Annotated in this window: 112 protein-coding genes, 1 pseudogene and 1 riboswitch (2 of these 114 cut by a window edge); of the genes and pseudogenes, 43 read left to right on the top strand and 70 right to left on the bottom strand. The window is 54.2% G+C overall.

Annotation, left to right across the window (positions count from 1 at the left end; all coding sequences use genetic code 11):
- Window positions 1-27 carry the 5' end (the start) of a YcgL domain-containing protein gene (locus tag ACR6JA_RS04800; protein WP_008454073.1) on the bottom strand. It extends 249 nt beyond the left edge of the window, so 27 of the gene's 276 nt are visible here — the first part of the coding sequence; the start codon lies at window positions 25-27; its stop codon lies off the left edge, out of view.
- A 126-nt stretch (window positions 28-153) separates the two neighbouring features.
- On the opposite strand from ACR6JA_RS04800, the gene minC reads away from it, so the two are divergent.
- From minC to minE, 3 genes are read left to right on the top strand one after another with little or no spacing between them, the layout of a single operon-like run.
- Complete coding sequence (gene minC / locus ACR6JA_RS04795) at window positions 154-864, top strand: septum site-determining protein MinC (RefSeq protein WP_008454072.1); 711 nt, start codon at window positions 154-156, stop codon at window positions 862-864.
- A gap of 24 nt (window positions 865-888) precedes the next feature.
- Window positions 889-1701, top strand: a complete 813-nt coding sequence (gene minD, locus ACR6JA_RS04790) for a septum site-determining protein MinD (protein WP_008454070.1) — start codon at window positions 889-891, stop codon at window positions 1699-1701.
- Window positions 1702-1704: 3 nt separating this feature from the next.
- On the top strand, window positions 1705-1980 hold the full coding sequence (gene minE / locus ACR6JA_RS04785; protein WP_008454068.1) for a cell division topological specificity factor MinE: 276 nt from the start codon (window positions 1705-1707) through the stop codon (window positions 1978-1980).
- Between the two features lie 140 nt (window positions 1981-2120).
- On the opposite strand, the gene rnd is transcribed toward minE, so the two are convergent.
- The 5 genes from rnd to yoaA all read right to left on the bottom strand — a co-directional run bounded on the left by rnd (window position 2121) and on the right by yoaA (window position 8506).
- Window positions 2121-3242 carry a ribonuclease D gene (gene rnd / locus ACR6JA_RS04780; protein WP_494492972.1) on the bottom strand — a complete coding sequence of 374 codons (1122 nt, stop codon included), beginning with the start codon at window positions 3240-3242 and terminating at the stop codon, window positions 2121-2123.
- A gap of 69 nt (window positions 3243-3311) precedes the next feature.
- Complete coding sequence (fadD, locus tag ACR6JA_RS04775) at window positions 3312-4997, bottom strand: long-chain-fatty-acid--CoA ligase FadD (RefSeq protein WP_213716085.1); 1686 nt, start codon at window positions 4995-4997, stop codon at window positions 3312-3314.
- A gap of 201 nt (window positions 4998-5198) precedes the next feature.
- Window positions 5199-5789, bottom strand: a complete 591-nt coding sequence (locus ACR6JA_RS04770; RefSeq protein WP_213716086.1) for a Slp family lipoprotein — start codon at window positions 5787-5789, stop codon at window positions 5199-5201.
- Between the two features lie 42 nt (window positions 5790-5831).
- Entirely contained in the window at window positions 5832-6527 is a 696-nt protein-coding gene (gene tsaB / locus ACR6JA_RS04765) for a tRNA (adenosine(37)-N6)-threonylcarbamoyltransferase complex dimerization subunit type 1 TsaB (RefSeq protein ID WP_494492971.1), read from the bottom strand.
- Between the two features lie 68 nt (window positions 6528-6595).
- Complete coding sequence (gene yoaA, locus ACR6JA_RS04760) at window positions 6596-8506, bottom strand: DNA repair helicase YoaA (protein ID WP_494492970.1); 1911 nt, start codon at window positions 8504-8506, stop codon at window positions 6596-6598.
- Between the two features lie 128 nt (window positions 8507-8634).
- Between yoaA and ACR6JA_RS04755 the strand changes: the two genes are divergently transcribed.
- Window positions 8635-8979, top strand: coding sequence for a RidA family protein (locus ACR6JA_RS04755; RefSeq protein WP_039294440.1), 345 nt, complete (start codon window positions 8635-8637; stop codon window positions 8977-8979).
- 21 nt (window positions 8980-9000) lie between these two features.
- On the opposite strand, the gene ACR6JA_RS04750 is transcribed toward ACR6JA_RS04755, so the two are convergent.
- The gene (locus tag ACR6JA_RS04750; RefSeq protein WP_008454053.1) at window positions 9001-9201 is read right to left on the bottom strand and encodes a YoaH family protein; all 201 of its coding nucleotides are present in this window, start codon (window positions 9199-9201) and stop codon (window positions 9001-9003) included.
- Window positions 9202-9263: 62 nt separating this feature from the next.
- On the opposite strand from ACR6JA_RS04750, the gene pabB reads away from it, so the two are divergent.
- The 3 genes from pabB (at window position 9264) to sdaA (ending at window position 12779) form a co-directional block, all read left to right on the top strand.
- Window positions 9264-10631, top strand: coding sequence for an aminodeoxychorismate synthase component 1 (gene pabB, locus ACR6JA_RS04745; RefSeq protein ID WP_213716089.1), 1368 nt, complete (start codon window positions 9264-9266; stop codon window positions 10629-10631).
- 3 nt (window positions 10632-10634) lie between these two features.
- Complete coding sequence (locus ACR6JA_RS04740; RefSeq protein ID WP_008454050.1) at window positions 10635-11231, top strand: CoA pyrophosphatase; 597 nt, start codon at window positions 10635-10637, stop codon at window positions 11229-11231.
- Window positions 11232-11414: 183 nt separating this feature from the next.
- Entirely contained in the window at window positions 11415-12779 is a 1365-nt protein-coding gene (sdaA, locus tag ACR6JA_RS04735; RefSeq protein ID WP_166991884.1) for an L-serine ammonia-lyase, read from the top strand.
- 141 nt (window positions 12780-12920) lie between these two features.
- On the opposite strand, the gene ACR6JA_RS04730 is transcribed toward sdaA, so the two are convergent.
- On the bottom strand, window positions 12921-13781 hold the full coding sequence (locus tag ACR6JA_RS04730; protein ID WP_494492969.1) for a LysR family transcriptional regulator: 861 nt from the start codon (window positions 13779-13781) through the stop codon (window positions 12921-12923).
- Window positions 13782-13876: 95 nt separating this feature from the next.
- On the opposite strand from ACR6JA_RS04730, the gene ACR6JA_RS04725 reads away from it, so the two are divergent.
- Window positions 13877-14890 carry a nitrilase family protein gene (locus tag ACR6JA_RS04725; protein WP_494492968.1) on the top strand — a complete coding sequence of 338 codons (1014 nt, stop codon included), beginning with the start codon at window positions 13877-13879 and terminating at the stop codon, window positions 14888-14890.
- 321 nt (window positions 14891-15211) lie between these two features.
- On the top strand, window positions 15212-16810 hold the full coding sequence (locus ACR6JA_RS04720) for an EAL domain-containing protein (protein WP_494492967.1): 1599 nt from the start codon (window positions 15212-15214) through the stop codon (window positions 16808-16810).
- Between the two features lies 1 nt (window position 16811).
- Here the strand turns inward: ACR6JA_RS04720 and yoaE are convergent, their stop codons facing one another.
- Window positions 16812-18374: a CNNM family cation transport protein YoaE gene (gene yoaE, locus ACR6JA_RS04715; RefSeq protein ID WP_008454039.1), complete on the bottom strand. Its 1563-nt coding sequence runs from the start codon at window positions 18372-18374 to the stop codon at window positions 16812-16814.
- A gap of 474 nt (window positions 18375-18848) precedes the next feature.
- Here yoaE and manX point away from each other — a divergent pair, with 474 nt between their 5' ends.
- From manX to mntP, 5 genes are all read left to right on the top strand, one after another.
- The gene (gene manX, locus ACR6JA_RS04710) at window positions 18849-19814 is read left to right on the top strand and encodes a PTS mannose transporter subunit IIAB (protein WP_213716094.1); all 966 of its coding nucleotides are present in this window, start codon (window positions 18849-18851) and stop codon (window positions 19812-19814) included.
- A 63-nt stretch (window positions 19815-19877) separates the two neighbouring features.
- Complete coding sequence (gene manY, locus ACR6JA_RS04705) at window positions 19878-20678, top strand: PTS mannose transporter subunit IIC (RefSeq protein ID WP_494492966.1); 801 nt, start codon at window positions 19878-19880, stop codon at window positions 20676-20678.
- Between the two features lie 12 nt (window positions 20679-20690).
- Window positions 20691-21542 carry a PTS mannose transporter subunit IID gene (locus tag ACR6JA_RS04700; protein WP_008454033.1) on the top strand — a complete coding sequence of 284 codons (852 nt, stop codon included), beginning with the start codon at window positions 20691-20693 and terminating at the stop codon, window positions 21540-21542.
- Between the two features lie 59 nt (window positions 21543-21601).
- A complete protein-coding gene (locus ACR6JA_RS04695) occupies window positions 21602-22060 on the top strand; it encodes a DUF986 family protein (RefSeq protein ID WP_166873103.1) in 459 nt (152 codons plus the stop codon).
- A 198-nt stretch (window positions 22061-22258) separates the two neighbouring features.
- A riboswitch (yybP-ykoY riboswitch) is annotated at window positions 22259-22447 on the top strand.
- A 6-nt stretch (window positions 22448-22453) separates the two neighbouring features.
- A complete protein-coding gene (mntP, locus tag ACR6JA_RS04690; protein WP_085540100.1) occupies window positions 22454-23026 on the top strand; it encodes a manganese efflux pump MntP in 573 nt (190 codons plus the stop codon).
- Here the strand turns inward: mntP and rlmA are convergent, their stop codons facing one another.
- From rlmA to mgrB, 7 genes are all read right to left on the bottom strand, one after another.
- On the bottom strand, window positions 23027-23830 hold the full coding sequence (gene rlmA, locus ACR6JA_RS04685) for a 23S rRNA (guanine(745)-N(1))-methyltransferase (protein ID WP_213716096.1): 804 nt from the start codon (window positions 23828-23830) through the stop codon (window positions 23027-23029).
- A gap of 55 nt (window positions 23831-23885) precedes the next feature.
- Window positions 23886-25631 carry a peptidoglycan glycosyltransferase FtsI gene (ftsI, locus tag ACR6JA_RS04680; RefSeq protein ID WP_008454025.1) on the bottom strand — a complete coding sequence of 582 codons (1746 nt, stop codon included), beginning with the start codon at window positions 25629-25631 and terminating at the stop codon, window positions 23886-23888.
- Window positions 25632-25862: 231 nt separating this feature from the next.
- Complete coding sequence (gene cspE, locus ACR6JA_RS04675) at window positions 25863-26072, bottom strand: transcription antiterminator/RNA stability regulator CspE (protein WP_001062678.1); 210 nt, start codon at window positions 26070-26072, stop codon at window positions 25863-25865.
- Window positions 26073-26084: 12 nt separating this feature from the next.
- Window positions 26085-26228 (bottom strand): DUF2627 domain-containing protein, encoded by a 144-nt coding sequence (locus ACR6JA_RS04670; protein WP_008454022.1) that lies wholly within the window; start codon window positions 26226-26228, stop codon window positions 26085-26087.
- Between the two features lie 541 nt (window positions 26229-26769).
- On the bottom strand, window positions 26770-27771 hold the full coding sequence (locus ACR6JA_RS04665) for an MBL fold metallo-hydrolase (protein WP_494492965.1): 1002 nt from the start codon (window positions 27769-27771) through the stop codon (window positions 26770-26772).
- A 16-nt stretch (window positions 27772-27787) separates the two neighbouring features.
- The gene (locus tag ACR6JA_RS04660) at window positions 27788-28069 is read right to left on the bottom strand and encodes a YebO family protein (RefSeq protein WP_213716098.1); all 282 of its coding nucleotides are present in this window, start codon (window positions 28067-28069) and stop codon (window positions 27788-27790) included.
- 54 nt (window positions 28070-28123) lie between these two features.
- Complete coding sequence (mgrB, locus tag ACR6JA_RS04655) at window positions 28124-28267, bottom strand: PhoP/PhoQ regulatory lipoprotein MgrB (protein ID WP_008454016.1); 144 nt, start codon at window positions 28265-28267, stop codon at window positions 28124-28126.
- A 159-nt stretch (window positions 28268-28426) separates the two neighbouring features.
- Here mgrB and ACR6JA_RS04650 point away from each other — a divergent pair, with 159 nt between their 5' ends.
- Window positions 28427-28666, top strand: coding sequence for a YobH family protein (locus tag ACR6JA_RS04650; RefSeq protein WP_494493256.1), 240 nt, complete (start codon window positions 28427-28429; stop codon window positions 28664-28666).
- Window positions 28667-28708: 42 nt separating this feature from the next.
- Here ACR6JA_RS04650 and kdgR read toward each other — a convergent pair whose 3' ends face one another.
- The gene (gene kdgR, locus ACR6JA_RS04645; RefSeq protein ID WP_494492964.1) at window positions 28709-29500 is read right to left on the bottom strand and encodes a DNA-binding transcriptional regulator KdgR; all 792 of its coding nucleotides are present in this window, start codon (window positions 29498-29500) and stop codon (window positions 28709-28711) included.
- Window positions 29501-29675: 175 nt separating this feature from the next.
- On the opposite strand from kdgR, the gene ACR6JA_RS04640 reads away from it, so the two are divergent.
- Window positions 29676-31049 carry an MFS transporter gene (locus ACR6JA_RS04640; protein ID WP_494492963.1) on the top strand — a complete coding sequence of 458 codons (1374 nt, stop codon included), beginning with the start codon at window positions 29676-29678 and terminating at the stop codon, window positions 31047-31049.
- A gap of 45 nt (window positions 31050-31094) precedes the next feature.
- Here the strand turns inward: ACR6JA_RS04640 and htpX are convergent, their stop codons facing one another.
- The 4 genes from htpX to ACR6JA_RS04620 form a co-directional block, all read right to left on the bottom strand.
- Complete coding sequence (gene htpX, locus ACR6JA_RS04635) at window positions 31095-31976, bottom strand: protease HtpX (protein WP_008454007.1); 882 nt, start codon at window positions 31974-31976, stop codon at window positions 31095-31097.
- A gap of 191 nt (window positions 31977-32167) precedes the next feature.
- Window positions 32168-34213 carry a carboxy terminal-processing peptidase gene (prc, locus tag ACR6JA_RS04630; RefSeq protein ID WP_008454005.1) on the bottom strand — a complete coding sequence of 682 codons (2046 nt, stop codon included), beginning with the start codon at window positions 34211-34213 and terminating at the stop codon, window positions 32168-32170.
- A gap of 20 nt (window positions 34214-34233) precedes the next feature.
- On the bottom strand, window positions 34234-34917 hold the full coding sequence (gene proQ / locus ACR6JA_RS04625) for an RNA chaperone ProQ (RefSeq protein WP_273969093.1): 684 nt from the start codon (window positions 34915-34917) through the stop codon (window positions 34234-34236).
- A gap of 104 nt (window positions 34918-35021) precedes the next feature.
- A complete protein-coding gene (locus ACR6JA_RS04620; RefSeq protein ID WP_273969094.1) occupies window positions 35022-35510 on the bottom strand; it encodes a GAF domain-containing protein in 489 nt (162 codons plus the stop codon).
- Between the two features lie 146 nt (window positions 35511-35656).
- On the opposite strand from ACR6JA_RS04620, the gene yebS reads away from it, so the two are divergent.
- From yebS to ACR6JA_RS04595, 5 genes are all read left to right on the top strand, one after another.
- Entirely contained in the window at window positions 35657-36901 is a 1245-nt protein-coding gene (gene yebS / locus ACR6JA_RS04615; protein WP_434082333.1) for a membrane integrity lipid transport subunit YebS, read from the top strand.
- Window positions 36870-39503 carry a PqiB family protein gene (locus tag ACR6JA_RS04610; RefSeq protein WP_494492962.1) on the top strand — a complete coding sequence of 878 codons (2634 nt, stop codon included), beginning with the start codon at window positions 36870-36872 and terminating at the stop codon, window positions 39501-39503. Before yebS ends, ACR6JA_RS04610 begins: the two co-directional genes overlap by 32 nt.
- A 78-nt stretch (window positions 39504-39581) precedes the next feature.
- Window positions 39582-41030, top strand: a complete 1449-nt coding sequence (gene rsmF / locus ACR6JA_RS04605; protein ID WP_494492961.1) for a 16S rRNA (cytosine(1407)-C(5))-methyltransferase RsmF — start codon at window positions 39582-39584, stop codon at window positions 41028-41030.
- Between the two features lie 105 nt (window positions 41031-41135).
- A complete protein-coding gene (locus tag ACR6JA_RS04600; protein WP_008453991.1) occupies window positions 41136-41375 on the top strand; it encodes a YebV family protein in 240 nt (79 codons plus the stop codon).
- 239 nt (window positions 41376-41614) lie between these two features.
- Window positions 41615-41806 carry a YdfD/YebW family protein gene (locus tag ACR6JA_RS04595; RefSeq protein ID WP_061272228.1) on the top strand — a complete coding sequence of 64 codons (192 nt, stop codon included), beginning with the start codon at window positions 41615-41617 and terminating at the stop codon, window positions 41804-41806.
- 16 nt (window positions 41807-41822) lie between these two features.
- Here ACR6JA_RS04595 and ACR6JA_RS04590 read toward each other — a convergent pair whose 3' ends face one another.
- The 4 genes from ACR6JA_RS04590 to ACR6JA_RS04575 form a co-directional block, all read right to left on the bottom strand.
- Window positions 41823-42356 (bottom strand): GNAT family N-acetyltransferase, encoded by a 534-nt coding sequence (locus ACR6JA_RS04590; protein ID WP_213716106.1) that lies wholly within the window; start codon window positions 42354-42356, stop codon window positions 41823-41825.
- A gap of 14 nt (window positions 42357-42370) precedes the next feature.
- Complete coding sequence (locus ACR6JA_RS04585; protein WP_494492960.1) at window positions 42371-43618, bottom strand: MFS transporter; 1248 nt, start codon at window positions 43616-43618, stop codon at window positions 42371-42373.
- Window positions 43619-43873: 255 nt separating this feature from the next.
- The gene (locus tag ACR6JA_RS04580; RefSeq protein ID WP_213716108.1) at window positions 43874-45370 is read right to left on the bottom strand and encodes a SulP family inorganic anion transporter; all 1497 of its coding nucleotides are present in this window, start codon (window positions 45368-45370) and stop codon (window positions 43874-43876) included.
- Window positions 45371-45640: 270 nt separating this feature from the next.
- Window positions 45641-47557: an acyltransferase family protein gene (locus ACR6JA_RS04575; protein WP_494492959.1), complete on the bottom strand. Its 1917-nt coding sequence runs from the start codon at window positions 47555-47557 to the stop codon at window positions 45641-45643.
- 435 nt (window positions 47558-47992) lie between these two features.
- Here ACR6JA_RS04575 and ACR6JA_RS04570 point away from each other — a divergent pair, with 435 nt between their 5' ends.
- Window positions 47993-49084, top strand: a complete 1092-nt coding sequence (locus tag ACR6JA_RS04570; RefSeq protein ID WP_494492958.1) for an acyltransferase family protein — start codon at window positions 47993-47995, stop codon at window positions 49082-49084.
- Between the two features lie 435 nt (window positions 49085-49519).
- On the opposite strand, the gene ACR6JA_RS04565 is transcribed toward ACR6JA_RS04570, so the two are convergent.
- From ACR6JA_RS04565 to yobA, 3 genes are read right to left on the bottom strand one after another with little or no spacing between them, the layout of a single operon-like run.
- Window positions 49520-49864, bottom strand: coding sequence for a YebY family protein (locus ACR6JA_RS04565; protein WP_213716646.1), 345 nt, complete (start codon window positions 49862-49864; stop codon window positions 49520-49522).
- Between the two features lie 29 nt (window positions 49865-49893).
- Window positions 49894-50769, bottom strand: coding sequence for a copper homeostasis membrane protein CopD (gene copD / locus ACR6JA_RS04560; RefSeq protein ID WP_213716644.1), 876 nt, complete (start codon window positions 50767-50769; stop codon window positions 49894-49896).
- 5 nt (window positions 50770-50774) lie between these two features.
- Window positions 50775-51149, bottom strand: coding sequence for a CopC domain-containing protein YobA (yobA, locus tag ACR6JA_RS04555; protein ID WP_008453980.1), 375 nt, complete (start codon window positions 51147-51149; stop codon window positions 50775-50777).
- A 141-nt stretch (window positions 51150-51290) separates the two neighbouring features.
- Here yobA and ACR6JA_RS04550 point away from each other — a divergent pair, with 141 nt between their 5' ends.
- The 3 genes from ACR6JA_RS04550 (at window position 51291) to exoX (ending at window position 53080) form a co-directional block, all read left to right on the top strand.
- Window positions 51291-51521 carry a DNA polymerase III subunit theta gene (locus ACR6JA_RS04550; protein ID WP_008453979.1) on the top strand — a complete coding sequence of 77 codons (231 nt, stop codon included), beginning with the start codon at window positions 51291-51293 and terminating at the stop codon, window positions 51519-51521.
- A 129-nt stretch (window positions 51522-51650) separates the two neighbouring features.
- Complete coding sequence (locus ACR6JA_RS04545; RefSeq protein WP_213716642.1) at window positions 51651-52379, top strand: carbon-nitrogen hydrolase family protein; 729 nt, start codon at window positions 51651-51653, stop codon at window positions 52377-52379.
- Between the two features lie 29 nt (window positions 52380-52408).
- The gene (gene exoX / locus ACR6JA_RS04540) at window positions 52409-53080 is read left to right on the top strand and encodes an exodeoxyribonuclease X (RefSeq protein ID WP_008453977.1); all 672 of its coding nucleotides are present in this window, start codon (window positions 52409-52411) and stop codon (window positions 53078-53080) included.
- Here the strand turns inward: exoX and ptrB are convergent.
- From ptrB to ACR6JA_RS04525, 3 genes are all read right to left on the bottom strand, one after another.
- Window positions 53077-55134: an oligopeptidase B gene (gene ptrB, locus ACR6JA_RS04535; protein WP_494493255.1), complete on the bottom strand. Its 2058-nt coding sequence runs from the start codon at window positions 55132-55134 to the stop codon at window positions 53077-53079. The genes exoX and ptrB overlap by 4 nt on opposite strands.
- A gap of 124 nt (window positions 55135-55258) precedes the next feature.
- On the bottom strand, window positions 55259-55933 hold the full coding sequence (locus ACR6JA_RS04530; protein ID WP_494492957.1) for a tellurite resistance TerB family protein: 675 nt from the start codon (window positions 55931-55933) through the stop codon (window positions 55259-55261).
- A gap of 123 nt (window positions 55934-56056) precedes the next feature.
- Window positions 56057-56407: a YebG family protein gene (locus ACR6JA_RS04525; RefSeq protein ID WP_494492956.1), complete on the bottom strand. Its 351-nt coding sequence runs from the start codon at window positions 56405-56407 to the stop codon at window positions 56057-56059.
- A gap of 135 nt (window positions 56408-56542) precedes the next feature.
- On the opposite strand from ACR6JA_RS04525, the gene purT reads away from it, so the two are divergent.
- Window positions 56543-57721 carry a formate-dependent phosphoribosylglycinamide formyltransferase gene (gene purT / locus ACR6JA_RS04520; protein WP_494492955.1) on the top strand — a complete coding sequence of 393 codons (1179 nt, stop codon included), beginning with the start codon at window positions 56543-56545 and terminating at the stop codon, window positions 57719-57721.
- Between the two features lie 65 nt (window positions 57722-57786).
- Here purT and kdgA read toward each other — a convergent pair whose 3' ends face one another.
- The 3 genes from kdgA to zwf all read right to left on the bottom strand — a co-directional run bounded on the left by kdgA (window position 57787) and on the right by zwf (window position 62034).
- The gene (gene kdgA, locus ACR6JA_RS04515; protein ID WP_039304103.1) at window positions 57787-58428 is read right to left on the bottom strand and encodes a bifunctional 4-hydroxy-2-oxoglutarate aldolase/2-dehydro-3-deoxy-phosphogluconate aldolase; all 642 of its coding nucleotides are present in this window, start codon (window positions 58426-58428) and stop codon (window positions 57787-57789) included.
- A 52-nt stretch (window positions 58429-58480) separates the two neighbouring features.
- Window positions 58481-60292: a phosphogluconate dehydratase gene (edd, locus tag ACR6JA_RS04510; protein WP_494492954.1), complete on the bottom strand. Its 1812-nt coding sequence runs from the start codon at window positions 60290-60292 to the stop codon at window positions 58481-58483.
- A gap of 266 nt (window positions 60293-60558) precedes the next feature.
- Window positions 60559-62034 carry a glucose-6-phosphate dehydrogenase gene (gene zwf, locus ACR6JA_RS04505; protein ID WP_008453964.1) on the bottom strand — a complete coding sequence of 492 codons (1476 nt, stop codon included), beginning with the start codon at window positions 62032-62034 and terminating at the stop codon, window positions 60559-60561.
- A gap of 376 nt (window positions 62035-62410) precedes the next feature.
- Here zwf and ACR6JA_RS04500 point away from each other — a divergent pair, with 376 nt between their 5' ends.
- From ACR6JA_RS04500 to msrA, 4 genes are all read left to right on the top strand, one after another.
- Window positions 62411-63280, top strand: a complete 870-nt coding sequence (locus tag ACR6JA_RS04500; RefSeq protein ID WP_008453963.1) for a MurR/RpiR family transcriptional regulator — start codon at window positions 62411-62413, stop codon at window positions 63278-63280.
- A gap of 127 nt (window positions 63281-63407) precedes the next feature.
- On the top strand, window positions 63408-64850 hold the full coding sequence (gene pyk / locus ACR6JA_RS04495) for a pyruvate kinase (RefSeq protein WP_213716633.1): 1443 nt from the start codon (window positions 63408-63410) through the stop codon (window positions 64848-64850).
- 244 nt (window positions 64851-65094) lie between these two features.
- Window positions 65095-66855: a cytochrome c biogenesis protein DipZ gene (locus ACR6JA_RS04490; RefSeq protein ID WP_494492953.1), complete on the top strand. Its 1761-nt coding sequence runs from the start codon at window positions 65095-65097 to the stop codon at window positions 66853-66855.
- 15 nt (window positions 66856-66870) lie between these two features.
- The gene (msrA, locus tag ACR6JA_RS04485) at window positions 66871-67590 is read left to right on the top strand and encodes a peptide-methionine (S)-S-oxide reductase MsrA (protein ID WP_213716631.1); all 720 of its coding nucleotides are present in this window, start codon (window positions 66871-66873) and stop codon (window positions 67588-67590) included.
- 56 nt (window positions 67591-67646) lie between these two features.
- Here the strand turns inward: msrA and lpxM are convergent, their stop codons facing one another.
- From lpxM to znuA, 3 genes are all read right to left on the bottom strand, one after another.
- Window positions 67647-68627, bottom strand: a complete 981-nt coding sequence (lpxM, locus tag ACR6JA_RS04480) for a lauroyl-Kdo(2)-lipid IV(A) myristoyltransferase (RefSeq protein ID WP_166873025.1) — start codon at window positions 68625-68627, stop codon at window positions 67647-67649.
- 123 nt (window positions 68628-68750) lie between these two features.
- Window positions 68751-70073: a murein DD-endopeptidase MepM gene (gene mepM, locus ACR6JA_RS04475; protein WP_008453947.1), complete on the bottom strand. Its 1323-nt coding sequence runs from the start codon at window positions 70071-70073 to the stop codon at window positions 68751-68753.
- Between the two features lie 15 nt (window positions 70074-70088).
- Window positions 70089-71033 carry a zinc ABC transporter substrate-binding protein ZnuA gene (gene znuA, locus ACR6JA_RS04470; protein ID WP_213716629.1) on the bottom strand — a complete coding sequence of 315 codons (945 nt, stop codon included), beginning with the start codon at window positions 71031-71033 and terminating at the stop codon, window positions 70089-70091.
- A 79-nt stretch (window positions 71034-71112) separates the two neighbouring features.
- On the opposite strand from znuA, the gene znuC reads away from it, so the two are divergent.
- Window positions 71113-71865 (top strand): zinc ABC transporter ATP-binding protein ZnuC, encoded by a 753-nt coding sequence (gene znuC, locus ACR6JA_RS04465; protein ID WP_039294562.1) that lies wholly within the window; start codon window positions 71113-71115, stop codon window positions 71863-71865.
- Window positions 71865-72650 (top strand): zinc ABC transporter permease subunit ZnuB, encoded by a 786-nt coding sequence (gene znuB, locus ACR6JA_RS04460; RefSeq protein ID WP_008453940.1) that lies wholly within the window; start codon window positions 71865-71867, stop codon window positions 72648-72650. Before znuC ends, znuB begins: the two co-directional genes overlap by 1 nt.
- Before the next feature lie 55 nt (window positions 72651-72705).
- Here znuB and ruvB read toward each other — a convergent pair whose 3' ends face one another.
- The 6 genes from ruvB to aspS all read right to left on the bottom strand — a co-directional run bounded on the left by ruvB (window position 72706) and on the right by aspS (window position 77960).
- Window positions 72706-73716: a Holliday junction branch migration DNA helicase RuvB gene (gene ruvB / locus ACR6JA_RS04455; RefSeq protein ID WP_213716627.1), complete on the bottom strand. Its 1011-nt coding sequence runs from the start codon at window positions 73714-73716 to the stop codon at window positions 72706-72708.
- Window positions 73717-73724: 8 nt separating this feature from the next.
- Window positions 73725-74336, bottom strand: a complete 612-nt coding sequence (gene ruvA / locus ACR6JA_RS04450; protein WP_008453936.1) for a Holliday junction branch migration protein RuvA — start codon at window positions 74334-74336, stop codon at window positions 73725-73727.
- 82 nt (window positions 74337-74418) lie between these two features.
- On the bottom strand, window positions 74419-74940 hold the full coding sequence (ruvC, locus tag ACR6JA_RS04445; RefSeq protein ID WP_008453933.1) for a crossover junction endodeoxyribonuclease RuvC: 522 nt from the start codon (window positions 74938-74940) through the stop codon (window positions 74419-74421).
- Between the two features lie 40 nt (window positions 74941-74980).
- Entirely contained in the window at window positions 74981-75721 is a 741-nt protein-coding gene (locus tag ACR6JA_RS04440) for a YebC/PmpR family DNA-binding transcriptional regulator (protein ID WP_166863260.1), read from the bottom strand.
- Window positions 75722-75744: 23 nt separating this feature from the next.
- A complete protein-coding gene (gene nudB, locus ACR6JA_RS04435; protein WP_008453929.1) occupies window positions 75745-76188 on the bottom strand; it encodes a dihydroneopterin triphosphate diphosphatase in 444 nt (147 codons plus the stop codon).
- A complete protein-coding gene (gene aspS, locus ACR6JA_RS04430) occupies window positions 76188-77960 on the bottom strand; it encodes an aspartate--tRNA ligase (protein ID WP_213716625.1) in 1773 nt (590 codons plus the stop codon). Before aspS ends, nudB begins: the two co-directional genes overlap by 1 nt.
- Window positions 77961-78228: 268 nt before the next feature.
- Between aspS and ACR6JA_RS04425 the strand changes: the two genes are divergently transcribed.
- From ACR6JA_RS04425 to cmoB, 5 genes are all read left to right on the top strand, one after another.
- Window positions 78229-78795 carry a hydrolase gene (locus ACR6JA_RS04425; RefSeq protein ID WP_213716623.1) on the top strand — a complete coding sequence of 189 codons (567 nt, stop codon included), beginning with the start codon at window positions 78229-78231 and terminating at the stop codon, window positions 78793-78795.
- A complete protein-coding gene (locus ACR6JA_RS04420; RefSeq protein ID WP_213716622.1) occupies window positions 78792-79610 on the top strand; it encodes a DUF72 domain-containing protein in 819 nt (272 codons plus the stop codon). Before ACR6JA_RS04425 ends, ACR6JA_RS04420 begins: the two co-directional genes overlap by 4 nt.
- Window positions 79611-79680: 70 nt before the next feature.
- Window positions 79681-80076, top strand: a complete 396-nt coding sequence (locus ACR6JA_RS04415) for an MAPEG family protein (RefSeq protein WP_008453920.1) — start codon at window positions 79681-79683, stop codon at window positions 80074-80076.
- A gap of 39 nt (window positions 80077-80115) precedes the next feature.
- Entirely contained in the window at window positions 80116-80859 is a 744-nt protein-coding gene (gene cmoA, locus ACR6JA_RS04410; protein WP_494492952.1) for a carboxy-S-adenosyl-L-methionine synthase CmoA, read from the top strand.
- The gene (cmoB, locus tag ACR6JA_RS04405; protein WP_213716620.1) at window positions 80856-81827 is read left to right on the top strand and encodes a tRNA 5-methoxyuridine(34)/uridine 5-oxyacetic acid(34) synthase CmoB; all 972 of its coding nucleotides are present in this window, start codon (window positions 80856-80858) and stop codon (window positions 81825-81827) included. Before cmoA ends, cmoB begins: the two co-directional genes overlap by 4 nt.
- A 54-nt stretch (window positions 81828-81881) precedes the next feature.
- On the opposite strand, the gene ACR6JA_RS04400 is transcribed toward cmoB, so the two are convergent.
- Window positions 81882-82160, bottom strand: coding sequence for a YdgH/BhsA/McbA family protein (locus ACR6JA_RS04400; RefSeq protein WP_008453915.1), 279 nt, complete (start codon window positions 82158-82160; stop codon window positions 81882-81884).
- Between the two features lie 224 nt (window positions 82161-82384).
- A complete protein-coding gene (cutC, locus tag ACR6JA_RS04395) occupies window positions 82385-83134 on the bottom strand; it encodes a copper homeostasis protein CutC (RefSeq protein ID WP_213716618.1) in 750 nt (249 codons plus the stop codon).
- A 91-nt stretch (window positions 83135-83225) separates the two neighbouring features.
- On the opposite strand from cutC, the gene ACR6JA_RS04390 reads away from it, so the two are divergent.
- Window positions 83226-84365, top strand: coding sequence for a MalY/PatB family protein (locus ACR6JA_RS04390; RefSeq protein WP_494492951.1), 1140 nt, complete (start codon window positions 83226-83228; stop codon window positions 84363-84365).
- On the opposite strand, the gene ACR6JA_RS04385 is transcribed toward ACR6JA_RS04390, so the two are convergent.
- On the bottom strand, window positions 84366-84932 hold the full coding sequence (locus ACR6JA_RS04385) for a VOC family protein (RefSeq protein ID WP_213716614.1): 567 nt from the start codon (window positions 84930-84932) through the stop codon (window positions 84366-84368). It abuts the gene before it with no gap.
- Window positions 84933-85176: 244 nt separating this feature from the next.
- On the opposite strand from ACR6JA_RS04385, the gene argS reads away from it, so the two are divergent.
- A complete protein-coding gene (gene argS, locus ACR6JA_RS04380; RefSeq protein WP_494492950.1) occupies window positions 85177-86910 on the top strand; it encodes an arginine--tRNA ligase in 1734 nt (577 codons plus the stop codon).
- Between the two features lie 8 nt (window positions 86911-86918).
- On the opposite strand, the pseudogene ACR6JA_RS04375 reads toward argS, so the two are convergent.
- From ACR6JA_RS04375 to ACR6JA_RS04310, 14 genes and pseudogenes are all read right to left on the bottom strand, one after another.
- A pseudogene (locus ACR6JA_RS04375) lies at window positions 86919-87664 on the bottom strand (glycoside hydrolase family 88/105 protein); the annotation flags it as partial.
- A 128-nt stretch (window positions 87665-87792) separates the two neighbouring features.
- On the bottom strand, window positions 87793-88188 hold the full coding sequence (gene flhE, locus ACR6JA_RS04370) for a flagellar protein FlhE (protein ID WP_213716610.1): 396 nt from the start codon (window positions 88186-88188) through the stop codon (window positions 87793-87795).
- A gap of 3 nt (window positions 88189-88191) precedes the next feature.
- Entirely contained in the window at window positions 88192-90270 is a 2079-nt protein-coding gene (flhA, locus tag ACR6JA_RS04365; protein ID WP_039304164.1) for a flagellar biosynthesis protein FlhA, read from the bottom strand.
- The gene (gene flhB, locus ACR6JA_RS04360; RefSeq protein ID WP_213716608.1) at window positions 90263-91414 is read right to left on the bottom strand and encodes a flagellar biosynthesis protein FlhB; all 1152 of its coding nucleotides are present in this window, start codon (window positions 91412-91414) and stop codon (window positions 90263-90265) included. Before flhB ends, flhA begins: the two co-directional genes overlap by 8 nt.
- Window positions 91415-91557: 143 nt before the next feature.
- Window positions 91558-92208 (bottom strand): protein phosphatase CheZ, encoded by a 651-nt coding sequence (cheZ, locus tag ACR6JA_RS04355; protein WP_008453901.1) that lies wholly within the window; start codon window positions 92206-92208, stop codon window positions 91558-91560.
- Between the two features lie 10 nt (window positions 92209-92218).
- Entirely contained in the window at window positions 92219-92608 is a 390-nt protein-coding gene (gene cheY, locus ACR6JA_RS04350) for a chemotaxis response regulator CheY (RefSeq protein WP_008453900.1), read from the bottom strand.
- A 19-nt stretch (window positions 92609-92627) separates the two neighbouring features.
- Window positions 92628-93677 (bottom strand): protein-glutamate methylesterase/protein-glutamine glutaminase, encoded by a 1050-nt coding sequence (locus ACR6JA_RS04345; RefSeq protein WP_039294605.1) that lies wholly within the window; start codon window positions 93675-93677, stop codon window positions 92628-92630.
- A complete protein-coding gene (gene cheR, locus ACR6JA_RS04340; RefSeq protein WP_008453898.1) occupies window positions 93674-94540 on the bottom strand; it encodes a protein-glutamate O-methyltransferase CheR in 867 nt (288 codons plus the stop codon). The genes ACR6JA_RS04345 and cheR overlap by 4 nt, the downstream gene beginning before the upstream one ends.
- A gap of 19 nt (window positions 94541-94559) precedes the next feature.
- Window positions 94560-96164, bottom strand: coding sequence for a methyl-accepting chemotaxis protein (locus tag ACR6JA_RS04335; protein WP_494492949.1), 1605 nt, complete (start codon window positions 96162-96164; stop codon window positions 94560-94562).
- Window positions 96165-96206: 42 nt separating this feature from the next.
- A complete protein-coding gene (gene tar / locus ACR6JA_RS04330) occupies window positions 96207-97874 on the bottom strand; it encodes a methyl-accepting chemotaxis protein II (RefSeq protein WP_213716604.1) in 1668 nt (555 codons plus the stop codon).
- A 125-nt stretch (window positions 97875-97999) separates the two neighbouring features.
- On the bottom strand, window positions 98000-98956 hold the full coding sequence (locus tag ACR6JA_RS04325) for a Csu type fimbrial protein (protein WP_494492948.1): 957 nt from the start codon (window positions 98954-98956) through the stop codon (window positions 98000-98002).
- Window positions 98957-98991: 35 nt separating this feature from the next.
- A complete protein-coding gene (locus tag ACR6JA_RS04320) occupies window positions 98992-101271 on the bottom strand; it encodes a fimbria/pilus outer membrane usher protein (RefSeq protein ID WP_494492947.1) in 2280 nt (759 codons plus the stop codon).
- A 55-nt stretch (window positions 101272-101326) separates the two neighbouring features.
- Window positions 101327-102046, bottom strand: a complete 720-nt coding sequence (locus ACR6JA_RS04315) for a fimbrial biogenesis chaperone (protein ID WP_494492946.1) — start codon at window positions 102044-102046, stop codon at window positions 101327-101329.
- A gap of 14 nt (window positions 102047-102060) precedes the next feature.
- Window positions 102061-102591 (bottom strand): Csu type fimbrial protein, encoded by a 531-nt coding sequence (locus ACR6JA_RS04310; protein ID WP_213716597.1) that lies wholly within the window; start codon window positions 102589-102591, stop codon window positions 102061-102063.
- 657 nt (window positions 102592-103248) lie between these two features.
- Here ACR6JA_RS04310 and ACR6JA_RS04305 point away from each other — a divergent pair.
- Window positions 103249-104514, top strand: coding sequence for a dicarboxylate/amino acid:cation symporter (locus ACR6JA_RS04305; RefSeq protein WP_213716595.1), 1266 nt, complete (start codon window positions 103249-103251; stop codon window positions 104512-104514).
- Between the two features lie 210 nt (window positions 104515-104724).
- Here ACR6JA_RS04305 and cheW read toward each other — a convergent pair whose 3' ends face one another.
- The 6 genes from cheW to flhD all read right to left on the bottom strand — a co-directional run bounded on the left by cheW (window position 104725) and on the right by flhD (window position 110151).
- A complete protein-coding gene (cheW, locus tag ACR6JA_RS04300; protein ID WP_008453882.1) occupies window positions 104725-105219 on the bottom strand; it encodes a chemotaxis protein CheW in 495 nt (164 codons plus the stop codon).
- A gap of 28 nt (window positions 105220-105247) precedes the next feature.
- On the bottom strand, window positions 105248-107266 hold the full coding sequence (cheA, locus tag ACR6JA_RS04295; protein ID WP_494493254.1) for a chemotaxis protein CheA: 2019 nt from the start codon (window positions 107264-107266) through the stop codon (window positions 105248-105250).
- A gap of 10 nt (window positions 107267-107276) precedes the next feature.
- Window positions 107277-108206, bottom strand: a complete 930-nt coding sequence (gene motB / locus ACR6JA_RS04290; protein WP_008453876.1) for a flagellar motor protein MotB — start codon at window positions 108204-108206, stop codon at window positions 107277-107279.
- Complete coding sequence (motA, locus tag ACR6JA_RS04285) at window positions 108203-109093, bottom strand: flagellar motor stator protein MotA (protein WP_008453872.1); 891 nt, start codon at window positions 109091-109093, stop codon at window positions 108203-108205. The genes motB and motA overlap by 4 nt, the downstream gene beginning before the upstream one ends.
- A gap of 125 nt (window positions 109094-109218) precedes the next feature.
- Complete coding sequence (gene flhC, locus ACR6JA_RS04280; RefSeq protein WP_039294634.1) at window positions 109219-109797, bottom strand: flagellar transcriptional regulator FlhC; 579 nt, start codon at window positions 109795-109797, stop codon at window positions 109219-109221.
- Window positions 109798-109800: 3 nt separating this feature from the next.
- Window positions 109801-110151 carry a flagellar transcriptional regulator FlhD gene (flhD, locus tag ACR6JA_RS04275; RefSeq protein WP_008453867.1) on the bottom strand — a complete coding sequence of 117 codons (351 nt, stop codon included), beginning with the start codon at window positions 110149-110151 and terminating at the stop codon, window positions 109801-109803.
- Between the two features lie 937 nt (window positions 110152-111088).
- Between flhD and uspC the strand changes: the two genes are divergently transcribed.
- From uspC to ACR6JA_RS04260, 3 genes are all read left to right on the top strand, one after another.
- A complete protein-coding gene (gene uspC / locus ACR6JA_RS04270; RefSeq protein ID WP_008453866.1) occupies window positions 111089-111508 on the top strand; it encodes a universal stress protein UspC in 420 nt (139 codons plus the stop codon).
- A 235-nt stretch (window positions 111509-111743) separates the two neighbouring features.
- Window positions 111744-112106 (top strand): hypothetical protein, encoded by a 363-nt coding sequence (locus ACR6JA_RS04265; protein WP_213716593.1) that lies wholly within the window; start codon window positions 111744-111746, stop codon window positions 112104-112106.
- A gap of 218 nt (window positions 112107-112324) precedes the next feature.
- Window positions 112325-112828 (top strand): non-heme ferritin-like protein, encoded by a 504-nt coding sequence (locus ACR6JA_RS04260; RefSeq protein ID WP_494492945.1) that lies wholly within the window; start codon window positions 112325-112327, stop codon window positions 112826-112828.
- A gap of 70 nt (window positions 112829-112898) precedes the next feature.
- On the opposite strand, the gene ACR6JA_RS04255 is transcribed toward ACR6JA_RS04260, so the two are convergent.
- The 4 genes from ACR6JA_RS04255 to ACR6JA_RS04240 form a co-directional block, all read right to left on the bottom strand.
- Window positions 112899-113150, bottom strand: coding sequence for a DUF2766 family protein (locus ACR6JA_RS04255; RefSeq protein WP_008453864.1), 252 nt, complete (start codon window positions 113148-113150; stop codon window positions 112899-112901).
- 109 nt (window positions 113151-113259) lie between these two features.
- Window positions 113260-114234, bottom strand: a complete 975-nt coding sequence (locus ACR6JA_RS04250) for an ABC transporter ATP-binding protein (protein ID WP_494492944.1) — start codon at window positions 114232-114234, stop codon at window positions 113260-113262.
- Complete coding sequence (locus ACR6JA_RS04245) at window positions 114227-115204, bottom strand: ABC transporter ATP-binding protein (protein ID WP_494492943.1); 978 nt, start codon at window positions 115202-115204, stop codon at window positions 114227-114229. The genes ACR6JA_RS04250 and ACR6JA_RS04245 overlap by 8 nt, the downstream gene beginning before the upstream one ends.
- Window positions 115197-115343, bottom strand: the end of a protein-coding gene (locus ACR6JA_RS04240; protein ID WP_213717050.1) for an ABC transporter permease. It continues 699 nt past the right edge of the window; 147 of the gene's 846 nt are visible here — the last part of the coding sequence; the start codon falls outside the window, past its right edge; it ends in the stop codon at window positions 115197-115199. Before ACR6JA_RS04240 ends, ACR6JA_RS04245 begins: the two co-directional genes overlap by 8 nt.

Here is a 115343-nt window from a genome sequence, read left to right as displayed (position 1 = left end):
AGTACTTCGGTAGATCACACAAAACATTTTTTTTACTCTATTTTCGCCAGCGAGTGGCTTGCCTGAATATAAGCTGGACTATAACATGCCTGGTGTACTTCGGAATATCGTCCCACAATAGTGGGGATTGAAACTGAATTGAGTAAGGCCAGGATGTCAAACACGCCAATCGAGTTAAAGGGCAGCAGTTTTACCTTATCTGTGGTTCATTTGCATGATGCACAACCTGAGGTTATTCGCCAGGCTCTGGAAGATAAAATCGCCCAGGCTCCCGCATTCTTAAAGAATGCCCCGGTGGTCGTTAACGTCGCCAGTCTCGATGGTTCCGTCAACTGGAAGAAAGTACAACAGGCCGTTACCGCAACCGGCCTGCGCGTGGTGGGTATCAGCGGCTGTAAAGATGAAGCTTTAAAGGCTGAAATTGAGCGCGCTGGCCTGCCCTTGCTGACCGAAGGGAAAGAAAAGGCCGCAAGAACGCCAAAAGCCGCACCTGCTGAGCCCGTGGTGGTCACCGCGCCGGATGTTACACCGATCACAAAAACGCGTTTAATTGATACTCCGGTCCGTTCCGGGCAGCGCATTTATGCGCCAAACTGTGACTTGATTGTGACCAATCACGTCAGCGCCGGTGCAGAACTGATAGCAGATGGTAATATTCATATTTACGGCATGATGCGTGGCCGTGCGCTGGCTGGTGCAAGCGGCGATCGTGATGCACAAATATTTTGTACTAACCTGGTAGCAGAGCTTGTCTCTATTGCGGGCGAGTACTGGCTGAGCGAGCAGATCCCAGCCGATTATTATGGAAAAGCGGCTCGCCTGAATCTGGCGAGTGGTGCGCTCTCCGTTCAATCTTTGAATTAAGCCCTTTTAACAAGGAAATCCTTTATGGCACGCATTATTGTTGTTACATCGGGTAAAGGGGGCGTCGGTAAGACCACGTCCAGCGCGGCCATCGCTACGGGGCTGGCCCAAAAGGGAAGAAAAACCGTCGTTATTGATTTCGACATTGGCCTGCGTAACCTTGATCTGATCATGGGCTGCGAACGCCGCGTTGTGTACGATTTCGTTAACGTGATTCAGGGCGATGCCACGCTGAATCAGGCGCTTATCCGCGATAAACGTACTGAACAGCTCTATATCCTGCCTGCTTCACAAACCCGCGATAAAGACGCTCTGACCCGCGAAGGCGTGGCCAAGGTGCTGGAAGACCTGAAAAACATGGACTTCGAGTTTATCGTTTGTGACTCCCCGGCAGGTATCGAAACCGGCGCGCTGATGGCGCTGTACTTCGCGGATGAAGCGGTCATTACCACCAACCCGGAAGTCTCCTCGGTGCGTGACTCAGACCGAATCCTCGGCATTCTGTCGTCCAAATCCCGCCGCGCTGAAAACGGTGAAGAGCCGATTAAAGAGCATTTATTGCTGACCCGCTACAACCCAGGTCGCGTCAATAAAGGCGATATGCTGAGCATGGAAGATGTGCTCGAAATTCTGCGCATTCCGCTGGTTGGCGTTATTCCTGAAGACCAGTCAGTGCTGCGTGCGTCCAACCAGGGCGAGCCGGTGATTCTTGACGGTGAATCGGATGCAGGCAAAGCCTACGCCGATACCGTAGAACGCCTGCTCGGCGAAGAACGCCCTTTCCGCTTCATTGAAGAAGAGAAGAAGGGTTTCCTGAAACGCCTGTTCGGAGGATAAGTTATGGCATTACTCGACTTTTTTCTGTCACGAAAAAAGAACACCGCCAACATCGCGAAAGAGCGTTTACAGATCATCGTAGCTGAGCGTCGCCGTAGCGATGCGGAACCGCATTACCTGCCGCAGCTGCGCAAGGACATTCTCGACGTGATTTGCAAATACGTGCAAATTGACCCGGAAATGGTCAGCGTCCAGCTCGAGCAGCGGGATGGAGATATTTCGATTCTGGAGCTGAACGTGACGCTCCCGGAAGCGGAAGAAGCCAGTAAGTCGGCATGAATAAAAAACCCCCTGCATTTGTCAGGGGGTTTTATTTTTACGCAGTCACTTAACGTTTATTAATCTCATTCTTGTTGCAGCTTGCCAATATATTCAAACCCGAGAACAATACTGTAATTATTCCCAGGCCATATAAATAATCAGTATTCCGCCAGCAATTTCGTTAACGCTTCTGCCATTAATTCTGCCCGCCAGCCGCTAATTAATTCCGGAGCCACGCTTTGCGGTTTCAATTTCCAGTGCCAGTTTAACAGCTGATTGATTTGGCGGCGGGAGGCCAGTAATTCGGCGCTCAGCCCTTTAGCCTCGCTCACTTCCTGCACCAGGGCTTTAATGGCCTTAAACACTTTGCGGTAGCCCGGCATATCCACCAGGTTTTGCAGCGGCTGCGGCAGCTCGCTCTCCGGCAGCGCCTGCGCCTCGGCCACCAGGGCGATAAGCGTTTTGCCGTGGAAGCGAATTTCGCTGCCGCTCAGGCCAAGCGAGTCCAGTTCGCCCAACGAGCCAGGCATGTATCTCGCCACCTGCCACAGATTTTCTTCGCGGACGACAAAGTTCACCGCCATGTCGCGCTCGCGGGCTTTACGCAAGCGCCAGGCCGCCAGCTTCTTGAGGCAGGCCAGCTGTCGGGTGCGCAGCTGCCAGGCATTGCCTATTTCGCGCCAGGCTTCTTCAGGATCGAGCTGATCGCGACGGCGGGAGCACATCAGATGGCACTCATCGAGAGCCGCGCCTATCCAGCCCGCCGCTTCCGTTTCGGCCATCAGTTTCTCAGCGATAGGCAGCAAATAAAGCACATCTGCCGCGGCGTATTCACACTGCCTCTCCGTGAGCGGACGCGCCAGCCAGTCGGTACGGGATTCACTTTTATCCAGCGCAATGCCGGTGTATGACTCAACGATAGTGGCAAAGCCGCAGGACAGCGGGCGGCCAGTAAAGGACGCCAGAATTTGCGTATCAATAAACGGTTCAGGCAGCATGCCAAATGCATTCAGGAAGACTTCGAGATCTTCGCTGCCCGCATGCAGATACTTGATGGTGTCAGGATCCTGCAGCAACGCCTTGAACGGCGACCAGTCGCTGATAGCTAAAGGATCGATCAGCGAAACCTGCTGGCCGTCATAAAGCTGGATCAGCCCCAGCTGCGGGTAATAGGTTCTGGTGCGAACAAATTCGGTGTCCAGCGCCAGTGCGGGGAACTGACGAGCGGCCTGGCATACGGCGACCAGCCCTTCATCGGTAGTAATCATCTGGTAAGTCAAATTCAGTTCTCTTAGGTTGCGCCCATAAAAAATGCCGGCGAACCGGCATCAGGACGAGTGACTTGGAGCTCAGGCGTTATTGTTGCCTGTCTTGCCCGCTTCGTCACGCAGTTCTCGTCGTAAAATTTTCCCGACGTTCGATTTTGGCAGTTCCGTGCGGAATTCAATCAGTTTAGGCACTTTATAGCCGGTTAACTGGCGACGACAGAAGGCGATCAGCGCCTCTTCCGTCAGGGCAGGATCTTTTTTCACCACAAAGATTTTCACCAGCTCACCGCTCACCCCGGCAGGAACACCCACCGCAGCGACTTCAAGCACGCCTTCGTTCTGCATGACCACATCTTCAATTTCGTTCGGATAAACGTTGAAGCCAGAAACGAGAATCATGTCTTTTTTGCGGTCAACGATGTTCATGAAGCCTTCTTCGTTCATTACCGCAATATCCCCGGTGCGCAGCCAGCCATCTTTAAGGATTTCATCCGTTTCTTTCGGTCGCTGCCAGTAGCCCAGCATGACCTGCGGGCCTTTAACGCACAGTTCGCCAGGCTCACCGGGCGGCACTTCATTGCCCTGATCGTCTATCAGCTTCACATCGGTGGACGGCACCGGCAGGCCAATAGATCCGCTGTGATAATCCATATCATGCGGGTTCGCGCTGACCAGCGGTGCGCATTCCGTCAGGCCATAGCCTTCAAGCAGGAAGCGACCCGTGAGTTTTTCCCAACGTTCGGCAACAGCGTGCTGGACGGGCATACCGCCGCCCGCAGAGAGGTGAAGGCTTGAAAAATCAAGCTGCTGGAACTCTTTGTTATTCAGTAACGCATTAAACAACGTATTCACGGCGGTCATGGCAGTGAAAGGATATTTTGCCAGCTCTTTTACCAGCCCCGGAATGTCGCGTGGGTTGGTAATCAATAGGTTCTGCCCCCCCATGTCGATAAACAGCAGGCAGTTAATGGTCAGAGCAAAAATGTGGTACAGCGGCAGCGGAGTGACCACCAGCTCTTTACCTTCGTGCAGCAGCGGGCTGTATGCCGCCCTGACCTGTTCGAGGTTGGCCAGCATATTACGGTGCGTCAGCATGGCGCCTTTAGCTACGCCGGTTGTGCCGCCGGTGTACTGCAGGAAGGCTAAATCGCCATTGATAATTTCAGGTTTGATGTACTGCATGCGGTAACCGCTTTGCAGCGCCCGACGGAAAGAGATGGCGTGCGGCAGATGGTATTTCGGCACCAGGCGCTTGATGTACTTCACCACGAAGTTAACCAGCGTCCCCTTCGGCCCGGAGATCTGGTCCCCCAGGCGAGTAAGGATGACGTGTTTCACCTGGGTTTTTTCAACCACTTTTTCCAGCGTGTGGGCAAAGTTTGACACAATCACAATCGCGCTGGCCCCGCTGTCGTTCAGCTGGTGCTCCAGTTCTCGCGGGGTATAGAGCGGGTTAACGTTAACCACCACCATACCGGCGCGCAAAATGCCGAACAGTGCGACAGGATACTGCAGCAGGTTTGGCATCATCAGCGCCACGCGGTCGCCTTTTTTCAGGCCCAGCCCCTGCTGAAGGTACGCGGCAAATGCCCGGCTGCGCTCTTCCAGTTTGCGGAAGGTCATCACCTCCCCCATGTTGATAAAAGCAGGTTTGTCAGCGTAGCGAGTGACAGCCTGCTCAAACATATCAACCAGGGATTGATAGCGGTCGGGATTTATTTCAGCCGCAACGTCGGCCGGGTAGCGGTTAAGCCAAACCTTATTCAAGGATCCACCTCTGAAATTATTATTTGTCGTCATCACAACCCCAGGGAATACATTTCGTTAACATAATATTAACTCAGCGTACCAGTTTATTAATTAGCCTGATTAAAGGTTGCGAAGCACATCACTAAATTTTTTCATCCGTCCTGGATAAAAACAAACAGCGGCCAGGCCGCTGTTTGAAAATATTTTAAAAACAACAGATTATTCGGTTACAACGGTTTGCACCTGTGCAGGCCCCGGATTGTACCATCCGCCCCACATGTCGTAATGGTGGCGATACGGGTAAGGCCCGCCCCAGAACCACGGGTCGATTGGCTGCGGCGGCATGACGACCTGCTGAACTACGTTCCAGCGTTTGTATCCCGTCGCCTGCATGGTCATGAATTTATAGGGGGTCTGGCCAATCTTACCTTCTGCCGTGCCGGTAATTGGCCCGACGACGGTCACCAACTGATTGCGGAAATCTACCGGATCAAGGAAGCCATTTACGTCGGCATAAATGCGCCCTTGCGAAGGCTCATTCAATGCCGGACGGGCGCCTTCATCGAGGCTGACGGTGGCAATCTCCAGGCGAGTTTTGCCCTTCAGGTTGTCCACGTTCACCACTCGCCCGCCAAAGCGCGCTTCCTGCCCGACATAAAGCTGGGGCGCACTCATCACCGCCGTCAGATCCTGCTGCGGGGTCGCGGAAGTCCCTTTAATCGCATCCGGCACGCTCACGCAGCCGCTCAGGACCAGCGCCGCAGCGGCGGCCAGCAGCCAACTGCATTTTTTGACATTACAAACAGCCATACCTCATCTCCTTAACCTGCCCGCCGTTTAGCGGAGTCGGTCTTACTCTCTGCCAGGTAGCTTTTTCCAGGTGACTTCGTTACGCAGGTAGACAGGCTCCGCATGCTCGACGGCGACGGTTTTGCCGGCGCTAAACGCCAGCTGCGCCAGAGGAAGCATATCTTCAGCTTCAGGCAGCGTAGTTTCACCGTCCTGCAACAAAAGTCCGCTATCCTTCGCCATATCAGGCCAGGCCTGCCAGCCTGTTCCGACTGTAGCCCAGGTGCCGCTCAGATGTTTCAACCGCCCGGCAACGTCTTCAGGCTTAAGGACGGCTTCGCTTGCTTCACCGTGCCACACGCCCTGCTCGTCACGCTCATATTCAGCCCAATAAACCTCGCCCATGCGGGCATCTATTGCGGCGAGTACGCGGGTGGCGCCCGTTCTGCGCCATGCGCCCTGAGCCATTGTCGCCAACGTTGAAATGCCAATCATCGGCAGCTCAGCACCCAGCGCCAGCCCCTGCGCAATCCCAATCCCAATGCGCACACCGGTGAAACTGCCCGGCCCACGCCCGTAGGCAAGTGCGTTCACCTCAGACAAAGTAATCCCGCCCTGGTTCAGGATCTCTTTGACCAGCGGTAAAATTCTTTGCGTGTGCTCACGCGGGCAGAGTTCGAAATGGGCGTAGGACGCCGCGTCGTTTTGCAGGGCAACAGAACAGGCTTCTGTTGCGGTATCGATGGCTAAAATTCGCATGGGCTTGCCAACCTCTGGCGGAGATAAGGTCAAAAAACGGCGCGCATCATACCATAGCCTGGCACAAATTACTGCGCACCAGAGGCATTGAGGAACTCAACTGCCCGATTTATATCCCGGGTACGCGGCGTGGGCGGCAGGCTGTTAAGGAAAACAGCGCCATACGGACGCATGACCAGGCGGTTATCGCAGATAACCAGGACCCCACGGTCTTCCACATCGCGGATGAGGCGACCGACGCCCTGCTTAAGGGTGATCACCGCGTCAGGCAGTTGGACATCGTCAAACGGATCGCCCCCGCGAATGCGGCAATCTTCCATGCGAGCCTTGAGCAGCGGATCGTCCGGCGAAGTAAAGGGAAGTTTGTCGATGATAACCAGGGAGAGCGTGTCGCCGCGCACGTCTACGCCTTCCCAGAAGCTGCTGGTCGCCACCAGCAGGGCGTTACCGGCCTCAACAAACTGCTGCAGCAGCTGGCCTTTGCTGGTTTCCCCCTGCAGCAGCACGGGCAACGTCATGGTGGCCCGGAACTGTTCCGCCAGGTCGCGCATCATGGCGTGGGAGGTACAGAGCATAAAGCAGCGCCCGTTGTTCGCCTCAATGAGCGGGCGTAACAGGTTGGCCAGGTGACGGCCAGCGTGGGGCTGATTGGGCGTCGGCAACCCTCTCGGCACGCACAGCAGCGCCTGTTTAGCGTAATCAAACGGGCTGGCAAGCAGCAGTGTTTCTGCTTCGTCGATACCCAGCCGCTCGGTGAAATGGCTCATATTGTCATTCACCGCAAGCGTGGCCGAGGTAAAGACCCAGCAGCCCGCTTTTTCACGAATGACTTCCTTAAACTTGTCGGCCACGGACAGCGGCGTCAGAGCCAGCGTGAAGTGGCGGGCATTGCATTCATACCAGTAGCTGTAGCCCGGCTGATTAATCTCTTTAAGCCGTTTGATTCGCCCACGGTAAATTACCGCGCGTTCAAATGCGGCATCCAGCAGCGCCGAGCGGCCAAGAGAAAGCTTTGCCACGTCATAACACAGCTCCAGGGCATCATCGAGCAGCAGCAGCGAACGCTGGATATTCGCGTCCGCAAGCAGCTCCCGCAGGTTCCCCCGGTAGCCCGGGTCGCCTATTTGCAGGCGGAAGTCCTGCGTGCGCTGGGCAAGGCTGTCGGCGCTTTTTTGTAGCTGCTGCGTATCGCGGACCTCGGTGCGATAGGCAATGGAAATGTCTTTGGCGAGGTCGAGCAACTGCCGGCTGGAAATAGACTGGCCAAAATACTGGCTGGCGATATCCGGGATCTGGTGGGCTTCATCGAAAATCGTCACCTGAGCCTCGGGAATAAGCTCCGCGAAGCCGCTCTCTTTCACTACCATGTCGGCCAGATACAAGTGGTGGTTCACCACCACCACATCGGCATCCATCGCCTTTTTACGCGCCTTGACCACAAAGCAGTCCTGATATTGCGGGCAGTCCTGCCCCAGACAGTTATCGTTGGTGCTGGTGACCATCGGCCAGACGGTGGAGTCTTCGGCAACGGAGCCACAGGTGCTGATATCGCCATCCACGGTTTCACTTGCCCAGCCGCGCAAATGCATCACGTCACTTAACGCCTGCACGGGCAAATCACCGCCCGCCAGCGACTGCTGCTCCAGCCTTTCCAGGCAAAGGTAGTTAGAGCGCCCTTTCAGCAACGCCACGCGGCCGGTAAATTTCAGCGCACGGGATATCGTCGGCAGATCGCGAGAAAACAGCTGATCCTGCAGCGCTTTCGAGCCGGTAGAAATAATGACTTTTTTGCCAGAACGCAGCGCGGGGGCAAGATAAGCATATGTTTTCCCTGTACCGGTACCGGCCTCTACCACCAGCTCGCCGCCGGCTTGAATCGCCCGGGTTACGGCCTCGGCCATTTCACGCTGAGCTTCACGCGGCTTGAAACCGGGAATGACCTTAGCCAGCTGGCCGTCTGCTGCAAAATCGTCCGTCACGTTACCCCCTGGTTAAATTGCCAGTGATTATGTCAGCCCCGGCGAGGTTTATCCAGCCAGGCGGTGGCACCGGGCAGCGGATTGTGGCAGTCTGTGCCGCACATATCGTTTGTTGTTAAGGAGTTGCCATGAGTATTGCGCGTATTAAACCTGAAGCCCGCTGGTCTGATGCGGTTATCCATAACCAGACCGTGTACTACACCGGCGTCCCGGAAAACCTGGATGCTGACGCCTACCAGCAGACGGCAAATACCCTGCAGCAAATCGACACCCTGCTGGCCGAACTCGGCAGCGACAAGACCCGCATTCTGGATGCAACGATTTTCCTGCCGGATGGCGAAGATTTTGCGGCGATGAATAAAGCGTGGGATGAGTGGGTCGTGGCGGGTAAAGCGCCGGTACGCTGCACCGTACAGGCTAAGTTGATGAACCCGCGCTACAAAGTGGAAATCAAAATCATCGCGGCGGTGTAACGCTAAGTCGCTAAGGCCCGGCTAGTCCTGCGGGTCTTCTTCTTCGCCGTCTTCATCTTCAAAGCGTACGGCGACGTTACCCCCGGTATGCGAGGCACGAATCTCACTGGCTACCAGGGCGATGGCTTCGCCGCTGCTCATGCCGTCGGCCATCAGTTCGTGAATACGCTCGACGGCCTGCTGCTGCTGCTCGTGGCTAAGCGCCGGTAATCCTGAAATCATGTTTAACTCCTGATACAGTGCTGAAGTCGCTATTTTACTCTGCTCCTGACGATGCTACCAAGATGAATGTTACAACCTCCCCCACTTTTCGCGAACTCAGCTGGCAGGCCGATGCCGTTCAGCACTATTTCCGCTCGGTTTCCGCTCAGCCCTGGGCCATGCTGCTTCACTCTGGCTTTGCCGACCATCCGCATAACCGTTTTGATATTATGGTTGCCAGCCCGCTTGCAACACTGGTCACACGCGGCCAGGAAACCGTGATTGAACGCCACGGGCTTTCATCGCAACACAACGAATGCCCGCTTGAACTGTTACAGCAAACGCTGGACAGCTGTGGCCTTGCCACCACGTCCACTAGCGATATTCCGTTCTGCGGCGGCGCGCTGGGGCTATTCAGCTACGATCTAGGCCGCCGCTTTGAGAGAATCCCCGCGACGGCAGAACAGGATTTAACCACGCCGGACATGGCCATCGGCATTTATGACTGGGCGCTGATTGCAGACCATCATCTGCAGCGTCTGACGCTGGTTTGCTGGGGGGACATTGAAGCTCGTCTGGCCTGGCTGAATGCACTCTCGCCCCGGCAAAATGTTCAGCCTTTCCGGCTGACCAGCCAATGGCAGTCTAATATGTCCCGAGAAACGTACGGCGAGAAGTTCCGCCAGATCCAGGCTTATCTCAGCAGCGGAGACTGCTACCAGGTTAACCTGGCTCAGCGGTTCCACGCCCGCTATGAAGGGGATGAATGGCAGGCTTTCGAAACGCTAAATCAGGCGAACCGCGCGCCGTTCAGCGCTTTTCTGCGGCTGCCGGACAGCTGTATTCTTAGCCTTTCCCCGGAGCGGTTTGTTCTGCTCGAAGACAAGCAGATTCAAACCCGCCCGATTAAAGGCACGCTGCCTCGTCTTGCCGACCCACAGGCCGACGCAGCGCAAGCTGAACGCCTGGCGAACTCGCCAAAAGATCGCGCTGAAAATCTGATGATTGTTGATTTGCTGCGCAATGACATTGGCCGCGTTGCGGTGCCGGGCAGCGTCAAAGTGCCAGAGTTGTTCGTGGTGGAGCCTTTCCCTGCGGTGCATCACCTGGTGAGCACGATTACCGCCAGGCTGCCTGAGACGCTTAGCGCCTGCGATCTCCTGCGCGCCACCTTCCCCGGAGGTTCAATCACCGGTGCTCCCAAAGTGCGGGCAATGGAAATTATTGAAGAGCTTGAGCCTCAGCGGCGTAACGCATGGTGCGGCAGTATCGGCTACATTAGCTTCTGCGGAAAAATGGATACCAGCATCACCATCCGTACGCTCACTGCCGAAGGCGGGAAATTATATTGCTCTGCCGGCGGCGGGATTGTTGCCGACAGTCACGAGGCGGCGGAATATCAGGAAACTTTTGATAAAGTTAACCGTATCCTGCCCTTACTGGAGAATTAATGCATGCCTGGTTCGTCCCTGACGCTGAATGATTTCCTTACCCGGTTTCAACTGTTACGTCCGGCGGACAGCGGACCGGTCAGCAACAAACGTCAGGCGGCGGTGCTGGTACCCATTGTACGGCGCCCTCAGCCGGGGCTTTTACTCACCCAGCGCTCGCTGATGCTGCGCAAACATGCAGGCCAGGTGGCCTTCCCCGGTGGAGCGGTAGACGACACCGACAGTTCGCTGATAGCCGCCGCGCTGCGGGAGGCTCAGGAAGAGGTCGCCATTCCACCAGAATCCGTCGAGGTTATCGGCACGCTCCCGCCGGTGGACAGCGTGACGGGTTTCCAGGTAACGCCGATTGTCGGCATCATTCCCCCTGATTTGCCTTGGCGCGCCAGTGAAGATGAAGTTTCTGCGGTATTTGAAATGCCGCTCGCCGAGGCGCTGAGTCTTGGACGCTACCATCCGCTAGATATCCATCGCCGCGGAAACGCCCATCGCGTCTGGCTTTCCTGGTATCAACGCTATTTTGTCTGGGGTATGACAGCGGGGATTATTCGCGAACTCTCTTTACAGGTAGATAGCGATCCAGGCGACACTTTAAAACGCTGAAAATGGCTATATTTAAGCAACAGAAAGACCATAAATCATCTGCTATTAGGTGGTTTATGGTTAAGCATTAGTTTAATTCATGTGAATAGTTTCCTGGTGGAACCAATAAATTTTTAAACTAGCGCTTAGCCATTTCAAAGCATCATGTTCCATGAAACAGGGTGCTATCAGAGGAGTTTTAGAGTGATTAGCATATTCGACATGTTCAAAGTCGGCATCGGGCCTTCCAGCTCCCATACCGTCGGGCCAATGAAGGCCGGGAAACAGTTTGTCGACGCACTGATCGAACAGGGACTGCTGGACAGTACCACCCGCATCGCGGTGGACGTTTACGGTTCTCTTTCCCTGACGGGGAAAGGCCACCACACCGATATCGCGATTATTATGGGTCTGGCCGGCAACCAGCCTGATAACGTCGATATCGACGCTATTCCGGCTTTTATTCGCGACGTGGAAACCCGCGGTCGTCTGCTAATTGCTCAGGGTCGTCATGAAGTCGATTTCCCGCAGGATAACGGCATGCGTTTTCGCAGTGACAACCTGCCGCTGCATGAAAACGGCATGCAGATCCACGCCTATAACGGCGACAAAGAGATCTACAGCAAAACCTATTATTCCATCGGCGGCGGCTTCATCGTCGACGAAGAACACTTTGGTAAAGATGCGGCCAGCGAAGTCACCGTGCCTTATCCATTCCATTCCGCACAGGAAATGCTGCAGCACTGCAAGGACACCGGGCTTTCCGTGTCCGGCATGGTAATGCAGAACGAACTGGCGCTGCATAGCCGCGAGGAAATCGAAGAGTACTTCGCCAATATCTGGCAAACCATGCGCGCCTGTATCGATCGCGGTATGAATACCGAAGGCGTGCTGCCTGGCCCGCTGCGCGTGCCGCGCCGCGCCTCTGCCCTGCGCCGGATGCTGGTGTCCAGTGACAAGCTGTCCAACGATCCAATGAACGTGGTTGACTGGGTGAACATGTTTGCCCTGGCGGTGAACGAAGAGAACGCCGCGGGTGGCCGCGTTGTGACCGCGCCAACCAACGGTGCCTGCGGGATCGTGCCTGCGGTGTTGGCCTACTACGACCACTTTATCGAGCCGGTCACGCCGGACACCTGGATTCGCTATTTCCTGGCCTCCGGGGCTATTGGCGTGCTGTACAAAATGAACGCCTCTATTTCTGGCGCTGAAGTAGGCTGCCAGGGTGAAGTCGGCGTTGCCTGTTCGATGGCGGCGGCGGGCCTGGCTGAAATTATGGGCGCAAGCCCGGAACAGGTCTGCGTTGCGGCAGAAATCGGTATGGAACATAACCTCGGCCTGACCTGTGACCCGGTCGCCGGCCAGGTACAGGTGCCATGTATCGAGCGGAATGCGATTGCCTCGGTGAAGGCTATCAACGCCACCCGTATGGCGATGCGTCGTACCAGCGCCCCGCGCGTTTCGCTCGATAAGGTCATTGAAACCATGTACGAAACCGGTAAAGACATGAACGCCAAATACCGCGAAACATCGCGAGGCGGGCTGGCTATTAAGGTTCAGTGCGATTAAGCCGTAACCACGAAACGCTGCTTAAACGCTAAGCCGCGTTCGTTATAAAATGAGCGGGAAGTACCGTAAGGTATTTCCCGCTCACATCGTTTTACTCAGCATCCGCTTGTTCTTTCCCGACATTCAATATCTAAAATTCAATTAGCCGGTGACCAGCTGCAGGAAGCGATCACGCACAGGATCGTTTAACTGAGCATTCCAGGCAATGCCCGTTTGCCAGGTGGTATGTTCACCTTCAAGTGCCACAAGCCTGACTCCGGCTGGCAGAATATGGCTTACCCCCGCCGGCAGTAATGCCACGCCCTCTCCGGCGGCAACCAGCGCCAGCAAGGTCTGAATATCATCTGCCGCTGAAACGGTACGGGGAGCGAGATGATTGCCTGAGAGAAAACGCGCTGCCTGTGCCGACAGCCCCTCTCCCCGATTGCGGGATAGCTGCAGCAGCTGGCTCATTTGCAGCAACTCTGTTACCGCAGCGGTTTCCGTATTAGCCGCCTGAGCCACGGCAAGAACCAGTTGCTCTTCCGCCAGGATTCGACTTTCCAGCTGTGCAGGCGCAGGCAATCGCACAAACCCAACCTGAAGACTGCCCACCATTAGCTGCTGAAACTGTTCTGCAGAGGACATATCATTCAGGGATACCTGCACATCTGGAAACTGGCTGCGAAAAACAGCCACCTGCCGAGGGGCCAACTGGAAGGAGGAGATCCCAAAGCCCATGGTCAGTTTCCCCGCCCGCCCTTTCTGAATATCGGCCACTTCGGAACAGAAAAGATCGTGGCGTTCGAGTACCGCAGTGGCTCCTGGGAGCAGCAGCTCTCCTGCCACGGTCAGCCTTGCCCCGTGGCGACCTCGCTGAAACAGCGTGATGCCGGAAAGAGACTCCAGCGTCTGGATCTGTTTGGTCAGTGCAGGTTGCGTGACGCACAGTTTTTCAGCGGCTGAATGATACGACCCTGACTGTGAGAGGGTAACGAAAGCGCGCAGCAGTTTTATATCCATTCCGTCTGGTTATCGTATGGGGCGAAATCGTGATTATACACGCGAACGTGCTCTCTGATGGAATAGCCTCCGATTCGTTAAATAAGGAGTGAAAAATGGATACCCATATTCGTACTGCCACAGTTCAGTTCTGCCACCGGGCGGGAGATAAACAGTACAATTTATCGGTGATGGAGAAATTTATTATTCAGGCCGCCCAGGAGGAGGTGAAGATTCTGGCCTTCCCTGAAATGTGCATTACCGGATACTGGCATGTGCCGGACCTCAGCCGTCAGGCGCTGAATGCTTTGTCTGAGCAAGCTGACGAGAGTGCATCATTAGCCCGGATCGCCGCGCTTGCAGAAAAATACCAGATGGCTATTGGCGTAGGGTTCATTGAAAAGAGCAGTGACGAGCGCTTGTATAATGCCTACGCCATCTGCATGCCGGACGGAACGCGGCATGTACACAGGAAGCTCCACGCGTTTGAACACTCTGATATTGCCTCCGGCAACAGTTTTACTGTTTTTGACACGCCGTGGGGAGTGCGTGTCGGGGTGCTTATCTGCTGGGACAATAATCTCGTGGAAAATGCGCGCATTACGGCCTTGTTGGGTGCCGACGTACTTATCGCTCCGCACCAAACCGGGGGAACCCATTCGAGAAGTCCCTTCGGCATGAAACCTATTCCACCCAGCCTTTGGGAAAACAGACATAACGACCCGCAAACGCTGGAGGCAGCCTTGCGCGGGGACAGCGGCCGGGGCTGGCTGATGCGCTGGCTACCTTCTCGCGCGCATGATAATGGCTTTTTCATTCTGTTCAGTAATGGCGTCGGCCTGGATAACGGAGAGGTTAGGACAGGAAATGCCATGATTATTGATCCCTACGGTAGGATCGTGAGCGAAACAGGTTCCTTTGAGGATACGATAGTGTACGCCAATCTCGATCTGCAATTGCTGCCGATGTCTACCGGCCGCAGGTGGATTCATGGCCGTCGGCCTGAGCTGTATGGTGTCTTGGGCGAATCACAGGGCTACGAGCGAGATGCGAGGACTGCGCGATTTTCTGAAGATGTACCCGGTTTTGGCGGTGACCATCGAAGCACGGCCGGGAATAAGGCTGAATAGATTGCCATCAGGAGAGCAATATTTCGCCTCATAAAGGCTTAAACCAGAGATATAGCACCGCTTATGCGGCGTTTGATTGATGACAAACAGCCGAAAAACGTGGTTTTCGACTGTTTGGGGTAAACCAGACAACAGTATCCATTGTTTTATCAAACTGGTGGCAGGGCTTTTAAATCAGTGAACTTTGTCTTTCTTCTCGCGCCGCTTATGCGGCGTTTTTTTATCTTATCTTTTTTTATTTTTTTCGCGCTCTGATATCCCGCTACACTTTGATGATAACGTTACGCCTCATTTCTTGCGGCGAGAAACAGGGAAACAGGGATGCAAACGGCACAGCGGATTATTTCTGACTATCGCCGCAGGCGAGTTATTGTCTGCGCTGTACTCGCCATTTTAGTTTTAATCGTCACGCTTAGCGTTAGATATGCGACAGAGCGTAATCTTAACGAGCAGCGCGTCGTCCAGTTTAATCAGCGAATCATTACCACACTCGATACGCTTCTCACTCCGCTGAATATCGTTAGCGACGATATTATGCAGCTTGTCGGTACATCCTGCGACGACGTCCAATTAAAAATTCGCGAACACGCCGCCAAAATGCAAACGGTACGTGCGATTGGTTTAATCAAAGATGGCGTGCTGTACTGCTCCAGTATTTACGGCAGCCGCAACGTGGGTATTCATCAGCTCCATACTCGCCTGCCTTCAGGCGAGCCGCTGCTGTTTTTATCCCGCGACAGCTCATTGTTAAAAGGCACACCGGTGCTGATTTTCTGGCGGCCGCTGCAGGGGCAGCATCACGACGGCGTCATGCAGATCGTTAATATTCAGATGTTAACCAGCCTGCTGCTTAAGCCGGAACATCCCTGGGTGACGCGAGCGGTACTGAACGTCGGCGACGATCATCTTGAATACGGTGCCGGTCTGCTAGGGAAGATAGAAACAAACGAAGATGATGTATCTAAACAGACAGTATCTAAGCTTTACCCTTATTCTATTACTGCCATTGGCCCTTCTGCCGACCGGTTAACGCTGCAAAATTTACCGGCCCAGCTTCCACTGGCTTTATTACTCAGCCTGCTGGTGGGCTATATTGCCTGGCTTGCGACCGCCAACCGAATGAGCTTCTCCTGGGAGATCAACCTCGGCCTTGCCGCCCGGGAATTTGAAGTCTTCTGCCAGCCGCTGGTCAGCGCCCGAAACTTAGAGTGCGTTGGCGTAGAGCTGCTGCTGCGCTGGAATAATCCAAGACAGGGCTGGATTTCACCTGAAGTGTTTATTCCCCTGGCGGAACAGCAGCAGCAAATCGCCCCGCTCACCCGTTTTGTGCTGGATGAAACGGTGCGTCACCTGGAAATATTCCCCAAAACGCCCGGGTTCCATATCGGCCTTAACGTTGCCGCCAGCCACTTCCACGATGGCGCAATTATTCGTGACCTGAAACGTTACTGGTTCCCGGCCACGCCCAAGCAAAAGTTGACGCTGGAACTTACCGAACGTAACGCCCTGCCCGCGATGGATCATAGCGTCGTTCAGGAGCTGCACAGGCTCGGTATCGACCTGGCTATTGATGATTTCGGCACCGGCCACAGCTCGCTGGCTTATCTTGAAACGCTGAATCCCAATGTGCTGAAAATCGATAAATCCTTTACCGCCGCCATCGGGACTGATGCGGTGAACTCGACGGTGACAGACATTATTATCGCGCTCGGGCAAAGGCTGGATATCGATTTGGTGGCGGAAGGGGTGGAAACGCAAGAGCAGGCAGAATATTTACGGCGTAACGGTGTTGATGTGCTGCAGGGTTTTTTGTACGCCAAACCCATGCCGCTGAGAGATTTCTCTCACTGGCTCGAGGGCAACACGCCGCCGCCCCCTCGCCATGAAGACCGGGCTATCCCGGCCTTCCCTATGCGCTGAATTACTCTTCTTCGTCCTCGTGTGGAGAGCGTTCTTTTTCCACACGAACTAAATCGACGCGATAATCGTTGGCTTCGACTATCTGAATACGCAGCGGCGCGACTTCGATCACGTCCCCGACTTTAGGAATATGACCATTCACCGCAATCACCAGTCCGGCGATAGAAGCAATGTCTTCTTCGCTGTGCACCAGGCGATGGATGTCCAGGCGCTGCTGCAGCGCATGCAGGTCCGTTGAGCCTTTCACCAGCCAGCCGTCACCGTCACGAACGATTTCAGGCGTTTCATCCGCATCCGGGAATTCACCGGCAATCGCTTCCAGCACGTCCAGCGGCGTGACCAGCCCCTGCACCACGCCAAATTCGTTGTTAACGATAACGAAGCTGCCGCGAGCACGGCGCAGCACGCCAAGCAGGTTGATTGGGTCCAGCGTTTCCGGCACAACAATCGCCGGTGACTGCGCGGCAATCGCCGCCACGTCAACGCCTTCGTCCAGGGCAACCAGCAGCTCTTTCGCTCGCACTACGCCAATAATTTCATCCAGTTCGCCCCGGCACACCGGGAACAAGCTGTGGGGAGAGGCAAGCAGCTGTTCGCGGATCTCCGGCACGCTCTTCATCGCATCAACCCACGAAATCTCACCACGCGGTGTCATAATGCTGCGCAATGAGCGCGAAGCCAGCGTCAGCACGCCGTTAATCATATAGCGCTCTTCTTCCGCAAAGGATTCCGCCTCAATTGGCGTCATGGCTTTGCTGTCTTCGCTGCTTTGTACACGTTCCTGACGCTTACCACTCATCATGCGCAGAATCGCATCGGCAGTACGCGCTCGCAGAGGCTGGCGCGACTGATGACGAATAAAGTTACGACGCGCAATCTGGTTAAACAGCTCGATGATGATCGAGAAACCAATGGCCGCGTACAGGTAGCCTTTTGGAATGTGGAAACCAAAGCCTTCTGCCACCAGACTCAAACCAATCATCAACAGGAAGCTCAGGCAGAGCACCACCACCGTGGGATGTTGGTTAACAAAGTTGGTTAGCGGTTTGGAGGCAAGCAGCATGACGCCCATTGCAATGATGACCGCAGCCATCATCACCGGCAGATGGTTGACCATCCCCACGGCGGTAATCACCGCATCCAGCGAGAAGACGGCATCAAGCACCACAATCTGCAGCACCACCACCCAGAAGCTGGCATAGCCCTTACCGTGGCCGTCATCATGCTGACGGTTTTCAAGGCGTTCGTGCAGTTCCGTGGTCGCTTTAAACAGCAGGAAGATACCGCCCACCAGCATAATCAGGTCACGGCCTGAGAAGGTGAAATCCGCGATGCTGAACAGCGGCGCAGTTAGCGTGACCAGCCACGAAATCAGCGACAGCAGCGCCAGGCGCATAATCAGCGCCAACGACAGGCCAATCAATCGAGCCTTATCCCGCTGCTTAGGCGGAAGTTTATCCGCAAGAATGGCGATAAACACCAGGTTATCAATACCCAGTACGATTTCCAGCACAACAAGCGTGAGTAAACCGGCCCAGATTTGCGGGTCCATTAACAGTTCCATGTCAGACTCCCGTTAAGGGCACAGCAAGTCGGCATTCCGTAGGTTACGGACGCAATGCGGCTGGTTAATCGTATTTGCGGGCATAAAACGCCGCTGAGAGGGTGGGATTTAGGCATCCCGGCAGTGAAAAGACGTCGGTGACGGTCCATAGGGTGGGCTACTGCCCGCTACTCCTGAAAGTGAATCGGACGCTAACATTATCAAAGTAAACCAGGGCTTGGCAAAGATTTACCTGACTTTGCAATTTTTTTGCAACTTACGCTGACCATATTTTACAGCGTAATGCCATGAAATCACGGCAACGTTAAATTACGGATCTTCATCACATAAATTATTTTTTCACTGTCTAAAATAATTCCGGCAAATGGTTTGTTCTTTCTTGAACGTGTTATCTGAATCGATTCGCTGAAACGATCTCGATACACCACCGCACCCTTCGAGGGGTGTTGTAATGACAAAAACAGGAGGTAGCAAGTGACTATTGCTATTGTCATAGGCACACATGGCTGGGCAGCGGAACAATTGCTGAAAACCGCCGAAATGCTATTAGGCGAACAAGAGAACGTTGGCTGGATAGATTTCGTCCCGGGTGAAAATGCTGAAACCCTGATCGAGAAATATAACGCTCAGCTGGAGAAACTGGACACCAGCAAAGGCGTGCTATTCCTCGTGGATACCTGGGGTGGCAGTCCATTCAATGCGGCAAGCCGTATCGTTGTGGATAAGGAACATTACGAAGTGGTCGCCGGGGTGAATATCCCGATGCTGGTCGAAACCCTGATGTCGCGGGACGACAATCCCACCTTCGACGATCTGGTCGCCCACGCCGTTGAAACGGGCCGCGAAGGCGTGAAAGCGCTGAAAGCTAAGCCGATTGAAAAAGCCGTACCGGCTCCCGTTGCCGCCGCGCCGAAAGCCGCTGCGCCAGCCAAACCGATGGGTCCAAACGATTACATGAACATCGGTCTCGCGCGTATTGATGACCGTTTAATTCATGGCCAGGTCGCCACCCGCTGGACGAAAGAAACCAACGTTACCCGCATTATCGTCGTCAGTGATGAAGTCGCGGCAGACACCGTTCGCAAAACGCTGCTGACCCAGGTCGCACCGCCGGGCGTCACCGCCCATGTGGTGGATGTCGCAAAAATGATCCGCGTTTACAACAACCCCAAATACGCGGGTGAACGCGTCATGCTCCTGTTCACCAACCCAACCGACGTTGAGCGCATTGTTGAGGGTGGCGTAAAAATCACCTCCGTCAACATCGGCGGCATGGCTTTCCGCCAGGGCAAAACCCAGGTTAACAACGCCATTTCCGTGGATGAGAAAGATATTGAGGCCTTCAAAAAACTGAATGACCGCGGTATTGAGCTTGAAGCGCGGAAAGTGTCTACCGATCAAAAACTGAAAATGATGGATCTGATCGCGAAAGTTAAATGATTGTCATCACTAATAATATTGCTCAGATTTCACACATAAGTCATCGTCAATAGGAGAAGTACAATGGAGATTACCACTCTTCAGATTGTGCTGGTGTTTGTCGTAGCCTGTATCGCCGGTATGGAGTCGGTGCTCGATGAATTTCAGTTCCACCGTCCGCTTATCGCCTGTACGTTAATCGGCGCCGTCCTCGGCGACATGAAAACCGGCATCATCATCGGCGGTACGCTGGAAATGATCGCCCTGGGCTGGATGAATATCGGTGCCGCTGTGGCCCCGGATGCCGCCCTCGCCTCAATTATCTCGACCATTCTGGTCATTGCCGGGCACCAAAGCATCGGGGCCGGTATCGCGCTGGCTATTCCACTGGCTGCTGCGGGCCAGGTGCTGACCATTATCGTTCGTACCATTACCGTGGGCTTCCAGCACGCGGCGGATAAGGCGGCCAATAACGGCAACCTGACGGCGCTTTCCTGGATCCACGTCTCTTCCCTGTTCCTGCAGGCAATGCGTATCGCTATTCCAGCGGTTATCGTCGCCATCTCCGTAGGCACCAGTGAAGTTCAGAACATGCTGAACGCCATTCCTGAAGTGGTGACCAGCGGCCTGAACATCGCCGGCGGCATGATTGTGGTGGTCGGTTACGCGATGGTCATCAACATGATGCGCGCGGGCTACCTGATGCCGTTCTTCTACCTCGGTTTCGTTACCGCAGCGTTCACCAACTTCAACCTGGTGGCACTGGGCGTGATTGGCACAGTGATGGCCATTCTCTACATTCAGCTCAGCCCGAAATATAACCGTAGCGCTGGTGCTCCGGCTCAGGCTGCTGCCGCGAACGATCTTGATAACGAACTGGACTAACAGGTGAGCGAAATGGTTGATTCCACTAAATTAACGACTGAGAAGAAAATCACCCAGAGTGATATCCGTGGCGTATTCCTGCGTTCTAACCTGTTCCAGGGCTCATGGAACTTCGAACGTATGCAGGCGTTAGGCTTCTGCTTCTGTATGGTGCCGGTTATCAAACGCCTGTACCCGGAAAACAACGACGCCCGTCGCCAGGCTATCAAGCGCCATCTGGAATTCTTTAACACCCACCCTTACGTTGCCGCCCCGGTACTTGGCGTAACGCTGGCAATGGAAGAGCAGCGTGCTAACGGCGCTGAAATTGATGACGGTGCGATTAACGGCATCAAAGTTGGCCTGATGGGGCCGCTGGCCGGCGTAGGCGACCCTATCTTCTGGGGTACCGTCCGCCCGGTCTTTGCTGCCCTGGGCGCCGGTATCGCCATGAGCGGTAGCCTGCTTGGCCCGCTGCTGTTCTTTATTCTGTTCAACGCGGTGCGCCTGCTGACCCGCTACTATGGCGTGGCCTATGGCTACCGTAAAGGCGTCGATATCGTTAAGGATATGGGCGGCGGCTTCCTGCAAAAACTGACGGAAGGGGCGTCTATTCTCGGCCTCTTTGTCATGGGGGCGTTAGTTAACAAATGGACGCACGTTAACATCCCGCTGGTGGTGTCAAAAATTACCGACCAAACCGGGGCCGTTAAAGTGACCACCGTGCAAACGATCCTCGACCAGCTGATGCCGGGCCTGGTACCGCTGCTGCTGACCTTTGCCTGTATGTGGCTGCTACGCAAAAAAGTCAACGCGCTGTGGATCATTATGGGCTTCTTCGTGATCGGGATTGTGGGTTACGCTATTGGCCTGCTGGGTCTGTAATTTGTTCTGACAAACGGGGGCATTAAGCCCCCGTTTTTTTATCTCTAAGGGGAGGTTTCATGACGTTAACGGATGTCGTGCTGGTTGTGTTTATCGCGTTGCTGCTGGCTTTTGCCGTTTACGATGAGTTTGTGATGGACAAACTAAAGGGCAAAACCCTGCTCAAAATCCCCCTGCTTCGCCGCAATCGCGTGGACAGCGCCATCTTTGTCTTTCTTGTCGGCATTCTTATCTATAACAACGTGACCTCGCACGGTACCCCGCTAACCACATGGTTATTATCTGCTCTGGCGCTAATGGCCATTTATCTTTCCTGGTTCAGGCAACCGAAGATCGTCTTCAAAAGTCATGGTTTTTTCTTCGCCAATGTTTGGGTGGAATATAACCGCATTAAAGAAATGAATTTATCGGAAGATGGCGTGCTGGTGATGCAATTAGAACAGCGGCGCTTATTGATTCGCGTAAAGAATATTGATGACCTCGAAAAAATTTACAAACTAATGGTTTCAACTCAGTAAGTTACAATTATAGCAATGTCTATATTGGCGGGCTATTTTTCATCAATTGAAACATAGCCTTTGCTATTTCATAAGATTTATATGGCTTTATTTTAACCTTTTCATTGCATGTCTCATTAAAATGAAAATCGTTATCAATAAATGATCAGAAAAATAGAATTCAAAGATTGTTTTAATTTAAAAAAATATGTTAAGGTTGCGCCCGTCGTTGGGGAGTAGCCGATTTCTGCCACAGGCAGAAATGTACATGTCAACATACTCGTTATATCCGCTCCTGAGATTAACGTGGCATGTACGCCTCAGAGTTCTGAGTAGGCGAGACCATAGGCACGCGCCATCGTAAAGTTGGGGATGGTTTGCGTGTATATGGATATTCCCAACTGAGGCGTAACGATGAATCTCTCCGCAACAATCCTGCTTGCTTTCGGCATGTCCATGGACGCTTTCGCCGCTTCCATCGGCAAAGGTGCCACTCTGCACAAACCTAAATTCTCAGAAGCCCTCCGTACCGGTTTGATCTTTGGCGTCATTGAAGCCATTACCCCGCTTATCGGCTGGGGCCTTGGCCTACTGGCAAGCAAAGTTGTGCTGGAATGGAACCATTGGGTGGCCTTTATTCTGCTGGTGTTCCTCGGCGGGCGTATGGTGCTGGAAGGCTTCCGCGGGGCGACTCAGGAAGATGCGCCTAAAATTCATCGCCACGGTTTTTGGCTGCTGGTGACCACCGCGATTGCCACCAGTCTTGATGCAATGGCCGTAGGTGTTGGGCTTGCCTTCCTGCAGGTCAATATTATTCAGACTGCGCTAGCCATCGGCTGCGCTACCGCGATCATGTCCACGCTGGGGATGATGGTCGGCCGCTTTATCGGGCCTATGTTAGGCAAACGCGCCGAGATCCTCGGCGGTATAGTGCTGATAGGTATCGGCTGCCAGATCATGTACAGCCACTTCGCCCCTTTTAACTGATCAATCGCGCTGCCAGACCCGCACCACAAAGTCAGTTTCACAGCTAAATGCCGTTTCTGTTTTCAGCCCGTCCCAGACTTCCGGGCGGGCGCGCCAGGCGAACGGCGTCATTTGCAGCAGAGCGGCAGCCTCATCCCCACGCAGGTTCATCATCCAGCCAGGCTGAAGCGTCTGTTGCAGCGTAAAACCCGGCATAGATTCAACCTCTTCACTGTGCAAGACAATATCCTGGTAAATCAGCCCTTTTAGCTGCATCAAATGGCGTGGGCCAGGCGTGGCTGTCACCACTACGCCGCCACGCTTCACGACCCGGGCAAGCTCTTCGCCCTTGCAGGGTGCAAAAATGCGCACAATCGAGTCCATACTCTCGTCGGCAAACGGCAGGCGGTGGCTGGATGCTACGCAAAATTTAACTTCACGGTAGCGTTTGGCGGCGTAGCGAATCGCAACTTTTGAAACGTCCAGCCCCCAGGTTTCACCCCCGTTATCTGCCACAGCCGACGCAAATCCCGCCGTGTAATACCCTTCTCCACAGCCAATATCCAATAGCGCCGAGGGCGCTCTCTCTTTTAACAGCTGGCAAACGGTATCGCGTAGAGGCTGATAATGTCCGGCGTCTAGGAATGCCCGGCGAGCCTGCATCATTTCCGCGCTGTCACCCGGGTCTTTCGAACGTTTATGCTGAACGGGCAGCAAATTAACGTAGCCTTCTTTGGCAATATCAAATTGATGGCCCTGAGGGCAACGATAGCTGTTCGCGCTGGCGCTAAGCATGGAATGGCAGAGTGGGCAAAGCCAGGACATAAAAAACTCCGGAAACAACAAAGGGCGCAATTTTAGCGCCCCTTTTGCCAAACCGCTACATGGCGGCGCGGTCATTCTCCATTTTGTTCAGCACCATAATGCTGTTGTCTCCGGCGGGCAGCCCGTCCGGCTCAATATTTTCCAGACGTAAAACATCACCCATGATTTGGCTGAAAACAGGGGCAGAAACCGCACCACCGTAGTACTTCCCGTTGGAAGGATCGTTAATCACCACCACCAGGGCATAGCGAGGATTACTGGCCGGCGCCACGCCAGCCGTGTACGCAATATACTGATCTATATATTTGCCATCAGGACCGATCTTTTTGGCTGTGCCCGTTTTCACCGCCACACGGTAACCATGAACTGCTGCCTTAACGCCCCCGCCGCCGGGCAGCGCCACGCTCTCCATCATATGTTCCACTTCATGCACGATTTCTTCAGGCATAACCCTTTTCCCTTCCACAGGCGGGTCTACGCGGGTGATGGACAGCGGACGGGAAATACCAAAGCTACCGATCGTGGCGTAAACATGAGCCAGCTGCAGCGGGGTCACCATCAGGCCATAGCCAAATGCGAACGTGGCGCGATCCAGTTCTCCCCAGCGCTGGCGCACCGGCAACAGGCCGCGGCTTTCCCCCGTCAGGCCGATTGCAGTGGGGACACCAAAGCCAAATTTATGATAAGTGTCCCAAATATTCTGAATCGGCATCGCCAGTGAAAGACGGGACACGCCGGTATCGCTCGATTTTTGTAGCACGCCTGTCAGGGTGAGCTGCGGGTAATACCCCACGTCACGAATGTGGTGCCCGTCCAGTGTAAATGGGTGAGTATCAATAACGCTGTCAGGCCGGACAATTCCCTGCTGCAGCGCAGTCATGACCACCATCGGTTTTACGGTCGAACCGGGTTCGAAGGTGTCACTTATCGCACGGTTACGGAAATCATCGAGCTTTGCGTCATCGCGGTTGTTCGGATTAAAAGTCGGGTAGTTAGCCATCGCCAGAACTTCACCGGTCTGCACATCAATGACCACCGCGGCGCCTGACTCGGCTTTGTTCCAGGATACGGCGTTGCTGAGCGCATCTTCAGTCACGGTTTGCAGCCTTTCGTCGATGCTGAGCTGGATATTATGCGCGGGGCTGGCAGGGTTCTCAGTAATATTCTCTACAACATGGCCGTAACGGTCTTTACGTACCAGACGCTCACCTTCTTTACCGGTCAACTGCTGGTTAAAGCTTTTCTCGATCCCTTCAATGCCCTGATCGTCAATATTGGTGAATCCGATCAGGTTTGCCCCAACCCGGCCAGCGGGATAAAAACGGCGAGATTCATCGCGCAACGCAATACCAGGGATATTTAGTTTGTCGATATATTGTGCCTGCTGGGGATCCAGCTGGCGCGCAAGGTAGATAAAACGGCCGCGCTCGTTGCTGTGAATACGCGCGGCAATCTCGCTCAAAGGGACGTGCAGCGCCGAGGCCAGCGCCTGCCAGCGGCTGTTAACCAGTACGCCGCCCTTTTCCATAACCGTTTTCGGATCGGCCCACACAGCCTCGACCGGCACACTGACCGCCAGCGGTTTTCCGTTGCGATCTTCGATCATTCCACGGGGCACCTCAATCGGCTCCTCGCGCAGGGAACGCATATCCTCCTGTTTAACCAGGTTATCCGGGGAGATAATTTGCAGCCAGGCAATACGTCCCAGCAGGAACACCAAACTCCCGGTGATGGCCACACACAGAAGCCCAAAACGCCACTGGATAAAATTACCGGTTAATACGGGGACACCCTTCTTCACAACTGTTCCTTGAGGAGCCTAAGCGATTGAAAGATTTAACCAGATCCCAGACATTTTGCTGGGAGAACAGTGCTAAAACCTTCGCAGCTTTGCAACAAGAGGCAACAAATGATTCAATTTGTTAATAGCTTGAAAAACAGTAGATTAGCGACAGAAATGAAAAAGCCCCGTCGAAACGGGGCTTTTATCTCAATTCGGCGTTATTCGCGCCTGAGCTCTAATCCAGAAGAATTAGATGGCAGTCACGTTAACTGCAGCAGGGCCTTTCTGGCCGTCCTGGATTTCGAATTCAACGTTCTGGCCTTCAGCCAGAGTTTTGAAGCCGTTACCCTGGATTGCAGAGAAGTGTACGAATACATCTTTGCTGCCGTCTGCTGGAGTAATGAAACCAAAACCTTTAGACTCGTTGAACCACTTAACTTGACCTTTAATCTTTGCCATTTTGCAAATTCCTTAGATTGTATTCTTCGCCCGCAGGCATAACTTAGATAAAACAGAGACATTACTGCATGAGGCACTAATATAAGGCTCGGCAGAGAAGCGGTATTCAACGACAACGTGTTTACTCAGGTCTTCTTTACTGAAAATGCCACACATAAACAGAACTGTACCTCGTTTAACCCAACGTGTTATCACACACAACGTAAACAATGGCAAGCCATTTTTAAGCATGTGTCGATCTGCCGCACAGATTCAGAAAATTACACGATTACTTTGAGAAAGTAATCTGCGCTTTTTGATATATATTTTCACTACACAAGATTGTCGCAACAGATTGTGTTTTAACAACATTCCGACAACTTCTGAACCTTAGCGTAAAGTGCACTTTTCGTCCAGACACACGAACAATAAAATCCTTTTTTAAGGATATATCTTTATGATTTTTTATGCATACCTATGCACAAATCAACCTAAAGCCAATCATCGCGTTCGATACCCGGATTTCATCCCTGTATTTTTTATGTCCACCGAATAAAGCCTGTACAACAGACCACGTATTTTGCACCAAAATAATGAAAGTTTAATGACACCTTGCCCCAGGATAAGGCAATAAAAACGTTTCGATGGAATTTAAGGCGTGATTATCAGGCGTTAATTTAACCAAATAGAAATAAAGCTCTCTGCACGGCAATAATAATTAATTCTTATTTTTTGTTAGGGGCAAACTTTGACCAATACGCAGCGGTGAAAACAGATCATCGCTTTCCCCTTTCTCACGCAGAGCAGCCAGCAATTCCTGCGGCGGTTTATCGAGAGACTCATCGGCCAGCTCAAATACGCCCCAGTGGATAGGAATTGTCTCAGGCTTGCCGATTGCTTGCCATAAAGTCACCGCCTGTTGCGGATCCATATGATGATCGCCCATAAACCAGCGAGGCTCATAGGCCCCGATCGGCAATGCAGCCATGTCAAATGGGCCCAGCCGTTTCGCGATCTCCGCCAGCGACGGGGTATAACCCGAATCACCGCTGAACCAGAAACGCAAATTCCCCTGCTCCACAACCCAGCCGCACCAGAGCGAACGGTTACGATCCCAAAACGTTCGCATACTCCAGTGCCGGGCAGGCACGGCGGTGAAAACCATGCCGCACCAGTTAAAGTTTTGCCACCAGTCCAGCTCTGTTACCTGCTCAATGCCGCGCTGGCTGAACCATGCTTTCAAGCCCAGGGGCACAAAAAAATGCACGTCGGGAAAACGCTTGATCAAGCGACGGACAGTTTTTTTGTCCAGATGGTCGTAGTGGTTATGGGAGATGAGTACCGCATCAAGTCGACGCAACTGGTTAAGGTCGAGCGGGACTTCGGTTCGCCGGGCAGGACCGGCAAAAGAAACCGGGGAAGCTCGACGAGAAAATACAGGATCGGTCAGCAAAATGTGACCGTTAAGCCGCAATAACAGGCTGGCATGGCCCAGCCACCATATGCGGTCATCGCTGCCGTTTAGATCGGCCTGTTGCCACCAGCGTTCAATAAACGCGGAATAACCTTCACCGGGAGGATGCGGCAGCTTCTGCGCTTTGCGCTCCCGCCGCCACCTTTGGACGTCGCCAGGTTGACGGACTGCAGGCTCAGCGTTACAAAACCCATCAGGTAGATGGTGGGATAACTGCGGATTGTACCAGGGGTTTTTCCAGCTCATCCCACCTCCAGCCTGATTAGCGTTCCGCTACCAGACGAACAAAGTCGTCGTCATTTTCTTCTTCAGTCTTCGCAGTCGGTTTGTGTTCCGGCTCGGGTTCGTTGGCTTCGCACAGGCGCCGCAGCAGGGCATTTTGACGTTTCTGTAAATCAACCAGCTCTTCAAGCAGCGCAATCTGCTCGTTTGCACGGCTGCTGGAACGATTGACAAAAAACCACAGGACAAGACCGACAATCAACGTCACCAACGAGATTGCCAGCGGCATGATACTTAAAGCACTAAAACCCAGTTCGTTCATCTTACCACCTCAAAAAAAACGCATTCTACACCTGAGGCAGAGAGAGACAAATCACTACCAGGGGATAAATTTATTAATGGTACAAATGCCGCTGAAAAATTGCACATCCTGGTCGCACATCACATTTATCATTTGAGTCCATAGCAGCAGGCAGGTAACAACAATCACCAGAACGATCACCCATCTGTACTTTCTCACTACATCGCCACCTCTTGACCATAGAATTTCGCTAATTTAACACTAACCAACTAAACCATAAGTAACGTTTCCTGCTTTTTCATTTCAGAATCATCAGATTGTGACGTCAATTATTCAGAGTAGGGTTGATGCAGGATTGGATTGATGTTTGAGGTCAGTATGCGAGCGATTATTCGTACCATCATTGTTATTGCCATCATCTGGATTGGCCTGTTGCTTTCCGGCTATGGCGTTTTGATTGGCAGCAAAGAAAATGCGGTCGGACTGGGATTGCAATGCAAATATCTGACGGCACGTAATACCGTGACAGCTCAGTTTATTCATACCGACAGTGGAATTATTGGCCTGACCAACTGCCCACTGCTGCGTAAGGTCGACACGCCGATTGATAATGGTTAGATCTAAAGAGCCGCGTGTTCTGCGCGGCCCACTTTAACAAAATCAGAAAGGATAGTGGTGATAGCCCATTTGCTCTGACAGCGCACGCGCAGCCTGATGAAGAAGACTAACGTATTCAGACAGTCCCTCATCCGAATAGCGAAGCGTTGGAAATGAAATACTCATTCCCGCAATGACAATACCAAAACGATCAAACACCGGTACCGCCACGCAGCGAATACCTTCTTCCTGTTCTTCGTTATCTTCGCCGTACCCCTGCTCACGCACCAGATCAAGCACAGGGAGAAGCGCTTCAGTACTGACAATAGTGCGTTCCGTGCTGCGGACATATTCCACGTCAGAGAGAATATCCAGAATCTCCTCGCGCGGTCGCCAGGCCAGCAAAACCTTCCCTATTGCAGTGCTGTACAAAGGATTCCGACGCCCTACGCGGGAATACATGCGTAAATTATAGAGCGAGTCAATTTTATGGATATAGACAATACTGCTGTCGTCCAGCGCACCGAGGTGAATCGCCTCTTTGGTTCGCCGGGAAAGCTCTCGCATCTGTATGTCTGCACTGCGGATAAGATCAACGTTTTGCAGGGCGCTGCTGCCAAGCTCAAAAAGCTTCAGCGTCAGCGCATATTTCTCTAACTCACCTTCCTGAGAGACATAGCCCAGGGACTTCATGGTCTGCAAAAAGCGATACACGGTACTCTTGGACATCATCACACGCTGAGAAAGTTCGGTTATCCCAATCTCTTTTTCTTCCCCAAGCGCCTGCAGGATGCCGAAAACTTTCAGCACGGAAGAGACTGCATCGGGCTGTTTGTCGGAGTCTGAGAGTGCCATGCATCACCTCGGGTGTTATTGTTTTATAAAAATCAGAACTGCTTTTTAGTATATTGATGCCCCGTGAGTGTCGCAATCAAAGCCTGCTGATTCGTTACAAATCTGCGGCATCAGCGAGATTAATTAATGGTAAAATCATTACCCTCCTAACGACTTCAGACAGCCTTTTCAAAGTATGGATAAATCAGTGTCCGACGGCTTGCCTACGCCCCAGCGTTATGGCGCCATTTTCACCATCGCGCTCGGCATTATGATGGCCGTGCTGGACGGCGCTATTGCTAACGTTGCCCTGCCTACCATTGCGCACGATTTGAATGCCAGCCCGGCGGAATCTATTTGGGTGGTTAACGCTTATCAAATAGCGATTATTGTCTCGCTGCTGTCGCTTTCGTTTCTCGGCGATATTTTTGGCTACCGCCGTATCTATCAATGCGGTTTGGTCCTGTTCTGCCTGACCTCACTGTTTTGTGCCGTCTCAACTTCATTGCCGATGCTCACCTTTGCCCGCGTACTGCAAGGTTTTGGCGGTGCGGCGCTGATGAGCGTAAATACCGCCTTGATACGCCTCATTTATCCTCAACGTTTTCTTGGTCGTGGAATGGGAGTCAATTCATTTATCGTTGCCGTCTCCTCCGCTGCAGGCCCCACCGTTGCCGCCGCGATTCTTTCGGTCGCCTCCTGGCAGTGGCTGTTTTTAATCAATGTGCCGATTGGCATCGTTTCGCTGATTCTGGCGCTGCGCTATTTACCTCCAAATCAGCAAAAATCCCAGGGGCAGCGTTTTGATATCCCGAGTGCGGTGATGAATGCCCTCACCTTCGGTCTGCTGATTTCAGCGATCGGTGGTTTTTCACAGGGCCAGCCGGGGGGAGTCATTATCGGTGAGCTGGTTGCGCTTGTCGTGATTGGCTATTTCTTCATCCGTCGCCAGCTTCGCTTGCCGTTCCCTCTGCTGCCGGTAGACCTGTTGCGAATCCCGATTTTTTCGCTGTCTATCGGCACATCAATATGTTCGTTCGGCGCTCAAATGCTGGCGCTGGTTTCACTGCCCTTTTTCTTGCAAACCGTCCTGGGCCGCAGTGAGGTTGAAACCGGTCTGCTGTTAACGCCGTGGCCGCTGGCAACGATGGTGATGGCCCCGCTAGCCGGTTATCTTATCGAACGTGTTCATGCAGGCCTGATGGGCGCCGTAGGGCTTTTAGTGATGGCCTGCGGCCTGTTTGCTTTGGCGATGCTCCCGCACGATCCGTCCGACCTGAATATTATCTGGCGTATGGTGCTGTGTGGGGCAGGATTCGGCCTCTTCCAGTCCCCGAATAACCATACCATCATCTCCTCGGCACCCCGCCATCGCAGCGGAGGGGCAAGCGGAATGCTGGGGACAGCTCGCCTGCTCGGTCAAAGCTGTGGGGCTGCACTGGTCGCACTAATGTTTAACTTGTTTGGTAACTGTGGGACGCATGCCTCGCTGATTCTTGCAGGCACATTTGCCACCGTTGCCGCCGTCGTTAGCGGGTTGCGAATGTCCCAGCCTCAGGCTCAGGCATAAAAAAAGCGTGCCACCTGGGCACGCTTTTTCACTTCAACCTTCCGGTTACTTCAGATATTCACCGCTGCGCAGCGCTTCGATACGTTTGTCCAGCGGTGGGTGCGTCATGAACAGTTCGCTCATTGACTTAGCCTTACCGTTGATGCAAAACGCCATCATGCTGCTGGCTTCCTGCGGCTCGTAGCTGGTTTTAAGGCGCTGCAGCGCAGCAATCATTTTCTCGCGGCCCACAAGCTTCGCGGAACCCGCGTCGGCATGGAATTCACGATGGCGTGAGAACCACATGGTGATGATGCTTGCCAGAATGCCAAACACCAGTTCAAGCACCGTCGCCACCGCAAAGTAAATCAGCGGGTTGCCGTTGCTGCTTTCGTTGTCATCACGGTTCCCGGACAGGAAGCCGGAAGCGACCTGAGCGATGATACGGGAGATAAAGATAACGAAGGTGTTCACCACACCCTGAATTAGCGTCATGGTGACCATATCGCCATTGGCGATGTGGCTGATTTCATGCGCGATAACCGCTTCCGCTTCGTCACGACTCATGTTTTGCAGCAGACCTGTGCTGACCGCAACCAGAGAGGCGTCACGGCGCGCTCCGGTGGCGAAAGCATTGATGTCTGGCGCATGGTAAATCGCAACCTGCGGCATGGCGATACCCGCCTGCTGTGACTGCCGACGCACGGTTTCCATCAACCAGTGCTCAGTTTCATTACGAGGTTGCTCAATCACCTCACCGCCTACTGAACGCAATGCCATCCATTTTGACATCAGCAGGGAAATAAAAGAGCCGCCAAAGCCAAACAGCACCGCCATGATCATCAGACCCTGAACGCTGCTCGACTGGATCCCCGTCAGGCTTAGCACCAGCCCGAAAACGACCATTACCGCAAGGTTGGTCAACAGGAAAAGCCCGATACGCATCATAATTTTCTTTTTACCTCGGTTAAAAACACGCTCTTTGCGCTCCCACACATCGTAGGGGCGCGCCGCCTATTTTCAAGCATCCGCCCCGCCCAAGTGGTTAATAATACATAACTTTACATTTTGTATGCATTTATCTTACATCATGAAGACAGGCAAAAAAATGGGCACCGCTTGGGTGCCCATCAGGGAGGTTATTTCGCCGCCGGTTGTTCAGCCGGCCTGTCTTGCTCCATACCGGCAAGATCGATGGCAATATGTACCGTCTCGTCGAGATACGGATCGGGCTCCTGGTAGTCCTTCGGCAAATCGTCGAGTTTCTTAAGCGGCGCTTTACCTTCCCGCTTGAAGCGATCGTTGATTCTGGCCAGGCGCGTCGCGTCGTCTTCCTGATTCTCTTTTTCACGTACCGCATAATTCAGAGAAACAGCGTTACGTTTTTCCTTCAGGGCATTGAAGCGAGCAATGTCCTTCATGATGTACTGGAATTCAGGGTCTTTGGCGATGCGATCCTGATGCAGCTTCAGCAACTCAGGTTCGAACGGCGTAAGGTCACCGGTTTTCACATAGGTCGCTGCGTTGATGCTGTCCCACGGCAACGCGTTGTCTTCGAACTTCTCGCCGGTCTCAGTTTGCTCAGTCCCGGTTGGCATCATGATGTCCGGCGTCACGCCTTTCCGCTGAGTACTGCCGCCGTTGATGCGGTAGAACTTCTGAATGGTGTACTGAACCGAGCCAAGCGCAGGCCATTCCGGACGCAGCATCTGATCGTAAATGCGATTCAGCGAACGGTACTGCTGCACGGTGCCTTTCCCGAAGGTCGGCTCGCCGACAATCAGCGCGCGGCCATAATCCTGCATCGCCGCCGCAAAGATTTCAGATGCCGAGGCGCTAAAGCGATCAACCAGCACCACCAGCGGCCCTTTGTAGTAGACCACGCCGTCGGTATCGCTATCTTCACGGACTTTACCGTTGTTGTCGCGGACCTGAACGACCGGGCCACTTGGGATAAACAGACCGGACAGGGACACCGCTTCAGTCAGCGCACCGCCGCCGTTAGAACGCAGATCGATAATTACGCTCTTCACGTTCTGTTTTTCCAGTTTCTGCAGTTGAACCTTCACATCATCAGTGAGGCCAACGTAGAAGCCAGGAATATCCAGCACGCCGACTTTGTCTTTGCCGACTGTCTTCACAGACATCTTAACCGCGCGGTCTTCGAGGCGAATACGTTCGCGGGTCAGCGTCACGGTACGCGTCTTAGTGCCTTTGCCCGCTGGCAGGATTTCAAGGCGAACTTTACTGCCTTTTGGCCCTTTAATCAGTGCCACAACGTCGTCCAGCCGCCAGCCAATAACGTCAACCATCGGTTTACCCGTTTGGCCTACACCAACAATACGATCGCCGACGGTAATGGCCTTGCTCTTCGCCGCCGGACCACCGGCAACCATGGAGTTGATCAGCGTATAATCATCGTCCATTTGCAGCACCGCCCCGATGCCTTCTAAAGACAGGCTCATTTCGGTGTTGAACTGTTCGGTGCTGCGCGGAGAGAGATAGTTCGTATGCGGGTCAATCTCATGAGCAAACGCGGTCATCGCCAGCGAGAACACATCTTCACTGTTGCTTTGCGCCAGGCGGCGGATCGCAAACTGATAGCGCTTGGTCAGAGTTTCACGAATTTCCTGCTCGGTTTTACCGGTCAGCTTCAGGCTCAGCTCGTCGTATTTAACTTTGGCATCCCAGAGCTTATCCAGCTCATCGACGCTCGTTGGCCACGGCGCCTTGCTGCGATCCAGATTGATGGTGTCGTTACCGGTGAAATCCATCGGCTTCGCCAGCACCTTCAGGGCGTACTGGTAGCGTTCAAAACGGCGCTTCTGACCCAGATTGTAGAGGTCGTAAAAAACATCGAGCTTACCGCTACGCAGCTCGTCACCGATCTGCCCTTTTTTCGCGGCGAACTGGGCGACGTCGCTGGCCAACAGCACGTTATGGCTGTAATCCAGCAAGTTCAGGTAGCGGTCAAAGATTTTTGCCGAGAAATTGGCATCCAGATCGAACTGGCGGTAATGCGAGCGCGTAAAACGCGAGGTCACACGCTCACTCACCGTAGCGTGCTGAGCTTCTTCCTTTAACTGAGGAATTTGGTCAGCACGGGTAATGTTGTCCAGGGCCAGGGCACTGCCTGCCACGAACAGCAGGCTGGCGATAGCCGTAAGCTTAAAGAGTTTGTTCATGCCTGAGTCAGGCCTCCGTTTCAGAACTGCAAGTGTTCTGCGCGTACGATCATTGCCATACCAGAAGTCAGCTGTACACGGACGCCATCTTTGGTAATTTCCAGTACGGTAGCATCCATTGCGTTGTTACCGGCTTTGACTTTAATGGCCTGTCCAACCTGCAGAGCAGAAATATCGGTCACTGGCGTACGACGCTCTTCACGAGGTGCCTTAGGTGCCGGTTTTTCTGCGCGAGGTTTACGCTCTGCCCCTTCTTTACGACGCGGTGCTGCCGCCGGACGAGGTTTGCGTTCGCGACGTGGAGCTTCTTCCGTTACGCCTGCGGCTGCCGCGGCTTCACGTTTCTTCGCCTGTTGCTCAGCGCGCTGGGCCTGAACGCGGGCTTTCGCTTCATCCAGCTGCTGACGTGCATGTTCAACATGCTGTTCGTCCAGCTCACCGCAAGGGTTCCCATCAAGATCGACGCGAGTCGCGCCAGCTTTGATGCCGTACAGGTAGCGCCAGCTTGACGTATAAAGACGTAACGCTGAACGAAGCTGTGTTTTGCTGAGGCTCATTTCGCCTTCAACACGAGAGACTAAATCCTGGAAGATACCAATCTTCAACGGACGAGCTTCACCTTCAGCGCTAAAACATTGAGGGAAACGCTCGGCCAAAAATGCGATAACTTCTTTACTGCTATTCAACTTAGGTTGATTTTCCATGAAATTTCCTGATTACAACGGAATTGCCAATAAGTCGCAGGCATGAACAGGCGACATTATAATGACGCCATCGCTAAATGCCACGTTATCCGTTGCTTATCATGCTATCGAGGGAAGAATTTTTTAAAATCAGTGCCGCTCAGCACGTCTGAAAGCCGCGAAATCAAGGTTTTTAAACCCATTTCGTCTTCTTCCGAAAAACGGCCATACTCGGTGCTGTCGATATCCAGGACGCCAATCGTCTGGCCGTCAACCGTCAGGGGCAGCACAATTTCCGAATTGCTGGCCGCATCGCAGGCAATGTGCCCGTCGAAAGCATGCACATCCTCCACACGCTGAATCGTGCCTGTTGCGACAGCTGTACCGCATACACCCTTGCCGACAGGGATTCTTACGCAGGCAATTTTGCCCTGGAAGGGCCCCAAAACTAGCGTTTGGGCTTCGAGAAGGTAGAATCCTGCCCAGTTGACGCCATCAAGGCGCTCAAAGAGCAACGCACTGGTATTCGCCAGTGTTGCAAGAAAGCTGGTTTCACCTGCCATTAACGCACTAAAATCGCGATTCAGATCCGCGTAAAATTGTTCTTTGTTCATTAAATAACCGTTATGTTGTCTTGCTTTACTTTGTAGCATATTAAAATAAGCATTAAATGCACGGTGCCACAAGGTGTATCATTTTATGAATTACGATAGGCTAAATGTATCATTCAGATAACAACGCTCCCGGCTTACGACGCACAATGAAAATACACGCCATCAGTCAGGCATTGCCTCAGGCACGTTATCAGCGTTGTCCTCAATGCGATACCCTTTTCTCTCTGCCCCAGGTTAAATCCACACAAAGTGCCTACTGCCCCTGTTGTGATGCAAGAGTGCATCATGGTCGTGACTGGTCATTGACGCGACTGGGGGCGATGGCCGTGGCGATGCTGGTGCTCATGCCCGTCGCCTTTTCCGATCCGCTACTGCGTATCTATCTCCTGGGTTCGAGTATTGATGCCAACGTTATGCAGGGCATTTGGCAGATGGCAAGCCAGGGAGACGTGCTTACCGCCGCCGTCGTGCTCTTTTGCGTGGTCGGTGCACCGGCCACGCTGGTTGCGGCTATTGCCTATCTCTGCTTTGGCAACATTCTCGGTATGAACCTTCGCCCGGTACTACTGATGCTGGATAAGCTTAAAGAGTGGGTGATGCTGGATATTTATCTGGTGGGCATTGGCGTAGCCTGCATTAAGGTTCGCGAGTATGCGTTTATCCAACCAGGCCCAGGGCTGATCGCTTTTATTGCGCTGGTGGTCTTGAGTCTGTTGACCATGATCCACCTGAACATTGAGCAGCTATGGGAGCGTTTTTACCCTCAGCGCCCGGCTCGTGCCTTTAATGCGCAACTGCGGGTTTGCCTCGGCTGCCATTTTACCGGCGTTCCTGACGAACGAGGCCGCTGCCCTCGCTGCCACATCCCGCTGTACCATCGCCGTAAGCAAAGCTTACAAAAATCCTGGGCAGCACTGGTTGCCTCCCTGGTCTTCCTGCTTCCAGCTAACCTGCTGCCGATTTCTATTATTTACGTGAACGGGGCACGCCAGGAAGACACCATTCTTTCGGGCATCATTTCCCTGGCGCACAGCAATATCGCCGTCGCTGCCGTGGTGTTTATTGCCAGCATCCTGGTGCCATTTACTAAAGTTATTGTATTAATTACGCTACTTATCAGTATTCATTTCAAATGCCAGCAGGGATTACGAACCCGCATTTTATTGCTGCGCTTTGTCACCTGGATTGGTCGCTGGTCTATGCTCGATCTGTTTGTCATCGCGTTGATGATGTCACTGGTTAACCGTGACCAGCTGTTAGCCTTTACGATGGGTCCCGCCGCAGTCTTCTTTGGCGCGGCGGTTATATTAACTATTCTTGCCGTCGAATGGCTGGATAGCCGACTACTTTGGGACGCACATGAGTCAGGAAACGCCCGCTTCACCGACTGAAGCGAGAATTAAAACGAAACGCCGGATTTCCCCTTTCTGGTTATTACCTGTTATTGCGTTACTGATTGCCGGCTGGCTGATCTGGACGACTTACCAGGAACGCGGTAATACCGTAACCATCGACTTCATCTCCGCCGACGGGATAGTCGCTGGCCGCACGCCCGTGCGCTACCAGGGCGTTGAAGTGGGTACCGTGCAAAACATCAGCCTGAGCGATGACCTGCGTAAAATAGAAGTCAAAGTCAGCATCAAAAGCGATATGAAGGATGCGCTGCGGGAAGACACACAATTCTGGCTGGTAACGCCGAAGGCTTCCCTCGCTGGGGTATCCGGGCTTGATGCCCTGGTAGGCGGGAACTACATCGGCATGATGCCGGGTAAAGGCGAGCCGCGTGACCATTTTACCGCCCTCGATACCCAACCCAAATATCGACTGGATAACGGCGAGCTGATGATTCACCTCCACGCCCCAGATTTAGGCTCCCTTAACAGCGGGTCGCTGGTCTATTTCCGCAAAATTCCGGTTGGCCGCGTGTATGACTATGCCATCAATAAGAACAAGCAGGGCGTCACCGTCGACGTGCTTATCGATCGCCGCTTTACCAGCTTGGTGAAAAAAGGCAGCCGTTTCTGGAATGTGTCCGGCGTAAAAGCCGATGTTGGCCTGAGCGGGGCCAAAGTTCAGCTAGAAAGCCTGGCGGCCCTGGTCAATGGGGCCATTGCTTTTGATTCACCTGACGATTCAGAACCGGCCAAAGCGGATGATGAATTCGGCCTTTACGAAGACCTGGCGCACAGCCAGCGCGGCGTCATCATTAACCTCGATCTCCCGAGCGGGGATGGCCTTAAAGCAGGCTCGACTAAGTTAATGTATCAGGGGCTGGAGGTGGGTTCGCTGACTAAGTTAAACCTCAATCCAGGCGGCGCCGTCACAGGGGAAATGACCGTTGACCCCGGCGTGGTTAGCCTGATGCGTAGCGGCACGCGCATCGAACTCCGTAGCCCAAAAATCTCGCTGGATAATCCAAGCATCAGCACGTTGCTCACGGGCAGCACCTTTGAACTTGTGCCGGGAGACGGCGAGCCGCAGGATCGCTTCACCGTGGTCTCCAGCGATCAAACGCCGCTCCAGCAGCCGAATGTGTTAACGCTTTCGCTGACGGCCCCTGAAAGCTACGGCATTGATGCCGGACAACCGATTATCCTGCACGGGATACAAATAGGCCAGGTGGTGGCGCGGGCACTGTCAGCGAAAGGCGTCACGTTCTCCGTCGCCATTGAACCGCAATACCGCCATCTGCTGCAGGGCGACAGCAAATTCGTGGTCAACAGCCGCATTGATGTGAAGCTCGGCATGGACGGAGTGGAATTCCTGGGCGCCAGTGCCAACGAATGGGTCAACGGCGGTATACGCGTGCTGCCGGGCAGCAAAGGCGAGATGAAAAGCAGTTATCCGCTTTATGCCAACCTGGAAAAAGCGATTGAAAACAGCCTGAGCGACATCCCGACCACCACGCTGACGCTGACGGCCTCCAGCCTGCCTGATATCCAGACCGGCTCCGTGGTGCTGTACCGCAAATTCCAGGTGGGCGAAATCATCACCATCCGCCCTCGCGCCGAGAACTTTGATATTGATGTTCACATCAAGCCGGAATACCGCAAGCTGCTGACGCCAAACACCGTGTTTTGGGCTGAAGGTGGCGCAAAAGTTCAGCTCAACGGCAGCGGACTAACCGTGCAGGCCTCCCCGCTTTCTCGTGCACTCAAAGGGGCCATCAGCTTTGACAACATGAGCGGCGCCAGCGTCGGGCAGGTGAAAGGTGAGAAACGCGTGCTGTACGCCTCTGAAACCGTGGCAAGAGCGGTGGGGAGCCAGATAACGCTGCACACTTTCGATGCCGGTAAACTTTCCGCCGGGATGCCAATTCGCTATCTGGGCATTGATATCGGCCAGCTTGAGTCGCTGAACCTGACGCAATCCCGCAACGAAGTGGAAGCGAAAGCGGTACTTTATCCTGAGTATGTGTCTACCTTCGCACGCGCCGGCACCCGCTTCTCCGTTGTCACACCGCAGATCTCTGCGGCAGGGGTCGATCATCTTGATACCCTCCTCCAGCCTTACATCAACGTTGAACCCGGTAAAGGTGACCCCCGCCGCGACTTCGAGCTGCAGGAAGCGTCTATCACCGACTCTCGTTACTCAGACGGGCTGAACATCGTGCTGGAGGTGCCTGAAGCCGGCTCGCTGAGCATAGGCACGCCGGTTCTCTTCCGCGGGATTGAAGTCGGTACGGTAACTGGCATGACGCTCGGCAATCTCTCTGACCGCGTGATGGTGGGCCTGCGTATAAGCAAGCGTTACCAGCATTTGGTGCGGGACAACTCCGTCTTCTGGCTGGCTTCCGGCTACAGCCTGGACTTTGGCTTAACTGGCGGCGTGGTGAAAACAGGAACCTTTAATCAGTTTATTCGCGGTGGCATTGCGTTTGCGACGCCGCCGGGGATCCCGCTCTCCCCTAAAGCAGAGGCCGGGAAACACTTCCTGCTGCTGGAAAGCGAGCCGAAAGAGTGGCGTCAGTGGGGCACCGCCCTTCCGCGCTGAACCGCAAGCCCGGGCGGTACGTCGCCCGGGTAATTCCGTGTTAAACTGCGCCCCTTAATTTTTTCAGGGGCGTTTTTCATGGCTCAATCTACTGCCGTTTATCTTCCTCAACCTTTTCTCGACGCGATTCGTGACGCACTTCCCGCCGGCCAGACGCTGGAAAGTTTTATCGAATACTGTCAGCAGCCGCTGCGCCGCAGCCTGCGCGTCAATACGCTGAAGATATCCGTGGCTGACTTTCTGACGCTAGTCGCGCCCTATAACTGGCGTTTAACGCCGGTGCCGTGGTGCGAAGAAGGTTTCTGGATTGAACGAGAAGATGAACAAACCCTGCCGCTGGGCAGCACCGCAGAGCATTTAAGCGGCCTGTTCTATATTCAGGAAGCCAGTTCAATGCTGCCCGTTGCCGCGTTGTTTGCCGACGGTAACCAGCCGCAGCGAGTGATGGACGTCGCCGCAGCGCCAGGATCAAAAACAACCCAGATTGCCGCCCGCATGAATAATACCGGCGCAATTCTTGCCAATGAATATTCCGCCAGCCGGGTAAAAGTCCTGCATGCCAACATCAGCCGCTGTGGTATCAGCAACGTAGCGCTGACGCATTTTGATGGCCGAGTATTCGGTGCCGCTCTGCCGGAATCCTTCGACGCCATTCTGCTGGACGCCCCCTGCTCCGGTGAAGGCGTGGTGCGAAAAGATCCCGATGCACTGCGCAACTGGTCGCCTGAAAGCACGGCTGAAATTGCCGGCACACAGCGCGAATTGATTGAGAGTGCTTTTCATGCGCTCCGCCCCGGCGGGACTCTGGTCTACTCGACCTGTACGCTGAATCGCCAGGAAAACCAGGATGTCTGCCAGTGGCTGCTGGATACCTGGCCGGACGCGGTAGAAATTACCCCCCTTGACGAGCTTTTCCCGGAAGCAGCACGCGCGCTGACGCCGGAAGGTTTCCTGCACATTTTCCCACAGATTTACGACTGCGAAGGCTTTTTCGTTGCCCGTTTGCGCAAAACGGCCTCTATCGAACCGCTGCCGGCCCCGGGCTATAAAGTAGGTAAATTCCCCTTCGCACCGATGAAAGGCAAAGCCGCAGCCGAACTAACCGCCGAGGCGGCAAAATCGGGCCTTATCTGGGGCGATGAGCTGAGTTTATGGCAGCGCGACAAAGAGATCTGGCTGTTTCCGAGTGAGATTGAGTCGCTTATCGGGAAAGTGCGTTTCTCTCGCATTGGCCTTAAGCTCGCCGAACAGCACAACAAAGGCTTCCGCTGGCAGCATGAAGCCGTGGTTTCTCTGGTCAAAAGTGACAATCCGCTTTGCTTCCCGCTGAGCGAGACCGAAGCCGAGGAGTGGTACCGTGGGCGGGATATCTATCCAGAAGTGACACCGTCACGAGATGAAGTGATTGTCACTTTTCAAGGGCAGCCGCTCGGCCTGGCGCGTAAAGTTGGCTCACGCCTGAAGAACAGCTATCCAAGGGAATTAGTGCGCGACGGCAAGCTTTTCGCCGCCCCGCAGGCTGGCTAAAAAAATAAGCACTTTTTAAGTTGGCAATTTGTGCTGCCTTGACTACGCTGAAATTGGAGTGACCCACTGGTCATACCACCTGCTGCAGATAACAAGGAGCCAAAGATGACAAAGACCAACGTTCGGATCGGCATCTTCGAGATCGATGATGCCGAATTACACGGTGAACAACAGGGGGATCGAACGTTAAGTATTCCCTGCAAGTCCGATCCTGACCTGTGCATGCAGCTGGATGCATGGGATGGGGCAACCTCTATTCCCGCCGTGCTGGACGGCGAACATTCCGTACTTTACCTGCAACATTACGATCGCCAGCGCGATGCCTGGGTTATGCGCCTTGCATAATTCAAGATGAACCCGTCCCTGAGACGGGTTATATAGGTGACAAACAGTCGAAAAACGTGGTTTTCAGCTGTTTGGAGTAGACCAGAGAATATCATTCATTGCTTTTTTAGTCCCAGGTGCAGTTTTTGAATCAATAATTTTTGCCAGCACTTTCTCCGTCCACGGGACGGATTAATTATTTCCCCCACTCCCTTTGGCTCCCCTACACTTAAACCAAACGAAGCGGTTCTGAGGCGCTAATGTTTGCTTTGGTTTTATTTGTTTGTTACCTGGACGGCGGCTGTGACGATCTGGTGCTGGAAGTCTTCACCAGCGAACGGCAATGTCTGAGTGCGATGAGCGAACAGCGTATGCGCCACGGCGGCTGTTACCCGGTGGAAGAATTTATCGATGGATTCTGGCGGCCTGCCCAGGAATACAGCGACTTCTGAGCAGGGCCAGGCGAGATTAGCGCTTGTTCGGGCGAAGGAACATTCGTATTTGCTTCCCGTGGTATTCAACGTAGTGCTGGAACGTAAAGCCGAAGCGCTCTGCCAGACCAATAGAACGCTGATTATCGTCATCAATAATGCAGCATACCGGCTCACTGAAATTGTCATCCGCCCAGCTTAACACCGCACTGAGTGCCTCCGCCGCATAGCCTTTACCGTGTACCGCAGGAATAAGCGACCAGCCCGCCTCCGGGTGTGCCAAAGCCGGGCTGAGATTTCGTTTAGCGTCCTGGAAACCAAACGACCCTACGAATCGCCCGCTCTGTTTTTCAAACAACGCCCAGTAACCGTAGCCCAGCGCCTGCCAGTGACCGATATAGCGCATCAATCGCGCCCAGCTCATTTCACCATCCTGCGGTTTTCCGCCGCCGATAAACTTTACCATCTCCGGGTCAGACCAACAGGCAACCAGCGCCTCATAGTCGTCCAGCGTAAAGTGGCGCAGGATAAGGCGTTCCGTTTCAAGACGTGGGGCTTCAGTAATCATCATGACTCCGCTCAGTATTACTCTTGTAGTCGTTGTTTAAGGCCTGATTTGCAGGCGTAAATGATAGCGCACAGCAGCAGGCTAAAAAGCATGGTACCCAAAAACACACCCGCACCGGTCAGGGTTAGCATAACGCCGCCAATCAACGGCCCAAGCGCTATACCTAACGTCGTCAGGGTCGATGCTCCCAGGTACGCCCCGCGGTGCTCATCCGGTGCCAGCTGATCCAGCAGAATATTCAGGTTTGGCATCAGAATGGCCTCGCCGATACTGAAAATAACCGTCACGCTCACCCACACCAGCGCATCCGGCGTACGGACGGACCAGAACAAAAGCTGTGAAAGCGCGAAGATAGCGCCTCCCAGCAAAATGCGGTTAGACAGGCTCACATGAGCCAAAAAGCGGACCAGGAAAAGCTGGGCAATAAGTACCGTACAGGCATTGGACACCAGAATCAGCGTAATTAACTTTACGGCAGCCTCGGCGTCCAGCGTCAGCAAATAAAGCGGCACCACGGATTCATAGTGTACGAAAACCACGGCGCATAACGTGCTACACAGCAGCGCCGCAACGAACAGTTTGTCCCGGGCGATGATTAGCATAACGTCACGTAATCTGACCCCGGGTTTATGTTCGCTTTCTTTGGCAACCAGCTTGCCTGCCGGAATAAACAATAAGGTGTAAATAAGCAGCGGCAAATAGCTCACAGCAGTGATTACGAATGTACCTTTCTGCGAAGTCAGCCCGAAAGCAATGCCGACCAGTGGCCCGGTGACCGCAGCCACATTCACCAAATAATAGCGAATCTGCAGGGCCAGAGCACGACGGCGGCGGTCGCCCAATAAGTCACTCATCAGCGCTCGCGTCGGCGGCTCTACCCACGCGAAACAGACGCCAACAATCATTAGCCCAATGATAAATAACGCCATTCCCGTGGCCAGCCCAAGCAGAGCATAGCCAACAAACGACAGCGCACAGCCGAGTGAAAGTACGCCACGGCGGCCTAGCTTATCCGACAGCTGCCCGCCATACATTCCCAGCACCACCGCCAACAGCGCGCTGCTGGTCATCGCCACGCCTACAGAGATGGGAGAAAGATGATAATTACGGGTCATGATCACCGTCATAAACGGCCAGGCCATAAAATAGCTAAAGCGAATCACCAGGGTAAAAAGCAGCAGCGCAATCACCGTCGACGGGAAGGTTTTGACCGTCGGCCAAAAACCGCGCGCAGCGTCCTCACGGACGGCATCGTTTGTCGTCATAAAGTATCCTGTTAATTATCGTTATAGTGGAGGCGGGGCCGCTTACGCTGAGTAAGCGGTTAAATAGTAATAAGTTATTCCTTATTGGCTGGCAACGTAAATGTTACTGAAATGTTTATTTCCCCAGCTTGTCGTTTAAACCATCAGCCGGGCAGCGGAAAGTAGTGAAAAATTGTGACCTGCCGCTCAAAAAATGGCATTTCGTGCTGGGAATGTTTGGGGAGAGCCGGCAGCTGAACGCCGCCGGTAGAACCGCTAAAGTTTTCCGCTCAGACGCTGATGGAAATCGGCGCTGTGGGTATCCAGGCCAACAATTTCGACCTGCGCCTGATAACGCTGATAGCGCGTTTCAATGGCATCTAATACGGCAACGGTGGAGGCATCCCAAATTTGTGCCTGGGTCAGATCGATCACCACTCGTGCCGGGTCGTCAGCATAGTGAAAATGCTCGACCAGGTCGTTGCTGCTGGCAAAGAACAGCGGCCCACGAACCCGGTAAGTCACTTCGCTCCCGTCCGCTGCCAGCTGCCGCTCAGCACGCACCACATGTGCAATACGGCGAGCAAACAACATCATAGCGAAGATAACGCCTCCCAAAACGCCAAGCGCGAGGTTATCGGTATAAACCGTTATAGCGACGGTCGTGAACATCACCAGCGTTTCCGGCACCGGCATTCGGCGAAGCGTAACTGGAGAGATGCTATGCCAGTTCAGCGTTTTCACCGCCACAATCATCATGATCCCAGCCAGCACCACCATCGGAATTTTTGCCATCACTTCACTCAGCACGGTGACCAGCATCAATAGCACCAGCGCAGCCGCCACGGTAGACAGCCGCGTACGCCCTCTTCCCAGCTCAACGTTGACGATGGTTTGCCCAATCATGGCGCAGCCCGCGATGCCGCCATAAAAACCGGCGAAGATATTCGACACGCCCAGTCCCCAGCATTCACGCCGCTTGCTGGAAGGTGTATCGGTGAGATCGTCCACTAGCTTGGCCGTTAGCAAGGACTCCATCAAGCCAACAAAAGCGATGCTCAGCGCGCAGGGCCAGATAATGCGGAGCGTCTCAACATTAAGCGGCACTATCAGTTCCGTTAACCCGGGCAAACCGGCTTTCATCGGCCCGCTGTCGCCTACCGTGGGCAATACCCATCCCATGGCAATACTCAAGCCGGTCACCAGAACAATCGCCACCAGCGGCGAAGGCACAGATTTAAGCAGTCTCGGCAACATTAAAACGACGGCAAGCGTCACGACGAACAGGCCCCAAACCAGCGGCGATTGCCCCCAGACATGAGGCACCTGAGCAAAGAAAATAAGAATACCCAGCGCATTCACAAACCCGGTCATTACCGAAAGCGGGATATAGCGCATCATTCGCGCCAGCCCGCTTACGCCGAACAGGATCTGGATCCCACCCGCCAACACCACCGCAGGCAGGATATAACCTACCCCATATTGATGAACCATCGGGGCAATCACCAGCGCTACCGAGCCGGCCGCGGCAGTAACCATTGCCGGGCGGCCCCCCAGAATCGACATAGCAAAACAAAGCACGATCGAGGCAATCAGACTGACCTTCGGATCCACGCCCGCGATCAGGGAAAAGGAGATCACTTCGGGGATCAAGGCCAGCGCGGTGACGACCCCGGCAAGAACTTCGCGCTGGATGAGCCGAGGGGAGCGAAGCACGGCGCGCAGGCTATTCTCACGCATATGTTGAGCGGCAAGCTCGGTTTGATTTGTCATAGTGGGATGCAGGCTTATTATCAGGAACGCCACATTTCTCATGGAATGCGGTCAACGAGGCCGAAAGTGTAGCGTTGTCGCGGCAGTGATGCGAGTTTTTGTGACCGCGATCATTATTTTTTGAATATTATAACGCGTGATCTATCTTAATCCTCCCGGAAACACATGAATCAATAACACCACCCAGTATTACAACCTTGTGTTTATTGACATGCCCCCTACTCAACTCATAAATACTTAAGGTTTCTCAATATCGAGAAACCTTAAAATCTAGTTAAGTAGATAAGGTGCGATTTTACTCACAAAGTATACCGACCCTGCGGGTGACAAATGTCCCCAATCTGCCGTAACCAGGCCTTTCGGATCATCATTGACTCTAGTAAGGCATTCACCAGAGCGGCAGAGTATATCCATCGCAGATATATAGGTAACTCCCTCGTTAGACAATGATGATTTGAATAATGTATCCCACTCAAACATTGTTTTATTTAATCCATAACTCATATACAAGGGGGGATATGTTTTGAACTCAGACCAATATGCCAGCATTACTGCAACTAATGTATTGTTCCACTGCGGAACAGGCCCAATAATGATGACTCTGGTATCAGGTGATGCATTTTTAATTCGTGCAATAGTATCCTTGATTCCCGCAACTGCTTCTGCATGTGTTTGTATGGAATTAGAACCATTGACCATCCACGTAATGACAACTTTTTCCGGCTTCATTTCAGCCAATATATCCAACTTTTCCTGGTTGACCAATTCGATATTTTTTTTATTATCTGCCAGCCCCGTATTTTTAAAGAAAGGCGCGCCATTCCCATCGGTGAACTGCTCAATAGAAAACGCATTGTTGCTTTTTTTCTGTAGTGCCAGCAATCCTGGGTACAGGGCCGCCGTATAAGAGTCTCCCCACATAAATAACTTATGAGGCCCTGATTCGGCACACTTCTCAATCCGTGCTGCTTTACTCATTCCCATTGGCGAAGAATGACATACTCCATTGCGCCATACCCCAGGAATATCAAAAAACGAATAAACATCTTTAATTTTAGCAAGTTCACTTATTTCACCTTCATATCGGCCAGGTAATCCTTGCTTAAAATAGACGATCCCACCCATGACTGATGCAACAATAAACAAAATCGATAAGCGAAACCTTCCCAATACGCTGGAACTTGTTTTGATTAGATTCTTTTTACGGAATTTATTTTCCACTAAATGATACGATGCAGCACCAAGAATCAATGAGGCAAAAATCCCGAGAATGATGATGTACGTGCCTGAGAGATTATGTTGCCGTATAAACACAACCACTGGCCAATGCCAAAGATACACTGAGTAAGAACTAACCCCTATATATTGAAGGACTGGATTATTGGTGAATATAGAGTTCTGCCGATTTGCTATAAGGATAAAGCAAGCACCTAAAACAGGAATCATCGCGAGATAACCTGGCCATGGAAAAGTGCCCCGCATCATGATGCATGTGGCGACGACCAATGCTAATCCTGAAAACTCAAATAGCTTAGACTTCTTTTCCGTGAGGTGTAGTTGACACAGATAAACCAACCCACCACAAAGCATTTCCCAAGCCCGAGCATAAAGCAGATAGAAGGATGAATTTTGATATATTTGCGGTGTGAAAGATGAAATAAAATAAGAAAAAACACAAACGCTTGCTAACGCATAAGTGATATTTTTGCGACCAAAGAGCCTGATGAAAATAATAACGAAGAACGGGTAGAGTAAATAAAACTGCCACTCTACTGAAAGTGACCAGGTATGTAATAGCCATTTGGTTTCTGATGCCGAATCAAAATATCCGGCCTCCGACCAATATGTGACGTTCGATACGAATAAAAGGCTGGCCAGCACATGCTTTCCGAGCTGCATTAACTCTGCGGGGGCGAGACTGTAAATGCCGTAGCAGCAGAGCGCCGTACAGAGTACCGTTAAAGCAGGCAGAATCCTGCGCCCTCGGTCGAGATAGAAACCCCAGATATTCAATTGGTTAGCATCATATCTCTGCAATATGATACTGGTCATTAAAAAACCAGATATGACGAAAAAAATGTCTACACCGGAAAAACCGCCTGACAACCAAGAATGATTAAAGTGGAAGATGACAACCGCCAGCACCGCAATACCACGTAATCCATTGATATCGTTACGAAAAGTCATTTGTTTTATTAACTTGTTTTTAAGACTTCAGGAAAGAAGTCAAACATACCGTTAGAACGTGGGAATAGCAAACATCTTATCTCTATCTTGCCATACAGAAGACTTGATACTAGGCGGTACCACCGCCCCCCCGCTCCCGGCCCCCGGCCCCCGGCCCCCAACGGTTAGATAGCAATCGGCATTTGCTTTGACATTGGACTTTATAATAATGGGGGAATATTTAACACCATTAAGGTGTGCCCACTAAGAGCGACAAAATGTATTTTTAATTTTCACATTGTATTATCACTTCAATACCCTTTCAAAAAAGTGACAATGAGAAATCACTGTTCACCTCGCACAGCAACTTGATATTGATAAGTAATAGTGGCAACCTTTAATGTATAAGTGCCCCAGGAACAGTTGATAAACAGCACAATGGCTTATGGATAATAAATGAACTCTATATACATCGCGAATTTTATAAAAAAAGACAACAACAACCTTGACTTTATCAGGCTACTTTGCGCTTATTTTGTCATTTACTCACACGCCTATGTCCTGGCGCCATCGTTTGGAAGCGATGATATTTTATATAAAACATTCCATTTAGGTGATATTGGTTTTGGGAGTATAGCTGTTAAAACATTTTTTTTGATAAGCGGCATACTCATCACAAATAGCCTAATGTCTAGTGGAAATCTCTTTTCTTTTGTTATTTCACGTTTCGCAAGGATTTATCCTGCATTTTTCGTTGTCGTTGTGATCTCTGCTACCGTCATCGGCCCGCTGATTAGCACCTTGAGCCTCTCTGATTATTTTTCTTCGAATGAGATATGGTCGTACATTTCAAAAACACTCAGACTTAATATTCAATATTTACTTCCAGGCGTATTTAACAATAATGCATTACCGGCCATCAACGGTTCCATTTGGACGATACCAATGGAGGTTAAAGCTTATTTTTATTTAATGTTAACATATCTGTTAAGTATGTTTTTTGGTCACTACAAAAAATATTTCATTGCCTTTATATCAATAGTCATTATTGCTGAACCCTTTACTCCATTTAAAGGTGTTTTCTTGGCCAAAACTGATGTCATTGGTATTTATTTGTTATATCCATTCTTTTCAATTGGTTGCCTTCTGGCACTATTCAAAGAGAATATTAAAACACATCATTTAATATTAATTTCAGTTTCATCACTTATCGCATTCATCATTTTTTCAAAGTCAGAGTTGAACCAAACATTTTCATTTCATTTATTTTCATCTCTATTTTTAATTTACATAGCTTCAACGCCACTTATCAAAAAAATAAAAATCAATAATGACATATCTTACGGTGTTTATCTTTGGGCATTTCCCGTTCAACAATTAATAGCCTCTGCTTACCCTCACTCCCCATACATTAATATGATTATCACCTTCATACTCTCAAGCATATTGGGCTTATTAAGCTTTCATTTAATAGAAAACCCATCAATGGTGGCTGGGAGAAAGATAAAAAAATCACGATTGTTTCTACGTCAGGGACATACGTCGTAACAGCAGCGACATGTAGCTGGATCCGAGAGGAAAGGCAGCATACTGCCCTACATTTACCTGGTTAAAAAAATGTTAAATCGAAAAATAGTGTGGTATAAGGGAAAAGGCCTGAATGTAGGAATTCGAGTAAACGTCGAATGATTTCGAAATGGCTTCTGTAAGTGATTGTAATAGCTTACAAATAAAAAAAAGACCGAACACGATTCCTGTATTCGGTCCAGGGAAATGGCTCTTGGGAGAGAGCCGTGCGCTAAAAGTTGGCATTAATGCAGGCTAAATCGCCTTGCCTCTTAAGAATAGATTACCGGCGCAGGTTTTCCAGTCCGCAACAAAAGTGGTCAGAAAAAAGGCGCAATAAAGGTGACTATTTATGCAAAAACAGCAATATCCCCTTGAGGTTATTGCTGTTTTTTTATGCCAAGAAAAGCGTGTTTTTTATTCACCGCAAAGCTTTTGCGCACGCTCAATGAAGGGTTCGAGACTCATCTTCTGACCAGGATGCTGCGGGTCGTCCACCTGAATAACGCTGATTGGCTGCCCGCTCGTTTTACCGCTCTTGATCTGCTGCTCGGCAATAACGTTCAGCGGGTACTGCATCAACGTACTTGGGTTGATGGCAAACAACGCATTCCCCGCTCTGCAGCTCAACATCACCTCTTCACGGTTGAACGCCCATTTGTCTTTACCCACCTCAAACCGACTCACGGTGATAATTTGCGGGGCAGCCAGCGCAGAACTCGCGCAGGCCAGCAGTAGTAAAGTCAAAATGCTCTTTTTCATGAATCTCTCATATAAACCAGTTTGCGCCGTCAGAACGGCTCCCAGGTAGCATAGATGCTGACAAGCAGCAGTACTCCTACCGATAAAATCACTTCCAGCCACGTAAGCTGAATAAATCTTCGCTGAGCATCGGCCTGAACAACGTCAAAACGCGGCACCAGTATATAGCGGTTGATCAGCGCCAGCATAACCATCACTAGCACCAGCACAACCTTCAGCGCCAGCAATCGAACATAACCACTTTCCAGCGGCAGCGCCCAGCCGAGGATAAGCAAGCTATTCACCACGCCGGTCACCAGGACCGCAGCCACTGCAAGATGCCCATAGCGTGAAAAACGCATCATTGCCGTAATCGCCGGAGTACGCCAGCGCGGCTTATGCGCCATATACATGCAAACCAGCAAAGGCAGCAGGCCCCCCACCCACCAGGCCGCGCTCAGAAGATGAATCGCATGGTTCATCCGCTGAAAGACACCGAGCGCGCCGTCGTGCATTGCGGCATGCCCGACGCCACCCAGCATAATTAGCTGCGCCGCGGCTAACAGCAGTAATAACCCCGGCATTGCCCGAGGAGCGATCAGCACAGCGGCTAGCGTGGCCAGTCCCAGCAATAGCTGCCATATCCAGACTGAACCAAAGCGAGTCGTCAGCACCGCCTGCCAGACATCCGGCGAGAGAGTATCGCGCCAGCCGTCACCCATTTGCCCGGCCTGAGCCATAAATAGCAGGCAGGCGCTAATGAGCGACAGCCAGACGGCAGGCCGCCACTGCGCCCTGAGGCGACGCACAAGCACGGGTTTAAACTGCTGCGGGGCAAGGAGCGAACAGCAGATGGCGCTGCCAAGCAGCACCATCAAGGCAGTGAAATGGATAAAACGCAGCGCGATGTAAAACGCCGACAGCATGGCGATTACTTCACGGAGAAGTGATAATTACCTTTAGTTTTGTGCCCGTCGACCGACACAACATGCCAGTCCACGGAGTAATCACCCGGTTTCAGGGCTTCTTCAACCGGCACAATCAGCTGTTTGTTGTCGGTCTCAGCAACCTTCACTTTCCCGGTCTTCACGGCAGATTTCTGCGGGCCGGTCACGGTCACGCCACTGAAGCCAGGCTCCACACCTTCAGAGAAGCTCAAGGTTAGCGACTGCGGCGATGCAGTCACGGCGGAATCTGCCGCCGGCGACTGCTGCTTAAGGTGCGCGTGTGCAAACACGGCTGGAGAAACGGCCATAGCAGTGACAAATGCCGCCACGGTTGCGATGCGGGAGGAGATGAACGCCATATTAACTATTCCTTTTTGTTATGTGTTGAGGCGGCAAGGATACCCCCGCGTTCATACCAAGTCGAGACGGGAAAAGCTATTGTTGCTTGTCATCCGGGGCGCAAAACAGTAACTTCTGCGCTGACATTGCAGGAGGATATGATGAGCTACAATCTCGCCGATTTACCCCAGGAAGAAATGGATAAAGTTAACGTCGACCTTGCCGCTGCCGGCGTGGCGTTTAAAGAGCGCTATAACATGCCCGTAGTGGCTGAAATGGTGGAGCGTGAGCAACCTGAACACCTGCGGACCTGGTTCCGTGAAAAGTTGATTGCCTATCGTCTGGCCTCGGTTAATCTTTCCCGTTTGCCGTATGAACCGAAGCAAAAATAAAAAATTAAGAATTTTCTCTTTGATTCAAAACTAGTGCTACTCTCTTCCTTGTTCAGTTGACCACAAGCTTTGGCTCATCCCTCACGATTGCAGGACGCAATCGTTGGATGAAAGATTAAGGAAGAACCTATGCCACGCTGGAATGTTGCCGCTGCGCAATACGGTGCCGTTGCCGGAAGTTATCAGGCCAACATCGACCACCATCTCGATTTCATTCGCTGTGCCGCCGAAGAAGGCATCGACCTTCTGGTTTTCCCTCATCTCTCTTTATCCGGATTACGCCCCGACAACCATCCTCCGGCGTTTACCGATCCGCTGTTCGACCCGCTCAGCGAGGCTGCTCGCAGCTACCATATGACCGTTATCGTCGGCATGTCACTCCGTGACGAGGCGCATAGCGCCGCCGGTATGGTAGGTTTTCTGCCGGACGGGTCGCGTATCGCCTGCTGCAAACGTCCCGCAGAGGCTATCAATGTAAACGCGCAAACACCCGTCGCACCACTTTTCGGGCAACGTTCCCGCAATATTGCCCTGGCCGTTTGCGCCCAAAGCGATGATGAAGCCTGGCCCCGAAGCGCAGCTGATATCGGTGCCGATCTTTACGCCACCGGCGCCGCAATGACAGAACTAAGCTACCAGCAAGATGAGATGTATATGCAACGCTGGGCGCACAAATATGGACTCACCATTTTGCAGGCCAATTACGCCTGGTCCGGGGCAGAACTTCGCTCTGCAGGCCGCAGCGCATGTTGGGATAATTTAGGCCAGCTAGTCGTCAGGGCCGACCAGGGTGAATTGCTGGCGATTGGCCGCCGGGATGAGAGAGGTTGGCACGGCGAGGTCATTCCTTTACGCTAGTCGCCTGAGGCCTGTTAACGGAGACTGCGATGCTGCGCATTATTGATACGGAAACCTGCGGATTACAGGGAGGCGTAGTGGAAGTTGCGTCGGTCGATATCATCGACGGCAAAATTGTAAACCCGATGAGCGATCTTGTCCGTCCTGACCGACCAATAAGCCACCAGGCGATGGCCATCCATAAAATTACCGAAGAGATGGTGGCCGATAAACCCTGGATTGAAGACGTCATCCCCCGCTATATCGGAAGCCCCTATTACGTGGCGCACAACGCCAGTTTCGACAGCCGCATGCTGCCGGAAATGCAGGGCGACTGGATTTGCACGGTGAAACTGGCGCGTCGCCTGTGGCCGGGCATCAAATACAGCAACATGGGCTTGTATAAATCGCTAAAGCTGCATGTGGATACACCTGCCGGGCTGCATCATCACCGCGCCTTGTTTGACTGTTATATCACCGCCGCCCTGCTGCTGAGAATTATGGATGTGTCCGGCTGGACCGCAGAAGATATGGTCACGATTACCGGGCGCCCGGCGCTGGTAACCACCATGATGTTTGGCAAATACCGGGGCAAACGCATTGCCGAAATAGCCGAAGACGATCCGGGTTATCTTCGCTGGATGCTTAACAACATCAAGGAGCTAACGCCGGATCTCCGCATGACGCTAAAACATTACCTGGCCGCCAGCGCGGCCGATTAATGCACGCGCCCTGGCAGCGTCCCCTGCGCCAGGGCAATCAGGAAAGCAAACTCCAGTGCCACGCCTTCGTAAGATTTGAATCGCCCCGACTTACCGCCGTGCCCGGAATCCATGTCGGTACAAAGCAGCAGCAAGGTCTCATCCCGCTTATAGTCACGTAGTTTGGCAACCCACTTAGCCGGCTCCCAATACTGCACCTGCGAATCATGCAACCCGGTGGTCACTAACAGATGGGGATAAGCCTGCTCATGAACCTGGTCGTAAGGGCTGTATTGCTTCATATAGCGGTAATATTCTTCATCCTGGGGGTTACCCCACTCTTCAAATTCCCCGGTGGTAAGCGGAATCGACTCGTCCAGCATCGTCGTCACAACGTCGACAAACGGCACCTGAGCCACCACGCCATGGAATAATTCAGGGCGCAGATTGATAGCTGCACCCATCAGCATTCCGCCCGCGCTGCCGCCCATCCCATAAAGCAGTTTAGGATCGCCATATCCTTGCCTGAGCAGATCATCGCACACGTCCAGATAATCGTTAAAGGTATTCATCTTTTTCAGGTATTTACCGTCTTCATACCATTGCTGGCCCAGTTCACCGCCGCCGCGCACATGGGCAATGGCGAAGACAAACCCTCTGTCCAGCAGACTCAAACGGCTGCTGCTAAAGTCAGCATCCATACTGCTGCCGTAAGATCCATAGCCATAGACCAGCAGCGGGCTTTTACCCTGGCGAAAGTGTTTCCGGTGATAAACCAGTGAGACCGGCACCTGAACGCCATCCCGCGCCGTCACCCACAGATGCTCGCTGCGGTAATTGCTAGCGTCAAAACCGGCAACCTGGGTTTGCTTGATAACCCGCCGCTCACCGCTGTCCATATCCAGCTCGAATAGGGTGTCCGGCGTCGTCATTGAAGAGTAACCGTAGCGCAGGTGCGAGGTTTCCGGCTCAGGGTTGTAGCCAAGCCAGGTGACATAGGCCGGATCGTCAAAAGCGATGCCCGTGGACTCACGCGTATGGCGATTAATCTGGCGCAGGCTGGTCAATCCCTGCTGGCGCTCGGCAACCACCAGCCAGTCGCGGAACAGCGTAAAGTCTTCAAGCATGACCTGTTCCCGCGCGGCAATCAGCGTTTCCCACTGTTTTTCGTCCCTCACGGCACTGCGGTAGAGTCCGAAATTTTTACCGTCTTTGTTGGAACGAATGTAGAACCCATGCTGGTAGTGATCGACCGTGTATTCATGATCTTTCCGGCGCGGGGCAAAAACTTGCGGTTCGGCGTCTGCCAGTTCGGCATCCAGTAACAAAGCCTCACTCGTCGTAGCGCTGGCAAGATGGATGACAACAAAATGCTGGGAGGTTGTTTTATGCACGCTGACGTAAAAAGCGTCATCTTTTTCTTCATACACCAGTTGGTCATCGGCCACCGGGTGGCCCAGCGTGTGCCGCCAGACCTGATAAGGCAGTAAGGTTTTGGGATGCTTGCGCACGTAGTAAAGCGTGACGGAGTCATTTGCCCAAACAAAACCGGTCGAGACATTATCCAGCAACTCCGGGTACCAGTTCCCGGTTTTCAAATTGCGCAGACGGATGCCGAACTGACGGCGGGAGAGATAGTCCTCTGCCAGGGCCATCACGGCATTGTCCGGCGTAATGGCAAATCCCCCCATGGTGTAGAACTCGCTATAGGCGGCACGCTGGTTGGCATCCAGCAAAACGTCCCACTCGCCCCACTCTTCTCTGACCGCAGATTGCCGCTGATAAATCGCGTACTCATTCCCTTTGTCATACACCTGGCGGTAGCGATAGCCGTTCTTCACATACGGGGCGGAAACATCGCGAGGAGGAACGCGAGCGATCATCTCTTTGAGCAGTTGATCCTGCAGCGCGCGCTGGCTCTCCATGATCCTTTTCCCGTAATCATTTTCCTGCTCAAGGTATTTCAGCACATCGGGATCGGCGCGGTCATCATCCCGCAGCCAGTAATAGTTATCCGTGCGGGTATCGCCATGCAGCGTCATAGCGTGAGGTATTTTTTTGGCTTTTGGCGGCATCACTTTCATCATTTTCCGTTTAACACCCCGTAAGGGTGGCAAATTCAGCCGGGCTTGCAAGCGGAACATGAAGGATTAAAAGAAAATGCCGGGAGAAACCCGGCACAGGCTGGTTGCAGGAGGATTACACCGCGAGCGGTTGTTTTTGCTGTTGAATATCTTGCTCAATACCGGAGCGGACATCCGGCGGTATGTTTAGCGCATCGCCCAGAGCGCTCAGGTAGCTACGTTCCATAAAGTGATCGATATCGATAGCCGTGCAGCTAAGGTAATAAAGCTCCAGCGCTTCCTCCTCATTTCTCACACCTTGTGCAAGCCCGTGAGGATCTAACGGCCTGTCGATCGCCCGTTCGACGAGCGCTTTACCTTCCCCGTCGATACCGACTTCACGCAGCTGTTGCTCAATAAACTGACGCTCTTTTGCATCGATATGGCCGTCGCTTTTCGCCGCAAAAACCAGCGCGGTAATTAATCTTTCGGTACGAACATCAACCGACGAGTGCGGCTCACTCCAGCCTGTGGAAACGGGCTGGCTCTGGCGAACCCGCTCCTTGTATTTGTTCCATAGCACGCTTCCGGCCACGGCGCCGCCGCCGACCAGAAGCGCACTGGTGCCGTATTTTGTTAACAACTTGCGGGACGATTTACTCGCCAGCAGTAACCCGGCTAATCCGCCCAGCGCCCCCGGCACCAGAAGTTTACCGATCCCTTCAGAGCTATTACCGGCTGCAGGCTGTGAAGATTGAGGAGAAGTAGATTGCCCCAGGAGCGACTGAAGCTGCTGTAACCAGTTATTCATGACGGAGATCCTCTGTTGACTTAACTCGTCGAGAGTAGGTCACAGGACGTCAAGAAACGTCGGACAGCGCTAAAGATGGGAAAAGAATCGCGCCGGCTGCCCGGCGCTTGCACCCAAGCCGAATTAGGCGGCTTTAGTGCGTTTACGTCCAGGGTGCTCGCTGACGTTGTCTTCCGCAGTTGGCGATTGTTCAAGCGCTGAGGACTCTGCGTCTGGCTCAAACTGACTTAATTCAGGCTCTGGCAGCTTGCCGTTTTTCAATACGCCCGCCAGCAGATCCTTGTTTTCCGCCATCCACATCGCCAGGGTGTCGCTCTGCCCTTCATCCAGCGCAATCGGGCTTTGCTGCAGCCAGTCGCCGAGGACTTCAGCCAGATCCAGCATTTTGTCGTAAGCGTCAGCATCCTTTTTACTGGCAAAGGCCATTTTTTCTTGTCCCTCTCTCACTACAACATATTTAATCTCGACCGCCATTTTGCAGCTCCGTTTACCTGTTTATTTATCCAGTATATCGCCATTCATTTTATCACACAAGCCGGAAAGCCGCTGCCAACGCAAACGTTTTCGTTTATACTACTGCGGTCTTTTTCTTTGTTAAGGCTAAATCACATGTCAACGTTGGGAACCGCTCTGCGCCCGGCAGCTACGCGAGTTATGCTGCTGGGTTCCGGTGAATTGGGTAAAGAAGTGGCCATTGAATGTCAGCGCCTCGGGGTAGAAGTTATCGCCGTCGATCGCTACGCAAATGCGCCGGCAATGCACGTCGCACACCGCAGCCACGTCATTAACATGCTGGATGCCGCGGCGCTAAAAGCGCTTGTCGCCGCCGAAATGCCCGATTTTATCGTTCCTGAAATTGAAGCCATTGCCACCGATGCCCTGCTGGAGCTTGAAGCCCAGGGTCAGCGAGTGGTGCCGTGCGCCCGCGCCACCAAACTCACTATGAACCGCGAAGGGATCCGCCGCCTGGCCGCAGAAGAACTCCAGTTGCCCACGTCGAGTTACCGCTTCGCCGACAGTGAGGACGCTTTCCGCCAGGCCGTGCAGGAGATTGGTTTGCCGTGCATTGTTAAACCGGTGATGAGTTCCTCCGGCAAAGGCCAGAGCTTCATCCGCACAGCCGACCAACTGGCAAAAGCCTGGGAATACGCCCAGCTAGGTGGGCGGGCCGGTAAAGGCCGCGTTATCGTTGAGGGCGTGGTCAATTTTGATTTTGAAATCACCCTGCTGACCATCAGCGCCGTTGACGGCGTGCATTTCTGCGCGCCTATCGGGCACCGTCAGGAAGAGGGCGACTACCGTGAATCCTGGCAGCCACAGCAGATGAGCGACATCGCGCTGGCAAAATCGAAAGAGATTGCTGAAAAAGTGGTTACCGCTCTGGGCGGCCACGGCCTGTTCGGCGTTGAGCTGTTTGTCTGCGGCGATGAGGTGATTTTCAGTGAAGTCTCCCCTCGCCCGCACGACACCGGCATGGTGACGTTGATTTCACAGGATCTGTCTGAGTTTGCGCTGCACGTTCGCGCCTTCCTCGGCCTGCCTGTCGGCGAAATTCGTCAGTATGGCCCTGCCGCATCGGCGGTGATCCTGCCTGAGTTGCAAAGCGATAACGTTAAATTTAGTAACGTGGGAGCTGCGCTGGGCGGCGGTTTACAGGTTCGCCTGTTCGGTAAGCCGGAGATCGCAGGTAAACGCCGCATGGGCGTGGCGCTGGCAACCGGTAACAGTGTCGATGAGGCAGTGACAAGGGCCGTGACGTCAGCCGCTCAGGTAAAAGTTGAAGGATAAAAAAATCGCCCTCAAATGAGGGCGATTGAGTCATTGGGCCCGCGTACTGCGGGCTTTTTTATGGCTTACTGCTTAGCGCCCTCTACCGCTTCACGGGCAAGCTTAGTGATCCGGTCGTAGTCGCCCGCCTCCAGCGCATCGGCCGGAACCAGCCAGGAACCACCGATGCACAGCACGCTTTTAAGCGCCAGGTAATCGCGGTAGTTAGCCGGAGAGATCCCCCCGGTTGGACAGAAACGCACCTGAGAGAACGGTCCTGCGATGGCCTGCAGCGCTTTAGTGCCACCGTTGGCTTCAGCCGGGAAGAATTTGAACTCTTTCAGGCCGTAGTCCATCCCCAGCATCAGTTCTGACACGGTGCTGATGCCTGGGATCAACGGAATGGTGCCTTCGGTCGCGGCTTTCAGCAGCGGCTCGGTCAGACCCGGGCTGATGGCAAACTGCGCGCCAGCTTCGGTCACTTCCGCAAGCTGCTGCGGGTTCAGCACAGTGCCCGCGCCGATAATGGCTTCAGGCACTTCTTTCGCAATCGCACGAATGGCATCGATAGCACAAGCTGTACGCAGCGTGACTTCCAGCACGCGGACGCCACCGGCCACCAGCGCTTTCGCCATTGGCACCGCATGCTCCAGCTTGTTAACAACAATAACCGGCACAACCGGACCGGTTTTCAGGATCTGTTCTGCTGTAGTTTTCCAATTTTTCATCTGAGCGCCTCTTAGCCACTTTTAATCTGTTCCGGGCATTACTGCCGCGGGCTTAAAATTTAATGCAGGTTGCGCCTTGTTCAGCGCCCGAAAGCTGTTCGCGCAATGCGCCGAATAACTCCCGACCGGTCCCTACGCGCTCGGCGCTGAGATCCGGGTGATAAGCAGTGCGCGCCGCAAGTACGGCTTCATCGACCAGCAACGTTAGCTCGCCCGTTTGGCCATTGACGCGAATAATGTCGCCATCCTGCACCTTCGCCAGCAGCCCGCCGTCGTATGCTTCCGGGGTAACATGGATTGCGGAAGGCACCTTCCCTGAGGCACCGGACAGTCTTCCATCTGTCACCAGAGCAATTTTGAAACAGCGGTCCAATAATACTCCAAGCGGCGGCATAAGTTTATGCAATTCTGGCATGCCGTTCGCTTTTGGCCCCTGATGGCGGACGACAACAACACAATCGCGGTCCAGTTTGCCGGCTTCAAAGGCAGGTAATACGTCATGCTGACTTTCAAAAATAACCGCCGGCGCTTCAATCACCTGATTTTCTACCGGTACCGCTGACGTTTTCATCACCGCCCGGCCCAGATTCCCGCTCAGCACTTTGGTTCCGCCGTGACGGGAGAACGGTTTTTCCATAGTGGCAATAACGTCGCTATCCAACGGCTGGCTCGCGCCTTCACGCCAGGCAAGCTGACCGTTGTCGAGCCACGGCTCCATGGTGTAGTGATGCAGGCCAAAACCGGCCACGGTGTTAACGTCTTCGTGCAGCAGGCCACCTTTCAGCAGCTCACGCAGCAGCACCGGCACACCGCCAGCCGCCTGGAAGTGGTTAATGTCGGCAGGACCGTTAGGATATAAACGAGCCAGCAGCGGCACAATTTCGGAGATCTCGGAGAAGTCGTCCCAGTTAATAATGATCCCGGCAGCGCGAGCCATCGCAACAAGATGCATGGTGTGGTTCGTCGAGCCGCCGGTAGCCAGCAGTGCAACAATGCCGTTCACCACCACTTTCTCATCAATCATTTTCCCGAGAGGCATCCATTCGTTGCCGTTGCCGGTCAGGCGAGTGACCTGGCGCGCCGCTGCGTCCGTCAGCGCGTGACGCAACTCTGCATCAGGCTGAACAAACGACGACCCCGGCAACTGCATGCCCATAAACTCAACCACCATCTGGTTGGTATTCGCCGTGCCGTAGAAAGTACAGGTCCCCGGCGCGTGATAAGAGGCAGCTTCCGCTTCCAGCAGCGCGAGGCGGTCAACTTTACCTTCCGCATAAAGCTGGCGAATGCGGACTTTTTCTTTGTTCGGCAAGCCGCTGGCCATCGGGCCTGATGGCACAAAGACGGCAGGGAGATGCCCAAAGGACAGCGCGGCCATCGTCAATCCCGGCACGATTTTGTCGCACACGCCAAGATAGAGCGCCCCGTCGAACATGTTATGGGAAAGACCAACGGCGGTAGACATGGCAATCACTTCCCGGCTCAGCAGCGAAAGCTCCATACCATCCTGACCCTGAGTCACCCCGTCACACATCGCCGGGACACCGCCTGCAACCTGCCCCACCGCGCCCACGGAATGCAGCGCCTTACGGATTTGCTCAGGGTAATGTTCATACGGCTGATGGGCGGAGAGCATGTCGTTGTAGGACGTGATGATCGCAATATTGTTACGCAACATGCTTTTCAGCGCCGCCTTATCGTCCGGCTGGCAGGCAGCGAAACCATGCGCGAGGTTACCGCAGGCAAGTTCCGAGCGGTGAACCGTGTTGCTCCGGGCTTTCTCAACGCGTGCCAGGTAGGCTTCGCGCGTTGGGCGGGAGCGTTCGATAATACGCGATGTTACCCGTAACAAATTTGAATGCATAGAAGTTCCTCAGAAAGTGGCTGTTCTCCCGCATTGATACCGTCATGTTTAGAGCTGATGAAAGCAGCTTTGTTGCCCATCGTAGCCCATTAGACTTGATGCCGGGAGCAAAAACGCTTCAGCTAGTGTAAATAAAAAAGCCCCGCGGGTGAATCCACGCGGGGCTATTATTCATAAAAAACTATGCCACTTCTGTGTTAGATCATGTTACCGGTAAAATAAGATCCATTTGTTAGCGACTTTTGACCGGCCATGTTCACAGCCTGTTACTCAAATTCGTTCCAGGAGTGGCCGTCGCGGGTAATCATCGCCACGGAAGCCACCGGCCCCCAAGTACCGGCCTGGTAAGGTTTCGGCGCATCGTTATCCGCAGCCCAGGCTTCGGTAATGGAGTCGACCCATTTCCACGCCTCTTCCACTTCATCACGACGAACAAACAGCGCCTGAATGCCCCGCATGGTTTCCAGCAGCAGACGTTCATAGGCATCTGCCAGGTGAGATTCATTGAAGGTCTCGGAGTAGCTCAGATCCAGCTTGGTGGTTTGCAGGTTATGCTTGTGCTCAAGGCCCGGGACTTTGTTCAGAATCTGAATATCCACACCTTCATCCGGCTGCAGACGGATAGTCAGCTTGTTCTGCGGCAATTCCTGCCAGGAATCTTTAAACAGATTCAGAGCCGGGTTTTTGAAGTAAACCACGACTTCAGAACATTTGGTTGGCAAACGTTTACCGGTACGCAGGTAGAACGGCACGCCGGCCCAACGCCAGTTATCGATATCTACGCGAATAGCCACGAAGGTTTCGGTGGCGCTGGATTTGTTCGCGCCCTCTTCTTCCAGGTAACCAGGCACTTTCTTGCCCTGCGCAAAGCCTGCGGTGTACTGACCGCGCACGGTTTTATCACGCACGTTGGTGCGGTCAATGCGGCGCAGCGACTGCAGAACCTTCACTTTCTCATCGCGAATATGGTCCGCAGTCAAATCAGACGGTGGAGACATGGCAATCATGCACAGGATCTGCAGCAGGTGGTTTTGGATCATGTCACGCATCTGCCCGGCCTGATCGAAGTAACCCCAGCGGCCTTCAATACCCACTTCTTCGGCCACGGTGATTTCTACGTGATCGATAGTGCGGTTGTCCCAGTTGTTAGCGAACAGGGAGTTAGCAAAACGCAGTGCCAGCAGGTTAAGAACGGTTTCTTTACCCAGATAGTGGTCGATACGGTAAACCTGGCACTCTTCAAAGAACTCGCCCACCTGATCGTTGATCTGCTGGGAAGTTTCGAGGGAAGTCCCCAGCGGTTTTTCCATGACGACGCGAGCAGGCTTGGCGTTAAGCTTCGCTTTACCTAACCCTTTGCAGATAGCGCCAAAGGTGCTGGGCGGCATAGCGAAATAGTTGATGGTGACGCGATTCTGCTGGTCGAGCATTTTCCCCAGCTTGGTAAAAGCAGAGGTGTCGTTGACATCCAGGTTACAGAAATCCAGACGACCGCTCAGTTTGTCCCACAGGCTCTCGTCAATCTTCTCTTTCATGAAGGTTTCGAGGGCTTCGCGGACAACTTTGGTGTATGCCTCTTTATCCCACTCTGCGCGGCCAACACCCAGAATACGGGTCTCCGGATGGATTTGACCTGCTTTTTCCAGCTGATACAGGGATGGCAACAGTTTCCGGCGCGCCAGGTCGCCTTTTGCACCGAAAATGACCAGGTCGCACGCCTGGGCTGTTTGCGTTACCGCCATGTTTGTCTCCTCGTTTCGGATATCCCGGCTTTTACCGGCCCTTTGGGGCCCGGATAGCATTAAGCCAGGCACGTCTTGTAATTTTATTACGCTGCAATGTACTGCTTTTGCTGAATCGAGGACAACCGTTAACCCCGGTTTGACCGCCTCAATTGCTAACTTTTCCCACAATGCCGCACTAAAGCGTCATTTACTGGCGTTTTATTGTGCGATGTAACCGTTGCCAAAGTTAGACACCGATCATGTAATGAAAAAAAACAACAACATTACCTGGGCAACTCGCCCTATCACATTTTAGCAAGAGTATATTCTTGCTAAATCGGCCCACGATTTCTTCTGTTGCTGAAATCGCTAAAACCCATGAGTGCCCGCCTTTATGAATATGCTGGAAAAAATCCAGTCACAGCTGGAACACCTTAGCAAATCGGAACGCAAAGTCGCAGAAGTGATTCTTGCTGCGCCTCAGGACGCCATTCACTCCAGCATCGCGACGCTTGCCCGCAGCGCGGACGTCAGCGAGCCCACCGTGAACCGCTTTTGCCGTCGTCTTGAAACCAAGGGCTTCCCGGATTTTAAACTGCATTTAGCTCAGAGTCTGGCGAATGGCACGCCGTATGTAAACCGGAATGTTGATGAAGATGATAGCGTCGAGTCCTATACCGGCAAGATCTTTGAATCCGCTATGGCGAGCCTTGACCGGGTTCGTCAGTCGCTGGATATGTCTGCGGTGAACCGGGCCGTGGATTTGCTTACCCAGGCAAAGAAAATTGCCTTTTTTGGACTCGGTTCATCCGCCGCCGTCGCTCACGATGCTACCAACAAGTTTTTCCGCTTTAATGTCCCGGTGATTTACTCCGATGACGTTGTTATGCAACGTATGAGCTGTATGAATTGTACCGAGCAGGACGTGGTGGTGCTTATCTCTCACACCGGCCGGACTAAAAATCTGGTTGAGCTGGCGCAGTTAGCCCGTGAAAACGATGCCATTGTGCTCGCCATCACATCAGAAGGCAGCCCGCTTGCCCGTGAGGCGACGCTTTCTCTGCTGCTGGATGTACCAGAAGATACGGACATTTATATGCCGATGGTGTCTCGCCTGGCGCAGCTGACCGTCATTGATGTCCTGGCGACGGGCTTTACATTGCGTCGAGGGGCAAAATTCAGGGATAACTTGAAGCGAGTCAAGGAAGCGCTCAAAGAATCGCGGTTTGATAAAGAACGTCTTCTCTCAGGCGATGAACGTTAATTTTTGATAACAAAGTTGTAACTTATTAGGCTGTTCGGTTACGTTGTCATGGGTGTTCACAGCACACCCTGACCTACCGAGTTTTTGTTCACGCAACACCAAGTTGTTTCAGTCAACGGAGTAATACATGTCCAGACGGCTACGTAGAACCAAAATCGTTACCACCTTAGGCCCGGCAACCGACCGCGATAATAATTTAGAAAAAATTATTGCCGCCGGCGCTAACGTGGTGCGAATGAACTTCTCCCACGGCTCAGCTGAAGACCATCAGCTGCGTGCAGATAAAGTGCGTGAAATTGCCGCAAAACTGGGGCGCCATGTGGCGATCCTCGGCGATTTGCAAGGCCCTAAAATTCGCGTATCTACCTTCAAAGAAGGCAAAGTATTCCTTAACCTGGGCGACAAATTCCTGCTGGATGCCAACCTCGGCAAAGGCGAAGGCGACAAAGAGAAAGTGGGCATCGACTATAAAGGCCTGCCGGCCGACGTTGTCCCAGGCGACATCCTGCTGCTCGACGATGGCCGCGTGCAGCTCAAAGTGCTGGAAGTCCAGGGCCTGAAAGTGTTTACCGAAGTGACCGTAGGCGGCCCGCTGTCTAACAACAAAGGGATCAACAAGCTGGGCGGGGGTCTGTCTGCAGAAGCGCTGACCGACAAAGACAAAGCCGACATTGTTACCGCTGCAAAAATTGGCGTTGATTACCTGGCCGTCTCCTTCCCACGCTGCGGCGAAGATTTGAACTACGCACGCCGCCTGGCGCGTGATGCGGGCTGCGATGCGAAAATTGTGGCGAAAGTAGAACGCGCGGAAGCCGTTTGCGACGAAGCCGCAATGGACGACATTATTCTCGCCTCTGACGTGGTGATGGTAGCCCGCGGTGACCTGGGCGTAGAAATCGGCGACCCGGAGCTGGTTGGCATCCAGAAAACCCTGATTCGTCGTGCACGTAAGCTGAATCGTGCCGTGATCACCGCCACCCAGATGATGGAGTCGATGATCACCAACCCAATGCCAACCCGTGCGGAAGTCATGGACGTGGCAAACGCCGTACTCGATGGCACCGATGCGGTGATGCTGTCGGCAGAAACGGCGGCAGGCCAGTATCCTGCTGAAACCGTAACGGCAATGGCGCGCGTTTGCCTGGGCGCAGAGAAAATCCCAAGCATTAACGTCTCCAAGCACCGTCTCGACGTGCAGTTCGATAACGTTGAAGAAGCCATTGCGATGTCCGCGATGTATGCCGCTAACCACCTCAAAGGGGTTACCGCCATCATTTCGATGACCGAGTCCGGGCGTACCGCGCTGATGACGTCCCGTATCAGCTCCGGCTTACCTATTTTTGCGCTCTCTCGCCATGAGCGTACGCTGAACCTCACGTCACTCTATCGCGGCGTGACCCCGGTTTACTTTGACAGCGCAAGCGAAGGCGTCGCCGCCGCTAACGATGCGGTAAACCTCCTGCGTGATAAAGGCTACCTGATTTCTGGCGACCTGGTCATCGTGACCCAGGGCGACGTGATGAGCACCATTGGCACCACCAACACCACGCGTATCTTGTGCGTTGAGTAAGTGTTAGCAGGCATCCCCCGCCTGCTTTCCCCCAGAAACATCCTCATTAAATCAGCGGCGAGTGCCTGACGGTACTCGCCGCTGCGTTTGCACGCCCTGTTTATCCCCCCTGGAGTTATCACGAAATTGTTAACTCTTGAGGAGGATTTAGTAAGTATTCTTTTTATAAAGTGCAGGCATAAATACATGAGGAGCCCCGTTCTTTCCGCCCGGCTCTCCGTTCTCACTCTGACACAGGAACATCATGATGCTGGTCATAATTCTTGCTTATCTGGGCGGCCTGTTAACCATCGCCAGCCCTTGTATCCTGCCGGTACTGCCGTTTGTTTTTGCACGATCCGACCAGCCGTTTGTCCGCACAGGGCTGCCGCTTCTGGCGGGCATGGCGTTAACGTTCACGTTATTCGCAACGCTGGCAGCCGTCGGCGGTGGCTGGGTCGTCGCGGCCAACCAATATGGCCGCGGCGTGGCATTAGTGTTGATGGCGGTGTTTGGTATCACGCTGCTATTCCCTCGCCTGGCTGAGCGCGTCATGCACCCTCTGGTTAACGCGGGTAACTCGCTGTCTAACCGCGTGGCTCCGGGCCAGCCAGCAGGTCCAGGCGCCTCGTTTTTACTAGGTGTTGCAACCGGGCTGCTTTGGGCACCCTGCGCTGGCCCCATTCTGGGACTGGTGCTGACCGGTGCGGCCCTGCAGGGGGCAAATGTAGGATCTACGCTGTTGCTGTTGTCTTATGCCGCAGGTGCGGCCACCTCACTGGCGCTGGCGCTTTTGATCGGTGGCAAAGTATTCAGCGCCATGAAACGCTCTCTGGGCGTAGGGGAATGGATCCGTCGAATTCTGGGCGCTGGGATGTTACTGGGCGTCGTCGCTATTTCTTTTGGCTTAGATACTGGCGTACTGGCCCGACTTTCTACAGCGTCAACCGGCGGCATCGAACAAGCGCTGGTGAAACGCTTCTCCCCTGACAGCACCACGGCCAATGCCCCCACGCCCGCCTCCGTGGTGAAAACGTCAGATGACGACGCCATTCCAACGTTGACCGATGCTGGCGTGATGCCTTCGTTGAGCGGTGCGACACAGTGGCTAAACTCGCCACCACTGACCGCTGAATCGCTGAAAGGCAAAGTCGTCCTCGTCGATTTCTGGACCTACTCCTGCATTAACTGCCTGCGTTCTTTACCGTATGTGAAAGCCTGGGCCGAAAAATACCGCGATCAGGGCCTGGTGGTGATTGGCGTCCACGCGCCGGAGTTCGCCTTTGAGCGTGACGTCAATAACGTGACCAAAGAAGCTAAGAAACTGGGCGTAACTTATCCTGTCGCCATTGATAATGATTACAGCATCTGGCGGGCGTTCAATAACCAGTACTGGCCAGCGCACTACTTTATTGATGCCAGCGGCCATATTCGCTACGAGCACTTTGGCGAAGGCGACTATGCGCAATCCGAACGCGTTATTCAGGCGCTGCTGCGCCAGGCAGGCGCTAAAAATGTTAACAGCGGCATCAGCTCCGTTTCTGCCAGCGGCGTAGAGCAGGCGGCCAGCGGCCAGAATGACATCTCTCCAGAAACCTACCTCGGCTATATGCGGGCGCAGAACTTTGCCTCTGGCGAAGTCACCGGAGATAAACCGGCAGACTACAAAAAGCCTTCCGCACTGCCGCTGGACAGCTGGGGACTCGAAGGTAACTGGACCATCGGCGGGGAGAACATCACGCTTAATCGCCCGAATGGTCGCATTGTTTACCAGTTTCATGCTCGCGATCTGCACCTCGTTCTCGGCCCTGGCACAGCAGGCAAGCCGGTGCGTTTTAAAGTCACAATCGACGACCAGGCGCCCGGCAGCGTTCACGGTTCAGATGTTGCCCCGGACGGCAGCGGCACGGTGACGGAACAGCGCCTTTACCAGCTGATTCGCCAGTCGAGCGGCAGCGGCGAACACACGTTCAGTATTGAATTTGAAGATCCGGGCGTGAACGCCTATGCCTTCACGTTCGGTTAACCGGGGAGCATTACGATGAAACCGACACTCTTTTCGTCCACCAAACGCCGGGTAGCGTTGTTCAGCGCGCCTGCGCTTATCGTTGCTGCACTTGTCTTTCAGAATACGGCCTGGTCCGAACCCGAACGTGCGGTGGCGATTCCTGCACCACTGCAGGATGAGTCGCCCACGGGCACACATCTTGAAACCGCCGTCTTTGCCGGAGGTTGTTTCTGGGGCGTTCAGGGCGTCTTTCAGCATGTAAAAGGCGTAACCAGCGCAATATCTGGTTATACGGGCGGTAAAGCACGGACGGCGAATTATGAGACGGTCAGCATGGGGATGACCGGGCACGCCGAATCCGTGCAGGTTATATTTGATCCGGCCAAAGTGACTTATGGTCAGCTATTACAGGTCTTCTTTTCCGTCGCGCACAACCCCACGGAGCTAAACCGCCAGGGGCCGGATTACGGAACGCAATACCGTTCTACCGTTTTTCCGCTCAGCGAATCACAGGCGAAGGTGGCCAAAGCGTATATCACGCAACTCAACGCCAGCCATAGTTTTAGTGCGCCGCTAGTCACCACGATTGAAGAACATGCGCAGTTCTACCCGGCGGAGAAATACCACCAGAATTTCCTGAACGACAACCCAAATTACCCTTACATCGCGATCAACGACATCCCCAAAGTCGAGCAGCTTAAACAACTCTTCCCGGCGTTGTGGAACAAAGATCCGGTGCTGGTGAAAGGGTGAAAAAAAAACCGCGCCAGTGAAAGACAGTGGCGCGGTTTTCCATTACGCAATATGCGCTATTTTTTCTTTTTCGGGTACAGCTCATCCCGGCAGTAAGGCTCTATCTCGCCCTCTTTACGGGTCTTCAGGAGCTTGAGGATCCAGGTATATTGCTCCGGATGCGGGCCCACCAGCAATTCAACCTCTTCGTTCATCCGGCGGGCGATGGTATGGTCATCGGCCTCGAGCAGATCATCCATCGGCGGACGAATAAAAATATCCAGCCGGTGAGTGTCGCTGTTATAAACCGGGAACAGCGGGATCACGCGGGCACGACACACTTTCATCAGTCGCCCAATGGCCGGGAGAGTTGCTTTGTAGGTCGCAAAGAAATCGACAAATTCGCTGTGTTCTGGCCCGTGATCCTGATCGGGAAGATAGTAACCCCAATAGCCCTGGCGAACGGAACTGATAAACGGTTTGATCCCGTCGTTGCGGGCATGCATCCGGCCGCCAAAGCGACGGCGCACCGTATTCCAGACATAGTCAAACAGCTGGTTGCCCTGGTTGTGGAACATCGCCGCCATTTTCTGGCCTTCAGAGGCCATCAGCATAGCCGGAATATCGACGGCCCAGCCGTGCGGCACGAGGAAAATCACGTTTTCCTCTTTAGCACGGATTTCATCCACAATCTCTTTGCCGTGCCAGTCCACGCGAGCCATGACCTTTTTCGGGTCACGCAGCCCCAATTCCGCCATTAGCACCATCGCCTGCGGCGCCGTGGCAAACATGCGATCGATGATTGATTCACGCTCGGCTTCCGGTAAATCAGGAAAGCAGTAAAGCAGGTTAATTTGTGCCCGGCGTCTGGCGCTTTTGCCCAGGCGCCCCGCTAAGCGCCCAATCTTCCCCAGCAAAGGATCCCGGAGCCCCGGAGGAAGAAGCGCCAGCCCGACAAAAGCGCCAACGCCAAGCCATGCGCCCCAGTAACGCGGGTGCAAAAAGGCTTTTTGAAATTCAGGGATAAACTCACTGTGGTTTTTTTTTGCTTTTTCCATGCGGCTCTCAGTAGTTCGCCAGCAGTCTGGCGAGACAAATTTATCGTTATTTTAGCGGGGCAGCGGCCAGCAGACAAAAGAAAAAGCCGGTTACAAGAACCGGCTTTTCGTCAAAGGTAAAAATCAGTCGATGCGCAGCTGCGGCAGTACGTCTTTAACCTGCGCCAGGTAATCACTGCGATCGGAGCCAGTCAGGCCCTCAGAACGCGGCAGCTTGGCCGTCAGCGGGTTAACCGCCTGCTGGTTGATCCACACTTCGTAATGCAGATGCGGGCCGGTAGAACGCCCGGTATTGCCAGAGAGTGCAATACGGTCACCGCGCTTCACTTTCTGGCCAGGTTTCACCAGCAGCTTCTTAAGGTGCATGTAACGGGTGGTATAAGTCCGGCCATGGCGGATAGCCACAAAGTAACCTGCAGCCCCGCTGCGCTTCGCCATTACCACTTCACCATCCCCGACAGCCAGCACTGGCGTTCCCTGCGGCATCGCAAAATCAACGCCTTTGTGCGGCGCGACGCGGCCGGTCACCGGGTTAAGACGACGAGGGTTGAAGTTAGAGGAAACGCGGAACTGCTTCACGGTAGGGAAACGCATGAAACCTTTAGCCAGGCCAGAGCCGTTGCGATCGTAGAATTTGCCGTCTTCAGCGCGAATGGCGTAGTAATCTTTGCCGTCGCTGCGCAGGCGCACGCCGACCAGTTGGCTCTGCTCACGCTTGCCGTCCAGCATTTCGCGGGACATCAACACGGAGAATTCATCGCCCTTCTTCAGCTTGCGGAAGTCCATCTGCCACTGCATTGCTTTGATAACAGAACTGATTTCTGCGCTAGTCAAACCGGCATCACGTGCGCTGGAAACAAAACTTGCCCCCACCGTGCCCTTCAGCACGCTGTTAACCCAATCGCCCTGCTGGGTTTCGCTGCTCATTTTGAAACCGTTATCAGTGCGATCGTAAGTGCGCGTTTCACGGCGCGACATTTCCCAGGTCAGACGCTGCAAATCGCCGTCTGCGTTAAGCGTCCAGGAAAGCTGCTGACCAATTTTCATGTTTCGCAGGTCTTTATCAGCGGAAGCGAGCTGGCTGATGTCACCCATATCGATGCCGTACTGATTCAGAATGCTGCTTAGCGTATCGCCTGTGGAAACGACATATTCATGAACGCCCGCTTCGCCGGAGGTTTTATCATCCAGCTCATCCTGAGGCAGGGTGTCATCTTCGGCGTCCGGGGACTGGTCGAGGGGTTCGCTGGCTTCCGGCAGTAGCGAATGTATTTCGCTTTTTTGAAGTTCGATGGTCTTGATTATCGGACTGGACTGCGGATGGTAAATTGACGGTCGCCATACCGCGACCGCCAGAGTGAGAACCGTAAGCGACCCCAGCATAACGCGATGGGGCCGTGATAAATTGTCAAATGCCATGGCGACAGAGCGGGCTATCTGTTGCACGTATTCACTTCCTCGTTAATCTCCTTTCAGGCAGCTCGCATACTGGTTCGCAAGTCCGGTCATAAACTGCATATAGCTGTTTTTACCCAATGCGACTTCAATTCCCAGAGGATCTAAGGTGCCGGAGCGAACGTTAGTGCCTCTGGCAACGGCGTTAATTACCGCTGGCCTGAATTGTGGCTCAGCAAAAACGCAAACCGCTTTATGCTCAACCAACTGTGTTCTGATTTCATGTAAACGCTGCGCACCAGGCTGTATTTCAGGGTTAACGGTAAAGTGGCCAAGCGGCGTTAAACCGTACTGTTTTTCAAAGTAGCCATAGGCGTCATGAAAAACGAAATACCCTTTTCCTTTCAGCGGTGCCAGCACGGAACCCACCTGTTTATCGGCGTCGGCTAAGCCTGACTCGAAATCTTTCAGGTTGGCGTCAAGTTTGGCTCGATTTTCGGGCATAAGTTCCACTAATTTATCGTGGATTGCAACCGCCGACAGCCGCGCCACTTCTGGGGAGAGCCAAATGTGCAAGTTGTATTCACCGTGATGGTGATCTGCGTCACTCTTTGCGCCATGGCCATGTTCATCGCCGTGCTCATGGTCGTCGTCGTCACCGCCTTTCATGAGCAGCGGTTTCACGCCGGCAAGCGCCGCCAGCTCAAGCTGTTTTTGCTCGGGGATCTGGCGCACGGACTTCTGCATAAAGGCTTCCATTTCTGGCCCAACCCATACAACTAAGTCCGCGCCCTGTAAGCGTTTTACATCAGACGGACGAAGTGCATAGTCGTGCTCAGAGGCGCCATCAGGCAGTAATACTTCTGTGCTAGTCACCCCATCGGCAATGGCTGAAGCGATAAAGCCCAGAGGCTTGATGGACGCCACAACGGCGGCGTTAGTGTCGGTGACGGCAGAGCCCCAGAGGACGGCGGAAAATGCAGCGAAAAGAAGTGTCTTTTTATGTAACATAATGCAACTTATCATCGTGATAATCAGAATAATTGTGATATTATAACATCCGCTAACTTATGCAACCCCTGAAATTGTCATGACAAATTTGGTTGAACTGGAAAATATCTCGGTCTCTTTCGGCCAGCGACGCGTGCTGGCCGATATCTCACTTGCGCTAAAACCTGGCCGTATTCTTACGCTGTTGGGGCCAAACGGTGCAGGTAAATCCACCTTAGTGCGCGTCGTGCTCGGGTTGGTCACACCCGACCAGGGCGTCATTAAGCGCGACAGGCATCTGCGCATTGGCTACGTGCCGCAAAAACTTCATTTGGACGCCACGCTGCCGCTCACGGTTAGTCGTTTCCTGCGCCTACGCCCGGGAGTAAAAAAGGCCGACATTCTCCCGGCACTTAAACGCGTGCAGGCTGCTCATTTGATAGATGCGCCAATGCAGAAGCTCTCTGGCGGTGAAAACCAGCGCGTTCTGCTGGCGAGAGCGTTGTTGAATGAGCCTCATCTGCTGGTACTGGATGAACCCACCCAGGGCGTGGACGTCAACGGCCAGCTCGCACTTTATAATCTGATTGACCAGCTTCGCCATGAGCTGAACTGCGCGGTGCTGATGGTTTCTCATGACCTGCACCTCGTCATGGCCAAAACCGATGAAGTGCTGTGCCTGAACCACCATATTTGCTGCTCCGGTACGCCAGAAGTCGTCTCCACCCATCCTGAGTTTATCTCGATGTTTGGGCCCATCGGTGCCGAACAACTGGGCATTTATCGCCACCATCATAACCACCGTCACGATCTGCAGGGTCGCATCGTTCTGCGCAGAGGGAATGGACAGTAATGCTTGAATTGTTGTTGCCCGGCTGGCTGGCCGGGATTTTGCTCGCCTGTGCGGCAGGGCCGCTGGGCTCTTTTGTGGTCTGGCGTCGGATGTCCTATTTTGGCGATACGCTGGCTCACGCCTCATTGCTGGGCGTCGCGTTTGGTCTGCTGCTCAATGTGAACCCTTTTTATGCCGTTATCGCAGTGACGTTGTTACTTGCTATTGGCCTGGTCTGGCTGGAGAAACGCCCTCACCTCGCCATTGATACTCTGCTGGGTATTATGGCGCACAGCGCCCTGTCGCTCGGTCTGGTGGTGGTCAGCCTGATGTCTAACGTCCGCGTCGATCTCATGGCTTACCTTTTCGGCGATTTACTGTCAGTCACGCCGTCGGACATTATCTCCATTGCCGCTGGAGTGGCCGTCGTGCTTGGCGTACTGGCCTGGCAGTGGCGTAGCCTGCTGGCGATGACCATCAGCCCGGACCTTGCCCACGTGGACGGCGTCAATCTTCAGCGAGTGAAAATGCTGTTGATGCTGGTGACCGCCCTCACCATCGGTGTTGCAATGAAATTCGTCGGGGCGCTCATCATTACCTCGCTGCTGATTATACCGGCCGCAACCGCAAGGCGCTTTGCCCGAACGCCTGAACAAATGGCGGGCTTTGCGGTTCTCATTGGTATGATTGCCGTCACCGGCGGGCTGGCTTTCTCGGCACTTTACGATACTCCAGCAGGCCCATCCGTTGTGCTGGCCGCCGCCGCGCTGTTTATCCTTAGCATGGCTAAAAAGCAGCCGGCTTAGACCTCACGTAGACACGACAAAGGCGCCCTGAGGCGCCTTTTTTATTGCGGAATATTCACGGCTGAGCCGGAGGGACAATCCCAAAGTGCGTCCAGGCCCGCGGCGTGGCAATACGCCCGCGCGGCGTTCGCTGCAGAAAGCCCTGCTGAATCAGGAACGGCTCCAGCACGTCCTCAATGGTTTCTCGCTCTTCGCCGATAGCAGCGGCAAGGTTATCCAGCCCAACCGGGCCACCGAGGAACTTGTCGATCACCGCCAGCAACAGCTTGCGGTCCATGTAATCAAACCCTTCGCTATCCACATTCAGCATGTCCAGCGCCTGCGCTGCTACGTCGGCAGTAATCGCCCCGTCATGCTTTACTTCGGCAAAGTCGCGAACGCGGCGAAGTAAGCGGTTGGCAATACGCGGCGTACCGCGAGCGCGGCGGGCAACTTCCAGAGCACCATCATCGCTCATCTCCAGCCCAAGCACGCTGGCGCTGCGCCCGACAATATGCTGCAGGTCGGCCACCTGATAAAACTCCAGGCGCTGCACAATGCCGAAACGGTCGCGCAGTGGCGAAGTCAGGGAGCCCGCGCGGGTGGTCGCGCCAATCAGGGTGAACGGTGGCAGATCGATTTTAATCGAACGTGCAGCCGGGCCTTCGCCAATCATGATATCCAGCTGATAGTCTTCCATCGCCGGATACAGCACCTCTTCCACCACCGGGGAAAGGCGGTGGATCTCATCGATAAACAGTACGTCGTGAGGCTCAAGATTGGTTAGCATTGCCGCCAGATCGCCAGCTTTCTCGAGCACCGGGCCGGAGGTGGTTCGCAAATTCACGCCCATCTCGTTGGCCACGATGTTAGCCAGGGTGGTTTTCCCCAGCCCAGGCGGGCCAAAAATCAGCAGATGATCGAGCGCATCGCCGCGCAGCTTGGCCGCCTGAATGAAGATTTCCATCTGCGAGCGCACGTGCGGCTGCCCGACGTACTCTTCGAGCAGCTTCGGGCGAATGGCACGATCGATTAACTCGTCCTGGGTGATATTTCCTGGGGATACCAGGCGGTCTGCTTCAATCATCCTCTACCTCATAGCGCCGCGCGGAGCGCTTCGCGGATCAGGGTTTCGCTGTCGGCACCGGCACGGCCCACTTTACTGACCATGCGGCTGGCTTCCTGTGGTTTATAGCCCAGAGAAACGAGGGCAGCAACGGCTTCCTGCTCGGCATCGTCTGCCTGGCCGTTATCCGGCGAGGTTAGCACCAGATCGGCTGCCGGGGTAAACAGGTCGCCATGCATGCCTTTGAAGCGGTCTTTCATCTCCACAATCAGGCGCTCGGCGGTTTTCTTACCCACGCCCGGCAGCTTGATCAGGGAGCCAATTTCTTCGCGCTCGACGGCATTCACGAACTGCTGAGCCGACATCCCGGAGAGAATAGCCAGCGCCAGTTTTGGCCCTACGCCGTTTACTTTAATCAGCTCGCGAAACAGCGTCCGCTCCTGCTTATTGTTAAACCCGTAAAGCAGCTGAGCGTCTTCACGCACCACGAACTGAGTGAACACCACCGCCTCTTTGCCAATGTCCGGCAGCTCATAGAAGCAGGTCATAGGCATATACACTTCGTAACCCACGCCGTTGGTTTCCAGCAATACCAATGGGGGCTGCTTTTCCAGAACGATGCCTCTGAGTCGACCTATCACAATGTGCTCCTGCGTATTTACGTTGATGCGCGAAAAAGTAACGCTATGATATAAAAAAGGCTGGATAGATATCCAGCCTTAATTATTTTAATCGCCCTCGCGCCAAATTAAGCCGCGATTCGCTCATCTGGACCGAGTTTTGCGTCACATGGCAATGCGTAATGGCGATAGCCAACGCATCCGCCGCATCCGCCTGCGGGTTGGCCGGGAGCTTAAGCAGCGTGCGCACCATGTGTTGAACCTGGCTTTTCTCCGCGCTGCCTATGCCCACCACGGTTTGCTTTACCTGACGTGCCGCGTACTCAAACACCGGCAGGTCAGCATTCACCGCAGCGACAATGGCCGCGCCGCGCGCCTGCCCCAGCTTAAGCGCGGAATCCGCATTTTTCGCCATAAACACCTGCTCGATGGCAAAATACTCGGGCTGGAACTGGGTAATGATTTCGCTCACCCCCGCGTAGATAAGCTTCAGACGCGAGGGTAAGTCGGCAACCTGCGTTCGGATACAGCCGCTGCCCAGATAGGTCAACTGCCGCCCAGTCTGGCGAATAACGCCGTAACCGGTGACGCGCGATCCCGGGTCGATGCCGAGAATAATCGCCATCACGCGTCTCCTGAGTACAGGTCAGATGTTGGCTGCGCCATTAAAGGGTAGCCGCCACCTCGTCGGAGATCTCACCGTTGTGGTAAACCTCCTGCACGTCATCGCAGTCTTCCAGCATGTCGATCAGACGCATCAGCTTAGGCGCGGTGTCCGCATCCATGTCTGCTTTGGTGGAAGGGATCATTGAAACTTCTGCATTGTCCGCCTTCAGGCCCGCTGCTTCCAGCGCATCTTTCACCACGCCCATCTCTTCCCACGCGGTGTAAACGTCGATAGCGCCGTCGTCGAAGGTCACAACGTCTTCAGCACCGGCTTCTAGCGCAGCTTCCATGATCTGATCTTCGTCACCTGCTTCGAAGGAGATAACCCCTTTCTTGCTGAACAGATAGGCTACGGAGCCGTCGGTGCCCAGGTTCCCGCCGCATTTGTTGAACGCGTGGCGCACTTCGGCAACGGTACGGTTACGGTTGTCGCTCAGGCATTCCACCATCACGGCTGAGCCGCCAGGGCCGTAACCTTCATAAATGATGGTTTCCATGTTCGCATCATCATCGCCGCCCACGCCGCGTGCAATCGCACGGTTCAGGGTGTCGCGCGTCATGTTGTTCGACAGCGCTTTATCGATAGCTGCGCGCAGACGCGGGTTAGACCCTGCATCACCGCCGCCCAGACGGGCAGCCGTTACCAGCTCGCGAATAATTTTGGTGAAAATCTTACCGCGCTTGGCATCCTGTGCCGCTTTGCGGTGTTTCGTGTTGGCCCACTTACTATGACCTGCCATAACAATCTCCAAAAGCGCCTGTATCAGGCGGCATCAATTACAAACTCTTCAATCGCCTGCCGGTTGCTCCATGACTTGGTCATCAGGGCCGCCTCTTCAGCGGGCACCCATTTCCAGGCCAGATGTTCGGTAATCGTAATCTGGCGTTCATGAGGCAGCGCAAGACAGAACCACGATTCCGTATTGCGCGTGATCCCCGGCGCATAGCGATGACGCAAATGAGTAAATATCTCAAACTCCACCCGGCGCTGGCAGTCAACTAACGGCAGCGGCTCATTGAGCACGTCGATAGCGACCTCTTCCTTTACTTCACGCCGGGCGGCATGCAGCGCGCTTTCCCCTTCTTCAAGGCTGCCGGTGACCGACTGCCAAAAATCAGGATCGTCGCGCCGCTGTAACATCAGCACCCGCTTCGTATCTTCTGCGTAAATGACCACCAGAACCGAAACGGGACGCTTATAAGGCATCAGTTTTTCTCTGCCTTTTTGATGACTTCAATCCCCAGCTCGGCAAGCGAAGCCGGGTTAGCGAAGCTTGGCGCTTCGGTCATCAGACAGGCGGCAGCCGTGGTTTTCGGGAAGGCGATAACGTCACGGATGTTGTCGGTGCCGGTCAGCAGCATGGTCAGGCGATCCAGACCAAACGCCAGGCCCGCATGAGGCGGCGTACCGTACTTCAGCGCGTCCAGCAGGAAGCCGAATTTCTCGCGCTGTTCCTGCTCGTTAATGCCCAGAATGCCGAACACGGTCTGCTGCATCTGGCCGTTGTGAATACGCACGGAGCCACCGCCCACTTCGTAGCCGTTGATAACCATATCGTAGGCGTTGGCAATCGCGGTTTCCGGCTGAGCCGCCAGTTCTTCCGGCGTCATGTCTTTTGGCGCGGTGAACGGGTGGTGCATCGCGGTCAGGCCGCCTTCGCCGTTGTCTTCAAACATTGGGAAGTCAACCACCCACAGCGGCGCCCATTTTTTCTCATCGGTTAACTGCAAATCTTTACCGATTTTCAGACGCAGTGCGCCCAGCGCGTCGGCAACCACTTTCTTGCTGTCCGCGCCGAAGAAGATCATGTCGCCATCGGCTGCGCCAGTACGAGCCAGGATAGCTTCCACGATGTCCGCATTCAGGAACTTGGCGACCGGGCTGGTGATACCTTCGATGCCTTTCGCACGTTCGTTAACCTTGATGTACGCCAGGCCGCGAGCGCCGTAAATTTCGATGAACTTGCCGTAGTCGTCAATCTGTTTACGGCTGATCTGTGCGCCACCCGGCACACGCAGTGCGGCAACGCGGCCTTTGGCGTCGTTTGCCGGGCCGGAGAAGACCTTAAACTCTACGTCTTTGACCAGATCAGCCACATCCACCAGCTCCAGCGGATTACGCAGGTCCGGCTTGTCGGAACCGTAGCGGCGCTCAGCTTCGGCGAAAGTCATCACCGGGAAGTCGCCCAGGTCAACGTTAATGGTGTTGATCCACAGTTTGCGCACCAGGTCTTCCATCACTTCACGCACCTGTGGCGCGGTCATGAAGGACGTTTCAACGTCGATCTGGGTAAATTCTGGCTGGCGGTCGGCGCGCAGGTCTTCGTCGCGGAAACATTTCACTATCTGATAGTAGCGGTCAAAGCCGGACATCATCAGCAGCTGTTTGAACAGCTGAGGAGACTGCGGCAGCGCGTAGAATTTACCTTTATGGACGCGGGAAGGCACCAGATAGTCACGTGCACCTTCTGGCGTGGCTTTGGTCAGCATTGGGGTTTCAATATCGAGGAAACCGTGGTCGTCCATAAAGCGGCGCACGAAGCTGGTAATTTTTGCGCGAGTTTTCAGGCGCTGAGCCATTTCTGGACGACGGAGATCCAGGTAACGGTACTTCAGGCGCGCTTCTTCGGTATTAACGTGGTTGGAGTCCAGCGGCAGCACGTCAGAGCGGTTGATGATGGTCAGTTCGGTGGCAAACACTTCCACTTCGCCGGTCGCCATATCTTTATTAACGTTGCGCTCGTCGCGAGCACGCACGGTGCCAACAACCTGAATACAGAACTCATTACGCAGTTCAGAGGCGAGCTGGAACGCTTCCTGACGGTCCGGGTCGAAAAACACCTGCACGATGCCTTCACGATCGCGCATATCAATAAAGATAAGGCTACCGAGGTCACGGCGACGATTGACCCACCCACTAAGCGTTACTTGCTGTCCCACATGGGATTGATTGAGCTGCCCGCAATATACTGTACGCATGAGATATCCCTTAATCAGCTGCACGCGACCCGCCACCTGCGACGGCAGGCGCTTTGGTGGCAGCTATTTCGACTGTCACAACTGGATGAAAAAAGGGGGCTATTATACTGGAAATAATGGCTGGCGATAACCCCGAAACCGCCGACTGGCGCGAATCGCAGCGCCGGTATTGCAGATTCTCACAAAAATTAACAAAATTTGTAAACTCAGCAACCTGGCTTCCAGCGTAAGGTATTGACCCTTAACCCCAATGTTAACCGGAGTCACAATGACACAACTCAACGCATCTCGTACTGCCCTGGTGGTGATTGACCTGCAGGACGGCATTTTACCGTTTGCCGGTGGCCCCCACAGCGCCAGCGACGTCGTGGCTCGTGCAGCGCGCCTGGGTGAAAAATTCCGCGCCAACGGTTCGCCGGTGGTGATGGTGCGCGTGGGCTGGTCAGCCGATTACGCAGAAGCCCTGAAACAACCTGTTGATGCCGCACCTCCGGGCCATGCCCTGCCTGAAAACTGGTGGAGCTACCCGGCCGCGCTCGGTAAAAAAGACAGTGACATTGAAGTCACCAAACGCCAGTGGGGAGCGTTTTACGGCACAGACCTCGAGCTACAGCTGCGCCGCCGCGGCATCGACACCATCGTCCTTTGCGGTATTTCGACCAATATTGGCGTCGAGTCCACCGCACGTAACGCCTGGGAGATGGGGTTCTCGTTGGTTCTGGCTGAGGATGCCTGCAGCGCCGCCAGCGCCGAACAACATAATCAAAGCCTGAAGTTCATCTTCCCGCGTATCTCCCGCATTCGCAGCACCGACGAGATAATTGCTTCGCTATGATTTATATCGGCCTTCCCCAGTGGCAGCACCCGAAATGGAACCGGCTGGGCATCACTTCGCTGGAAGATTATGCCCGCCACTTCAACTGTGTGGAAGGCAACACCACGCTGTACGCTCTGCCAAAAGCGGAAATCGTACAGCGCTGGCGGGAAATGACGGGCGACAGTTTTCGCTTCTGTTTTAAATTTCCCGCCACCATTTCCCATACCGCCGCCCTTCGCAACTGCGGCGATCTCACCGCCGAGTTTTTCGACCGCATGTCGCCGCTAGCGGGCAGAATAGGCCAATACTGGCTTCAATTGCCGGCCACTTTCGGGCCTGGCGACCTCCCGGCATTATGGCATTTTCTCGATGCGCTGCCCGCAGAGTTCACCTATGGCGTTGAAGTCCGGCACCCGGCCTTTTTCGACAAAGGTGTGGATGAACAGGCATTGAATCGCGGCCTGCATGACAGGAAAGTGAATCGAGCCATTCTCGACAGCCGCCCGATTCACAGCGCCGTACCGCACAACGAGGCGGTGCGGGAAGCCCAACGTAAAAAACCCAAAGTTCCGGTGCATGCCATTGTCACGGCCAGCCATCCTCTGGTGCGATTTATCGGCAGCGACAACATGACGCAAAATGCCGAGCTGTTTGATGTCTGGTTAAAAAAGTTGCCTGAATGGACGGCAAAAACAACGCCATACCTTTTTCTCCACACCCCGGACATTGCCCAGGCGCCGGAGCTGGTTCATACCCTGTGGCCCTCGCTGCAGCACGTTTTTCCTGAATTAGGGGCCCCACCCGCCATCCCGCAACAGGCCACACTTTTCTGAGCACTAGCGACAGCACTCCGCTTGCAAGCTATCATAGCGTGAGCCGTAACTGTTTCGACATGGAGTTAATATGGTAAGCGCGCTGTATGCGGTGCTGGCTGCTCTGCTGTTAATTAAGTTTTCGTTCGACGTTGTTCGCCTGCGAATGCAGTACCGGGTCTCCTACGGCGACGGCGGCTTTAGTGAACTCCAAAGCGCCATCCGTATTCACGGTAATGCGGTGGAATATATTCCCATTTCCCTGCTGCTTTTACTGCTGATGGAGATGGACGGCGCCGAAACCTGGATGGTGCATATTTGCGGTATTATGCTGCTGGCCGGACGCCTGCTGCACTACTACGGATACCATCATCGCCTGATCCGCTGGCGCCGTTCAGGCATGAGTGCCACCTGGTGCGCGCTGATGCTAATGGTGTTGGCCAACTTATGGTATATGCCGTGGGAGTTGGTTTTCTCGCTCCATTAACGCAAAATACGCCCCTTTCGAATTTCCGGATTTAACGTTATGTCTGACCGCGATACGCTGTTTTCCGCCCCGATAGCCAAACTGGGCGACTGGACCTTTGATGAACGGGTAGCCGAAGTCTTCCCCGATATGATCCAGCGCTCGGTGCCAGGTTACTCGAATATTATCTCCATGATTGGCATGCTGGCGGAGCGCTTCGTGCAGCCCCACAGCCAGGTTTACGACCTTGGCTGCTCTTTGGGCGCGGCAACGTTATCGGTACGACGCAACATTCATCACGATGGCTGCAAAATCATTGCCGTCGACAATTCCCCGGCCATGGTCGAACGCTGCCGCCGCCATCTTGACGCCTTTAAAGCGCAAACGCCCGTCGAAGTCATCGAAGGCGATATTCGCCATATCGCCATCGAAAATGCGTCGATGGTGGTGCTCAACTTCACGCTACAATTCCTCGAGCCCGACGACCGTCAACTGTTGCTGAATAAAATCTGGCAGGGCCTGAAGCCGGGCGGTGCACTGGTGCTTTCGGAGAAATTCAGCTTTGAAGATGCCGAAGTCGGCGAGCTGCTGTTTAACATGCACCACGACTTTAAGCGCGCCAACGGCTACAGCGAACTGGAAATCAGCCAGAAGCGCAGCATGCTGGAAAACGTGATGCTGACCGACTCGGTCGAAACCCATAAAAAACGCCTCAAACAGGCGGGCTTTGAGCACACTGAACTGTGGTTCCAGTGCTTTAACTTTGGCTCTCTGGTAGCCGTCAAATCCGGAGAAGTCGCGTGATTGATTTCGGTAATTTTTATCAGCTGATTGCAAAAAACCACCTGGCCCCGTGGCTGGAAACCCTGCCCGCGCAAATTGCCAGCTGGCAGCGTGAATCCCTGCATGGCCAATTCAAGCACTGGTACAACACGGTGAACTATCTGCCGGAGATGACGCCTCATCGTCTGGACCTCCTGCACAGCGTCACCGCTGAATCCGCCACGCCGCTGAGCGAAGGCCAGCAGCTTGGCATTGAAAAGCTGCTCCGCAACCTGATGCCCTGGCGCAAAGGGCCCTACTCGCTGTATGGCGTAGATATCGACACCGAATGGCGCTCAGATCTTAAATGGGATCGCGTCTTGCCGCACATTTCGCCGCTTGCCGGGCGTACCATTCTCGACGTGGGCTGCGGCAGCGGCTATCACCTGTGGCGCATGATTGGCGCAGGCGCGCAGCTGGCGGTTGGCATTGACCCGATGCAGCTGTTTATTTGCCAGTTTGAGGCGGTGCGCAAACTGCTTGGGAACGATCAGCGCGCCCACGTTCTGCCGCTCGGTATTGAGCAACTTCCAGAGCTGAACGCCTTTGATACCGTGTTCTCGATGGGCGTGCTTTACCATCGCCGCTCGCCGCTGGATCACCTCTGGCAGTTGAAGAGTCAGTTGGTCAAAGAAGGCGAACTGGTGCTGGAAACGCTGGTGGTGGAAGGCGATGAAAATACCGTATTAGTGCCGGGCGAGCGCTATGCTCAGATGCGCAACGTTTACTACATCCCGTCCGCGCTGGCATTGAAAAACTGGCTGGAGAAATGCGGTTTTGTCGACGTAAAAATTGTCGACCACTGCGTCACCACGCAGGAAGAACAGCGCCGCACGTCGTGGATGATCACCGAATCGCTGGGCGATTTCCTCGACCCAAATGACAGCGGCAAAACTATTGAAGGTTACCCCGCCCCGCTTCGTGCCGTTCTGGTGGCCCGCAAGCCATAACCCACAAACAAAAAACCCGGCGCTGATTGCCGGGTTTTTTATCTTCACCATCGCTTAGCGATAAACCTGTGCGGTGCCACTCCACAGGCTGGAGTCGCCCGGCGTGCCCAGGCCAGTAATGTTAATTTTGCTGCCGCCGATTTTCTCGGCCTTTACCTGCAGTCGGTTGATGGCATCATCGGTGCTGCCGGACACGCCACGAATGGACACGACGCCAATTTGCTCCTGCCCTGCCGGGCTGCTGTTAAGCACTTCGGGCAGCGGTGCGGCAAAAGCGGCAGATGCAAAGACGGATGACAGAGCCAGGATGACAGTTGCAGTTATTTTTTTCATTTTTAATTCCCTCTAACATGGATAGTTGTCGGAGAGGATTATTCATCCCAGGGTGTTTTGTAACGTAAGTGACTGGCAAACGAAGTTAAACAATGTGTACAAAAAGTGAAGGAAAGGTTACGCGACGCATCGCAAGTTACAAAATAAAAAAAGCCCCAGCAATCCGCCGGGGCCTGGTACGAGCAAGCATCATATTGGGCGACATGATGCGCGGTAGAAATCTTTCAGCGCGGCGGGTTTGCGTCCACCAGCGCGTTTTTCATGGCCGCTACTGCGTCTGCATCCACGCAGTAGCGATTAAACTCATCGGCTTGTGCATCGGCGCTCATCGACACGCCCGCTTTGCGATAGCGCATCGGAGAAGGCACCGAGCGCCCTGCCGAGCTGTGAAGCTCCTCAATACCGTTTGCAACAAACTTATCGAGGTTGCTCAGACGCACGCCTGCGCCAGCCATAATAATTGGAGCACGGGAATGCTGTTTTAGTTCCCGAAGAAGTGAGATTCCCGTTTCGGCCGTTTGCTGCTGCCCTGAAGTCAGGATTCTTGCCACGCCTAACGCCGCCAGTTGCTCAAGCGCATGCAGCGGATGATGGCACATATCAAAAGCCCGGTGGAACGTCACGGCCATGCCCTCAGCGGCCTGCATGACCTGCTCCATTCGCGGTAAATCAATATTGCCTTCTACATCAAGCATCCCGATAACAAGTCCGGGGAAACCGAGTTCACGCACAAACGCAATATCTTCAAGCATGGTGGCAAATTCGCCGTCGGTGTAGCAAAAATCACCGCCGCGCGGGCGAATAATCGGATGCACCGGAATCGACACTTTCTGTCTCACCTGGCGCAACACGCCCGCGGACGGCGTCAGCCCGCCTTCTTTAGGCGCCGAGCAGAGTTCAATTCTGTCCGCGCCGGCCTGTTCTGCAGTAACAGCACAATCTATTCCATAACAGCATATTTCAAGCAAAGCCATTGATTACTCCTGATAAAACCTGCAGTTCGCCGGTTGTGTCCCCATCACCGAATGATAATCTTAAAAGAGGTTCACAAAAAGGTAGCGTACTATGGCATTCAATTTTGATGAATGGATCGACAGGCGTCACAGCGACAGTTCGAAGTGGAATAAATTTGCTGAAAACGTGCTGCCCATGTGGGTTGCTGACATGGATTTTCGCTCCCCGCCCTGCATCCTTGAGGCACTTCAGGCACGCGTCAGGCAAGGCGTATTTGGCTACGGCAAACGCCCGTATGAACTGATAGATGTCCTGACCGAAAGACTCGCCAGCCGCTATCAGTGGCGCATCAAACCTGAATGGCTGGTCTTTTTGCCTGGCGTTGTTTCCGGCCTGAATCTCTGCGTTCGAGCCCTTACCGCCGCCTCTGAATCGACGATAGCCCCGACGCCGATATACCCGCCGTTTCGCAAAGCATCCGAACTTGCCCGGCGTACGCAGATTAACGCACCGCTCAGGCTTACAGAAAAGCGCTGGACTCTTGAGCTTGAGGCATTAACGGCCAGCATGACCGGCAATGAAAAACTGCTAATGCTGTGTAACCCGCAGAACCCTGGCGGCACGGTTTACCGCCGTCACGAACTAGAGCAGCATCTGGCCTTTGCCCAGCGGCACGAGTTAATTGTCTGTTCCGACGAAATCCACTGCGACTTATTGCTTGAGCCCGGCGTAACGCACATCCCCTTCGCGACTTTAAGTGAAGATGCAGCGCAGCGTTCAGTTACGCTAATATCCCCGTCCAAAACCTTTAATATTGCCGGGCTTGGCGCCTCGGTGGCCGTTATTCCCAACCCTGAGCTACGGCGCAAATTCAAAGCCGAGCGGGCAGGCATTGTTCCGGAAGTGGATATTCTTGCCCTGACGGCGGCGGAAGCTGCATGGCGAGGCGGCGAGGCGTGGCTCCAGGCACTGCTGGTTTATCTGCGCGCTAACCGGGATCGGCTGACACAGGCCATTAATGCCACGCCGGGTTTAACGATGATTTCGCCAGAAGCCACTTATCTCGGCTGGGTTGATGCCAGCGGATTAGGCGTAGAGAATCCGGCGGCATTCTTTTTCAACGCCGGGCTGGGCTTTTCTCCCGGCATCGATTTTGGCGAGCAACAGTTTATCCGCATCAACTTTGGCTGTACGGCCGCTGTCCTTGCCGAAGCCCTTAGCCGCCTGCAAACTGCGGTGCAGCAGCGCTAATCAGTTGGCCTGTTCGCTGGCGACGATCCGCTCAATGCTCCAGGGGTGGAATTTGATGGTCACTTTACCGTCGGTGACCGCAAGCGTTGGATTGGGCAATCTTTCGCGCTCGCCTTTCGGGGCGCTGGTTTTCACCGAAATTCCCGTTTCACGCAGCCCGGCGTCAGACAACAAGTCCAGCGCCCGCGCGTTAAGCGTTTCTGGCTCGCCCGGCAGCACAATCTCAATGTGCTCCCAGCCTTCGTGCGGGTAACGTTTTTCCCCGGGCCAGGGCAGTTCCACAACCGTAAACCGCCAGTGCTCGACGCACACCGGCTCATCGAGTTTGAATAAGCAGATCGGGCGGCCATTAATAATATTTTCACTCAGCAACGTGCCGCATTTTTCCAGCCCTGTACGCCAGCGTTCGGCGGTCGCGTTCTGGTGGCAGCGCAAAGAAATGTGATCGGCATCCAGGGGCGCAATCTCCAGCCCAAGTCGGGTGGCAAGTTCAGTTAACGCTTTTGTAAATCTCGGCAGATCTGCCGAAATATCATGCAGTTCATCTACCGCCTGCCAGTGTGCCATGCCGCCATCCTCTTTTTTAGAAACCGCGTAATCTACCCTGTTCCTGGCAGGCCGCCAACTCCCCGCCAGGGCCAAATGCCGATGAATGGTTATTCATTGCGCCGTTAATAATAATTGCACCGCCCGCTAGCGAGGCTTTTGCTGACGTCGGAGCGTAAATAACGTTATACTCACGCCCTGTTTCTTTCCTCATTTTTAGGCGGCCCTTGACGTGGCGGCCCAGTACAAATTGTAAGGTATCCCGGTGAATATTCAGTCTCTTCTCTCAGAAAAAGTCAGCCAGGCGCTGATTGCTGCAGGTGCGCCAGCGGACTGCGAACCGCAGGTTCGTCAGTCAGCAAAAGTCCAGTTCGGCGACTATCAGGCCAATGGCGTGATGTCCGTTGCTAAAACGCTGGGCATGCCGCCGCGACAGGTTGCAGAGAAGGTCATCGCTAACCTCGATCTGACCGGGATCGCCAGCAAAGTTGAGATTGCCGGCCCGGGCTTTATCAACATTTTCCTCGACCCGGCATTTCTGGCGAAAAACATTGATGAGGCCGTGGCGTCCGATCGCGTTGGCGTGAGCGTGTCTGAACCGCAAACTATCGTCGTCGACTACTCTGCGCCAAACGTTGCCAAAGAAATGCACGTGGGCCACATTCGCTCCACCATCATCGGTGACGCGGCCGTGCGCACCCTCGAGTTCCTTGGCCACAAGGTCATCCGTGCCAACCACGTTGGCGACTGGGGCACTCAGTTCGGCATGCTCATCGCGTTCCTGGAAAAACAGCAGCAGGAAAACGCGGGCGAAATGGCGCTGGCCGACCTGGAAGAGTTTTACCGCGCGGCCAAAAAACACTATGACGAAGACGAAGTTTTTGCCGAGCGCGCCCGTGGTTACGTGGTAAAGCTGCAGGGCGGCGATGAATACTGCCGTGAGATGTGGCGCAAGCTGGTCGACATCACCATGACGCAGAACCAGAAAACCTACGAACGCCTCAACGTGACGCTGACTCGCGATGACGTGATGGGCGAAAGCCTCTACAACCCAATGCTGCCTGGCATTGTGGCGGATCTGAAAGAGAAAGGTCTGGCGGTAGAGAGCGAAGGCGCGACCGTGGTGTTCCTGGACGAGTTCAAGAACAAGGACGGCGACCCGATGGGCGTGATCATCCAGAAGAAAGATGGCGGTTACCTCTACACCACCACCGACATCGCCTGTGCCAAATACCGCTACGAAACCCTGCACGCCGACCGCGTGCTCTACTTCATCGACTCTCGCCAGCACCAGCACCTGATGCAGGCTTGGACCATCGTGCGTAAAGCTGGCTACGTGCCGGAGTCCGTCACCCTGGAGCACCAGATGTTCGGAATGATGCTGGGCAAAGACGGCAAGCCGTTCAAAACCCGCTCCGGCGGCACCGTGAAGCTGACCGACCTGCTCGATGAGGCAATGGAACGCGCCCGCAGTCTGGTTGCGGCGAAGAACCCGGACATGCCTGCAGACGAACTGGAAAATCTGGCGAAAGCGGTAGGTATTGGTGCGGTGAAGTACGCCGACTTGTCCAAGAGCCGTACCACTGACTACATCTTCGACTGGGACAACATGCTCGCCTTCGAAGGGAACACCGCGCCGTACATGCAGTATGCTTACACGCGCGTTCTGTCCGTGTTCCGTAAGGCCGACCTCGACGAAGCCGAACTGCTGAAAGCGAAGGTTGTTATTACCGAAGACCGTGAAGCTCAGCTGGCCGCCCGCCTGCTGCAGTTTGAAGAGACGCTGAATGTGGTTGCCCGCGACGGTACGCCACATGTGATGTGTGCCTATCTGTACGATGTTGCCGGCCTGTTCTCCGGCTTCTACGAGCACTGCCCGATTCTCAGCGCCGCCGATGACGCAACCCGCAACAGCCGCCTGAAGCTGGCGCTGCTCACCGCGAAAACGCTGAAACTGGGTCTGGATACGCTGGGTATCAACACCGTAGAACGTATGTAATTCTAAAGCTATACAAACAAAAACCCGGCCACCGTGCCGGGTTTTCTTTTTTTAGCGACGCAGTAATAGCCGCACAGATATTCTGTCATACACAGAATGGACATCGCCTGCCGTACGGCATGGAGGTCAGCGGTATCTGGCGGTAAAACTCAAGATTACTGCGCATGCCGGTGCCAAACGACGTTTGCAGCAGCTCCCCTTCCGGCGAGATATTAGCCACAATACCGCGCATCCCTTTTTCTCCGACTGCCGCATAGTCTGCGCTGATGTAGCGCTTTCGCACCGCCTTGAGAATGCCGTAGGCAAAACCGGCCGTCGCCGAGGCTTCCAGGTAAGAATCGGGGTCATCAAGTAAGGTATGCCAGAGGCCCGTTTCATGCTGGCATTTCGCCAGCGCCTCTACCTGCCGGTTCAGCACCTGCAGCTGATAACGGCGTACCGCGCTGGTTTCAGGCAAATCACGCAGCTCAAGGAAGTCCGGGATAACAATAGTCAGCCAGCGGTTACCCCGTGACCAACGTGCGTTAGCGAAGTTGTGACAGCCGTCGTAGCTCCAGCCGCGAAACCACAGCCCGCTCTCCCTGTCCATCAGGTTCTGGACGTGCAGTAAAAACTGGTAGGTCGCCTCCTCCACATACGCTTTGCGCCCAAGCAGCTTGTCGATTTTCGCCAGCGGTAGCACCGCCATCATCAGCGTGTCATCCCACATCTGCCGATGGTTCTCCTCCGCCAGGATGATGTGCTGCCTGCCACCAGCAAACGGAAAATGGCAAAAGTGCAAAGAGGCACCGGGCCTGATTCACTGATTGATAAAACAAAAGGTTTGGCGAAGCGGAAAACAGCCGGCGACCACCGGTAAGCGCCGGTGGTCGAAAGAGAGGCTTACTGCACGTAGTTAACAATAACCTGGTTACTGCGTACCCGCAGCGGCGGATACATCGCGCCCCCGCCCGGTACTTCCCAGACAAAGCGCAACGGCTGATTTGCATCGGTGTTGGTCAGCCCGCGCGTGGTGCCGTTTTCACCCTCAAGCGGGGTGCAATTCGTCGGCGAACACAGTTTGACGGTCAGCCCCGCAGGCGTCGGGCCATCCAGCACGTAGGTCCAGGCAATCAGCGTCATTCTGCCGCTGACGGGCTGCATCGGTTTCAACGGCCGGGAGGAGGCCGTTACGCCCCGGTTACCGAGAGTCACGCCAATCCCGCTGTCCTGCCAGGAACCCTCACCTAACGCCAGGGCACCAAACGGCACCAGCAGCATCAAAAGTAACGCTTTCATTCTTTATTTCGCTCCGATAGTTGCCGTCATGCGGATATTGCGGTTGTCGGACAGCTCCAGGCTCGAGAGCACTACCAGCTGCGGCAGCGTTCTGCGTAAGAAGCGCGCCAGCAGCGGACGCAGGGCGTGATTCACCAACAGCACCGGTGGTGCACCCAGCATTTCCTGGCGCTGCAATGCATCCTGAGTCTGTTCCAGCAGGCGATCCGCCAGCCCCGGTTCAAGGCCGCCCCCGCCCTGCAGCGCCTGCAGCAGCAGACGCTCAAGAGACGCATCCAGGCCGATAACCTGCACTTCACCGGTGCCAGGGAACCATTGCTGGGTGATAGCCCTGCCCAGCGCCACGCGAACCACGGCGGTGAGCTCATGCGGATCGCTCTGAATAGGCGCATGCTCCGCCAGCGTTTCCAGAATGGTTCGCATATCGCGGATCGGCACTTTCTCTTCAAGCAGGTTTTGCAGCACTTTATGCAGCGTGGTCAGCGTCACCACCGCCGGGATAAGATCTTCCGTCAGCTTAGGCATTTCCTGCGTCACGCGGTCAAGCAGCTGCTGCGCTTCCTGGCGGCCAAACAGCTCTGGCGCAAACTGTCCGATAAGGTGGTTCAGGTGCGTTGCCACCACGGTACTCGCTTCAACCACGGTGAAGCCCTGAATTTGCGCCTGCTCTTTCAGCGCGCTCTCAATCCAGATGGCGGCCAGGCCAAAGGCCGGATCAATGGTCGCCTCGCCCGGTAACGTCCCTGCGGCGGTGCCGGGGTTAATCGCCAGCCAGCGGCCTGGGTAGGCATCCCCGCTGCCAATTTCTACGCCCTTCATCAAAATACGGTAGCGCGCAGGGGGCAGATCCATATTGTCGCGAATATGCACCACCGGCGGCAGAAACCCCATCTCCTGGGCGAATTTTTTACGAATACTGCGAATACGGCCCAGCAGCTCGCCGTCCTGCTGGAAATCCACCATCGGAATCAGGCGATAACCCACTTCCATGCCCAGCGGATCTTCCAGCTGCACGTCATTCCAGGTCGCTTCCACGGCCTGATTATTTTCCGGCATCTTCACTGGCTGAGGCGCTTCCGGCGCGGCCATCTGGCGGCCACGCATCCACCAGGCCAGGCCCAGCAGTGCGGCGGTAAACAGCAGGAACACAAAGTTCGGCATACCCGGCACCATCCCGAGCAGCCCCAGCACGCCAGCGGCCAACAGCATCACGCGCGGGTTGTTGAACAGCTGGGTCACCATCTGTTCACCGACATCCTGATCGGTCGCCACGCGGGTAACAATCACGCCCGCAGCGGTGGAAATCACCAGCGCCGGGATCTGGGCGACCAGGCCGTCACCGATGGTCAACAGCGTATAGCTCTGTGCCGCCGCCCCCATCGCCATATCGTGCTGGATAACCCCGACCATCAGGCCGCCCACCACGTTAATCACCATGATGATAAGCCCGGCCACGGCGTCGCCGCGCACGAACTTACTCGCCCCGTCCATTGAACCGTAAAAGTCAGCTTCCTGGGTCACTTCAGAACGGCGTTTTTTCGCTTCCTCTTCACCAATGATCCCGGCGTTCAGATCGGCATCGATAGCCATCTGTTTCCCCGGCATCCCGTCCAGCACAAAACGCGCCCCGACTTCGGCGATACGTCCCGCACCCTTGGTGATAACCATAAAGTTGATGATAACGAGGATGATAAACACCACGATACCGATGGCGAAGTTGCCACCCACCAGGAAGTGGCCAAAGGCTTCAACCACTTTACCCGCCGCCGCCGCACCGGTATGCCCTTCCAGCAGGATGATACGGGTAGAAGCCACGTTTAGCGCGAGGCGCAGCAAAGTGGTAAACAGCAGAATGGTCGGAAACGCCGCGAAGTCCAGCGTGCGCTGGGTGAACATCGCCACCAGCAGCACCATGATCGACAGCGCGATGTTAAAGGTAAACAGCAGGTCGAGGACAAACGGCGGCAGCGGCAGCACCATCATCGACAGAATCAGCAGGATCAGTACCGGTCCCGCAAGAATTTGCCATTGCCCAGATTTCATGTTGCCCGGCAGGCGCAACATCGCAGCCAGATTAGCCATCGGAGTCCTTCTCGTTTGCAAAGTCCAGCGCCTCAGGCACCGGCAGATTTTCAGGTTTCTTCGGAATTAAGCCGCCCGCCACGCGCCAGCGGCGCAGCTGCCAGACCCAGGCCAGCACTTCCGCCACGGCAGAATAAAGCTGGCCGGGGATCTGCTGCCCAATTTCCGCATGGCGGTACAACGCACGCGCCAGCGGGGGGGCTTCCAGCATCGGGATGCGGTTTTCATTACCAATTTCTTTAATGCGCTGAGCGATAAGCCCGGCACCTTTCGCCAGGACTTTAGGCGCGCTCATTTTGTTTTCGTCGTACTGCAGAGCCACCGCATAGTGGGTCGGGTTGGTCACGATAACGTCAGCTTTTGGCACATCGGCCATCATGCGGCGGCGCGCAATCGCTCTTTGCTGCTGGCGAATACGCCCTTTAATGTGCGGGTCGCCCTCATTCTGTTTGTACTCGTCACGAATATCCTGGCGAGTCATGCGTAACTTTTTAATGTGGCTGTAAATCTGGAAGAAGACGTCAAACCCCACCATCGGGATAAGGCCCAGAATCACCAGCAGGGCGCAAAGCGCCACCATGTTGAGCGCGCTGGCAAGGGCAGTAACCGGGGACTCACTCATCAGGCGCATCATCGCCGGCCAGTTGTGCCACAAATACCAGGCAGCCACGCAGCCCACCAGCACCGCTTTCAGCAGCGCCTTGAGTAACTCCGCTGCCGTCTGCATAGAAAACATTCGCTTAATGCCGGCAATCGGGTTGAGCTTGCCGAGATTAAACTTGATCGACTTGGCGCTAAAGTTCACGCCCCCCAGCAGCATCGGCGCGGCTATCGCGACAATAATCAGGCCGGAGATCAGCGGCAGCAGCGCCATCACGGCAAGCTTAATCAAATGGCTGATCTGATTCACAATCAGGCTGGGGTCGTTGATGATTTTGTGGTCGAAGTGCAGGCCATCAGACAGCATGGCGCCGAGCATCTTGCCCAGCGACGCCCCGCCCATCCAGATAATGCACAGCCCTACCAATAACATCAGCAGGGAAGTCAGTTCACGGGAACGCGGGATCTGCCCCTCTTCACGCGCCTTTTCAAGTCGGTGGGCCGTGGGGGCTTCTGTTTTTTCCTGATCGCTATCTTCAGACACCGCAACAATCTCGTGGCCGCATTTTCAAGGACAGCATGCCAGAGCACGGTTGGGCTAATAGAGGAATTACAAACGTTTTTGTACGTTTATTTTGACGTTAACGGGCGGCCTCCCCCACGCACGCGAGAGCGGCCGCCGCTATTTTAAAAGCCTAAGCTGTCCAGCAAATCATCAACCTGATCCTGACTTGCCACCACGCCGGCGGCGGAAGCATCAAGCTGCGGGCCGTTCAGCAAGCCTTCGTTCACGCGCTTGGCGCGAGCGTCCGGCTCCGGCATGTTTTCCAGCAGCACCATCAACAGCTGGCGTTCGATCTCCTGGATAACGTCCATCATGCGCTTGATAACCTGGCCGGTAAGGTCCTGGAAATCCTGCGCCATCATGATTTCCAGCAGTTGGGCGTTGGTGAAGCTGGTGTGCTCCGGGACGCCTGACAGGTAGCTGCGGGTGTCAGTCACCAGTTCGCGCGCATCTTTCAGCTCGATCGGATTTTCAAACCATGCGTCCCATCGGCCGCTCAGCGCTTTCGCCTCGCTTTCCAGCTGGTTCTGGTGAGGCTGAGACAGCTCCACGCAGTTCAGGGCGCGCTCGGCGGCCTGCGCGGTCATCTGCACGACATAGTCCAGGCGATCGCGGGCATCAGGAATAGCTTCAGCCGCTTCAGCAATAGCCTGGTCGAGCCCCAGCTCACGTAGGCTGTCGCGCAGCATGCGGGTCAGGCTGCCGATACGTGCAATGATATCGGTTGGTGAATGCTCGTGTATCTCTGTTGCCGGGTTTGTTGATGAGTGCATTTGCGCCTCCTTACATGCCGAGCTTTTCGAAAATTTTGCCCAGTTTCTCTTCCAGTGTTGCCGCAGTAAATGGCTTAACGACATAGCCGCTTGCCCCGGCCTGTGCGGCTGCAATGATGTTTTCTTTTTTGGCTTCTGCCGTAACCATCAGCACCGGCATCGCTGACATCGCGCCGTCGGCACGAATGGTTTTCAGCAGCTCCAGACCGTCCATGTTCGGCATGTTCCAGTCGGAAATCACAAAGCCGAAACCACCGGCCTGCAGTTTGTTCAGCGCGTCTACGCCGTCTTCCGCTTCTTCAACGTTATTAAAACCCAGCTCTTTAAGCAGGTTACGCACGATGCGGCGCATGGTTGAAAAGTCGTCTACGACCAGAAACTTGAGTTCTTTGTCCGCCATAAAATCCGGGCTCCTTCAGTTAAATACGTATTGCCTGTCCGGCACTAATTTTCGCCAGCATCTGCTGGCTAACCTGGCTTAAATCGACCACTTCGCTGACGCCACCGGAATTGATGGCCTCACGCGGCATGCCGAACACCACACAACTTGCTTCGTTTTGGGCGATGGTCCACGCCCCTGCCTGGTGCATCGCCAGCATCCCGGCGGCACCGTCATTACCCATCCCGGTGAGGATCACGCCCACGGCGTTACGCCCCGCGTGTTTCGCCACCGAATGGAACAGCACATCCACGGCCGGGCGATGCCGGTTCACGGGTGGGCCGTCATGTAATTTGATTTGATAGTTTGCGCCACTGCGCGCCAGCTCCATGTGCTTATCACCCGGGGCGATATAGGCATGACCCGGCAGTACGCGCTCGCCGTCCTCGGCCTCTTTAACGCTGATCTGGCACAGCTTATTCAGCCGCTCGGCGAACGAACGGGTGAAACCCGGCGGCATATGCTGGGTAATCAACAGCGCCGGGCTGGAAAGCGGCAGCGGCTGCAGCACATGGCGAATCGCTTCGGTGCCGCCGGTTGAAGCCCCAATGGCAATCAATTTTTCCGAGCTAAGCAGCGGCCCGGCCTTCAGCGTCGCAGGCACGGCGGCTGGCGCATGTGCGGCAATCTTAGCCCTGGCGGCGGTTCTCACCTTTTCAGCAATCATTTCGCTGTAGGCCAGCATCCCTTCGCGAATGCCCAACTGCGGCTTGGTCACGAAGTCGATAGCCCCCAGCTCCAGCGCGCGCAGCGTCACTTCCGACCCTTTGCCGGTCAGCGAAGACACCATCACCACCGGCATGGGCCGCAGGCGCATCAGCTTCTCCAGGAAGTCGAGGCCGTCCATTCGCGGCATTTCGACATCCAGCGTTAACACATCCGGATTGAACTTTTTAATCAGATCGCGCGCCACCAGTGGGTCCGGGGCGGTAGCAACCATTTCCATATCGCTATGACTGTTGATAATTTCCGTCATTATCTGCCGCATCAGCGCAGAGTCATCGACCGATAAGACACGTATTTTCGTCATGTTCTTTCCTTACTCAGGCCATAGACCGTCTGACCACGCAGCCAGAAGTCACGGCTGAGGTTACTGAAGTTCTCCGAATGCCCGGCAAACAACAGCCCGCCGGGTTTCAGCAGCGGAACAAAGCGCTGCAAAATCGCCTGCTGTGTAGGTTTATCGAAATAAATCATCACATTGCGGCAAAAAATGGCGTCAAATGGCCCCGGTACCGGTGCCTGCTTGTCCAGCAGGTTGATCGGCGCAAAATCAATATGATTCGACAGTTCACTGCGCACCCGGACCAGCCCCTCATGCGGCCCCGTGCCGCGCATGAAATAGCGCTGCATCTGTACCGGCGAAAGCGTTTTCAGCTCTTCCTGGCGATAAACGCCGCTCTGGGCTTTCTCCAGCACCTGGGTGTCGATATCGCTGGCAAAAACCTTCCAGCGTCCCGCGCCGCCCCCCAGCACATCCGCCAGGGTAATGGCGATGGAATAGGGCTCTTCGCCGGTCGAAGCCGCCGCGCTCCAGACTTTATAGTCCCCGCTGCGTTTGCGGGCGTGCTCCGCAAGGATAGGGAAATGGTGTCCTTCGCGAAAAAAAGCGGTCAGGTTAGTGGTCAGCGAGTTGATAAACGCCTGCCATTCGGCGCTGCTGGAGTTGGCTTCCAGCATGCCTAAGTAGCGGCCAAAATCATCCAGACCCAGCAGACGCAGGCGGCGAACCAGACGGTTATAAACCATGTCCCGTTTATGGTCGGCCAGCACGATACCCGCGCGCTGATAGATCAACTGGCATATCCGACGAAAATGCGCGTCGGACAGCGGCAGACGCTGTGTCATCTGTAGCATTAATGACTGTTGCCCGGTGGGCGTCGATGATGTCATAGCGCCTTCTTTATTCCCTTCAAGATGTTACCCATTCTCCGGTCGCGGCGAATTCACTGGCTGCGGACTCAGCGTCGGCACCGCTCAGGTGAAATACCGCCACCACGCCGGAAAGATATTCAGCCTGCCCCGCCAGCGCATCGGTGGCGCTGGCGGCTTCTTCAACCAGCGCGGCGTTTTGCTGCGTGACCTGATCCATCTGGCTGACCGCCTGAGCGACTTGCTCAATCCCACGGCGCTGCTCATCTGACGCCGAGGCAATTTCGCCCATAATGTCGTTCACCTGGGTGACCGAACGGACAATTTCAGCCATCGTTGTCGCCGCCGTATCGACCAGCTTCGATCCCTGCTGCACGCGGTCAACGGACTCTTCAATTAACACTTTGATCTCTTTGGCCGCCTGCGCACTGCGGCTGGCCAGGTTACGAACTTCCCCGGCAACCACCGCAAAACCACGCCCCTGTTCCCCGGCACGTGCCGCTTCTACCGCCGCGTTCAGCGCGAGGATATTGGTTTGGAACGCAATGCCGTCAATCACGCTGGTAATGTCGCTAATTTTCTGCGAACTGCCCGCGATATCGCGCATGGTGTTTGCCACGTTCGCTGCCTGCTGCCCGCCCTGCTTTGCGGTATCAGCCGCGCTGCGGGAAAGCTGTGCCGCCTGGCGAGCGTTATCGGCGTTCTGCCCGACTGTAGCCGTGAGCTGCTCCATACTGGCCGCAGTTTCTGCCAGGGAAGCCGCCTGCTGCTCGGTTCGAGCCGACAGGTCGCTGTTGCCTGCGGCAATCTCACCGATACCGGCGTGCATGGAGCGGGTGCCGCTGCGCACCTGGCTGACCGTCTCTTTTAACGCCGTCTGCATATTTTTCAGGCTGGCGAATATCTCCGAGATCTCATTGCGCCCGAAGACCGAAATTGGCTTCGCCAGGTCCCCGGCGGCAATGCTGTCAAAGTGGCTACGGACAATCGCCAACGGCTGCACAATCATCTTGCGCGACCAGGCCAGCGAGCCGAGCAACAGCACCACGGCGATGATCGTCACCACGGTGAAAATCACCGCGGAGATATGGTAGTTTTTCTGGCTGTCGCCGCTCGCGGTTTGCACAATCTGATTAATGCTCTGCTGCCAGGCATTGAAGTTCGCATCAAAAACGCCCTGCGATTTCTGTACCGGCGCGGTCATAAAGTCGGAAAGCTGGTTGTTCTCAAGCCACGTTGCCTGATGCTGGAGATCGTCTCTGAACGCCGTATAGCTCTCTTTTGTCGAGGCCAGCATTACCTCAGCCTCGCCCTCTTTCGGCGGGATCTCGAGGAACTGGTTAAACAGCATATCCGCCTGCTTCAGGCTGCTGCGGGCATCCGCCATCAGGCGTTTGATATCGTCCGGTGGATAGCTGAGTGCGGTCAGCGTACCCGCCCGGTTTAAAGCATTGCTGGCCTGCAGTAACGCGGCCCGGCTTTGGGTTAACGCATCGCGCTGCTGATTGCTAACCTCGACCCTTTTCAGGTTCTGGAAATCGTCACGAAAAGCCCAGAAAGACAACCCATTACTGCCAATCTGCAAAACGCCGCAGACAATCAAAATCAGGAAAAGCGTGGTCGAGATCCGGATACGGTTTAACATCAAAGCTTCCCTCTGCCGGCCAGCAGGCCGGTATTCATCTGATCAGAAAGTTTCCCAGTTATCGTCATCCCCGGCCCGGGCCGGAGTACGCGGGGCATGAACCACAGGGCTTTGCGCTACCGGCGCGGCCGCTGCAGGTTTTTTACTACCCGCATTCCCTTGCAAACGGAACGTCGCAACCGATTGAGTCAGGCGGCTGGCCTGCTCCTCCAGCGCGGCGGCCGCGGCAGCAGACTCTTCCACCAGCGAGGCGTTCTGCTGTGTCACTCTGTCCATCTCAGACACGGCCAGGGCGACCTGGTCGATGCCCCGGCTTTGCTCGTCAGAGGCGGAGGCGATTTCCCCCATGATGTCCGTGACCCGCGTCACCGCGTTCACGATGTCGCTCATGGTTTCCCCTGCGCTTTCCACCAGCACGGATCCCGTGTCCACGCGCGAAACGGAATCTTCAATCAGCAATTTAATTTCTTTTGCCGCCTGGGCGCTGCGGCTGGCTAAGTTACGTACTTCCCCGGCGACAACCGCGAAGCCGCGTCCTTGTTCACCCGCACGCGCGGCTTCTACCGCGGCATTCAGCGCCAGGATGTTGGTCTGGAAGGCAATCCCGTCAATCACGCTAATGATGTCGGCAATTTTCTTGGAGGAACCCGCGATGTCATGCATGGTTTTCACCACGCCATCGACAACCTTGCCGCCGCGCTGCGCGGTTTCGGACGCATTCAGCGCCAGCTGAGAGGCCTGACGTGCGTTTTCGGCGTTCTGCTTCACGGTGGCGGTGAGCTGCTCCATGCTGGCGGCAGTTTCTTCCAGGGACGCCGCCTGTTGCTCGGTGCGGGATGAAAGATCGTTATTGCCTGCGGCAATTTCGGTGGTGCCGCTGTAAATGGCATCCGACCCTTCGCGCACGCTGCTGACGGTGGTAATCAGTTCCTGCTGCATGTGCTGCACGCTGGAGGCAAGCTGGGTCAGCTCGTTTTTCCCTTCAACGTTAATTTTTTCCGTCAGGTTACCGGCCGCAATCTCGCGGATATGCCCAATCACCACGTTCAGCGGCTTAAGCAGAATCTGACGCATCCCGGCCCAGACCAGCAGAATGACTGCGGCCAGCGCCAGGGCTAAAATGCCAAGCTGCCAGATGGCGAAGGTGTAGCCGTCGCGGCTGTCGACGTACGAGGCTTCGTACATGCGATCGTTCAGCGCCAGGTAGCCGTCGTAGGCTTTTTCCAGCGCATTCTGCATACCCTGGGTCGACTGACCGAAATAGGCATCCATGTTGCCGCTTTCCAGGTAGCCAATCAGCTCCGCCAGCGCCTGATGGTAGGTCTGGTAATCACCGTCGATATCTTTCACCACGGTGTTCATTTCGGCTGAAATGGGCGCAACCTGTTTAAAGTTGTTGTAGTGCTGCTCGGCGCTGGCGAGGGATTTCTTCGCATTGTTCAGCAGATCGGTTTTGGCTGCGCTCTGGCTATTGGCCGGATCCATCATCATGCGCGCGGCAGAGCGGCTAAGGTTAATGCGCGTGTGCAACATCAGGATCCATGCCTGATTTAATTCGGCCTGCTGCACCCGCAGTTCGCGGGAGACTTTGAAGTTATCATTGTTGTTTTTTAACGAATTAAAGAACATTCCACCGGAAATGATTTGCAGCAGCGCGAACACCACCAGCACCATCATCAGCATGGTGACAACGCGAATACGCTTTAACATAGGACGCCCTTTTAACGACTTGTTCCCGAGGTTATCGGCACCGTCAGCGGGAACTTTACGTTAAGTCACAGGGAAATTAACCGGTTGCGCCATGGCAACCGGCTATCTGTCAGCAAGAGGAACGATCAATAGGTTACGGTAATGGTCACCGTGTCGGCATAGTTGTCTGGCGTGTAATTGGTGCTCGGAATAGTGACATAGACCTGGTATTGCTGCGCCCCCCCGTTACCGGTGCTGGAAGGCATGTTCTGCGACGTGTTGCCCCATACCGCCCCGGATGTTCCGGTGGCTTGTCTTAGCTGATAAGGCACCTGATCGGTATTACTTCCCGTGCCTGACAGTACCCCGGTGCCGCCCGTGTTGCCGTTCGATGGCGTCAGGCCCACGGTGTAAACCGTGCCGTTGGTACAGGCAATTCCGATGGTGTTATTCGACGCGACATTGCTTTGCATGGCCGCCACCGGCCCGAAGCTAACGTTATTGGCGTAGCTGACGTTGCACTGCTTGCCCACGGTCGCCACCACGTTGAAGGGAAAGTTTGCGACTACGCTGGTGCCGCAGTTGGAGGGAGGTGCCAGCAGGCCAGTATTCATTGTGACGGTGGTCATGCCGCTGGTGTAAGTATCCTGATACCCGCCTTGCGCGGCGGATATTTGCGGCAGCGTCATTTGGGCGTAGACCGTCAGGCTGCCGGTGACGGGCGTCAGGTTAAGTAAATTGAGCGGCACCATCGGGTAGGTCGTTCCCGACTGAAACTGGCTCCCCCACGCCCCCCCGCTTAACGTTCCCTGATAAAGCTCATAGGACAGCGTACTGGCAGGCGGCCCGGCAAAAGACATTTTGTGATTCCCTACCCCGGCCCCGTCAATATTAAAGCAGAGCGTCACCCCGGCCAGCAGATCGCCCAGTTGTTTGGAACAGCTGTAATCGAAGGTCATTGAAGTGTTGGGCGTGCCTGTCGCCAGCGGGTTGATGGTGCCAAAGTTAACGGTTTGCACGTTGCTCACCGAGCACACGACCGCATGGCTAATCCCGGGGGACAGCAAGAGCACCGCCAGCAGCAGTAATTGTTTTAATCTCATGCGGGTCACTCCTGTCTCAAAAGTCCACGCGTACGCTATCGGCACACAACCGGGCCAATAGTCGGCACGCTTTTCTGATTCTCTGGATAGTCGAACGCAGCCACACAAATACCGTTCTCTGTTGTCACCCGGAGCTGATTGTGCAGCTCAAGCGCATCGAAATAGGTCATGCCATCAAACCCGACAATCGAGTCCTGTCCGGTGCCTGACATTAATCTGACCGGGCTGCCTTCGGCGATGGCTTTGCCTTTAGCGTCAACCAGGCTTATCTGGGCGGCGCGAACCGGCTTGATATCAAAATGCACCAGCGTCCCGGAACGGTCGGCTGGGGTAGCGTTCAGACTGACGCTGCGGATCCGCATGTTGGCCGGCAGGTTCATCGGATCGATACTGATCAGGTTGTTCTGGTAGCTGTTGAGCGGCGTCACCAGTAACCGTCCGCTGCTGTCGCTGTTGCCCACCAGGTTATGCTGCAGCTTGACCGGTACATCGGGAATACCGTCCGTAGAAACCACGGCAAACCCGTTGTTGATCTCCCGGGCGGCAAACACGCCGCCGCCCATCATCACCAGCGACCCCGTCGCCCCCGCATAGCCGTAATTATTGTCTGGAATGCTGCGGAAGCCGGTATATACGCGGCCATAGCGCCCCTGGTAACCCACCTCACCCTGCCCGGTTTGCTGTGAACTTTGCTGGCTGGCGGCCACGTTCCAGCCGACCCCGCCCTCGGACGGTGGATTCTGGCTGGCATTGAGCTGGTAACCCATCTTGTCCCCGGTGCGCTGCACCGTCGCTCCGGCCGTCAGGCTATTGCTGGTACTGACGGTCAGCATCAGGTACACGCTGCGGTCGCGGGTATCATCAATATTCTGGTTAAAGCTGGCGCTTAAGGAGATGTTTTCCGTGATGGGTTTAAACCAGCTGGCGTTGGCGTAGCGAATAGCGCTTTGGTCAGGGTAGCGAAACTGCAGGTAACTCAGACTGAGATTCCCCCCCACGCCAAAGTTATACCCCACCACCGCGCTGCCGCTGAAGGCTGGCGGCGGGGCACCATAGCGTGTGGCAACATCGTGATAGTCGCCGGAGGTGGCCGTGGCGCTGGAGCTAAAGCTGAAGCGCCCGCCGGACCAGCGATAGCCGAGCCCATACAAATAGCCATTCTCCCCGGCATCCGAGCTTGCCGCCAGCGCGGTTGAGATCGTCCCGGACTGGCTCCAGGGGATCCAGTCGCTGCTGACGCCCCCGTTGACCAGGCTGTCGCTGGCCTCCATATGGCCCCCTGCGGTCAGGCTATTGCTGAAGCCCCGCCGCCAGGTGCCGCTGAGCGCGGGTTCGCTGGCGTAGTCGAAGGAGGAATAGCCGTAGTTTTTTCTGACCACGCCAAGCTCAAGGGACCAGTCCGTGAGTCCTTCCCTCAGCAGGAGCTGATCGTTATAAAAAGAGAAGTTCTGCACGCTGGTTCTGCCCAGGGCATCGGTCATCATCACCTGAGCATTCCCTGCGCCGGTGATGTTTGGCAGCGTATTCAACTGGAAACTGCCCGCCGGAACCTCGCCGTTATAGTATTTAACCCCGTTGACATACAGCTCAACGCTGGAGGGCAGCGTGGCCGACCCCAGAAACGCCGGCAGCGGGGTCGTGGGCATATAAGGGTTGAGGCCAAAATCCGTCCCGATTTTCACCCCGGCAATGCGGGTCTGGCGGGACCATGAAAGCGAACTGGTGAGCGTGTCACCGAGTGTAACCGCCAGCATTTTATCGGGAAAAGAGGAGCGCCAGCTGGTGTCCAGGCGGCTAAAAGACTGATTGCTATTCTGTTCCGTGCTGTAGCGGGTAAGCTGGGTCGAGCTCAGGACGCCTGCCGAATTAAACGCCCGGAACTCACTGAATGTGTTGAAATTGCTGTTCTTGCCGCTGTCGCCGTAGAGGTCGTAATTCAGCAACGCCCCAAGGGCATTGTCGGCCTTCGGCGAGGACATATCGGACTGGTTGAGCTGGGTGGTTTTCAGATCTAACAGGCTCAGCGGCGCGGTCAACGCCAGGGTTTGTTGCTGCACGTTATAGTCAACTTTGACCTGGGCAATGTCATTCAGGTAATACGGCGGCTGTGCTTTTTCCGGCAGGTGAAATCCCAACTGACGCAGGGCCATCGCGTCGCCGTAGAGTTTTCCCTGCGCGTAGCCAAGATGAACCAGACCCACGGCATTCCCGTTCACCGTCGTGTCCAGATATAAATCCACGCCTACAGGCTGAGCTGTATCATTGCTGGCCGCATTCTGAGGTAAGTCATTATTAGTATTTTGTGCTGCTGTCATGCCTGAGAAAAATAAACCATTAAGCAATACAATATTTACCAAAGAATATGGCCAGTCATAGATTTTGTTCTGTTTTTTGACCATTGATAGTGACTTCAACCTTTCCACTGTGATAAGCATCACTGGCAGACGAAGATATTATCCACCGCATAGTTGAACCGGGAAGAACATAACCTAACAGACCTGGCGTAATCGTTTTTCGCGCGCCATTAGCCTGAATAAATGTCATGGCAGAAAGCTGGGCGTGGCTGTTTCCCTGATTACTCACGTCGACAAATGTTTTGCCATCGGTTTGCACCAATGCCCATTTCAGTTTTGCGGTGTTTTCAGCCTGCCCCACAGGCTGCAAAAACACCGGGACGGAATAGCGCATAACATACTGAATAGTATTTTTCTGCACTTTGGCAGGCGGCAACTCATCAATAAACAAGCGATAGGCCTGTTCCACCTGATTGGTGGCAGGCGTCGTGCGGATCACGCGGACAAGCTGGCGCTCCCCGGCGGGCAGCGTCACGATGGGAGGGCTAATGACCAGCCCCTGAGAGGTTGACAGCCTGTCGGCATTGCCGCTTTGCTGCCAGTTAAAAACCCGTACCTGCGCGTTGAGCGGCGCAGTCCCTTCATTACTTAACCAGATACCGTCCGCATTTTGTGCGGCGCTCAACGTCAGGTTAACCGGCGATATCTGCAGGCCACCGGCTAGCGCATTTTGTCCCACGGCCATCGCCAGCAACAGGCATGCGCAGGCCGGGCGTCCGCCTAATTTCATTTTCATCCGTTGCCCTGAAATCAGTAGTTAACGTTGACGGTCACAGTATCCGCATAGCTGTCTGGCGTGTAGTTGGCGCTCGCCGCAGTGGCATAAACCGTATACGAGATAGCCAGCCCGGTGCCCAGGCCCGCCACGCCGTTACCCACCGTCGTTGTGGTGGCGGTGTTACCCCAAACTGGCCCAGTGGCCGAGGTTTGGTTCAGCTGATAAGGGACTTTGTCGGTGTTGGTGGCGGAGTTAAGCACGGACGACATTGCCCCTGAACCGGTGGTGGTTCCTCCGTTGGCCGCAGACGGCGCAAGCCCGATAAAATAGGGCGTTGCCTTGGAGCAGTTCACGGTGAACGTATTACTTTGCGAGGTGTTTACTGCGCTGGCGGCAACCGACCCGAGGTTAATATTCGAAGCTGCACCCGCCGTTACTGTACAGGACTTTGTAATAGTAATGAGGACCTGAAATGTACCGTTTGCCACCGCCGCATTAGCCGATGGAATAACCGCAAACGCAGTACAAGAGAGAATTAAGCGTGCTGCAGTGGCTGAATTCATATCCTTACCCTCATTCAAATGACTCAATCATACTTCGTGAATACACAACGAAGCGGCACGGGATGATTTAACGTTAGTCTATATTCCGCTTTAATAAAGAAGGCGGACGCCATAACTTGTCTTTTATATAATTCGTCATGAAGCCAAATGGCTGCCCATCAAATATCGTTCATGCTGCATAAAAAATCATTTTGCCCACAAACAACCCCAATCGTTCATTTATCAAGCAAGCAAAACGGTTTCTGGCCGCAACCTTTATGGGCCTGTCGGTAAGAAAAAAAATCAGTACGTTACGCCACCACTTAGTTGAAATTTAGTTTAGAGAATGGGAAATAACCAGACCACGTCAAAAAATTCATTCAGAAGGACAATTGACACATTATCATCAATTAAAACAAAACTTTAAACACAAACCACCTTGCAGCACTGCAAAGTGAAAAGAATATATCCGCCATTTTGTGACTATCATCACAAATAATGATTAAGTGCTGCTTAATTAACAATTAACAGAATTTATAAAAAAGAGTTGTATATCTGCGCAGTTTGATTCAATTTATGCTCCGCGCATTTACTGCCCGGAAACAATAATTATATAAGGGTCAGTAAGTTACAAAAAAACACACATTAACTACAGTCAACTACGGGGTTACTAAGTCAGTGGCAAGTTCAAACAAACTCACGCTATTCATCATTTTGTTCATGATAGCGGGGATCTTCACCGGTGCGGCCATCCACGAATACGCCGCCGCCGACGTCATCAAAGGCTACGCCGATAACATCACGCTGTTTACCGATATCTTCCTGCGTCTGATCAAGATGGTGATTGCGCCGTTGGTCTTCAGCACCCTAACGGTCGGCATCATGAAGCTCGGCGAAACCTCCACCATTGGCCGCGTAGGCGGTAAGGCGATGGTCTGGTTTATATCTTCTTCAGTGCTATCTATTCTGGTCGGCCTGTTTATTGTCACCCTGGAGCATCCGGGTGCGGGCATGAACCTGGAAGTGCCGGCCGAAGCCGTGCAGACCGGCCTGGCCGTCAGCGGAATGACGCTGAAAGCCTTTATTTCCCATACCATCCCAACCAGCATTGCCGGGGCGATGTCGGACAACGAGATCCTGCAGATTGTGGTGTTCTCGATGTTCTTTGGTATTGCCGGTGCGTCTTTGGGCGAGAAATTCAACGCCCCGTTGGTGAGCGCGCTGGACGTTGTCTCCCACATCATGCTGAAAGTGACCGGCTACGTGATGTATGTCGCGCCGCTGGCTATCTTCGCCGCCATCTCTTCGGTGATTGCCACCCAGGGTCTGGGCATTCTGCTCAACTACGCTTCGTTTATCGGCGGCTACTATGTGGCTATCGTACTCACCTGTATCGTGCTGATTAGCGTGGGTTACATGGTGCTGAAGCGTGATGTGTTCCGCCTGCTGGCGATGCTGAAAGATCCCGTTCTGGTGGCCTTTACCACCAGCAGCTCTGAAGCGGCCTATCCGAAAACGCTGGACCAACTGACCCGCTTTGGCTGTTCCCGCAACATCGCTTCGTTTGTGCTGCCGATCGGTTACTCCTTTAACCTGGTAGGGTCGATGGTCTACTGCTCCTTTGCATCCATGTTTATTGCCCAGGCTTATAACGTGCACCTCTCCTTCTCTGAGATTGCCGTGCTGATGCTGACGTTGATGCTGGCATCCAAAGGGATTGCCGGCGTGCCGCGCTCCGCGCTGGTTGTGCTGGCGGCAACAATTCCAAGCTTTAATATTCCGGTAGCGGGCATCCTGCTGTTGATGGGGATTGACCATTTCCTGGATATGGGCCGCTCGGCGATCAACGTGCTGGGCAACGGCGTGGCAACCGCGATGCTGTCTAAGAATGAAGGCATGCTGGAAGAAACCGGCACCGTGCCGGTGGAAGAAGTTAAGGCATAAAAAAAGGGCTACCCTCGGGTAGCCCTTATCGCAGGCCGGCGATGTCTGGCAAACGAAGCAATGTCAGATTCCACCAATAAATACACTGGAAAATCACTTTGTGATTTTCGGCTGATAACCACAAAGAGGGAAAAAACACGCTTTTTCCCTCTTTGTAAAACAATAAAAGGGCTACCCTCGGGTAGCCCTTCTTATTTTTAGCAAACCGGATTAAGCGACCGCAGAATCCAGCAGCTCCATCTCTTCGCTGTTCAGCAGCTTCTCAATGTTCACCAGAATCAGCATACGTTCACCCAGCGCGCCCAGGCCCGTCAGGTATTCAGTTGACAGAGTGACAGCGAACTCTGGCGCAGGACGAATCTGATCCGCCGTAAGCGACAGCACATCGGACACGCCGTCGACCACAATCCCGACCACGCGTTTTTCCAAGTTCAGCACGATAACCACGGTATTATCGTTATATTCCACGCCATCCTGTTCGAACTTCAGGCGCAGGTCGATAATCGGCACGATCACGCCGCGCAGGTTGGTGACGCCTTTAATAAAAGCAGGCGTGTTCGCGATGCGCGTCACCTGATCGTAACCGCGGATCTCCTGCACCTTCAGGATATCAATGCCGTACTCTTCAGCGCCGAGGGTGAACACCAGAAACTCCTGGCCTACGTTTTCCCCGGTCAGTTTTGTCACATTCGTTAGTGCAGTCATTTGCGTACCTATTCTTTTAAGCGGTTAATCAGGCGACGGTTAGCGCCAGACGTTGTTCACGGTTTAGCCCCTGCAGCGCAGAAACATCGACGATCAGCGCCACGCTGCCGTCACCCAAAATGGTGGCTGCAGAAATGCCCGGCACCTTGCGGTAGTTGCTTTCAAGGTTTTTCACCACCACCTGATGCTGACCAATCAGCTGGTCGACCAGCAGCGCGTAGCGGCGTCCGGCACTTTGCAGGATCACAACGATGCCCTGTGTGGCTTCGGTTTTTGCGCCCTGAACGTCAAAGACTTTCCACAGCTCAACCAGCGGCAGATATTCCCCACGCACTTCCAGTACGCGTTCGCCGCCCGCCAGCGGGTGAAGATCTTCTTCCTGCGGCTGCAGAGATTCCATCACCGCGTTCAGCGGCAGGATAAAGACTTCGTCGCTCACTTTAACCGACATGCCATCGAGGATAGCGAGCGTCAGCGGCAGCAGAATGCGAATGGTCGTCCCTGCTCCGGCTTTCGACTGGATTTCGACGTGGCCACCCATCTCCTGGATGTTACGTTTCACCACGTCCATGCCCACGCCACGGCCAGACACGTCGGTGACTTGCTCGGCGGTGGAGAAGCCCGGCGCGAAGATCAGCATCCCGACTTCGTCGTCGGTCATGCTTTCGCTGACCGGCATCCCCTGGGAAATCGCCTTCGCCAGAATACGCTCGCGGTTGAGTCCTGCCCCGTCGTCGGTCACTTCAATACAGATATTGCCGCCCTGATGTTCCGCAGACAGGATCAGGTTCCCGACTTCGGACTTCCCTGCCGCACGACGTTTTTCCGGCGACTCGATACCGTGGTCAAGGCTGTTACGTACCAGGTGCGTTAATGGGTCGATAATGCGTTCAATTAGGCTCTTATCCAGTTCGGTGGAGCTGCCCATCAGCGTCAGTTCCACCTGCTTGTTAAGCTTCCCGGCCAGATCGCGAACCAGCCGCGGGAAGCGGCTGAAGACGTATTCCATCGGCATCATGCGGATAGACATCACCGATTCCTGGAGGTCGCGCGCGTTACGCTGCAGCTGCCCCATGCTGGTGATCAAATCCCCGTGGTTGACCGGGTCGAGCTCGTTAGAACGCTGGGCCAGCATGGACTGGGTGATCACCAGTTCGCCAACCAGGTTAATCAGTTGGTCAACTTTCTCTACCGCCACGCGGATACTGGTAGATTCAGATGCGCGAGCGGCAGGTTTATCGCGCTCAACACGCCCTGTTGCAGGGGTCAGCGGCTCAGGCAGGCCCGCTTTTTGCACGGCGACAGCCGTTTGAGCAGGTGCTTCAGGCACCGCCACCGAAGTGGTTTCTGCCACCGCTGGCGCGCTGGCTGCGGTAACCGGCACAAAGCTGATTTGCTCCGGCTCAATCACGAAGCAAAGTACGGCCGTAATATCGTCTTCGCTGACGCTGGTTTCCAGCGTGGCCGTTACGGAAGCGGCGTCTTTGACCACTTCGCTCAGGGTGCCCAGGTTCCCCAGCTCTTCGAGCATCAGGTCACGTTCAGCTTCTTTCAGGCCGTCAATCACCACGCGCAGCTTGCCGCCGTTGTCGGCAGGCGCGGACGCAGGCTGTTCGGTTTCTACCACGGAGAGTTTGGCCGGCGCCGATGGTGCCTCGCCTTTGGCTTCCAGGGCCAGTTGACGCAGCGCTTTGCAGATGTAGTCGAAGCTTGCGGCATCCGGCTCTTCAGAATTTTTATAGGCGTCCAGCTGTTCCTGCATAATATCCTTGGTTTCCAAAAACAGGTTGATGATATCGGTGTTGAGCTGCATCTCACCGCGCCGCGCTTCGTCGAGCAGGTTCTCCATCAGGTGGGTCGTTTCCTGCAGGATGGAGAAGCCAAACGTGCCGGCCCCGCCCTTGATGGAGTGGGCCGCACGGAAAATAGCGTTCAACTGTTCAGAATCCGGCGCCTCGGGCACCAAATCCAGGAGATGCTGCTCCATATCGGCCAACAGCTCGTCGGCTTCGTCAAAAAATGTCTGGTAAAAATCGCTAATATCCATGCTCACGCTATCACCTCGTGCCTGGTTGTGGCGCAACTGTGTTATTCGCCGGAGCCGCCGTAGGATCTTGCTGCAGAACGCTGAGAGGCTGGTTCTCGCTCTCGGAGTTCTCATGCATGATGGCGTCTTCGGTCTGTTTATTAAGCACCAGCAAACTGATGCGACGGTTAATGGCGTCCCCGCCTCCACGTTTGGAGAGGCTCATCTGCGAGGACATCCCGATGACGCGCAGCACTTTGCCGTCGTCGAGGCCGCCGGCGACCAGCTCACGGCGGGAAGCATTCGCGCGGTCGGCGGAAAGCTCCCAGTTGCTGTAGCCGCGCTCGCCGTTGGCATAAGGCAGGTCATCGGTATGGCCGGATAGACTGATCTTGTTAGGAATACCGTTCAGCACTGGGGCGATTTTGCGCAAGATGTCGCGCATGTAAGGCTCCACTTCCGCACTGCCGTTTTTAAACATCGGGCGGTTCTGGCTGTCGATAATCTGAATACGCAACCCTTCCTGAACCAGGTCGATTTGCAGGTGTGGGCGTAGCGCACGCAGCTTAGGGTCAGACTCAATAAGCTGGTCCAGATCCCCTTTGATGCGCTTCAGGCGGTTGGCTTCCATGCGCTTACGCAGCTCTTCAATGTTGGGCTGTTTTTTCACTTCGCCCTGCTGCTGGGTGACGTCATCGCCCCCGCCCGGAATAGGACTTTCGCTGTCGGCGATACGCTGGCCCCCGGTAATGGCCTGCGCCAGCGGGGTGCGGAAGTAGTCAGCAATTTGCGCCAGCTCTTTCGGGCTGGAGATGGAAATCAGCCACATGACCAGGAAGAAAGCCATCATCGCGGTCATAAAGTCCGCGTAGGCAATTTTCCAGGAGCCGTGGGCCGCCCCGCCGTGTCCCTTGTGCTTGCGGCGCTTTACGACAACGATGGGATGGGCCTGATTCTTCATACTTCTTCTTCCGTCGCGCGCTGCGCGTTCGGGGAACGTACCGCTCTGACGTGCTCTTCCAGTTCAATGAACGATGGGCGCTCGCTGGAGTAAAGCGTTTTACGGCCAAATTCCACCGCGATTGGCGGGGCATAACCGTTGAGGCTGGAGAGTAAAGTGACCTTCACGCACTGCATCATTTTGGTGGTTTCAGCACTTTTTTGGCGCAGCACGCTCGCTAATGGGGAAATAAAACCATAGGCCAGTAAAATACCGAGGAAAGTACCCACCATAGCGTGCGCAATTAATGCGCCTAATTCCGCAGCGGGACGGTCGGCGGATGCCAGAGCGTGCACAACCCCCATTACCGCAGCAACGATACCGAAGGCCGGTAATGAATCCCCCATTAACGCAAGGCTGTTAGCCGGTATTTCCGCTTCGCTTTCATGGGTCTCGATTTCTTCATCCATCAGCGCTTCAATTTCGAATGTATTCATATTTCCGCTGATGATTAAACGCAAATAATCGACAATAAAATCAAGCATCATGGTGTCCGCTAAAATACGCGGGTAGCTGGCAAAAATTTCGCTTTCTTTAGGGTTTTCGATGTCTCTTTCGAGTGAAAACATACCCTGCTGACGCGACTTAGCCATCAGACGATAAAGCAATGCCATCAAATCCATATACATGCTTTTGGTATATTTTGAGCGTCGGAAGAGCAGCGGCAGCGCTTTTAAGGTGCCCTTAATCGCCTTGCCGTTATTCCCTACAATGAACGCCCCAATACCCGCCCCACCAATGATCACAAATTCAGCAGGTTGATAAAGTGCGCCAAGGTGGCCGCCGGTCAACATGTAACCGCCGAACACTGTCCCTAAAACAACCAGGTAACCTATTAAAATCAGCACGAGATCATCCTTACGCCGTTGAGTGTAGCGAGGATGCCCAGGAGGCAGGTGCAGCGTCGTGTTTGGGCATAAAAAAAGCAGCGGCAATCACTCACCGCTGCTGGAATACGCAAACACAGAATCTGTTACACAGCCTGTTCCACCTGGTCATCCAGCAGTTGTGGAATAATATCGGCAGCATTCTGGGAAAGTTTACGTCTTTTTACCGCCCTCGATGGCGGCTGGCACAGACTGCAGGCAAAGCTGCCGACCGGCTGATGTGCGTGGGTAATAAAATTGCCCCCACAGCAGTTACACTGGCTCAGCTGGAGCATGCCGCTCTCAACAAAACGCACCAGCGTCCAGGCGCGAGTCAGCGCCAATAGCGGGCCGTCTGACTGGGAAGGACATTGTTCAAGGTAGAGCCGATAGGCCTTAATCACCGCATCAACGCCGGTACAGAGCCCACTACGAAGTAAAAACTGCCAGGCATTACAGAACATGGAAGCATGAATATTTTGCTCCCAGGTCATAAACCAATCAGTAGAGAAAGGCAGCATCCCTTTTGGAGGAGGACTTCCACGGAGTTCTTTGTAGAGTTTGATCAGGCGACCACGGCTCAACTGCGTTTCGCTTTCCAGCATTTGCAATCGGGCACCCAGTGTTATCAGCTCCATAGCGAGCTGAATGTCGCGAGCTTCCTGGACAATACTTTTCTCGCTCATTTGTTATGCCCTTTTTTTCTTAGGTGCCTCGGCAGGCGACGACACCTCACTCAATAAACGGGTCGATAACAAAATACCGGTATGAATTTGCTGTAAATCATCCACACGGGAGTCTTGTGTTAAGCGAGTAATTGCCTGACTTTCGCTAAAACGGAACTGACAAACTAATTGGTTAGTTTCTGCCAATTTCACCATCTGGGGCAACGTGAGTTCCCCTAACGTATTTGCCATATCTTCAGCGATACCTAAGCGAAACATAGCCGAAGCTTTGTCCTGACTAATAAGACGCTGTGCAAGCAATAAGTACGACAAATTGATGTCGTAAATATGTTTTAGCAACTCGGAAGTATGCATTTTTTCCATCCCGAATAACCAACTATTATTGTATGCGGCCCAGCCTAAATATGTCGGATGACAGTAACGTGTCAGCGCGAGTAAATTCTCCAGAAACTTACGGTTGTAAGAAGCCGAAGCGCATCTGTCGCGCCATTACTGTTTTCTGAACTATTAGGGGGTTGTTACCGCACCCCGCGATGTCGCCGGGTTGCCCCGGTTAAATTAAAACAATCGTTACGGCCAAAATGCACGGATAAATCTTCAGCCCTGACTAAGCCCCTCCGCATCCCACGTAGAAGCCGTTTCCCTGACAGGGCCCGAACGCCTGTTGTCGTTCATCATTTTATTACAAAAAACTAAGATTTTTCCTAATTCGGGCAAACTCTACTCGCAGCCCCTGGCACATACAATGCGGCCACCTGCGATTTTGGAATTTATGTGACGTAGATCACATAAATACATCATCCTTCGGAGTGAAAAGCATCAGAATCGCTTTTCATTTGCTTACTTTTTCATCTGATTAAGAATTTTACCGAAGCCGGCAGACGAATAGTGACACTGAAAGATCACAACTCCATGAGTTGTCATTGCTTTTTATCTGATACTGGCGGCCAGGAATGCCTGAGCGATCACACTTTATGAAAGCCGTTAAGAGTAATCTGCTGTTATTCATAGACTTAAGTGAAATTATAGCGGCATTTTAACCGAGCGTTATGATTTCAAAAGCGTCAGTTACCGAAAGTTATCACTCGATCCAGGTTCTCAAATTAATCCGTTCGTCTGATGGAAAATTTTTACATTTCGTCTACGAAACAATGTTGCAAATTCGTTTCATAAGAATAACTAAACAATTTCTATGAGTGGCTTCACATTTCGTACCGCTGCACGCGTTGCGCCTGAGTCACAACTGGTGTAAGAAAATGTTAACAATTAACACTAAATGTGGAGGGGTTATATGAGCTATCGTCATGTGCTGGTTGCCGTTGCTATCACGCCTGAAAGCCATCGTCTGGTGCAAAAGGCCGTCTCCATCGTCAAACCCGTCAACGGCAAAATTACGCTGGTCACGCTCGCGTCCGATCCCGAACTGTATAACCAGCTTGCCGCCCCAATGCTGGAAAACCTCCGCGATCTGATGCTGGAAGAAACCCATCTTTTTCTCGCTGAGCTGAAAGAGAAAGCGCAATATCCTGTTGAAAAGGTAATTATTTCCACAGGGGAACTAAGCGAGCACATACTGGATATCTGTGAAAAGCAGGACGTTGATTTGGTGCTTTGCGGTAATCACAATCAGAGTTTCTTTGGCAAGGTTATGTGCTCAGCCAAGGCCGTGGTGGCGTCAAGCCAGGTGGATGTACTGCTGGTCCCGCTTTAATCGCCTCCCCCGGCAGAAAGCGGAGCCAGCTCCGCTTTTTCGGCCTCAACTCAACCACCGTTTTGATTATTCCATAGCGACTAATCACGCCATTTTCTGAAAAATTAACTTTTTATCCTGCATTTTAGCTACCGCCTTAATTAACAAGGAAGACGTTCATGCACCCGGCAGGATTTTTGGATTGCGCCGAGCCTGTGGCTGCGTGGTTTCTGGCTGGAGATACCTCTAAGGAAGGATGCAGACGACTGTTGACCGTACATTATTGCCAACAGCGCCACATTTGGCTGCGTCAGGTAAAAAAATCAATTCATTAGCCGTATCAGCGGATCCTGCGGCCTTTCCCCTCCTGGATTTGATTGTTTTTTATACTGAAGTATTTTTCTTGCACAACAGTGGCCTGATTCGCAGAACGCCTCTCGAACTCTGCGAGCGCAAATTTTGTTTTAAACCCAGATGGAAAAATTCCCATCCAGGAGACAGAAACCGCAAACATGACCTCAACACAATCAAACAGACAACATTAAAACCAACCCAAAACGCAAAAGTGATACACATTAAAAACAATTCACGGACTGAACAAACCTCATTTCTGATATAAAGCAAAACAGGGATAAAAAGTAAAAACCGATAAATATATTTTATATCAAATACAGTACGTTACGAAAAATCAAAACATGGATAACTTCATAATCCCTTTATCTTAAAGAAAATCAAAAAAAATAAAAATAGCCAGAATTAGGACTTTTCTCGTCCGTGATAGCGGCGTATGTTTATTTCATCTCTTAATAAAAGTGCTCATGAAATAAGGATATTTATATGCCCACTGCCAGCATGATCCAGAAACTTAATGCGCAAATTAATCGTGAATTCTATGCCTCCCATCTGTGTCTGCACCTGAGCGCCTGGTGCGCCAAACACAGCCTGACGGGGAGTGCGAATTTTTTGCGTAGCCAGGCACAAAACAATGTGACCCACATGATGCGGGTCTTCAATTTTATGAAGCAGTCCGGCGGTATGCCCAGCGTCGGCACTATGTCCCCGCCTGACTGCCACTGCCTGACGCTGGAAGAGCTTTTTCAACAAACGTTGGATGATTACCATCTCCGGCATGAAACGCTGACCGCGCTTAAGGAAGAAGCTAAAGCCGTCAATGCCGGTAGAGTCGTGAGTTTTTTAATGGCGCTAGGCTTAGAACAGGATCGGGAGGGAGAGCGGCTGAAAACGATTCTCGAAGAGGTCCGGGGTGCCAACAAGGCAGGCCTGTGCATGAGCCAGACCGACAGGCGCGTACTCAGTTTTGTCGAACGAGACTATCACTGAGCAGCACCGACTCAGATAAAAAGCACCGCAACTGGGCGGTGCTTTTGCTTTTTAGCAGCGGATAAAAACGTCAGTGCGCTTCTTTTTGCTGCGTAAATTTCAGCTCAATCAGTGCGATGGCTTTTTGAATCGCCCGGCGCGTGACCGGATCAACGGCCGCAGGATGGGTAGTAAAATCGATAGTTTTCAGCTGTTCCGCCATCTTGTCGCGGACTTCAACGGGGGCAATCACATCAATCACGTCGAGAATTTGTTTAATCACTAACTGGCACGCCACGACGTCGGAAACCAGTTCCTGATCGGCAGAGAGTTGTTCGGCCATTTTAATCTCCTGTTTTATTTGCGCGACAGTCTACCTGCGCGCCTCTGCACGAGGCAACCGCCCATTCGCTGGAAGAGCGGTGAAGCAGGAGCAAAATGCCCCCGCCGACTCATTTTTCGAACTGCCAGCAGGCCACGCGGTGACCCGGCGAGATCTCCTGCATTCGGGGAGGTTGCTGGTGACATTGGCCCATTGCTCGCGGGCAGCGGCTGGCAAACTTGCAGCCAACGCTTTCCCCCGTATCACCGGCGATTTCGCCTTTTAGCCCACCCTGTTCCAGCATCTGAACATGCGGATCGGCAATGGGAATAGACGCAAGCAGCGCGCGAGTGTAGGGATGAGCGGGCTGGTTATACAGCGTTTCCGCAGGCGCCTCCTCCACCAGAGAACCAAGATACATTACCCCGATGCGGTCAGAAATGTGGCGAACCATAGACAAATCGTGGGCGATAAACAAATACGTCAGCCCAAATGTCTGCTGCAGATCCTGCAAAATATTCACCACCTGTGCCTGCACAGAGACATCGAGGGCCGACAGCGGCTCATCGCAAAGAATAAATTCGGGATTCACCGCCAGCGCCCGGGCAATGCTGATTCGCTGCCGCTGGCCCCCGCTGAACTCATGGGGAAAGCGGTCCAGATGCTCCTGATTTAATCCCACCTGCCCGAGCAGCTCCAGAGTGCGGGCTTTGCGCCGTGCCACATCATAACCGTGAATACGCATTGGCTCAGCGATCAGCTGTGCCACCGTCATGCCGGGGTTTAGCGACGAATAGGGATCCTGGAAAACGGCCTGCATCCGACGGCGGATAGGCTTTAGCTGACGCTCGTTAAGCGCCGCAATATTTTGCCCGTCGAACTCAATTTCGCCGTCGGTCACCTCGAACAGCCGCAATAAGCTTCGCCCGAGCGTCGACTTCCCGCAGCCGGACTCCCCCACCAGGCCATAAGTTTCCCCCGGAAAAATATCGAAGCTCACGCCATCCACAGCTTTTACCGTGGTCCCCGGCCCGAACCAGCCCCGATTAGCGGTGAAATGTTTGTGCAGATTACGCACGCGAATCAAAGGAGTGATGTCAGGCATGAGCGGCCTCTTTTTTCCACAGCCAGCAGTTGACTTCATGGCCGTCGGCGAGCGTGTGTTTGGGGGCTGCCGTGTCGCAAATGGCCATGCGCTGCGGGCAACGAGCGGCGAAAGGACAGCCGGGCGGCGGATTGAGCAGACCCGGCGGGCTACCCTCAATCGGCGACAAGCGCGCTTCGCTGCCGTCAGGGCGAGGCAACGAGGCCAGCAAACCACGCGTATAGGGATGAGCAGGCCGATAAAAGATCGCCTCAACGCTGCCCTGCTCCATCACCAGCCCGCCGTACATCACCACCACTCGGGAACAGACTTGCGCCACCACACCCAGGTCGTGAGTGATCAGTAAGATAGCGGTGTCCGTTTGCTGCTGAAGGTGTTTCAGCAGGCGCAGAATTTGCGCCTGAATGGTCACGTCCAGCGCGGTCGTCGGCTCGTCGGCAATCAGCAATGACGGATGGCACGACAGCGCGATCGCGATCATCACCCGCTGGCGCATTCCGCCGCTAAACTCGTGTGGATACTGGTCATAGCGTTTTTCCGGCTGGCTGATGCCCACCTGCCCTAGCATCGCTATGGCCTTCTCTTTCGCCGCCTTCTTACTCAAACTCTGGTGGCGAATAAGGATCTCGCTCATTTGTCGCCCGATGGTCAGCACCGGATTTAACGCCGTCATCGGATCCTGGAAAATCATCGCGATTTCGCTACCGCGCAGGTGGCGCATTTGCTCCGCCGTTTTACGCGCCAGGTCTTCTCCCTGAAAACGGATATGGCCTCCCACCACCCTGCCATGGCTGCCCAGCAAATTGATCACCGATTTACAGGTAACGCTTTTGCCGCAGCCGGACTCGCCCACAATACCCACCACTTCCCCCGGCTGCACGCTGAAGGTGACGCCGCGTACCGCCTGCACTTCACCCTCGCGGGTAAAGAAAGAGGTTTTCAGGTTTTCAATTTCCAGCAAATTACGCATCGCGATTTGCCCCCGGCTCAAAAGCGGTACGGAACACATCGCCGAGCACGTTAAAACTCAGTACCGTCAGCAGGATCAGCACCCCCGGGAACATGGCAAGCCAGGAGGCTTCGCCGATGTAGGACTGAGCGTTATTCAG

It is taken from the genome of Cedecea sp. B1(4) (genome assembly GCF_059414925.1).
Note: the sequence above shows the minus strand (reverse complement) of the source record. Positions and strands in the feature narration are given on the sequence as shown.

Coding starts and splice junctions, on each gene's coding strand:
- tar (WP_213716604.1), bottom strand. CDS start 97,874: ATGTTAAAGCGTATTCGCGTTGTCACCATGCTGATGATGGTGCTGGTG.
- ACR6JA_RS04440 (WP_166863260.1), bottom strand. CDS start 75,721: ATGGCAGGTCATAGTAAGTGGGCCAACACGAAACACCGCAAAGCGGCA.
- msrA (WP_213716631.1), top strand. CDS start 66,871: ATGAAACCGACACTCTTTTCGTCCACCAAACGCCGGGTAGCGTTGTTC.
- ruvB (WP_213716627.1), bottom strand. CDS start 73,716: ATGATTGAAGCAGACCGCCTGGTATCCCCAGGAAATATCACCCAGGAC.
- aspS (WP_213716625.1), bottom strand. CDS start 77,960: ATGCGTACAGTATATTGCGGGCAGCTCAATCAATCCCATGTGGGACAG.
- ACR6JA_RS04580 (WP_213716108.1), bottom strand. CDS start 45,370: ATGACAAATCAAACCGAGCTTGCCGCTCAACATATGCGTGAGAATAGC.
- ACR6JA_RS04390 (WP_494492951.1), top strand. CDS start 83,226: ATGGCATTCAATTTTGATGAATGGATCGACAGGCGTCACAGCGACAGT.
- ACR6JA_RS04335 (WP_494492949.1), bottom strand. CDS start 96,164: ATGTTAAACCGTATCCGGATCTCGACCACGCTTTTCCTGATTTTGATT.
- exoX (WP_008453977.1), top strand. CDS start 52,409: ATGCTGCGCATTATTGATACGGAAACCTGCGGATTACAGGGAGGCGTA.
- ACR6JA_RS04265 (WP_213716593.1), top strand. CDS start 111,744: ATGCAGACGACTGTTGACCGTACATTATTGCCAACAGCGCCACATTTG.
- cspE (WP_001062678.1), bottom strand. CDS start 26,072: ATGGCAAAGATTAAAGGTCAAGTTAAGTGGTTCAACGAGTCTAAAGGT.
- ACR6JA_RS04725 (WP_494492968.1), top strand. CDS start 13,877: ATGGATACCCATATTCGTACTGCCACAGTTCAGTTCTGCCACCGGGCG.
- edd (WP_494492954.1), bottom strand. CDS start 60,292: ATGCATTCAAATTTGTTACGGGTAACATCGCGTATTATCGAACGCTCC.
- cheA (WP_494493254.1), bottom strand. CDS start 107,266: ATGGATATTAGCGATTTTTACCAGACATTTTTTGACGAAGCCGACGAG.
- ACR6JA_RS04590 (WP_213716106.1), bottom strand. CDS start 42,356: ATGATGATTACTGAAGCCCCACGTCTTGAAACGGAACGCCTTATCCTG.
- ACR6JA_RS04525 (WP_494492956.1), bottom strand. CDS start 56,407: ATGGCGGTCGAGATTAAATATGTTGTAGTGAGAGAGGGACAAGAAAAA.
- manY (WP_494492966.1), top strand. CDS start 19,878: ATGGAGATTACCACTCTTCAGATTGTGCTGGTGTTTGTCGTAGCCTGT.
- cutC (WP_213716618.1), bottom strand. CDS start 83,134: ATGGCTTTGCTTGAAATATGCTGTTATGGAATAGATTGTGCTGTTACT.
- ACR6JA_RS04545 (WP_213716642.1), top strand. CDS start 51,651: ATGCCACGCTGGAATGTTGCCGCTGCGCAATACGGTGCCGTTGCCGGA.
- ACR6JA_RS04320 (WP_494492947.1), bottom strand. CDS start 101,271: ATGACAGCAGCACAAAATACTAATAATGACTTACCTCAGAATGCGGCC.
- ACR6JA_RS04610 (WP_494492962.1), top strand. CDS start 36,870: ATGAGTCAGGAAACGCCCGCTTCACCGACTGAAGCGAGAATTAAAACG.
- ACR6JA_RS04310 (WP_213716597.1), bottom strand. CDS start 102,591: ATGAATTCAGCCACTGCAGCACGCTTAATTCTCTCTTGTACTGCGTTT.
- ACR6JA_RS04660 (WP_213716098.1), bottom strand. CDS start 28,069: ATGAACGAACTGGGTTTTAGTGCTTTAAGTATCATGCCGCTGGCAATC.
- pyk (WP_213716633.1), top strand. CDS start 63,408: ATGTCCAGACGGCTACGTAGAACCAAAATCGTTACCACCTTAGGCCCG.
- ACR6JA_RS04770 (WP_213716086.1), bottom strand. CDS start 5,789: ATGGCTGTTTGTAATGTCAAAAAATGCAGTTGGCTGCTGGCCGCCGCT.
- ACR6JA_RS04595 (WP_061272228.1), top strand. CDS start 41,615: ATGTTTGCTTTGGTTTTATTTGTTTGTTACCTGGACGGCGGCTGTGAC.
- ACR6JA_RS04415 (WP_008453920.1), top strand. CDS start 79,681: ATGGTAAGCGCGCTGTATGCGGTGCTGGCTGCTCTGCTGTTAATTAAG.
- minE (WP_008454068.1), top strand. CDS start 1,705: ATGGCATTACTCGACTTTTTTCTGTCACGAAAAAAGAACACCGCCAAC.
- ACR6JA_RS04400 (WP_008453915.1), bottom strand. CDS start 82,160: ATGAAAAAAATAACTGCAACTGTCATCCTGGCTCTGTCATCCGTCTTT.
- ACR6JA_RS04245 (WP_494492943.1), bottom strand. CDS start 115,204: ATGCGTAATTTGCTGGAAATTGAAAACCTGAAAACCTCTTTCTTTACC.
- ACR6JA_RS04670 (WP_008454022.1), bottom strand. CDS start 26,228: ATGTGTGGCATTTTCAGTAAAGAAGACCTGAGTAAACACGTTGTCGTT.
- htpX (WP_008454007.1), bottom strand. CDS start 31,976: ATGATGCGTATCGGGCTTTTCCTGTTGACCAACCTTGCGGTAATGGTC.
- lpxM (WP_166873025.1), bottom strand. CDS start 68,627: ATGGAAAAAGCAAAAAAAAACCACAGTGAGTTTATCCCTGAATTTCAA.
- cheY (WP_008453900.1), bottom strand. CDS start 92,608: ATGGCGGACAAAGAACTCAAGTTTCTGGTCGTAGACGACTTTTCAACC.
- ACR6JA_RS04250 (WP_494492944.1), bottom strand. CDS start 114,234: ATGCCTGACATCACTCCTTTGATTCGCGTGCGTAATCTGCACAAACAT.
- kdgA (WP_039304103.1), bottom strand. CDS start 58,428: ATGAAAAATTGGAAAACTACAGCAGAACAGATCCTGAAAACCGGTCCG.
- ACR6JA_RS04755 (WP_039294440.1), top strand. CDS start 8,635: ATGAGTATTGCGCGTATTAAACCTGAAGCCCGCTGGTCTGATGCGGTT.
- ACR6JA_RS04740 (WP_008454050.1), top strand. CDS start 10,635: ATGCCTGGTTCGTCCCTGACGCTGAATGATTTCCTTACCCGGTTTCAA.
- flhA (WP_039304164.1), bottom strand. CDS start 90,270: ATGGCTAATCTGGCTGCGATGTTGCGCCTGCCGGGCAACATGAAATCT.
- purT (WP_494492955.1), top strand. CDS start 56,543: ATGTCAACGTTGGGAACCGCTCTGCGCCCGGCAGCTACGCGAGTTATG.
- minC (WP_008454072.1), top strand. CDS start 154: ATGTCAAACACGCCAATCGAGTTAAAGGGCAGCAGTTTTACCTTATCT.
- flhD (WP_008453867.1), bottom strand. CDS start 110,151: ATGCATACTTCCGAGTTGCTAAAACATATTTACGACATCAATTTGTCG.
- ACR6JA_RS04420 (WP_213716622.1), top strand. CDS start 78,792: ATGATTTATATCGGCCTTCCCCAGTGGCAGCACCCGAAATGGAACCGG.
- ruvC (WP_008453933.1), bottom strand. CDS start 74,940: ATGGCGATTATTCTCGGCATCGACCCGGGATCGCGCGTCACCGGTTAC.
- ACR6JA_RS04315 (WP_494492946.1), bottom strand. CDS start 102,046: ATGAAAATGAAATTAGGCGGACGCCCGGCCTGCGCATGCCTGTTGCTG.
- ACR6JA_RS04620 (WP_273969094.1), bottom strand. CDS start 35,510: ATGAACAAAGAACAATTTTACGCGGATCTGAATCGCGATTTTAGTGCG.
- znuB (WP_008453940.1), top strand. CDS start 71,865: ATGCTTGAATTGTTGTTGCCCGGCTGGCTGGCCGGGATTTTGCTCGCC.
- tsaB (WP_494492971.1), bottom strand. CDS start 6,527: ATGCGAATTTTAGCCATCGATACCGCAACAGAAGCCTGTTCTGTTGCC.
- ACR6JA_RS04345 (WP_039294605.1), bottom strand. CDS start 93,677: ATGACGAAAATACGTGTCTTATCGGTCGATGACTCTGCGCTGATGCGG.
- prc (WP_008454005.1), bottom strand. CDS start 34,213: ATGAACAAACTCTTTAAGCTTACGGCTATCGCCAGCCTGCTGTTCGTG.
- ACR6JA_RS04255 (WP_008453864.1), bottom strand. CDS start 113,150: ATGGCCGAACAACTCTCTGCCGATCAGGAACTGGTTTCCGACGTCGTG.
- minD (WP_008454070.1), top strand. CDS start 889: ATGGCACGCATTATTGTTGTTACATCGGGTAAAGGGGGCGTCGGTAAG.
- ACR6JA_RS04425 (WP_213716623.1), top strand. CDS start 78,229: ATGACACAACTCAACGCATCTCGTACTGCCCTGGTGGTGATTGACCTG.
- ACR6JA_RS04600 (WP_008453991.1), top strand. CDS start 41,136: ATGACAAAGACCAACGTTCGGATCGGCATCTTCGAGATCGATGATGCC.
- rsmF (WP_494492961.1), top strand. CDS start 39,582: ATGGCTCAATCTACTGCCGTTTATCTTCCTCAACCTTTTCTCGACGCG.
- cheR (WP_008453898.1), bottom strand. CDS start 94,540: ATGACATCATCGACGCCCACCGGGCAACAGTCATTAATGCTACAGATG.
- ACR6JA_RS04500 (WP_008453963.1), top strand. CDS start 62,411: ATGAATATGCTGGAAAAAATCCAGTCACAGCTGGAACACCTTAGCAAA.
- ptrB (WP_494493255.1), bottom strand. CDS start 55,134: ATGCCGCCAAAAGCCAAAAAAATACCTCACGCTATGACGCTGCATGGC.
- proQ (WP_273969093.1), bottom strand. CDS start 34,917: ATGGAAAATCAACCTAAGTTGAATAGCAGTAAAGAAGTTATCGCATTT.
- nudB (WP_008453929.1), bottom strand. CDS start 76,188: ATGCCTTATAAGCGTCCCGTTTCGGTTCTGGTGGTCATTTACGCAGAA.
- flhE (WP_213716610.1), bottom strand. CDS start 88,188: ATGAAAGCGTTACTTTTGATGCTGCTGGTGCCGTTTGGTGCCCTGGCG.
- cheW (WP_008453882.1), bottom strand. CDS start 105,219: ATGACTGCACTAACGAATGTGACAAAACTGACCGGGGAAAACGTAGGC.
- motB (WP_008453876.1), bottom strand. CDS start 108,206: ATGAAGAATCAGGCCCATCCCATCGTTGTCGTAAAGCGCCGCAAGCAC.
- ACR6JA_RS04585 (WP_494492960.1), bottom strand. CDS start 43,618: ATGACGACAAACGATGCCGTCCGTGAGGACGCTGCGCGCGGTTTTTGG.
- ACR6JA_RS04570 (WP_494492958.1), top strand. CDS start 47,993: ATGAACTCTATATACATCGCGAATTTTATAAAAAAAGACAACAACAAC.
- ACR6JA_RS04750 (WP_008454053.1), bottom strand. CDS start 9,201: ATGATTTCAGGATTACCGGCGCTTAGCCACGAGCAGCAGCAGCAGGCC.
- yoaE (WP_008454039.1), bottom strand. CDS start 18,374: ATGGAACTGTTAATGGACCCGCAAATCTGGGCCGGTTTACTCACGCTT.
- ACR6JA_RS04550 (WP_008453979.1), top strand. CDS start 51,291: ATGAGCTACAATCTCGCCGATTTACCCCAGGAAGAAATGGATAAAGTT.
- ACR6JA_RS04640 (WP_494492963.1), top strand. CDS start 29,676: ATGGATAAATCAGTGTCCGACGGCTTGCCTACGCCCCAGCGTTATGGC.
- cmoA (WP_494492952.1), top strand. CDS start 80,116: ATGTCTGACCGCGATACGCTGTTTTCCGCCCCGATAGCCAAACTGGGC.
- yebS (WP_434082333.1), top strand. CDS start 35,657: ATGAAAATACACGCCATCAGTCAGGCATTGCCTCAGGCACGTTATCAG.
- ACR6JA_RS04575 (WP_494492959.1), bottom strand. CDS start 47,557: ATGACTTTTCGTAACGATATCAATGGATTACGTGGTATTGCGGTGCTG.
- ACR6JA_RS04260 (WP_494492945.1), top strand. CDS start 112,325: ATGCCCACTGCCAGCATGATCCAGAAACTTAATGCGCAAATTAATCGT.
- znuA (WP_213716629.1), bottom strand. CDS start 71,033: ATGTTACATAAAAAGACACTTCTTTTCGCTGCATTTTCCGCCGTCCTC.
- ACR6JA_RS04720 (WP_494492967.1), top strand. CDS start 15,212: ATGCAAACGGCACAGCGGATTATTTCTGACTATCGCCGCAGGCGAGTT.
- uspC (WP_008453866.1), top strand. CDS start 111,089: ATGAGCTATCGTCATGTGCTGGTTGCCGTTGCTATCACGCCTGAAAGC.
- pabB (WP_213716089.1), top strand. CDS start 9,264: ATGAATGTTACAACCTCCCCCACTTTTCGCGAACTCAGCTGGCAGGCC.
- ACR6JA_RS04695 (WP_166873103.1), top strand. CDS start 21,602: ATGACGTTAACGGATGTCGTGCTGGTTGTGTTTATCGCGTTGCTGCTG.
- ACR6JA_RS04385 (WP_213716614.1), bottom strand. CDS start 84,932: ATGGCACACTGGCAGGCGGTAGATGAACTGCATGATATTTCGGCAGAT.
- ACR6JA_RS04730 (WP_494492969.1), bottom strand. CDS start 13,781: ATGGATATAAAACTGCTGCGCGCTTTCGTTACCCTCTCACAGTCAGGG.
- kdgR (WP_494492964.1), bottom strand. CDS start 29,500: ATGGCACTCTCAGACTCCGACAAACAGCCCGATGCAGTCTCTTCCGTG.
- zwf (WP_008453964.1), bottom strand. CDS start 62,034: ATGGCGGTAACGCAAACAGCCCAGGCGTGCGACCTGGTCATTTTCGGT.
- copD (WP_213716644.1), bottom strand. CDS start 50,769: ATGCTGTCGGCGTTTTACATCGCGCTGCGTTTTATCCATTTCACTGCC.
- flhC (WP_039294634.1), bottom strand. CDS start 109,797: ATGAGCGAGAAAAGTATTGTCCAGGAAGCTCGCGACATTCAGCTCGCT.
- rlmA (WP_213716096.1), bottom strand. CDS start 23,830: ATGTCCTGGCTTTGCCCACTCTGCCATTCCATGCTTAGCGCCAGCGCG.
- cheZ (WP_008453901.1), bottom strand. CDS start 92,208: ATGCACTCATCAACAAACCCGGCAACAGAGATACACGAGCATTCACCA.
- ACR6JA_RS04325 (WP_494492948.1), bottom strand. CDS start 98,956: ATGAGATTAAAACAATTACTGCTGCTGGCGGTGCTCTTGCTGTCCCCC.
- ACR6JA_RS04565 (WP_213716646.1), bottom strand. CDS start 49,864: ATGAAAAAGAGCATTTTGACTTTACTACTGCTGGCCTGCGCGAGTTCT.
- znuC (WP_039294562.1), top strand. CDS start 71,113: ATGACAAATTTGGTTGAACTGGAAAATATCTCGGTCTCTTTCGGCCAG.
- ACR6JA_RS04650 (WP_494493256.1), top strand. CDS start 28,427: ATGCGAGCGATTATTCGTACCATCATTGTTATTGCCATCATCTGGATT.
- ACR6JA_RS04700 (WP_008454033.1), top strand. CDS start 20,691: ATGGTTGATTCCACTAAATTAACGACTGAGAAGAAAATCACCCAGAGT.
- ACR6JA_RS04665 (WP_494492965.1), bottom strand. CDS start 27,771: ATGAGCTGGAAAAACCCCTGGTACAATCCGCAGTTATCCCACCATCTA.
- yobA (WP_008453980.1), bottom strand. CDS start 51,149: ATGGCGTTCATCTCCTCCCGCATCGCAACCGTGGCGGCATTTGTCACT.
- mntP (WP_085540100.1), top strand. CDS start 22,454: ATGAATCTCTCCGCAACAATCCTGCTTGCTTTCGGCATGTCCATGGAC.
- ACR6JA_RS04530 (WP_494492957.1), bottom strand. CDS start 55,933: ATGAATAACTGGTTACAGCAGCTTCAGTCGCTCCTGGGGCAATCTACT.
- ACR6JA_RS04490 (WP_494492953.1), top strand. CDS start 65,095: ATGATGCTGGTCATAATTCTTGCTTATCTGGGCGGCCTGTTAACCATC.